Here is a 115343-nt window from a genome sequence, read left to right as displayed (position 1 = left end):
GGTGAAGGGCTGACCCTCCTGGACCCACCCCGCACCCCGCACAACCACCCTGCCTCCGAACACCACCCGCACCGCCCGGAAAGTAGACCAATCCCCCCGTTCCCGTAAGCGCTTGCAATCCATAACGTTGCGCCAAAGCTTGGTAAGTGAAAGGTGCGTTCCATGGCTGAGGTCGCCTACGTCAAGGCTTCGCGGATCTTCTCCGGCAACCCGCCGGTCCGCGCCGTCGACGAACTGTCCCTCGACGTCTCCGACGGCGAGTTCCTGGTGCTCGTCGGCCCGTCGGGCTCGGGCAAGTCGACCGCGCTGCGGATGCTCGCGGGCCTGGAGGACGTGGACGAGGGCGCCATCAAGATCGGCGGCAAGGACGTCACCAACGTGCCGCCGAAGGGCCGGGACATCGCCATGGTGTTCCAGTCCTACGCCCTCTACCCGCACATGACGGTCGCCGAGAACATGGGCTTCGCGCTCAAGCTCCGGGGCGTCAACAAGGCCGAGATCAAGGAGAAGGTCGCCGAGGCGGCCAAGATGCTCGACCTGACCAAGTACCTGGAGCGCAAGCCGAAGGCGCTGTCCGGCGGTCAGCGGCAGCGCGTCGCGATGGGCCGCGCGATCGTGCGCGAGCCGTCCGTCTTCCTCATGGACGAGCCGCTGTCCAACCTGGACGCCAAGCTCCGCGTGGAGACCCGGGCGAACATCGCCGCGCTCCAGCAGCGCCTGGGCACCACCACCATCTACGTCACGCACGACCAGGTGGAGGCCATGACCATGGGCCACCGGGTCGCCGTGCTCAAGGACGGCCTGCTCCAGCAGTGCGACACCCCGCGCGCGCTGTACGACAAGCCGGCCAACGCGTTCGTCGCCGGGTTCATGGGCTCGCCCGCGATGAACCTCAAGACGGTCCCGCTGACCTCCGAGGGCGCCAAGCTGGACGGCATCGTGGTGCCGCTGGAGCGCCACGCGATGGACACCGCCTCGGCGGAGGGCCTGAACGAGGTCACGTTCGGCATCCGGCCCGAGTCGCTGGCGCTGGTCGGCTCGCAGCACCACGGCATGGAGATGACCGTCGAACTGGTCGAGGAGCTGGGCGCGGACGCGCTGGTGCACGGCGCGGTGCGGATCGGCGCCTCGTCCGAGCGGTTCGTGGTCCGCGTGGACGGCCGCACGCCCCCCACCCTGGGCCAGACCGTGAAGGTCGCGGTGCGCGACGCCACCGAGATCCACCTGTTCCACCCGGAGTCGGGCTTCCGCCTCACCAACTGACACGGCTCGGCAACCGAGGGTCACCTTCCGACGCGGAGGTGGCCCTCGGTCGCGTTCCGAGTGCTGTGAAGAACACCAAAACCACCCGGTCGGTGGACATACCGGCAGCGGAGCGTTCTAAACTGAACTCGACAACGGTTTCCATTGCCTATTAATCAGCGTGTCGAGGAGCCAGCCCATGACCGTCCGTAACGCGATGCTCGGCGCGGTGGCCGCCGTGACAGCCGTCGCCCTCACCGCCTGCGGCGGCACCCCGGCCACGACGGCCGGCGGCAAGATCAAGGTGGTCGCCTCCACCAACGTGTGGGGCAGCGTGGTGAAGGCCGTCGGCGGCGACGAGGTCGAGGTCACCGCCATCATCAACGACCCGTCCGGCGACCCGCACTCGTACAACAGCAAGCCGTCCGACGTGGCCGCGGTGAAGGACGCCAAGCTGGTCATCTTCAACGGCGGCGGCTACGACGACTTCTTCGCCACCCTGCTCACCACCGAGACCGAGGGCGCGAAGAAGATCGAGACGTTCCCGCTGTCCGGCAAGATCTCCGACCACGAGGAGCCCGAGCCCTCCGGCGAATCGCACGACCACGAGGTCAACAAGCACGTCTGGTACGACCTGGAGACCGTGCGCAAGGTCGCCGACCAGGCCGCCGCCGACCTGTCCGAGATCGCGCCGGACAAGAAGGCCACCTTCCAGGCCAACGCCGCCGACTTCGGGCAGAAGGTGGACGAGCTGCACAAGCGCCTCGACGGCGTCGGCAAGGGCAAGAAGGTGCTGGAGACCGAGCCGGTCGCGCACTACCTGCTGGACACCGCCGGTGTGGAGAACGCGACCCCGGAGACGTTCAGCGACGCCGTGGAGGGCGAGACCGACATCCCGGCCGCCGCGGTCGCCGAGGTCACCCGACTGGTGGAGCAGAAGCAGGTCACGGCGGTGGTGGACAACGTCCAGACCGAGAACCCCGCGGTCAAGCAGGTGGTGGAGAAGGCGCGGACGGCCGGCGTCCCGGTCGTGCAGGTCACCGAGACGCTGCCGGAGGGCGTGACGGGTTACCTTGACTGGATGACGAAGCAGGTGGACGCGCTGGCGGGGGCACTTCGCGGATGACCGCACAGGTGACGGACACGTCCGTGCGCGCGGCGGTCGCCCTGCGCGGAGCCCGGCTGTCCTACGGCGACCGCGTGCTGTGGGACGGGCTGGACCTCGACGTCGCGCCCGGCGAGTTCGTGGCCGTGCTCGGCCCCAACGGGTCGGGCAAGACCAGCCTCATGCGGGTGCTGCTCGGCCTCCAGCCGCTGTCCGGCGGGACGGTGCACGTCGCGGGCGGCAACCGGCGCATCGGGTACATCCCGCAGCAGCGGGCGCTGGACCCGGCGCTCACCCTGCGCGGCCGTGACCTGGTGGGGTTCGGCCTGGACGGGCACGGCTGGGGCGTCGGCTGGCGCGGTCGCGGGCAGCGCCGGGCCAGAGTGGACCAGGCGCTGGCCGCGGTGGGCGCGACCCGGTACGCGGACGAGCCGGTGGGCCTGCTGTCCGGCGGCGAGCAGCAGCGGCTGCGGGTGGCGCAGGCCCTGGTGGGCGACCCCGAGGTGCTGCTGTGCGACGAGCCGCTGCTGTCGCTCGACCTCGCGCACCAGCGGGTGGTCAGCGACCTGATCGACCGGCGGCGGCGCGAAGCCGGCACCGCCGTGCTGTTCGTGACCCACGAGATCAACCCGGTCCTGCCGCTGGTCGACCGGGTGCTGTACCTGGTGGACGGTCGGTTCCGGATCGGCACGCCGGCCGAGGTGATGACCTCGGCCACGCTGTCCGAGCTGTACCGCACGAACGTCGAGGTGGTCCGGGTGCGCGACCAGATCCACGTGGTCGGCGCGCAGCACGTGTGCGAGGACGAGCCGCACCACGTGGCGGATGAGGACTGATGGAGAACTTCTTCAACCTGCCGTTGACGTTCGAGCTGCTCGGGTACGGCTTCGTCCAGCAGATGCTGATCGCGGGCGCGGTGCTGGGCGTGGTGGCCGGGCTGCTCGGGCCGCTGGTGGTCACCCGCAAGATGGCGTTCGCCGTGCACGGAACGTCCGAGCTGGCGTTCACGGGTGGCGCGGCGGCGCTGCTGGTGGGCGTCGGCGTCGGGTACGGCGCGCTGGTCGGGTCGGTGGTGGCGGCGCTGCTGCTGGGCCTGCTGTCCCGGCGCGACTCGGACCGCGACTCGGTCATCGGGGCCATCCTGGCGTTCGGCCTCGGCCTGGGCGTGCTGTTCCTCTACCTCTACAAGGGACGGTCGGCGAACAAGTTCGGCCTGCTCACCGGGCAGATCGTCAGCGTCGGCTCGACCGACCTGTGGCTGCTGATCGGCTCGTCGGTCGCCGTGCTGGCGGTGCTCGCGTTCATCTACCGGCCGTTGCTCTTCTCGTCGGTCGACGCGGCCGTCGCGACGGCGCGCGGCGTTCCGGTCCGCGCGCTGTCGGTGGTCTTCGCCATCCTGGTCGGTATCGCGACGGCGCTCGCCGTGCAGATCGTCGGCGCGCTCCTGGTGCTGTCGCTGATGATCACGCCTGCGGCAGCCGCTGGTCGGGTCACCGCGTCGCCGGTGAAGGCGTCCGTGCTGGCGGTGGTGTTCGCCGAGGTGGCGGTGCTGTTCGGGATCCTGCTGTCGCTCGCGCCGGGCGTGCCGGTGAGCGCGTTCGTCACGGCCCTGTCGTTCCTCATATATCTCGTATGCCGAGCTTTCGGTGGCTCCCGGTCCCGCGTGGTGGCCTGACCGCGGCGTAGCCACCTGCGGACCGAGGAACCGTTGCGGCGCTGGACACGTCCCGCACATCACGAACGCCGGAGGCGGGAATGTTCCACAGTGGACGCGACCATGACTCCTGCACAAGATCCCGTTAGGACAGCTGGGTTCGTCAAGTGTCCGCCTGCCTGGTTTGGGTGGAGAATGTCGGGCAGCCGCTCGGTGACGTGCAGGGCTTCGGTCGGTGGAGCCGTGTTAGAAGGACCGCGGGACGGGTATCCCCCGTGGTGGGCCGGTCGGCCTGAGGTCAAGGCTGCGTTGGAACGGTCGCTCGATGGCTCGGACGCGGACATGCGCGCCCACGCGCGCCAGGCTCTCCGGAACGCCGGGGAGCGGCGGTCACCCGTCGGGGAGCAGTAGTCACGCGCCTCGGCAGGCTGACGCGGGCGTACCCCTGCGTGCGGCACCCCCCGATCTCATCCAATCAGCGGGGTACGACAGTCCTGGTGGGATGTTGCCGAGGGCCGAGCCATGGCCGGGAGCGGGCAGATCGCGGTCGTCCGGTGTGGACCCCATCAGAGTGCTGCCGGACGCGGTGCGAGTGGACGCGGCGTGGATGGATGCGGCGTGGATGGATGCGGCGTGGGTGGATGCGGCGTGGGTGGATGCGGCGTGGGTGGACACGGTGCGGGCGGACACGGCGTGGACGGACACGGCGTGGATGGGTGCGGCGTGGACGGACGCGGCGTGGACGGGCGGAGTGGGTGCGGTCGGAGCGTGGTCAGGCGGAGCGGGTGACTTCGGGCTCGTCCACGCGGGGCACCGGGAGGTTGTGGGCGTGGAGGTCGATGCCCGCCACGCGCACCTGGTTGCGGCCGTTCTCCTTGGCCGTGTAGAGGGCCGCGTCGGCGCTGTGCTGGGCGGCCATCAGGCAGTCCCCGTTGTCCGGGACCACGGCCACGCCGATGGAGGCGGAGATCGCGCGCACCTCGGGGCCGTCCTCGGTGAGGGGCAGGTTGCGGCCGCGGAGGGTCACCGTGTTGCGGTGCTTGTCGGTCGTCACCACGGACATCTCGCCGATGGCCTCGCGGACGCGCTCGGCGATCGCGGTGCCCTGCGCCGCCCCCGTGTCGCCCAGCACGACCACGAACTCCTCGCCGCCGTCCCGACCGGCCACGTCGCCGGGGCGCAGCTTCTCCCGCAGGATGCGGCCCACCTCGGCCAGCACGGCGTTGCCCGCCGGGTGGCCCCAGGTGTCGTTGATGCGCTTGAAGTGGTCCAGGTCGATCGCCAGCACGGTCACCGGCTGGCCCGCGTGCTTGCAGCGCTCGGTGAGCCTGCCCGCGTGCTCGCTCAGGCCGTTGGTGTTGAACAGGCCGGTGCGGTAGTCGGTGTGGGCGTCCTTGGTCAGCTGCAGGTGGGCCTTGTGCTGCTCGGCCACCAGTCGCTCCAGGTGCGCCTGCCGTTCCGACGCGCGGTGCAGCAGGGCGTTCACCAGGATCACCGGGACGGCCAGCAGGAGCGGTGCGACCCAGTGCGTGGCGACCAGCATCCCGAGCATCGCGCCGACGCCCAGCGTGGTCATCTCCAGCATGTTGTCGTTGCGCGAGCCGAGCGAGTCCACGAACCGGGTCTGCGGGTTGACGATCTTCAGCGCCACCGTCATCAGCAGCACCTGCACGAACCAGTACAGCGCGGCGACCAGCACCAGCACGCCCAGCAGCGCCAGGTCCGTCAAGACCCGGCCCGAGGACGCCAGCGAGAATCCCGCCAGGTGGACGCCCGCGTTCGCCAGCACGGTGCTCGCCACGATGTGGGCGGACGTGAAGACGAACCGGTACGGCTGTCTGCGGGCAATCGGCCACAGCACGATCCGCAGCCACACCGCGACCAGCACGCCCATGCCCGCCGGCAGCACGATCGCAGCCGCGAAAGTCCACACCGATGTCAGGTCGAAGTACGGGCCCGCGGATTCGTCACGCCGGGATTCCTCGGCCCGCCGAACGATCGTCAGGTGGACCGTGACGGCCAGCACGAGAGCGCCGAACCGGAGCCAATCCGTGGCCGCGGCGGAACCCAGGGTAGTCAGCAGCCAAATGGCCGCAAATGCTACCGCCACTTCGACGGAAAGGATGTACGCGATCGCGGTACGACGCAGCGACCAAAGGTCCCAGTTGCGCGTCAGACTCCATCTGACTGTCGCGGACGGCTCGTGGTCAGGCAAACTGTTCTTCACCACGTCCCCCCTACACTCATGCCGCCGCCGCGCGGCCACTCGCCGGCTCAGCGACGGCCTTACGGCCCCCGTCGGTACCCAAGTAGCGCGTAGAGGAGTGTCTGCCATGCGTAACCGCGAGTGGTGACCCCATCGCTCTCCTTGAGCCCAGTCCGGAATCTTCACCGTACGTGCGTGCGTTCTCGCGGACTGCACACGAACGTCTCGTCATGAGAATCGCCATACATGATGAGTCCGTTTCATGTGGTCACCGTGTTCGGGTCGGTCCGGGTCCTCGCCCGGTTCCAGGCTACGGTCGCCTGCCCCGCCAGGAGCAGACCGATGGCGCCCGCGCCCGCCAGTGTCGCGGTCACCGAGCCGATCGCGTGCGCGACCACCCCCGCCAGTGCCATGCCACCACCCTGACTCGTCCGCAACGCGGTGCGCGCGATGCCGTAGGCCCGTCCACGGTAGGCGTCCGGCAGTATCCGCATCCAGGCGGACCGGGCCGGCGTGTGGTACGCGCCGGCCATCCCGGCCAGCACGAGCAGCGCGATGGTCCAGGTCAGGTTGGGGTCGAGCGCGAACATGACCAGCGGGGCGAGGGACAGTATGGCGAGCGGGCCGATGAGCCGCTCGCGTTTCGCCGGATCCCGCACCAGGCGGAACAGCACGGCCACCCCCAGCACGTTGGCGGCCGGTTCGATGGCCAGGATGAGGCCCACGGCCCACACCGCGTCCAGGCTCGCGGCCAGCGGCACGGCGAGCCCCTCGGGCACCATCGCGATGCCGGCCAAAAGGCGCATACCCATAAGAGAGCGCAACCGGGGCTCAGTGACGAGCAACGCGAAAGCTCCTCGGCCGGCTTCGGTTTCCCGAAGTGCCGAGCCCAGCGGGTCGGCGGCCGGCCGGAACCGCACCGAGGTCTGCACCAGGATCGCCACCAGCACGAACGACGCCGCGTCGATCGCCAGCGCCAGGTGCGGCCCGGCTGAGGTGACCAGGAAGCCCGCGGCGGCCAGACCGGCCATCTGGGCCACGTCCACCGAGGTGCCGAACAGCGCCACGCCGTCGTCGTAGCGCTTCTCCGGCAGCACGGACGGCAGGCTCGCCTCCTGCGCGGCCAGGAAGGGGGAGGCGATCATCAGCACGACGACGAGCAGGACTATCATGATCCACAGCGGCACGCCGGGCAGTGCCATCAGGCCGACCAGCGCGGCCTGCAGCCAGGCGCAGCAGATCATCACCGTGCGTCGCGGGAACCGGTCGGCGATCCAGCCCAGCAGCGGCCCGGACACCAGGGACGGGAGCAGGGTCAGCGACCAGGTGAGGGCGGTCCACGCGGGGGACTTGGTGCGCTCGAACACCAGGAGTGACAGCGCCACGGCGGCGAGCTGGTCGCCGGCGGTGGACACCGTCGAGCCGAGCCACATGCCGCGGAACTCGCGGTTGCCCACGAGCGCGCGGATGGTGCCCCCGGAAGTCACCACTCCTCCAGGTGCGTCGGCCCCGATGAGTGAGTCACGTTACCCCCACCCGAAGTAACAATTATCTCGGTTAGCACGGTAGAAGCTGCTGGTTGTTCAATCTCTGTCCTACCACAGTGTGTACCCGAACGGACCAGATCAGTTACATAAAGTAGTTACAATGGCGAAAAGTCGGCCACCTATTCTTGACAGTTGACCGTAGGTTACCCGCCGTGAGCAAAGCTCGCCTACCGAGCGTCAGCGCGACCTCCATTGGCCGGCGGATCGCTGGTCCGACCGGTCCAGCGCCTTCGTGCGGGCCGACGAGTCGCCGTTGGAACTCGTTCGACAATTGTTGCCGAGTCGGCTTGTCGATCATCAGAACTGGTAGTAGAGGAACGGGCTGAACGTGCCGCTGGCCACCAGGATCGCCGCGTAGCCAACGCCCACGGTCATCACGGACACCCTAGCCGCCATCGCGACGCGGTCCCGAGAGGACTCCAGGTAGGGGCCCGCCACGGGGTGGTCGGGCATTACCACAATCGCCAGCGCGAGCACCAGCAGCAGAACCCGCTGATTGGTCGCGGCGGCGGTCACGGCTTCCCCGAGCCCACCGAAATCCGGCACCATCAGGTGCCCGATGATTGTGAACGCCTCGCCCAGGTCGGCCGAGCGGAAGAACACCCAGCCGATAACCACCAGCACCATCGTGAGCGCCCGGCGGGCAATTCGGGCGCGGGTGGTGGCCGGTGCGGAATCCCAGCCGAATCGGCGTTCCAGGACCAGCAGCGCGCCGTGGAACAAACCCCACACGAGGAACGTCCAGTTCGCCCCGTGCCAGAAACCGGTGAGCACGAAAACGATCGTCAGGTTCCGGTAGGTGCGCAGCACCCCGGTCCGGTTCCCGCCCAGCGGGATGTAGACGTAGTCCCGGAACCAGCGGGACAGCGACATGTGCCAGCGCCGCCAGAACTCGGTGATGGTCACGGAGGAGTACGGCCGGGCGAAGTTCTCCGGCAGCCGGAACCCCAGCATCCGGCCCAGGCCGATGGCCATGTCCGAGTAGCCGGAGAAGTCGAAGTACAGTTGCAGCGTGTAGCCGATGGCGCCCAGCCAGGCCACCGCGAAGGTCATCTTGTCGTCCGGCGTGGCGAAGCAGGCGTCCACCAGCGGGGCCAGCGAGTCGGCGATGATCACCTTCTTGCACAGCCCCAGCGCGAACCTCGGGAAGCCCGCCGCGATGTCGTCCCAGCGGTGCAGGCGGGGCTGCGGCAGCTGGTCGGCGATCTCCCGGAAGCGGACGATCGGGCCGGCCACCAGCTGCGGGAACATCGCGATGTAGGTGACGAACGCGACCGGTTCCCGGAGTGCCGGCCGTTCGCCCCGGTAGACGTCCACCACGTACGAGATGTGGTGGAACGTGTAGAAGGAGATGCCGATCGGCAGCGCCAGGTGCACCACCGGCAGGTCCGCGCCGATCAGCGCGGCGATGTCGTGCAGCTGCTCGGTGGCGAAGCCGAGGTACTTCCAGACCAGCAGCACGCCGAGGTTGACGCAGATCGCGCCGACCAGGATCAGCTTGCGGTCGCCGGGGGTGCCCGGTTCGAGGCGTCGGCCGGCCAGGTAGTTGATCACCATCGCGGCGAGCAGCAGGAACGTCGTGCCGCCCGCGCCGGTGAAGTAGAAGAACAGGCTGGCCACCGCGACCACGCCGTTGCGCCAGGTCCTGGGTGCGACGAGGACGGCCGCGAGCACGACCGGCAGGAAGAACCACAGGAACAGTGGGGTGGCGAAGGACATCGCGGGGAACCTTATCCGGCGGCCGACGTCAAGGTTGCCGATCGGGTGACAAATCGCCCAGCGTCACACCCGTCCGGGCAAGGAGTGGCTCGGTGCTCCGAGCCCGGTGCCTCAAGTCCGGTGCCTCAAGCCCGGTGCTCGGGCTCGGTGCCCGAACTCGGTGCTCCGGTGCTCGCGGCTGCCGAGCCGAACCCCGCCGGTCTCGCGAGTCGTGCGTTCGCGGGACCGGCGAGTCGAGGGTTCCTGCGCGGGTTCCGTGCTCGGGATCGGCGAGTCCGGGCTTCGTGCGGCGTGTTGCGCCGCACGACCGGCGTGCGAGCCCGGCGTTCCCGCGACCGTCAGGGCTTGATGAGATCCAACCGCCGCCGGCGCGCGACCTCGGCGAGCACCACTCCGGCCGCGACCGACGCGTTGAGCGACTCCACGCCCGCCGCCATCGGGATCGACACCGTCTGGTCGCACGTCTCCCGCACCAGCCGGGACAGACCCCGGCCCTCCGACCCGACGACCACCACCAGCGGCCCGGTCGCCAGTTCCAGGCCGTCCACGTCGACCGTGCCGTCCGCGTCCAGGCCCACCACCATCAGCCCGGCGTCGGCCCACTCGCGCAGCTGCCGGGTCAGGTTCGTGGCCACCGCGATCGGCATCCGCGCCGCCGTGCCGGCGCTGGTCCGCCACGCCACGGCCGTGATGCCCGCCGAACGCCGCTGCGGCAGCACCACCCCGTGCGCCCCGAACGCCGCCGCCGAGCGCACCACGGCGCCGAGGTTGCGCGGGTCGGTCACGCCGTCCAGCGCCACCAGCAACGGCGGCGACCCGGACTCGCGGGCGATCTTGAGCAGCTCGCGCGGTTCGGCGTACTCGTACGGCGGCACCTGGAGGCCCAGGCCCTGGTGCATCGCGCCGCCGGTGATCCGGTCGAGTTCGCCGCGCTGCACCTCCAGCACCGAGATGCCGCGGTCGGCGGCCAGCTGCACGGCCTCCGCCACCCGGTCGTCCGCGTCGATGCCGAGCGCCACGTACAGCGCCGTCGCCGGGATGCCCGCTCGCAGGCACTCCACGACGGGGTTGCGGCCCGCGACGGTCTCCGGGGAGTTCTCGGCGGACCGGCGGCGCTGACCGCGGTTCTGCTCGGCCTTCGCGGTCGCCTGCGCGCGCTTGTACGCGGGGTGGTTGGGGCGTTCCGTCGCCTTGGGCGTGGGCCCCTTGCCCTGCAGGCCCTTCGACTTCTGCCCGCCGGAACCGACGACCGCGCCCTTCTTGGAGCCGGGGTTGCGCATCGCGCCCCGGCGCTTGGAGTTCCCTGCCACGAGGTCAGTCGTCCTTCAATGTCCACAGCGGACCGTCGGGGGTGTCCTCGACGGCGATCCCGGCTTGGAGCAGGTGGTCGCGCAGCGCGTCCGCCCTGGCGAAGTCCTTCTCCTTGCGGGCTTTCACGCGCTCTTCCAGCACGTGTTCGACCAAAGTGGCCAGTGCCTGCCTGCCGCCCGACCCGTCTGCCGACGTGTCGTGCCACCGCAGCGGGTCCACGCCCAGCACGGCGGTCATCGCGCGCACCGACTCGGCCGCCGCACGCGCGCCGAGGTCGTTGCCCGCCTCCAGCGCCGTGTTGCCCTCGCGGACGCGCTTGTGGATCTCGGCCAGCGCGCCCGGCGTGCCCATGTCGTCGTCCATCGAGGCGACGAACTGCGCGGAGAACCCGCCGTCGTCGCCGACCGCCCCGGTGCGCTCCACGACGCGCCGCACGAACGACTCGATGCGCCGGTACGCCGACACCGACTCGTCCAGCGCCTCCTGGGAGAACTCGATCGTCGACCGGTAGTGCGGTCCCACCAGGTAGTAGCGCAGCTCCGGCGCGCGGACCTGCTCCAGCAGGGTCGGGATGGAGACCGTGTTGCCCAGCGACTTGGACATCTTCTCGCCGCTGAGCGTCACCCAGGCGTTGTGCATCCAGTACCGGGAGAACCCGTCGCCCGCCGCGCGGGACTGGGCCTGCTCGTTCTCGTGGTGCGGGAAGATCAGGTCGATGCCGCCGCCGTGGATGTCGAACGTGCCGCCCAGGTAGGCGGTCGCCATCGCGGAGCACTCCAGGTGCCAGCCGGGGCGCCCCGCGCCCCACGGCGTGGGCCACGACGGCTCGCCGGGCTTCGCGGCCTTCCACAGCGTGAAGTCGCGCGGGTCGCGCTTGCCCTGTGCCGCCGACTCGCCCTGGTGGACCTCTTCGAGCCGCTGGCCGGACAGCGCCCCGTACTCGGGGAACGAGGTGACGGAGAAGTACACGTCGCCCTGCGCGGCGTAGGCGTGACCGCGGTCGACGAGGCGCTGCATCAGCTCGACCATCTGCGTCACGTGACCGGTCGCGCGCGGTGCGTACGACGGCGGCAGGCAACCCAGGGACGTGTACGCGTCCTCGAACGCCCGCTCGTGCGCGTACGCCCACTCCCACCACGGGCGGCCGTGCTCGGCGGCCTTGGCGAGGATCTTGTCGTCGATGTCGGTGACGTTGCGCACCAGCCGGACGTCCTCGTAGGTGCGCGCCAGCCAGCGGCGCAGCACGTCGAAGTTCAGTCCGCTGCGCACGTGGCCGATGTGCGGCACGCCCTGCACGGTCGCCCCGCACACGTAGATCGACGCCGTTCCGGAGACCTGCGGGACGAACTCCCGCATGGACCGGCTCGCGGTGTCGTACAAGTGGAGGCTCACGTGGAGATGGTACGGGCGCAAGCCACAGGGGGTTGAATCGACCGTCGTATTGTGCTTATGCCGATCGGCTATGCCACGTGCTTGCGCAGCACCTGGAGCAGCGCGTCGGGGCGCTGACCGGTCTCCAGCGGTGGCACGATCTCGACCCGGCAGCCCACCGCCGCCGCGCCGCCGTCGGCCTCCTCGCTGTCGCCGATCATCAGCGCCTCGTCCGGGTGCACGCCCAGCCGGTCGCAGGCCACCCGGAAGATCTTCGGGTCCGGCTTGACCGAGCCCACCTCGAACGACAGCACGAACTCGTCCACCCGGTCCTCGACGCCGTGACGGGCGAAGACGGCGCGGATGTCCCAGGCGATGTTGCTCACCACGGCGGTCGGCAGCCCGGTGCCGAGGGCCTGCGCGGTGTCCGGGTAGGGCTGCCAGAACGGCGGGCTGCACAGCCGGCCGTAGAAGTCGGCCGGATCCTGCGCACCGGCCGCGGTGAGGGCCTTGATGTGCAGGTCGCGGTGCAGGTCGCCGTCGAGGTCGCGGCGTTCCCACTCGGCCGGGTCGATGTCCAGGCCCTCCGCCACGCCGACCGGTGCGGTCAGCGCGCGCATGAGGTCGGCGTGCTCGGCCAGCGACTCGTGCTCGAGGCGGAACAGGGTGCCGGAGAAGTCGAAGAGGACGGCGCGGATCGTCACATCGGCACGCTACGTGGTCTGGACCTCTTGGCTGAAGGTTTCCGGCGGGAGCAGGACGCACGCCACACCCGGCACCGCCGCCGCGTCCCGCCCACCGGCCGGGCCGAGGCCCCGCACGACGAAGCTCGTCGCCGAGACCTCGGCCCGTCGGGTCGCTACGCGGCGTTGCCGGCGACCTTCGTCGGGGTCAGGCGGAGGACCACCCGGACCTTGTCGGCGGGCTCGTCGGGGTAGGGCTCGCCGGTGTACTTCAGCGCCAGGGCATCGACCAGGACCCGGCCGGTGTCCTCGGTGATCGTCACCGTGCCGCGGACCTCGGCGTAGGTCTCGGGCGACTCGTGGTCCCACACGCAGACGCTGGCCCGCGGGTCGCGGCGCAGGTTGCGTTCCTTGTGGCGGTCCCGAAGGCTCGAGAAGAGCAGGTCGTCGCCGTCCCGGGTGATCCACATGACGGAGCTGTGCGGGCTGCCGTCCGGGTTCAGCGTCGAGATCGTGGCGTAGTTCCTGCCGTCCACCAGGGCGCGCGTCGCCGCGCTGAGGATGATCGCCATGCGTCTCAGGCTAGTGGGACGATCAACGCGGTGGCGATCGCGGCGATGCCTTCACCGCGTCCGGTGAGGCCGAGGCCGTCCGTGGTGGTCCCGCTGACCGAGACCGGCCCGCCGACGGCGGTCGACAGCACCCGCTGGGCCTCGTCGCGGCGCTTGCCGATCCTGGGTGCGTTGCCGATCACCTGCACGGCCGCGTTGCCCACCGCGAAGCCGGCCCCGGCGAGCAGCCCGCGCACCTCGGCGAGGAACTCCACGCCGTGCTTGCCGGACCAGCGCGGGTCGCTGGTGCCGAACACCGAACCGAGGTCACCCAGCCCGGCGGCGGACAGCAGGGCGTCGCACAGGGCGTGCGCGGCGACATCGCCGTCCGAGTGGCCGGCGCACCCGTCCACGCCGTCCCAGAACAGGCCCGCGAGCCAGCAGTCGCGTCCCCGTTCCACCTGGTGGACGTCGGAACCGATGCCGACCCTCACGCCTTGCCTCCCGCGAGCAGTGCCTCCGCGACCGCCAGGTCGAACGGGGTGGTGATCTTCATGGCATTCTGGTGGCCGGGCACCGTGGCGACCCTCACACCGAGGCGCTCCACCAGCCCGGCGTCGTCGGTCGCGTGCAGGCCCGCCTCGTGCGCGCGCAGCAGCACCCGCGCGTCGAAGCCCTGAGGGGTCTGGACCACTCGCAGGGTGGCGCGGTCCGGGGTCGCGACGACCGTGCCGGCCGCGTCCACTTCCTTGATCGTGTCCGCCACCGGCAGCACCGGGATGACCGCCGGGTGGCCTGCCGCGACCGCGTCGACCACGGCGTTCACCACGCTCGGCGGGGTGAACGGCCGGGCGGCGTCGTGCACCAGGACGATCGTGGTGCCCGGCAGCTCGCGCAGCGCGTACTCCAGCGCCAGCCGGACCGAGTCGGAACGCTCGGCGCCGCCCGCCAGCACGTGCACCGCCCCGCCGGCTGGGGCCGACGGGGCGGTGACGGTGTTCACGATGTCCACATCGGAGGGAGGCGCGGCGATCACCACGTGCCGCACACAGCCCGCCTGGAAAAGACCGCGCACCGCACGCACCAGCAGCGGAACGCCGTCGACCGGCACGAGCGCTTTGGGCATGCCATAGCCCAACCGCTCACCCCGGCCCGCCGCGGGCACGAGCGCGACCACACCCATGTTCGCGGTTCTCTTCTTGCGCAGGTGTCGAGGGTCAGGACGCGGTGGCGAGGACCTCGTCGAGGAGGACCTCCGCCTTGTCCTCGTCGGTGCCCTCGGCGAGCGCCAGTTCGCTAACCAGTATCTGTCGAGCCTTCGCCAGCATCCGCTTCTCACCAGCGGACAGTCCGCGATCCTTCTCGCGCCGCCAGAGGTCGCGCACCACTTCGGCCACCTTGTTCACGTCACCGGACGCGAGCTTCTCCAGGTTGGCCTTGTACCGCCGGGACCAGTTGGTCGGCTCCTCGGTGTGAGGAGCACGCAAGACCTCGAAGACCTTGTCGAGACCCTCCTGGCCGACGACGTCACGCACGCCTACGATCTCGGCGTTGTCGGCGGGGACGCGAACCGTGAGGTCACCCTGGGCAACCTTGAGGACGAGGTACTTCTTCTCCTCGCCCTTGATCACACGGGTCTCGATTGCTTCGATGAGAGCGGCACCGTGGTGCGGGTAGACGACGGTCTCTCCGACCTTGAAAACCATGTGTCCTCTGCCCCTTTCGCTAACCCCATCCTAACACGCCGAGCAATCCCCTCTTCGGCGTCCGGAGATCAGTTCGCGCAGGTCAGGACCGCGTGGGGGGTTGACAAAACGGCGGGTGGCGTGCAACGGCGCAGGTGGATCGCACTCCACTGTGGACGTCACGACCAGCTGTGGGGCACCACATGAGGTCGCGGTTCCAGGACCCGGTTAGGCTCCTGTACCGGTGGTCGACCGGCTCTCGTCGCCGGTACGGCCCGCCCAGCCAGCAGACCGGAAGGATCCGAGCAGCCGTGGGTCGCGCAGAGCAGAAGTTCCCAGCGCCTCGCCGCCTGGCCGTCGTGGCCGCAGTGGCAGCGGGCGTCGCGCTGGCCGTCGCAGGCTGTAGCGCAGGGCAGGTCACCCAGACCGACACCCAGGTGGCCGCGGTCAACGGGGCGAGCGGCAACGCGGGCGTCATCGCCGTGCGCGACGCGCAGTTCCAGTTCCCGGTCGACCACGGGCACTACTCGGAGGGTGACGACGCCCCCGTGATCGCGGTGATCGCGAACAACGGCGCGGAGCCGGACAAGCTGCTCTCCGTGTCCAGCGAGCTGACCGGCGCGGCCGACATCTCCGGTGACGCGGTGCTGGAGCCGGGCACCGCCGTCGCCTCCGGGGCGGACCAGGACGACGCGGGCAGCCACTCGTCCACCACCTCCCCGAAGTCCACGTCGTCCGCTTCGGCGTCGTCGGGCACTTCCGCCTCGTCGGCGACTTCCGCTTCTTCGGCCTCCTCCGCCTCCTCCGCCTCCTCCGGCGCCTCGGTGACCACCACGACCACGCCGACCTCGCCCACCTCGCCGACCACCACGACCGCCCCCACGGTGGGCCAGGGCGGGGTGAGCTCGGTGTTCCCGACCACGTCCGGGAGCAAGCCGTCGTCCTCGGCGGACACCTCGGCGGAGCCGGGCAAGGTCAGGATCGTGCTGAAGGGGCTGAAGGGCGAGCTGCGCCCCGGCCAGGCGGTCAAGGTGACGTTCCTGTTCGAGAAGGCCGGGCCGTTGACGCTGGAACTGCCGATCGGCGCCTCGCCGGAGCCGCGCAAGGACGCGCCCGGCGAGCACTGACCCCGTCCTGGGACACCGCAAGACCCATCGGAACCCGCCCCTCGCCCCGTGCGAGCGGGCGGGTTCCGCGTCGTGCGGTCGGCACGGCTGTCGGGGGTGGTCGTTAGCCTGCGTGCCGTGGTGAAGAACGGGCGGGTGGCGAAGGTGACGACCTACCGGTGCGCCGAGTGCGGGCACGAGGTCGCCAAGTGGGTGGGCCGTTGTCCCGAGTGCCAGGCCTGGGGGACCGTCGAGGAGCGCGGGGTCAGCCGGCCGGCGGCGCGGGTGGTGGCGGGTGCGCCCAGCTCGCCGGCGCGGCCGATCGGCGAGGTGGACGTCGAGTCGGCGCGGGCGCGGCGGACCGGGGTGGCCGAGCTGGACCGGGTGCTGGGCGGCGGGCTGGTGCCCGGTGCGGTCGTGCTGCTCGCCGGTGAGCCGGGGGTGGGCAAGTCCACGCTGCTGCTCGAAGTCGCCTACCAGTGGGCGGTGAAGGGCGGGGTGCCCTCGCTGTACATCACGGGCGAGGAGTCGGCCGGGCAGGTGCGCCTGCGGGCCGAGCGGACCGGGAACATCCACGGGCAGATGTACCTCGCCGCGGAGAGCGACCTGGCGGCGGTGCTGGGGCAGGTGGAGGCGGTCCGGCCCGGGGTGCTGATCGTCGACTCGGTGCAGACCATGTCCTCGCCCGCGGTCGACGGGACGCCCGGCGGTGTGACGCAGGTCCGCGCGGTGACCGCGAGCCTGGTGGCGCTGGCGAAGGAGCGCGGGCTGCCGATCGTGCTGGTGGGGCACGTCACCAAGGACGGCTCGGTGGCCGGTCCGCGGGTGTTGGAGCACCTGGTGGACGTGGTGCTGCAGTTCGAGGGCGACCGGCACTCCAGCCTGCGGCTGGTGCGGGGCATCAAGAACCGGTACGGGCCGGCGGACGAGGTGGGCTGCTTCGAGCTGCGCGACGACGGGATCGTGGGCGTGCCGGACCCGTCCGGGTTGTTCCTGAACCGGCGGGAGCAGGACGTGACCGGCACGGCGGTGACCGTGGTCGTGGAGGGCAAGCGGCCGATGCTGGGGGAGGTGCAGGCGCTGGTGACGGCGACCAACCTGCCCTCGCCGCGGCGGGCGGTCAGCGGGCTGGACTCGGCGCGGGTCGCGATGGCGCTGGCGGTGCTGGAGAAGCGCGGCCGGATGTCGCTGCACAACAAGGACGTGTTCACGGCCACGGTCGGCGGGATGCGGCTGGTGGAGCCCGCGGTGGACCTGGCGGTGGCGTTGGCGGTCGCTTCGGCGGCCACCGACCAGCCGCTGCCGCACGACCTGGTGGTGGTCGGCGAGGTCGGGCTGTCGGGGGAGCTGCGGCGGGTGAACGGGGTGGGGCGGCGGCTCACCGAGGCGGCGCGGCTGGGCTACACGAAGGCCCTGGTGCCGCCGGACGCCGGGCCGTTGCCGCCGGAGACGCGGGCGTTGGTGGCGCACGACCTGATGGAAGCGTTGCAGCTGCTCAAGCTGAAGAAGTGAGCCGGCCCGAGCCGGCCCGCGAGCCACCGATGCGAACAGGTGTTCGAGTTGTCCACCGCTGTGGACAACCCTGTGGATGGGTGTGGAGAACGGCGGGGCCTTGACGCGACACGTGCCGCGTCAAGGCCCCGGGTACGGCCGTCGAACCTCCGGCTACTTCGCCAACAGCTGCGCGCAGCGGATCAGGCCGAGGTGGCTGTAGGCCTGCGGGTGGTTGCCCAGCGAGCGTTCCGCGATCGGGTCGTACTCCTCCGGCAGCAGGCCGGTCGGGCCGGCGGCGTCGACCATCTGCGCGAACAGCTCCTCCGCCTCCGTCCGCCGCCCGGTGAGCAGGTACGCCTCGATCATCCACGCCGCGCACAGGTGGAAGCCGCCCTCGTCACCGGGCAGCCCGTCGTCGCGCCGGTACCGGTACACGGTCGAACCCGAGCGCAGCTCGGCCTCGATCGCGGTCACGGTGGCCTGGAACCGGTCGTCGGCCGGGTCGATCAGGCCGGACAGCCCGACGTGCAGGGAAGCCGCGTCCAGGTCGTCACCGTCGTACGCCGTGGTGAACGACTGCGCTTCGTCGCTCCACCCGTGCTTGAGCACGTCGTTCGCGATGGTGTCCCGCAGCACGGGCCAGGACGGGTCGACCTCGCGCCGGTAGGTCTCGGCCAGCGACACCGCGCGGTCCAGCGTCACCCAGCACATGACCTTCGAGTACACGTGGTGGCGCGGGGCGTGGCGTTCCTCCCAGATGCCGTGGTCGGGCTCGTGCCAGCGGCGGGCGACCGCCTCGGCCATCGCCTGCACCATCAGCCAGTCCTGGTCGGTCAGCGAGCCGCGTGCCGCGGCCAGCTGCACCACCAGGTCCACCACCGGGCCGAACACGTCCAGCTGAACCTGCTGGTTGGCCAGGTTGCCGACCCGCACGGGCCGTGAGCCCGCGTACCCCGGCAGGGTGTCGATGACCGCCTCGGCGCCCAGCATGGTGCCGTGCAACGTGTACAGCGGGTGCAGGCGCTCCGGGCCGGGCAGCGTCCCCAGCACGCCGTGCACCCAGCCCAGGAACGCCTCGGCCTCGCCCAGCGAGCCCACCGACACCAGCGCCTGCGCGGTCAGCGCCGCGTCGCGCAGCCAGCAGTACCGGTAGTCCCAGTTGCGGATGCCGCCGAGCTCCTCGGGCAGCGACGTGGTCGCCGCCGCCATGATCGAGCCGGTGTCGTGGTGCACGAGGCCCTTGAGCGTCAGCGCCGAGCGCTGCACCAGTTCGGTCTCGACCGGCGGCAGCTTCAGCGTCGCCGCCCAGTCCGACCAGAACGAGCCCGCGCGGGCCCGCCGCTCCGGCTCGCCCAGGGTGGCCTCGGACAGGTCGTCCGTGCCGCACCGCAGCTCCAGCAGGATCGGCGCGCCCTCCCGGGGCCGCACCACGGCCGTCGCGGTCTCCTGGACCCCGTCGGAGGTGATCTCCCAGGCCACGCCCGGCGACCGCAGCACCATCGGGTCCGAGGTGCCGACGACCCGCAGGCCGTCCCGCTCGCGCAGCAGCCGCACCGGCACCTGGCCGAACTCGGGGCGCGGCGCGAACGTGATCACCGCGTTGGTCGAGCCCGAGATGCGCCGCACCAGGTCGGTGCGGTGCGAGGCCAGGTCGTGGTCCAGGTAGTCGGTCACCAGCAGCCGGGACCAGCGGGTCTCCACGATCATGGTGCCCGGCACGTACCGCTGGCCCAGCGGCAGCGAGCCGTGCTCCGGCTTGATCGAGAAGTGGCCGGCCGCCGGGCCGCCGAGCAGGTCGGCGAACACCGCCGCCGAGTCCGGCTCCGGGTGGCACAGCCAGTTCAGCCGGGCGTCCGGGGTGAGCAGCGCCACGGACCTCTCGTTGGCCAGCATGGTGAGCCGCTCGATCGGCACCGCCTGGTCGCCGTGCAGCCACGCCCGGCGCTCCTCCAGCAGGAACGCCAGCACGGTGGCCACGTCGACCGTGTCCTCGATGTGGTAGCCGGCCAGCGACTCGCCGTCGCCGACCTTGATGCCCACGTCCGGGCCGGTGAGCCGGGCGAATGCCTTCTCGTCGGTGACGTCGTCGCCGACGAAGATCGCGGCCGTGGCGGACACCCGGTGCCGCAGGACGTCCAGGGCGTGGCCCTTGTCGGTCTGCACCACGGCCAGCTCGACCACGGCCTTGCCCTCGGTGACCTGCACGCCGTCCCAGGTGCACGGACCGCTGCGCACGGCGTCCAGAACCCGCTCCCCCACGGTGGGTTCGGCGCGCCGCACGTGCACCGCGATGCTCGCGGGCTTGGACTCCAGGCTGATGCCCTCTTGGCCTTGGACGATTCCTTCCAGCTCGGCTTCCAGCCGGCGGTGCAGGGCGCGCGCGTCGGCGTCGAGCGCGTGCACGAAGCCGACGTCGAACTCCGATCCGTGCGAGCCGACCAGGTGTACTTCGGACGGCAGCCGGGACAGCGTCGCCAGGTCCCGCAGCGCGCGACCGGAGATCACCGCCGTCGTGGTCTCGTGCAACCCGGCCAGCGAGCGCAGCGCGCCCACCGACTCGGGCAGCGGGCGGGCGTCCTCAGGGTTGGCCACGATCGGAGCCAGTGTCCCGTCGTAGTCGCAGGCGACCAGCAGGCGCGGGGTGCGCGCCAGTTGCACGATCGCACGACGAAGTTCGGCGGGGAGGGCCTCGGCGGTCAACGCCCCTCCTCAAGACTCGGTGGGACAGGTCGGGGTGCTTGGTCTGAACCGATTCCGAAAGTTTCGGTCAGACCGCAGTCTGCGTACCCAAGGCGTCAAGGAACGAACGAGCCCAGCGGTCGACGTCATGCGTGAGGACTTGGCGGCGCAGCGCGCGCATCCTACGGCGGCCCTCGGCCGGATCCAGCGTGAGGGCGGCCTCCAGCGCGTTCTTCACGCCGTCGAGGTCGTGCGGGTTGACCAGGAAGGCACTCGTCAGCTCGGCCGCCGCCCCCGCGAACTCGGACAGCACCAGCGCGCCGCCGAGGTCGTAGCGGCAGGCCACGTACTCCTTGCAGACCAGGTTCATGCCGTCCCGGACCGGCGTCACCACCATCACGTCGGCGGCGGTCATGAACGCGGTGAGCTCGCGGCGGTCCACCGACTGGTGCAGGTAGTGCACGACCGGGTGACCGACGGTGGAGAACTCGCCGTTGATCCGCCCGACAGCCTGCTCGATCTCGCCGCGCATCTGCTGGTAGTGGTCGACCCGCTCGCGGCTGGGCGTGGCGAGCTGGATCATGGTCACCTCGCCGGGGTCCACCCGGCCGTCGGCGATCAGCTCGTACAGCGCCCGCAGCCGCACGTCGATGCCCTTGGTGTAGTCCAGCCGGTCGACGCCGAGCAGGATCTTCTTCGGGTTGCCGAGGTCGTTGCGGATCTGCTTGGCGTGCTGCTGGACCTCCTTGTTGCGGGCCAGCGCGTCCAGGCCGGCCGAGTCGATGGAGATGGGGAACGCGCCCACCCGCACCGTCCGGTCGCCGACCTGCACCACACCGGGCCGGGTGCGCACGCCGACCGCGCCCCGGCTGGGCTCCAGGCCGACCAGCCGGCGGGCCAGCCACAGGAAGTTCTGCGCGCCGCCCGGCCGGTGGAAGCCCACCAGGTCCGCGCCGAGCAGGCCCCGGATGATCTCGGTGCGCCACGGCAGCTGCATGAACAGCTCCACCGGCGGGAACGGGATGTGCAGGAAGAACCCGATCCGCAGGTCCGGCCGCAGTTCGCGGAGCATGGCCGGCACCAGCTGGAGCTGGTAGTCCTGCACCCACACGGTCGCGCCCTGCGCGGCGACCTTGGCCGTCACGTCCGCGAACCGCTGGTTCACCCGCACGTACGCGTTCCACCAACGGCGGTGGAACGCGGGCGGGGCCACCACGTCGTGGTACAGCGGCCACAGGGTGCCGTTGGAGAAGCCCTCGTAGTAGTCGCGCACCTCGGCGGAGCTGAGCATCACCGGGTGCAGCTGGAGGCCGTCCTCCTCGAACGCCTCCACGTCGGCGTCGGCCACGCCGGGCCAGCCGATCCACGCCCCGCTGTGCGAGCGCAGGAACGGCTCCAGCGCGCTGACCAGGCCGCCGGGGCTGTGCTTCCAGCGCTGGGTGCCGTCCTCCAGGCGCTCCAGGTCAACGGGCAGGCGGTTCGCCACGACCAGGAAGTCCGCGCCGTTCTCGCCAATGCTGCTCACCGGGTAACGCCTCCTAGGAGATTCGTCTCGCCCGTACCCGAGGTTAACGGGAACGCTCATCCCGGATGCCCTACCGTCATCCCCGTCACACCGAGTTCAACCAGGTTGGACGTACATCACGCCCGAGCGGCCGACTACTCGACCCGCCGCCTGGCCGGGCGCAGCGGGCCGGACAACCGGGGTCCGGCCAGCCTCCGCTCCAGCCTGCTCAGCCCGGTGCGCACCGGCCGGCCCAGGAACTCGCCCAGCACCACCCCGCTGGCCAGTGCCAACGCCGTGCCGGCGGCCAGCACCAGGGTGGACAGGCCGGCCGCGTCACCCTCGATGGTGAGCTGGTAGAGACCGCGGTAGGTGGTCCAGCCTGGCAGCAGCGGCACCATCCCGGCCACCGCGACCACCAGCGGCGGCGTGCGCAGGCGTCGCGAGACGACCGCGCCGCCGAGGCCCACGGCGGTGGCGGCGACCGCGGCGCACGTGATGGCGTTCGTGCCGGTGAGGGCCAGCAGGCCGTACCCGGCGGTGCCGACCGCCCCGGCCGCCGCCGCGATCGGCAGGACCCGGGGTGGGGCGTAGGCGGCCAGCGCGAAGAACGCCGAGGTCGCCGCGCCGGCCGCGAACTGCATCGGCACGTCGGAGATCAGCGGCGGCAACGGGTCCGCGACGGACGTCCGCACGCCGAACTGCACGCCCGCCCGCAGGACGAGCGCGATGCCCGCGATCAGGCCCGCGGTGAGCAGCGCGATCTCCATCGTGCGGCCGGCGGCGGTGACGTTGTAGCCGGTGATCGCGTCCTGCACCGCGCCGACCAGCGACAGCCCGGACAGCAGCACCACGATGCCGGTGGCGACCAGCAGCGACGGGCGGACGCTGGGCAGCAAATCCGTCGCGTACATCGCCAGGGCCGCGGTGGACGCCAGCGCGCCGCCGACCACCTGCTGGAAGAAGAACGGCAGCGCCCGCCGGTTGAGCACCCGGCCCACCCGGTCGATCACCGCCGTCACCAAGGCCGCGGTGAGGGCCAACAGAGGTCCGCCGCCGACCAGGAACGCCACCGCGCCCGCCATGCCCGCCCACGCGGCAGTGGCGACCCAGCGCGGGTACGGGTGCGGCTGCTTGGTGATCCGGTCGAGTTCGGCGTACGCGTCGGCGGCCCCGACCTCGTCGGAGGTGATCCGGCGGATCAGGTCCTCCACGGCGGCCAGCCGCGTGTAGTCCAGGCCGCGCGAGCGGACCACGCGCAGCGACGTGATCGGGGCGGCCTCCGTGCCCCGGTGGCACGACACGGTGATCGAGGTGTAGATCACGTCCACCTCGGTGCGCGGGAGCCCGTAGGCGTCCGCGACGGCCATGACGGTCGCCGTGACGTCCGCCGCACCCGCCCCGCTGGCGAGCTGCACCTCACCCACCCGGAGCGCGAGGTCGAGCACCAGGTGGACGGTCGAGTCGTCCGGGAGGGACGGTCCCTCCACCGGTTGCCACAGACCGGGCGTGGTCCTGGGGTCGCGGTACCGCCTGCGCCGCAGCCGCACGGGCATCCCTCCTCGTGGTCGGGTCATCCGCCACGCCCGACGGTTCCACATTCGCCGCTGTGTCATGCGCCACCCCTGGTAGGGGTACCCAGCCTGGGTGAGTCGATCACTGTGGGTTCAGTACTGTTGATGCCGCTGGCCAGCGGTTTTACCCTGTCCCTGGGCCACCCGGACGGGCTTCCGACCTCCGGATGGACCAACGGCGGCACACCGTGAGCAGACCGTTCGCCGCAGGTAGCACCCAGTGCGGGCGCTTACGATGTTCCCGGCCGTCCGCCGCGCCGGTGTAGCTCAATTGGCAGAGCACTCGCCTTGTAAGCGAAAGGTTAGGGGTTCAAGTCCCCTCACCGGCTCCGTGTTCGATGGCCCTCCTCGGGAGGGCGACTCGGCCGCCTGGGAAGTCGGCGGCTCGCGGCGCGTTTCCGTCGATCGAAGAGTGTGGTCGACGGAAACGCGCCACGAACAAGCAGACGCGGCCTCGCGGTCGGGGGCGTGCCAAGGGCTACGCGGTCCTGGCGGCGAGGCGCGCGTCCGGGTTACTCCTTCTCGACGGTGATGTGGTAGCCGACGCCGCCGATGTCCTCGCCGTTCACCTCCTGCACCACGTGCTGGACGAACTCGCCGGGCTCGGCGCCGCCCACGAAGGTCAGCTCGGCGACGTGCCGCTCACCGGGGTTGATGGGCAGGCCGCGGAGCACGGCGCGCTTCGGGTCGGCGACCTCGACCTGGGTCTCGCCCACCTGCTTCACGCCCTCGCCCTGCCCGCCGGTGCTGCGCCACAGCGCGAACAGGCGCGGGCCGAGGTCGATGATCACGCGGCCACTGCCCGCCAGGGGGCGTTCCGGGCTGGAGATCACCAGGTCGGTCTTGATCGGCCGCTCGGTGGCGTTGCCCACCGCGTAAGGCGTCTTCACCGGCCCGTGCGGCTTGACCCGGAAGGTGTTGAAGTTGCGCCACGCGATGTTGTTGTTCTGCCTGGTGTTGAGCGCCGTGTTGGCCGTCTCGGGGTAGCCCATCGGGTCGGTCGCCGACACCCACCGCGCCAGCAGGCAGAAGTGGCCCGGGCCGGGCACCGGGGTCCACTTGACCTTCGCCACCGCGCCGGGGCCGGACGGCACCGAGAGCGTCTCCTGGCCGATGAACGTCCAGTCGCCGAGGGTCACCGGGTGCCAGTTCGTGGAGCCGCCCGGTGTGGTGCGGTAGACCTTCAACGTGCCGTAGCCGTTGGCGTTGGCGTAGGGACCGGGGTTGTTCAGCCGCACGTGGACCCAGTTCGTCGCCCCCACGACGGGCTGGAAGCCCGGCGCGCAGTCCGCCTGGGTCGGGCACACCTTGATGTCCGGGCTCGCCCAGAACTGGGTGTTGCCGTTCGGCTCGACGCCGTTGTCGACGACCTGGTCGCGGATGAACACGTCGCTGCGCTTGCAGTCGCGCAGGAAGTCGATGATCGCGGTGCTCACGCCCGAGCCGTCCGGCTGCGCCTGGGTGAACAGGCCGCCGGTGGTGTTGGCGTAGTTCTGCATGATCGGGATGATCGGGTTGTTGAACGTGGTCGACGTGGGCACGTAGACCGACGAGATCTTGATGCCGTGGCCCGCCGCCTCGTTCGCCCGCGCGGCGGCGTTGGCGAGGTCGGTGTTGTCGTAGGTGTCGTCGAACCCGCCCGGCCGGGCGTCGGTGATCAGGACCGCCAGCTTGGTCGCGTTCGACCGCCACGCGCCGTTGAAGTCGACGTTCTGCGGCCGGCCCGCCGCGGGCTTGTTGTTCACCACCGTGTTGAGGGCTTCGTCGGACGCCTCGGGCTCACCCGAGCCACCGCCCGCGGCGAGCGCGTTCACGCCGGCGAAGATGGCGAGCTTGTTGGCGGGCGCGAAGTTGTTGACGACGGTGATGTTGTCCTTGAACTTGACCAGGCTCAGCTGGTAGTCGGTGCCGGCCTGGTTCTCGACCTCCTGGGCGATGGCGTTGATGCCGGCCTTCAGGTTGTTGATCGCGCCACCCATGCTGCCGGTGTCGTCGACGATGAAGGAGACGTCGATCGGGCCGCACTTGCGGGGCGCGGGCGGTAGCGGCGCGGCGGCGGCCGGGCCGACCGCGGCGGTGACGGACGCGGCCAGCGCGATGGCGGCTAGGGCCGCCAGCGCCGGTCTGCGAAAGCGATGCATCGGGGGGTCTCTTCTCGCTCGGGCATGTGGACGCGGGGTCCGTATGCGGTCCGAATGCGTCCGGCACGGTTGTCCGGGCGCATTTGGCGGAGTCGAGTCGAGGCCTTCGAATACTGGTCGGTTCGTACGGAATCCGGTTGCGTCGAATGGTTGCCAAGCGCCCCGCACAGGTGAGTTCACATACCTGTTGAGCAGGTGTTATGCCATTCGGAAAACCGAAGCGGTCAGGCCCTCGGAATGCGGATGGTGAACGTGGTGGAGCCTGGCCGGCTTTCCAGCTCAATAGTTCCGCCATGTGCCACCACCAATGAGTGGGCGACGGCCAGGCCGAGTCCGCTGCCGCCCCGGTCGCGGGTCCTGGAGTTGTCCACCCGGTAGAAGCGGTCGAAGATGCGGGCCTGGTCGGCGATCGGGATGCCCGGCCCGGAATCGCTCACCCGGACGACCGCACGGCCCTGCTCGACGCCCACCGACAGCGACACCGCGGTGCCGGGCGGGGTGTGGATGGCGGCGTTCGCGAGCAGGTTGTCCATCACCTGCCGCAGCCGCATCGGGTCGAACCGCAGCCGCACCGGGTCCGGCCCGGTGGTCACGGTCAGCGGGTGGTCCGGCCGGGCGGCCTGGAACGCGTCCGCCGACTCGCGCACCAGCTCCGCCAGGTCGCCGTCGACCGGCCGCACCGGCGCTTCGGTCTCGGCCGAGTCCAGGCGGGCCAGCAGCAGCAGGTCGTCCAGCAGCACGCTCATCCGGGCCGCCTCGGAGCGCAGCTTCTCCAGGTGCGCCTCGCGTTCCTCCGGTGCGTTCGCCGCCGCGTAGCGGAACAGGTCGGCGTAGCCCCGGATCGACGTCAACGGGGTGCGCAGCTCGTGCGAGGCGTCCGCGATGAACCGGCGCAGCCGCTGCTCGGCCGCCGTCCGCGCGGCCAGCGACGAGTCGATGTGCTCCAGCATGGTGTTGAACGCGGTCCGCAGCTCCTCGACCTCCACACCGCCGTTGCCGCCCTCCGCGCGCACCGCGAGCCGTGCCGAGTCGGTCAGGTCGTGCGAGGTGATGTCGTGCGCGGTCTTCGCCATGTCGCTCAACGGCTGGAGCCCGCGCCGCAGCACCGCCCGGCCGATCACCACGAACGCGATCAGCGCGAGCAGGAACGTGGCCACCACCACCATCACCAGCTGCCGCACGGTGGTGGTGATGTCGGTCATCGGCGCCGCGCTGACCAGCACCACGCCGCCACCCATCGGGCAGCCGCGCAGCCGGTAGGTGCCGTTGCCCTTCAGGTACGCGGTGCGGAACACCGGCTGGTCCCCGGTGACGTCCTGGGCGACCTCGGCCATCTCGGCGGCGTCGTTCGGCAGGTCGGCGGGCGGTTGCAGGACGGCTCGGCCGTCCTTGACCTCGTAGACGGCGGCGTACCAGCCGTAGACCGACTTGTGCAGCTCGCCGTACTTGTCGATGTCCTTCTCCAGCTCGACCTGCGACAGCTTCATCTGGTCGTCGAGCTTCCGGGCGAGGTAGTCCTCCATGTTGGTGACCATCACGGTGCCGACCACCGCGAACACGCCCAGCGCGAGTGCGCCCAACCCGAGCGCGAGCCGCGTGCCCAACCGCAACCGCTGGCGGCCGAACAGTCGGTCCGACAACGATCTCGGCGGCAACGATCTGGGTGGCAACGACCGGGACGGTTGTCGACCCGACGATGTGCGGTCAGACGAATCGGGTGATCTTGGGTCCGATGATCTGGTTTCCGACGAACCGGGCGATTTCGGCTCCGATGATCGGGAGACAGACGAATCCGGTGATCTGGGGTCCGACGATGTGGGGCCGGACGGACCGGGGTCCGACGGTTGGCGGCCGGTCGAGGGGGCGGCCATCAGTCGGGAGCCCTGCGCAGCACGTAGCCGACGCCGCGCACGGTGTGGATGAGCGGCTCGCGGCCGTCGTCCAGCTTGCGCCGCAGGTGCGAGACGACCAGCTCGACCACGTTCGACCGGCCGCCGAAGTCGTACTCCCACACGTGGTCCAGGATCTGCGCCTTGGTCAGCACGGCGGGCGAGCGGCGCATCAGGTAGCGCAGCAACTCGTACTCGGTCGGCGTGAGGGTGACCAGCTTGCCGCCCCGCCGCACCTCGCGGGTGTCCTCGTCCATGGCCAGGTCCGACACCTTCAGCACGGACCGCTTCCACTGCGGCCCGGTGCTGCGCCGCAGCACGGCCCGCAGCCGCGCCATCAGCTCCTCCACCGAGAACGGCTTCACCAGGTAGTCGTCGCCGCCCCTGGTCAGCCCGGCGACCCGGTCCGCCGTGCCGTCGCGGGCGGTGAGGAAGACCACGGGCACCATCGCGCCGGACGCGCGCAGCCGGTCCAGCACCGTGAAGCCGTCCAGGTCGGGCAGCATCAGGTCGAGCACCACGATGTCCGGGTGGAAGTCGGCGGCGGTCTTCAGCGCGGCCTCACCGCTGCCTGCCGTCGCGGCCTGCCAGCCCTCGTACCGGGCGACCGTCGCGACCAGGTCCGCGATGTGGGGCTCGTCGTCGACGACGAGCAGTCGAACCGCATTGGCCTTGTCCACGTGCTCATGGTGCGGCACCGCCCCTCGGCGGGCGAACCCGCCCGGTCACCACCGGCTTGATCTACAGCAAGTCGACAGGTGGGCGACAGGACCGGCACAGCTCACGTCCGCAGGCTCGAAGGCGGACCCACCGAACAGGGAGTGCTGCTTGTGACAACCGCCTGGCAGTCGGCGCCCGCAGTGCGCCCGAGATCGGTACGCCCGAAGGCGGTGGCCCGCGCCGGCCTGTACGCCGTGCTGGCCGCGAACGTGGCCGTGGTCACCGCGCTGTTCGTGGCGGCGGGCCTGTCGTCCAACGCGCTGGTCCTCGTCGGCCGGCTCACGGGCCTGTACGGGGCGCTGCTCATGGCGTTCCAACTGCTCTTGGTGGCCCGGCTGCCGTGGCTGGACCGCAGGCTCGGCATGGACCGGCTGACGTCCTGGCACCGCTGGGTCGGGTTCTCGCTGCTGTGGATGTTGTTGGCGCACGCGGTGTTCATCACCTTCGGGTATGCCGGACTCGCGTCGCTGCCACCGGTCGACGAGTTGGTGTCGTTGGCCACGACCGTGCAGGGCGTGTTGCGGGCGATCGTCGCGCTGGTGCTGATCCTCCTGGTGGGCGGGGTGTCCGCCCGGTTCGCGCGGCGGCGGATGGCCTACGAGACGTGGCACTTCATCCACCTCTACACGTACATCGCGGTGGTGCTGGCGTTCTCACACCAGATCGGCGTCGGGACGACGTTCACCGCGTCCCCGGCGGCCACCGCCTACTGGTGGGGCGTCTGGGGATTCGCCCTCGGCTCGGTGATCGCCGGACGACTCGTGCTGCCGCTGTGGCGGAACGTCCGGCACCGGCTGCGCGTCATCTCCGTCGTGCCGGAGTCCGAGGACGTGGTGTCGATCTACATCACCGGCCGCGACCTGCACAGGCTGCCCGCGCGGGCGGGCCAGTTCTTCCTGTGGCGCTTCCTGACCCGTGACCGGTGGTGGCAGGCGAACCCGTTCTCGCTGTCCGCCGCACCCGACGGGCGTCACCTCCGGTTGACCGCCAAGGCGTTGGGCGAGGGCAGCGCGTCTCTGCGGGAGTTGAAGCCGGGCACGCGGGTGTTCGCCGAGGGCCCGTACGGGGCGTTCACCACCCTGCACCAAACGCGGCCGAACACGCTGCTCGTCGCCGGAGGTGTCGGTATCACGCCGGTTCGTGCGCTGCTGGAGGAGTTGCGCGGGCACGTCGTGGTGATCTACCGGGTGAGCCGGCCGCAGGATGCCGTTCTGCTGCACGAACTGCGCGGTCTCGCCCGTAACCGCGGCGCGGTGCTGCACGTCGTGACCGGCCCGTCGAACGCCCGGACGCCGGACGGACCACCGCTCGGCCCGCGGGCGATTTCCCGTGCGGTGCCGGACATCCGCGACCGGGACGTGTTCGTGTGCGGTCCGCCCGGCATGACCAGCGCCGTGTTGCAGAGCGTGCGCGAGCTTGGCGTGCCCAAGCAGCAGGTGCACGCCGAACGTTTCAGCCTGGCGGGTTGAGGGGGAGCCGTGAAGAGAGCAGTGCCGATCCTGTTGCTGACCGTCGCGGGCCTGATCCCGTTGTGGCGCTTCGAAGCCCGGCCCGAGACGGTAGCCGTGCCCGAAGCGGCCGGAGCGCCTGAGGCGTCCGCTCCGCCGACCGCCGGATCGACCACCGGATCGGCCGCGCCGGGCGGGAACGCGCAGACCGTGTCCGGTTCGCTGGTCCGCACCGGTCACGGCGACGTGCAGGTGCAGGTCACGTTCGACGGCGACCGCATCACCGCCGTGAAGATGCTCAAGCAGCCCGGCAGCGCGCCGACCCGGCAGGCCGTGCCGGTGCTCGTGCGGGAGACGCTGACCGCGCAGAGCGCCGACGTGGACACCGTTTCCGGTGCCACGACGACCAGCGAGGCTTACGTCGAGTCGCTCCAGGCCGCGATCGACGCGAAGGACTGACGTGCGCCGGGTCGAGCACGTCATGGGCCTGCCGATCTCGGTGGACCTCAGGAACGGGGACACCGCCGCGGTGGACCGGGCATTCGAGTGGCTGCGTGCGGCGGACGCCCGGTTCAGCCCGTTCCGGGCGGACAGCGAGGTGTCCCGGCTGGACCGGGCCGAGCTCGCCCCGACCGAGCTCAGCCCGGACCTGGCACACGTGCTGGACCTGTGCGAGCACTACCGGCTGGCGACCGGCGGTGCGTTCCAGGTGCGGCTGCCCGGTCGCCGGCTCGACCCGTGCGGGATCGTCAAGGGCTGGGCCGTGCAGCGGGCGGCCGGGTTGTTGGCGGAGGGCGGCTCCTCGCGGTTCGTGGTGAACGCGGGCGGCGACGTGGTGGCGGCCGGCGGTCCGTGGCGGGTGGGCGTTCGGCATCCGCTGCGGGCGGACCGGTTCTGCGTGGTGCTGGACGTGACGGAAGGCGCGGTCGCCACCTCGGCCCGCTACGAGCGCGGCGACCACATCGTCGACGGCCGCACGGGTGCGCCCGTGACGGAACTGCTGAGCCTGACCGTGTACGCGCCGTCACTGACCACCGCCGACGCGACCGCCACGGCGGCGTTCGCGATGGGACTGGACGGCATCGCCTGGGCGGCGTCCCAGGACGGGTGCGAGGTCTACGCGGTGGACGCGACCGAACGCGTGTACCGCACCCCGGGTCTGCCCATCGCCGCGTGAACCGCCCTGGGGCTGGCGAACGCGGGCATCGGGCCGTCCCACTCGTCCAAGGCCTTGAGCGTGCGGAACCGCATGGCCTGCACCACCTCCCGGAACCGGAGGTCGTTGTCGGCGGGGAACGTCTCGACGGCTTCCGCCAAACGGCCCAGGTTCGCCAGGACGGCCCCTTGGTGGCCGCGCAGCTCGGTTTCGTCGATCCACCAGGCCCACGGCGGCGCGGTGTCGTCGTCCTCGAGTACCGCTTGAGCCCGGTCCAAGGCTCGGAATGCCTCGGTGGCGCGGCGCATCCGGGAGTGGGCGCGGGCTTGGCGCAGCGCGAACATCGCCCGGACCTTCGGCGAACGGGTGATCGCCTCGCCGCGGGCGGCCAGGCTCAGCGCTTCCTCGAAGCGGCCGACGTGGGAGCGCTGCATGGCCATGTTGAGCAAGGTCAACGTCTCGACGCCCCGGTCGCCGGCGCGGCGGGCGAGGGCGAGTGCGGCCAGGTTGTGCGCGTGCGCCTCGGCCTGGCGTTCCTCCTCGAACAGGATCCAGCCGACCACCTCGGCCAGTTCCGCCAGCGCCGCGGCGTTCCCGGCGGTGACCGGGGGTGCGGCGCGGAACGTCCGGACGGCCGGCGTGCCGAGGTCGCGGGTGTCGGGGCGGCCGTCCAGGTCGATCAGCAGCCGGGTGACGGCCCGGATGCCCTCCGGCACTACCGGCCGATCACGGCGGTGGCGTCGGGTGTCGGGTCGTCCACGGGGCACCTCCGGCTGGTCGTCCTGCCGCCGACGCTACCCGCCGATGTCACCCCGTCGACGTCACCCGCCGAACCGGGACAGCCGCGGGCTGCCGCCCGCACGATCGCGTCCCGTCCCAAACCTGCGGTCAACGGTGGTGCGCTACTGCTTCACAGTGTTAAGGAGATGGGCCGCGGGTGATAGCGCGCACGCGCTCTGCTACCGTTCCGGCCACGGGTTTCCCGCTCCACGCAGGTCAGCCGGGTCTCGCGCTCGGGGCGTGCCCCGGCGTCGGCCGCGTGGAGAGCCGGCTTCGGTCGCACGCATTCGGGATCGTGCGGCCGAGGCCGTCTGTTGATGCCACCTCGCACCGCCCCGGCGAGGGCCTCCTCGCACCGCCCCGGCGAGGGCCTCCTCGCACCGCCGTCGCTCGCGCCGGGACCGCGCCCACCCGCCACGTCGGGCCGTGCCTACTCGTAGCGGGTGTAGTCGAACTCCGAGCCGACCACCGAATGGCCCAGGTCCCGGCCCAACCGCGTCAACAGGTCCACCAGTTCCAGCCCCGCCAGCCAGTCGCGGGGCAGCGCCGCCGTGCCGTGCAGCGCACCCAGGATGTTGCCGGTCAACGCCGCCGTGGCGTCGCTGCCGCCGGAGTGGTTCGCCGCCGCCCGCAACGCGTCGACGAACTCCGACCGGCGCGGGTACACCAGCACGGTGTGCACCGCGATCGCCAACGCCTCCGGACCGGTCCACCCGCTGCCCAGCCGGTCCACCCGCACCGAGTCGAACCCCAGCGCCCGGTGCTCCTCGGCGAAGACCACGGCCCGGTTGAGCGAGTTCGCGGTGTACGGGTCGTCCCGCAGCACCCGCCCGATGACCTGGTCCACCGCCTCGCGCAACGGCCGTCCGCGCACCGCGATCAGGTGGATGAGCAGCGCGAACGCCCCGCCGGCCACCCAGCCGCCGGTGCCGCCGTGGGTGAGTGCGGCGAACCGGCAACCGAGGTCGTAGGCGATGTCGGCACTCGGGGCGAAACCCGCGGGTGCGGTTCTCGTCACACCGTTGCAGCCGGACGACTCGTTGTGCGGTTCCTCCGGGGTCGGTGCGGTGTCCGCGGCCAGCGCCCGGAGGCAGGTCAGACCGGGTGACCGGCTGGAGTACAGCCGCTCGTCGCCGACCAGCCCAATCGCGCCCTGCTCCGGCGCGGCGACCTGCTGCGTCACCAGCCAGCGCCGGTAGCTCTGCCACACCGTGTCGACCGGTTCCCACTCGCCGGTGTTCCGGCCACGCACCCAGGCCCGCAGGTAGCCGTCGGCGGTGAACAGGGTCAGCTGGGTGTCGTCGGTGACCAGAGCGGGACGCGGCGGTTCCAGAACACCCTCCGGCCCGTGATCTCGTTGGATATCCGTCCACCCCGAGTACTGGATGGGCGCGCCCAGGGCATCGCCGAGGGCGCCGCCCAACAGGCAGGCGGCGCCACGGTCGACCACGCTCATCGGCTCGCGCGGCACTTGCCCTCCTGCACTGCGTCGGCTGGGGCCAAAACCCTAGCCGCCGCGGGGTGGTCCGGTCATGGGAGCACGGCTAGTTGAGCAAGCAACATCTACCCACAGGTATCCAACGGTGCCGCCGGCGCACCTGACCAGTGACCGAAGCCGAACTGACCGGTGCACGTACCGAGGCGGGGGAGGGGCATGGCCGACCGGAGCAGGAGCGGGCTGGAGTTCGGTGTGCTCGGGCCGTTGCAGGTGCTCGCGGACGGCCGCCAGCTCGTGATCGGCCGCAGGGGGATGCGCGGTCTGCTGGCGATGCTGGTCCTGGAGGCGAACCGGGTCGTCCCGATCGACGAGATCGTCGACGGTCTGTGGGCAGACGACCCGCCGGCCACCGCGCGGACCATCGTGCACGGCTACGTGTCGCGGCTGCGGCGGATGCTGGAGCAGGCGGACCCGGCGGGCTCGGCGCGGATACTGACCACGCCGCCGGGCTACCAGCTGGCGGTGGACCCGTGGCGGTTGGACTTCCACCGGGCGCGCCAGCTGGTGTCGTCGGCGAGGGGGAAGCCGGCGCCGATCCGGGCGCAGCTGCTGCGCGAGTCGCTGGGCCTGTGGCGGGGGCAGGTGCTGGCCGACGTGCCGGGCGAGCCGATCACCACGGACCTGGAGGAGCTCCGGCTCGCCGCGCTGGAGGAGCGGGTCGAGGCGGAGCTGGAGCTGGGCCGGCACCTGGAGCTGGTGGGCGAGCTCCGTCAGCTGGTCGGCGAGTACCCGTTCCGGGAGCGGCTGGTCGGGCACATCATGCGGGCGCTGTACCGGTCGGGGCAGCGGGCCGACGCGCTGGAGGCCTACCAGCGGTTCCACCGGCGGGTGGTGGACGAGCTGGGCATCGACCCGGGGCCGGAGCTGCGGGTGCTGCACGAGCAGGTGCTGCGCGACGACCCGGCGCTGAGCTCGCCGGGGTTGGCCGAGCCGGTGGCGCTGGTGCCGCCCCGGCCGGGGGTGGTGGTGCCGGCGCAGCTGCCGGCGGCGGCGTCCGGGTTCATCGGGCGGGACGAGGAACTGACCTGGCTGGACCGGCTGTGCGACTCCCGTGATCTGACCGCGACGACCATCGCGGTGGTGAACGGGGCGCCGGGGATCGGCAAGAGCGAGCTGGCGGTGACCTGGGGGCACCGGCGGGCCGAGCAGTTCCCGGACGGGCTGCTGTTCGCGTCGCTGAACGGTTTCGCGCCGGACCGCGAGCCGGTGGCGCCCGCCGAGGTGCTGGCCCGGTTCCTGCTGGCGCTGGGCGTGCCGTCGGACGGGGTGCCGCGCGACCTGGACGACCGGGTGGGGCTGTACCGGTCGGTGCTGGCCAAGCGGCGGGTGCTGGTGGTGCTGGACGACGCGTGGGATCCGGAGCAGGTGCGGCTGTTGCTGCCGCCCGGCGCGGGGTCGGTGGTGCTGGTGACCTCGCGACGGCGGCTGGAGTCGCTGGTCGTGTCGAACGGCGCGCGGATGCTCACGCTGGACGCGTTGCGCGAGGACGAGTCGGTGCGGCTGGTCGACGAGGTGGTCGGCAAACCGTTGTCCGAGCAGGAACCCGTGGCCATGCGGATGCTGGTGGAGCTGTGCGGGAACCTGCCGCTGGCGCTGCGGATAGCGGCCGCGAAGCTGGTGTTCAGTCCGGAGTGGACGGTCGAGGCGCTGGTGGCGCAGCTGTCCGACGACGACGCGCGGCTGCGCACCCTGGACCTGGCCGACACGGGTGTCGGCGTGGCGAGAGCGCTTGCGGTGTCCTACCGCAACCTCCCGCCGGAACTGGCGGAGACGTTTCGGGCGGCGGGTCTGGTACCGGGCCGGTGGGTGAGCCCGCACGCGATCGCCGCGCTGTGCCAGACGGACCTGGGCACGGCCGCGAGCCGGTTGGCGGACTTGGCGGACGCCCACCTGCTGGTCGAGCAGTGGCGCGGCGGGTTCGTGCTGCACGACCTGGTCCGCTTGTACGCCCGTGAAGTCCTCGGCGCCGAGCAGCCCGGCCACCGCAACGCGGCGCTGCGCCGGCTGATGGACCACTACCTCGCCGCGTGCGACCACGCGCGGCGGCTGATCCGCCCGGTGTCGGACGGCGTGGACCTCGCGGCGTCCGAGCCGACCGTGCCCCGCCCGGCCACCTCGGGACAGGCGCTCTCCTGGTTCGACAAGGAGTGGCCCAACCTCATCGCCCTGGTGCACGCGGGATCGGAAGCCGGGCTGCACCAACAGGTGTGGCAGCTGGTGCGGCTGGTGCACACGTACTGCGTGGCACGGCTGGTCAGCCGCGAGTGGCACGGGATCGCCGAGTTCGGCCTGGCGTCGGCACGGATCAGCGTCGACCGGCGCGGCGAGATGCTGGTGCTGCACGCGATGCACGCCATGAACGTCTGGACCGGGACCACGCGCGGCACCCTGGCCGACGCCGAACGCGCGCACCGAATAGCCGAGGAACTCGGCGAACCCCGTTATCTGGTCATGACGTTGGACCAGTTGGCCTGCTCGCTGTCCGCCGAAGAGCGCAACGAGGAAGCCCTCGGGTACTACCGGGAAGCCGTCGAGATGGCCCGGCGGGACGGCGACGCGCTGGGCGAGGCGGCCGTGCTGAACAACCTGGCGCAGGTCGAACAGCGCCTCGGCCAGCTCGAAACGGCCGCCCAGCACCAGTTCCAGGCCATGGAGATCCACCACCGCAACGGCGACGAGCGGTCCTACGTGCTGGCGCTGAACAACCTGGCCGAGCTGTACGCGGAACTCGGGCTGCTGGCCGAGGCCGAGGACAACGCGCGGCAGGGCGTGGAATTGGCGCGTGGTGGTTCGATGCAGTTCGAAGAGGCGTTCGGGCGCCAGGTGCTCGGCTCGGTGCTCGCGAAACGGGGCGAAATCGTTGCGGCACAGGCGGAGCTGGCCGAGTCCGTCCGGTTGTTCGAACGCCTCGGGTCGCCGCAGGCGATGTTGGTCCGAACGGCCCTTGAAGCGTTGACCACCGAGGTTTAGCGGATGTTTAGCACGCAACTATGGGTTCGTGGGAACTTGGAGACGCGCGTCGATCAAGCTGAGGCGGATCGGCGCGTCGGGTGGCTCTTGGAGGGGGATGCCAGGGGGGAAGCCACCCGGCCGCTGGTCGGCCGGCATTCGGGGGAGAGTGCCGGCCGATCAGTGTTGGATTGCCGCTGCTTCGCAGGCGGCGGGGCTCGGTCGCCTGGAAGTCGGTAGGTCGTGGCGGATTTTCGGGGGGGGGAGGGGGGGGTGGGCGGGAATAATGGACCACCGAACGCCGCGGCCACGCGGGGGGGGGGGGGGGGGGGGCGCGTCCTTGGCGTGGGGGCGTCCTTGTGCCCCCCGCCGGTGCGGGTCGCGCCCCCTAACCCCCGCCACGACCTACCGACGCGACCTCGCGGGGGCTCCGTGTGGGGCGACGCGATCTTGCGGGTCTGCGTGCAGGTGGGGCTGAGGGCCTATGGGCCTGCCAGGTGGCGAGTTGCCGGGGATGCCGGGTGGCGGGTGCAGGTGGGGTTGGCGGGTGACGGGTGCTGGGGTGGGTGTGTGGGTCTCAGGTTTTTGAGGCGGGATTGTCGTACCCCTGTGGTTGTATGAAAGCAGGGGTTCCCTGGCGGGGACTCTTGCGCGAGCCTGCCGGGGGACGGTGTGGCGGTCAGTTGTCGGAGCTGACGGGTAGCAGCTCGGGGCGCTTGGGGACTACGCCGTCGCCCATGGACTCGCCGCGCAGTTGCCGGGTGATCCAGGGGACCACGTGTTCGCGGGCCCACTTCAGGTCGTGCCGGCGCTGGGTCATCCAGTCCTCGTTGTCCAACGGCGGCCAAGGCGTGCTCCAGTCCTCCTCGGGCTCGAAGCCCAGGACCTCGGCGGCGCGCAGCGCCACCCGGCGGTGGCCTTCGGGGGACAGGTGCAGGCGGTCCGCGCTCCAGGCGCGGCGGTCGTGCAGGACGGACATCGACCACAGGTCGACCACCCGGCAGTGGTAGCGGTCCGCCACGGACCAGAGGTGGCTGTTGTAGACGGCGATCTTGCCGCGCAGTGACCTCAGGAACGGGGTGTGCTTCGGGTCGAAGCCGGTGAAGATGACGACCTCGCTGCCGGCCGCGCGCAGGTCGGCCACCGCGATCTCGTAGACCTCGGCCAGCGCGTCGGGGTCCGAACCGGGCACCAGCAGGTCGTTGCCGCCACCGCAGAACGTCACCAGCTTGGGCCTCAACGCCGCCGCCAGCGGGATCTGCTCGTCGATGATCTCCTGGAGCATCTTGCCCCGGATGGCGAAGTTGGCGTAGCGGAAACCCCGCTGCCGGGTCGAGATCATCGCCGCCAGGCGGTCCGCCCACCCCAGGTACGTGCCGTTCGGACCGGGATCGTCCATGCCCTCGGTGAAGCTGTCCCCCACTGCGACGAAGCTGTCCAACGTGTCCACTCGGGTCCTCCCCTCGCGCGCGGCACCCCCGTGACCGCGCGACAAACCGCGCAAGACAGGATGCCTCTCCGGGTCCGCCCCGCGCCAGCGCCGGTCGGGATCGTGGGGATCCGAGTGACACCCGATCGTGGGACCAGGTGTCTGCATTGGGCGGTTCGTCACGTGACCGGGCTTAATCTGCCAGCCGTGCCGCGTCTGCCTCTCCCGCTGCTCTCCCTCGGAGCCCTCGCCGTGCTCGCCGGGGTGGTCACGGGTATCGCGCTGAGCCGTGCCCCGGAGCCGGAACCCCCGCCGGAACAGCGGATAGGCACCTCGCCGGAGCCTACCTACCAGTCCGGCGGTGATGGCCCGCCGATGGAGTACCGGGGCGGGGAGGTACCGGTGACCACCAGCAGGAGCCGGGGGAGCACGACCGTCGTGACGACTACGGTCGGGACACAGACGATTGCAACGCAGATCACGTCGACCACGACGGTCCGGCTGCTGCCCACGGTGGCCGTGCCGGAACCGTCCGTCAACTTCCCGGTGATCACCGCCACCACCACGACCACGGGTGAGACCCCCACGACGACGTCGGGCGCATGACGCCGTCGTGGGAGTTGGGCCCGCCGTCCGGGCGGCGCCGCCGCCGAACATCCGCCTGGACAGCGGGGTCCTGGGCCGGTGCGGGGGAGGGCCGCCGCCGAACACCTCCCCCGCACCGGGGTCTGATCAGCCCCCGGCTGCCACTTCCAGGGGCTCGTACGCGGTGCGCAGCCTCAGCTCCGCGGTCGGAGCGGCACCGAGGGCGTCCAGGCCGAGCAGCGCCGCGCCGACCACCGGGGGCACGTCGACCACGCGCACCTGCGCCAACGGCGTCAGGTCGCGCAGCCGGTCCCGCACCGCGTCGACCACGACGCCGTTGGTGCCGGTCAGCACGCCGCCGCCGAGCACCACGTCCACCTGTTCGTCGAGCAGCCCCAAGCGCTGCAACGACACCGAGGCGAGCAGCGTGACCTCCTCGACGAGTCGGTCGACCACCCCGTGGGCCACCGCGTCACCGGTCGCCGCCACCTGGAACAGCAAGGGGCACAACACGTGCGGGTCGAACTCGACCTGTTCGAAGTGCAGCCGCTCGACCGCCTCGGCGATGGTCCGGGTGCCGTAGTGGTCGATCAGCGCGGGCAGCAGCGCGGTCGGTGCGCCCCGCCCGTCCTCCGCCCGCACGGCCAGCCACAGCGCCTCGCTGCCGATGTGCGCGCCACCGCCCCAGTCGCCTGAGATCCTGCCCAGCGCCGGAAAGCGGTGCGTGCGGCCGTCCCGCGCCACGGCGACGCAGTTGATCCCCGCCCCGCACACCACGGCCACGCCGATCCCGTCCGACGTGCCCGCGCGCAGCAGGGCGAACGTGTCGTTGCCGACGACGCTGGTCTCCGACCAGCCGCGCAGCTCGATCGCGGCGCGCAGGTCCTCTTCCTCCTTCGGCAGGTCGGCCCCCGCGAGGTAGGCGGCGGTGTGCGTGGCGATCCGCTGGTCGGCGGACAACCCGGCCTGCCGGGCCGCCGCACGGGCCAGCCCCTCGAACACCTCCAGGCTGCGCGCCAGGCCGACGTTCTGCGGCGAGGCACCGGGGCCGCGCACCTGCGCGAGCACCCGCCCCTCCACGTCCACCAGCGCCACGGCTGTCTTGCTGTTCCCGCCGTCGATGGCGAGTACCCGGTCGGTCATCAGGCCCCCTGGCCCTTCGCCCACGGCAGGAAGTCGCGGTTGCGCGCCACCAGCTCGTCGGCCAGCTCGTCGGCGATCGCGTGCTGCCCGATCAGCGGGTGCGCCAGCAACGCGTCCGCCACCCGGTCGCGCCCGCCGCGCACGGCGGCGTCCAGCGCCAGGTACTCGTACGCGGTCACGTGCGAGATGAGGCCCGAGATCGCGGGTTGCAGCGGGTCGACCGGCAGCGCCTGCGCGCCCTGGTTGGTGACCACCGAGGGCACCTCGATGACCGCGTCCTCGGGCAGGAACGGCAGTGTGCGGCCGTTGCGCACGTTCACCACGTGCTGCTCCGCGCCCGTGCCGCCGGTCAGCGCGTGCACCAGCTGCACGGCCGCCTCGGAGTAGTAGGCGCCGCCGCGCTGGGAGAGCTGTTCGGGCTTGGTGACGACGTTGACATCGCGGTAGATGCCGAGCAGTTCCTTCTCCACGTTGGCCACGACTTCCGCGCGCGGCGCGTCGGTCTTCTGCTTCCTGACGACGTCGTCGTGGTCGTAGAAGTACTTCAGGTAGTACGACGGGACCATGCCCAGCCGGCGCATCAGGGACGCGGGCAGGCCGATGTGGTCGGCGAGCGCGTCCCCGTGGTCGGCCAGCAGTTCCGGCAGCCGGTCGACGCCGTCGACGAACACGCCGCGTTCCCAGGTGAGGTGGTTGAGGCCGACGTGCTCCAGCTTCACCGACTCCGGCTCGACGCCGAGCAGCGCGGAGGTCCAGCGCTGGAAGGTGATCGCGACGTTGCACAGGCCGACCGCGCGGTGCCCGGCCTGCAGCAGCGCGCGGGTCACGATCCCGACCGGGTTGGTGAAGTTGACGATCCAGGTGTCGTCGCCGGCGATGGCGCGTACCCGTTCGGCGATGTCCAGGACCACCGGCACGGTGCGCAGCGCCTTGGCCAGGCCGCCCGCGCCGGTGGTCTCCTGGCCCACGCAGTCGCACATCAGGGGGAACGTCTCGTCCTGCGCGCGGGCGGCCTGGCCGCCGACGCGGAGTTGGAGCAGGACGGCGGAAGCGCCGTCCACACCCTCTTCGAGGTCGCTGGTGGTGCGGATCCTGGCCGGGTGATCGGCGTTTTCCAGGAGGCGTCGGGAGAACGCGCCGACGACGTCCAGGCGCTCCTCGTCCGGGTCGACCAGCACGATCTCGTCCACCGCGAGGCTGGTCCGCCGTCCCGCGATCCCGTCCACCAGCTCCGGTGTGTAGGTCGATCCGCCCCCGACAACGGTGAGCTTCATCCTTTGACTCCAGTGAAAGTGATGCCCTTGACGAACGAGCGCTGGGCGAAGGCGAACAGCACCACGGCCGGGACCATGATCAGCAAGGTCACCGCCATCGCGAGGTTCCACTGCACGTGGTGCATGCCCTTGAACGACGACAGGGCCAGCGAGAGGGTCCACTGGTCCGGCTTCTCGCCGGTGTAGAGCAGCGGGCCGAAGTAGTCGTTCCAGGTGTAGAGGAAGCAGAACAGCGCGGTCGCCGCGATGCCGGGTCGCGCCATCGGCACGACGATCCGCACCATGGCCTGGAACTCCGTGCAGCCGTCCACCCGCGCTGCGTCCACATAGGACTGTGGGATGGTCAGGATGAACTGGCGCAGCAGGAAGATGCTGAACGCGTCGAACAGGAAGTACGGCGCGATCAGCGGCCACAGGGTGCCGGTCAGGCCGAGGCCGGACCACGTGTCGTACAGCGGCACGGCCACCACCTGCGGCGGCAGCATCATCGCGCCCACCACCAGGAGGAAGACCGCGTTGCGGCCGCGCCACTTCAGCTTCGCCAGCGCGTAGGCCGCCGGGATGGACGACAGCAGCATCCCGGCCGTGGCGAGCAGCGAGTACAGCAGGCTGTTGCCGAGGTACTTGAGCAGCGGGGCCTTCTGGAAGACCTCAACGAAGTTGCCCCAGTGCCACTCGTGCGGCCACAGGTCCTTGGTGAACGCCTGGCTGTCCGACATCACGGCGGTGAGGAACACGAACAGGATCGGCAGCGCGAACATCAGCGCCAGCGCGAGGCCGAGGCTGTGCACGGCCACCCAGTCCAGGATCGCGCGCCAGTCGCGGGGTTTGCGCTGCGTCGTGACGGGGGCGTCGAGTACCGCGGTCATGCGCCCGGTCCTCCTTCCTCCTGGTAGGTCGCCTTGCGCATGCGTTGGACGAGGAGTGCGGTGGCGGCGAAGGAGATGACGAACAGCACGGTCGCCATGGCGGCCGCGTAGCCCATGTCGAAGTACCGGAACCCCTGCGTGTAGAGCCACACCGGGAACGTCAGCGTCGAGTTCTCCGGGAACCCGAGGTTCTTCGTGGCGCCCGTGATGTCCGCCGCGCCGCTGGCCGCCGAGCCCGCCACCACGGCCTGCGTGAACAGCTGGAGCGCGAGGATGATCGAGTTCACCACGCCGAACATCAGCACCGGGGAGATGGTCGGCAGCGTGATGTGCCACCACCGCCGCAGGGCGCCCGCGCCGTCCAGCTCGGCCGCCTCGTACTGCTCCTGCGGCACGTCCAGGACGGCCGCCAGCATGATGATCATCAGGTCGCCGGACACCCACAGCATCACCGCGGCGATACCGGGCTTGGACCACGCCGGGTCGGCGAACCACAGCGGGCCCTCGATGCCGAACCAGCCGAGGAACGCGTCCAGCGGGCCCTCGTTGGGGCGCATCACCAGGAAGAACACCAGGGTCGCGGCCACCGGGGGAGCGAGCGACGGCAGGTAGCACAGGGTGCGCACCAGGCCGACGCCCGACTTCAGCCGGGCGATCACCGACGCCACGCCGAGCGCGAACACCACACGGGCGACGGTCAGCACGACGACGAACCACAGCGTGTTGTAGACCGCGGTCAGGAACAGCTTGTCCGCGAACATGTACGCGTAGTTCGCGAACCCGATCCACTCCGGCGGGTTGATCAGGTCGTACTTGGTGAACGAGAGCACGACCGTGGCGATCAGCGGGTAGCCGAAGAACAGGGCGAACCCGAGCACCGCCGGGGCGAGGAAGGCCAGCACGGTCAGCCGGTGGCGGGCGCGGGAGCGGGACCGCCCCTTCGCAGGGGCGGGCCGCGCCGCGTCCACGCGTTCGAGCGTGGCGGTCATGACTACTTGCCGCTCTTCGCGACCTGGTCGTCGATCTGCTTGTCGACTTCCTTCAACCCGGCCATCAGGTCGGGCACCTTGCCCGCCTGCCACGACGTGGCGAAGTCGCCGATGGCCTTGATGTGCGCGTCACCGATGGGCGTCACCGGGTTGCCCTGGAGCTTGCCGCCCTGCGCGAGGTCGATGAACGTCTTGAAGTTCTCGTCCACCTCCAGGCGCGGGTCGGACAGCGCCGCCTTGGTGTTCGGGATGTTCTTGATCGCGTTGGCCAGGCCGACGATCGTGTCGGTGTCCAGCGACATGTGCTTGATCAGCTCCCACGCCGCACCGGGGTTCTTCGCGCCCTTCGGCACACCCATGATGGTGCCGGTGGTGAACCCGATCCCGTACAGGTCGGGCTTGATGGTGGGGAACGGCGCGGTGCCGAACTTGACGTTCGGGGCCTGGTCCTTGAGGAACGCGGTCCGGTACTCGCCGTCCATCATCATGGCGATCTTCTGCTGGTGGAACGCGTGGTCGGTGGAGTACTCCTGGCCGAGCCCGGCGCGGAACCGCTCCAGGGCGTCGAAACCGTAGAAGTCCACCAGTTCCTTCTGGAACTTCAGCATCTCCGCCCACTCGGGCGTGGCCAGCGACGACTTGCCGTCCGGGCCGGCCCACTTCGCGCCGAAGTTCGGCGCCCAGATCGGCGGGCGGTTGGCGTAGAACAGCATGGTGGGCAGGAAGCCCGCGACCTCGATCGAGCCGTCCGGCGCCTTCTTGGTGGTCCGCTTGGCGAAGTCCAGCAGCTCGGCGGTCGACTTGGGCGGCGCGCTGATGCCGGCCGCGGCGAGCATCTCCTTGTTGTAGTACAGCCCGTACACGTCGCTGAGCAGCGGCATCGCGCAGCGGTTGCCCTTGTACTCGGTGTACGAGCGCACCGCGTCGGGGATCTGCGAGAGGTCGACCTTGTCCCGGTCGATGTAGGGCTTGAGGTCCTGGAACGAGCCGGAGGAGCAGAACTGGCCGATGTTGTCGGTGGTGAACGACAGCGCGACGTCCGGCGGGTTGCCGCTGCGGATTCCCGCGGTGATCTTGTCGTCGTCCTGGCTGCCCTCGTGCTTGATCTCGGCGTTCGGGTACTTCTTCTTGAAGCTCTGCAGCGCCTTGGTGACCTCTTCCTGCTCCCGTGCGGAGTAGTTGCTCCACACGGTCAGGGAGAACTTGTCGTCTTTGCCGGGCGCGGCGGCCAGACCACCGGACTGGTCGGTCTTGCCCGCGCCTGCCGCGCAGGCGGACAGGGATACCGCGGCGGCCACGCATAGCAACGCTGCGCGGGGGATCTTGCGCATGTGCTCTCCTTCTCTCAACGTGCGGACGGGGACGTTGTGCGGTCCGTTTGTGGTCAGACGTTCTGTATGGCAGATGATCTGTTCTCAGACGTTCTGTGGACCGCGGAAGGGTTCGGTCGTGGCGGCGGGTAGGCCGAACACCTGTTCCCTGACGACCGACAGCGCGGAGTGCAGTGCGCCGGAACGCACCGGTTTCCCGGTCACCAGGGCGAGTTGGACGGCGGTGCGGGGCACCACCAGCTTGCGGAGCTCGGCGGCGACCAGGTCGGCGAGCGTGCTGCCGCCCGCCTGCGCGATGTCGCCGGAGAGCAGGACGAGTTCCGGGTCGAGCACCGAGATCACGTTGGCCGCGCCGGTCGCGATCCGGCGGGCCAGGTCGACCAGGAACTCCCGGCCGGACGTGCCTTCGCTGAGCGCTTTGCTCACGGCGGCCTGTCCCGTGCGCGCGGAGACCCCGTGCGCGCGGGCGAGTCTGACGATGGCGGTGTTGTCGAGCAGGTCGCCGTAGCGGCTGCCGGTCCGGTCCGTGCCGGTGTCGGCGTTCGCGTGGTCGGGGACCTGCATCGCGTCTATTTCGCCCGCGCCACCGGTGGCGCCCCGGAGGAGGACGCCGTTGACCACGACCGCCGCGCCCACCGCGTCGGCGGGCCAGAGGAGGACGAAGTCCTTCACGTCCGTGGCCCGGCCGGCGACCATCTCCTCCAGGGCGACCAGGTTGACGTCGTTCTCGACGGTGACGGCGGTGCCGAGGAGGTCTTGGAGCTTGCCGGGGATGTCGAAGCCTTCCCAACCCGGCATGTGCGGCGCGTAGTTGAGCTTGCCGGTGGCGGGATCGACCGCACCGGGCGAGCCGACCACGACGTGGTGCAGCGCTTCGGGGGAGAGGCCCGCCTGGTTCGCCGCTTTGGTGACCGCGCCGTGGAACGCCTCCAGCACGTCGGTGCGCGGCATGGGGGCGCTGTGCTCGGTGAGCAGCGTGCCGGAGATGTCGGCTATCGCCACGTCGACCGTGTCGGGGGCGAGGTCGATGGCTGCGACGTGGGCCAGCGCGCCGTTGACCGTCCAGAGCTGGGCCCTCGGGCCTCGGCCGCCGCCTCGGAGTCCGTTGCGCAGGACGGTGCCTTCGGTTTCCAGGCGGGTGAGGAGCTGGGCGGTGGCGGGCTTGGACAGGCCGATGAGGCCTTCCAGCTCGGAGCGGGTGAGGGGACCGTTGCGCAGCAACGCCTCGATCGCCGCACGGTCGTTGATCTCGCGCAGCAGTCGTGGGCTACCGGCTCGCATCGGTCCTCCTGTCTGTTAACTTTCCAGACGATTTCGGGCCACCGTAGTGACGGTGCTCACCGCTGGTCAATGCTCCGAGACGGGTCCGTTACCTGGGTTAGGTTTACCTAAGGCACCCTGGAAGCATGACCGACACCCGTCAGGAGTCTCTGGCCCAGTTGTTGGGTGGGCGCGGGGGTGCGCTGGACGCCTCCCTGCCGCCGTTGGCGTTCGCCCTCGGGTGGGTGCTGGCGGGGCAGTCGATCTCGGTGGGCGCGTTGGCCGCCGTGGTGTGCGGGGCCGTCATCGGCGGTGTGCGGCTCTTCCGTGGTGATCGGCCTCGGGCCGTGGTGGTCAGCGTCGCGCTCGTGGTGTTGGCCGCCTACGTGGCTTTGCAGACCGGCCGGGCCGAGGACTTCTTCCTGTTGCAGATATTCCTCAACGCGGCCAGTGCGCTCGTCTGGACGGCGAGCATCGTGGTTCGATGGCCTTTGTTGGGAGTGGTCGTCGGACTCGTCACCGGGCAGAAGTTCCGTTGGCGGCAGGACCCCGACCTGGTGCGGGCCTATCGGGTGGCGTCCTGGCCTTGGGTAGGCCAGTACGTGTTGCGCGTGCTGGTCTTCGGCGCGCTGTGGATGGCCGGTCAGGTCGTAGTCCTGGGTTTCATGCGGGCCGCTCTCACCTGGCCTTTGCAGGTTGCCTGCATTGCCGTCAGTTGGTGGCTGCTGCGCCGAAGCCTGCCGAAGGACCACCCGGGGCTTCGACACCCTCGCGTGCCTGCTTAGACACTGCTTGAGTGGCACTGCCGTCAACGCGCGGATGCTGCCGCTCAGCCGTGCACCGCACAGACCTATGTCTTCGTGTTCTCCCCGTATGGCCTGCCCGGAGGGCTACCGCGCTTGTCCTGGGGGTGCAAGCACGCTCTTCGCTTGCACCCCCAGGACAAGGGTGGTTGTCTTTGACAGGTCATGCGGGGAGAACACGACGCCCTTCCGTTTTTCCTCCCCGGAGGCCTGCCAAGCGGCGAGCGTCGCTTTTAAAGCTCTTGCTACGAAGATCCTCTTGCTACAAAGATTCGTGTGGCGCCAAAGCATGAAAAGCGTCCTCGCCGGACGGGCAGGCCGCCAAGGATCTCCCCAAAAGCCAAAGCTCAAAAGATGCAAGCAGGCTGTGTGTCATCCCCGCATGTCCTGGTCAAAGGAAACCACCCTTGTTCGGGTAATGCAAGCGAAAAGCGTGCTTGCATTACCCGAACAAGGGTGGTTCGCTGCGCGCAGGCCATACGGGGATGACACACAGCGGATAGAGGTGTGTGCTGGCGCACCGCTGCGGGCGGTGGGGTTGCGAGTGGGCGGTGGGGTTGCGAGTGGGTGGTGGCGCTTGGTCTGCCGGAGGTGGATCAGGCAGGGCGCGGAGCGGTGTCGCCCAGTACTTCCACGGCGGCTAGCCAGGCTGCGCCGGCTGCGCCTTCGGTGGCGAGGTGGACCGGGGCTTGGGTGCGGGTGGCCAGTTCGGCGCGGAGGTGGGCGCCCAGGGGGTGGGCGTGGACGAGGCTGCCCACCAGGACGATGGGTGTTTCGTCGGTGGGCCGTCGGTCGGAGAGGGCCAGGTCGGCGAGCGTGGTCACGGCAGTCGTGATGATGGCTTGGGCCGACCTGGCTGTGGCGTGGGCGGTGACCAGGGGGGCGTAGTGCGCCAGGTCGATGGGGCGCGCTTGGTTCGTCTTGGTGATGAGGTGGCGCCAGGCTTCCCGGGCCGGGGTCGGGGGGATTTCGGCCCGGTTCAGGACCGCTGTGGTGAGGGCGTCGAAGGCGTCGGTCTCCAGCGCCTTGAGGGTTGCCCTGACGGCTTCCCTGCCGAGCCAGAACGCCGAGCCCTCGTCACCCAGCAGCCAGCCGTAGCCGCCGTAGGTGGCGGTGAGCTGGTGGCCGGTGATCCGGGCCGCGATGGAACCGGTGCCCGCCACCAGGACGGTGCCGTCGGGGGAGGCCGAGCCGGCGGCGAACGCGGCTTCGCAGTCGGTGATCACGCGCATGGGGCAGCGCAGGCCCGCGCCCGTCCAGGCTGCCTCGAACAGTGCCGACACCGACGGGTCGGCCAGCACCTTGCTGGAGCCGGCCATGCCCAGGACGCCGGATTCGACCTTGGTGGTGTCCAGGCCTTCCAGGGCCGCCGCCAAGGCCTGGTTGATGTGGGTGGCGGCTTCCTCGGGCGGGTGGGAGTTGGGGTTCGCGCCGCCGGCGACGCCCTCGCCCAGGCGTGTCCCGTCCAGGTCGAGCACCAGCGCCCTGGTTGAAGTGCCGCCTGCGTCCAGTCCGACCACGAAGCCCATTCGACCGAGTATGGCCCGAAAGCCGGAGGCCCGGCACACCCGGAAGGGTTGTGCCGGGCCTCGCGAACGGTGGTCAGCCGCGTGGCTTGACCACCTCGGCCCGTTTCTCGGTGCCGTTGTGGTGGTGCAGCAGGAGAAGGCCGTCGGACTTGTTCGCTACCAGGGACTCCTGGTCCCGGTGCACGTCCAGCCGGGTGCCGGACCTGACCACGTAGGACAGCGCCGCCGTGTCGCCCGCCCGGACCGAGTAGCCGGGCTTCAACGGGTCGAAGGACATCGGGGTGTCGATCTTGTCGACGAAACCGTCCTGGTTGCCCGGCGCGGGGTACGCCCCCGCCGTGTCCGCCGTGTACGACAGCCGGAAGGACGCGGCGGTGGGGTCGATGCCGAGCGCCTTCAAGGTCACCGGCAGGACGACCACGTTGCTGTCCATCAGGTTGGTGTCGACCTCGCCGAACTGCCCGTTGAGCGGCTGCTCGTCCACCACCTCGTCGTCGGCCAGCCGCACGGTCCGGGCGAGCCAGACGTCGGCGATCACGCTGCCGTTGGCGTCGAGCTGCTTGATGGCCCGCACGCGGTAGTCGGGCTTGCCGTCACCGGTCGTGTCGATGCGGATCTCCGGGGTGGCACTGCCGCCCAGCGTCGCCCAGTTCCGCCAGGTCACGACGCCGAACGCGAGCAGCGCGCCGTCCGACTTGTCGACCGGCGCGGTGGACGCCGCGCCCACGTAGCGCAGGTCGCCGCCCTTCGCCGACTCGTTCACGGCGCAGTCGGTCTCCACGTCGTCCGTGCAGTCCGGCAGCTGCCCGGACGTGCCCTGGAGCTCGAACGCGCTGATCAGCGAGCGGTACGCCTGGTCACCCGAGCCCTGGTCGAGGGACCGGCCGTGCAGCCGCACGGAAGCGACCTCGTCACGCCGGAACGAGGCCGCGCCCGCCTCGATGTCCGCCACCGGCTTGGGCGCCGCGTAGACCGGAACCCGGTAGGTCTTCGCGCCGTCCTTCAGCAGCACGAGCCCGGAAGCCTCGGCGAGGAACTGGCGGGCCACGTCCTGCTGTTGCTTGACCACCGTCGGGTCGGCCACCTTGCGCAGTTCGTCCGGCGACACGACGAGCTTCACCCGCACCTCGGCGGTACGGCCGGCCCTGACGTGCACCGCGTTCGGCCAGACCTCGAACCGCGCGCCGGGCACGGTCGTCGTGGCCTGGTAGGAGACGTCGACCGACCGGTCCGTCCCGCCCTTGTTGACGACCTTGACCCTCTTCTCCCGCCACAGCACGCGGGCCGCCTCCACGGGGCCGAAGGACACGCCGACCGAGCCGGGGTCGTCCTCCACCATGGCCAGCAGCTCCGTGTCCAGGGCGGACAGCGCGTCCACCCGGCCCGCACCCACCCGCATCGGGGCTTCCGGCAGGCCGGTGGTGTTGTCGTCGCCCGACTTCACGTCACCACCGGCGGTGTTCATCACCGCGGCCTTGACCTCCTCCACCGTCCAGTCCGGGTGCGCCTCGCGGACCAGCGCTCCGATGCCCGCCACGTGCGGCGCGGACATCGACGTGCCGCCCTTGCTCGCGCCGCCGGTGCCGGTGCCCACGTCCGCCGACATGATCGTGTCGCCGGGGGCCGCCACGTCGGGCTTGGCCGCGATCGCGCCACGCGCGCCGCGGGACGAGGAGGGCGTGATGGTGTCGGCCAGCTGCGGCGTGTTGCTCGGCACCGTGTTGCGCAGCCTGCCGGTCATCGTCAGCTGCAGCGTGCCGGCGGTGAGGGCCGGGCGGAGCTGCGCGGTGACGGCGCGGGTGAACTGGAAGACCGGGATGGCCGCGTTCCCGGCGATGGCGGCCGAGAAGTTGTCCTTGGTGGACGTCAGGAACGCGCCGGCCGCACCGGCTGCCTCCGCGTTGTCGGTCCGCCCGCCCGAGCCGCACCGGCGGGTCGAGTCGTCGTCGTCCCACTCCAGCCAGACGAACTTGCCCTTGAGGTCCTCCGAGACCGGGTCGCAGCCGTCCAGGTTGGCCGGGTCGGCGAGGGACACCACGGGAGCGGTCAGGTCCAGCGCGTCGTAGCCCTTGAAGTTCTGGCTGTACTGGCCGGGCAGGTCGCCCGCGCCGGGCACGGTCACGCCGTCCAGGATCGCGAACGCGTCCCGCGTGTTGGCCACGGCCAGCGCTTCCGGCGTGTTCGCGGGCGAGCCGCCCACGTCGTAGAAGTCGCCGCCGTTGCCTGCCGACGCCACCACCAGCACGCCGTGCTCGACCAGCTTGCGCACGAACAGCGAATCGGGGTCGTCCGGCGCGCCGAAGTCGGCACCCAGCGACAGGTTCACCACGTCCAAGTGGTCGCCGAAGTCGCCGTCGCCGTTCGGGTCGAGCGCCCAGTCCAGCGCCTGCGCGACGACGTTGGTGGCACCCCGGCAGCCGAACACCTTCAGCGCGTACAGCGACGCCTTGGGCGCGGAGCCGGGCCCGATCTTCATCCTGGTCAGCTGCTCGTCGGTCAGCGTCCGGTAGTCGCCGGTGAACGTGCTGCCGTCGGCGTTCTCGCCGTAGCCGGCAGCCGAGCCCGCGACGTGCGTGCCGTGGCTCAGGCAGTCGATCGGGTTCGGGTCCGGCGCGGGGGTGGACTTGCCCGAGTGGTTCGCGTCGTAGTCGTCGCCCACGAAGTCGTACCCGCCGACGACTTTCGCGGTCGGCGTCCACGCGGCGGTGCGGTCCACCGCGTCGTACGCGGCGGGCGTGCCGGGGCCGCCGAAGTCGGCGTGCGTGTAGTCGATGCCGGTGTCGACGATGCCGATGCGCATCCCCTCGCCGTAGCGGCCGGTCTGCCGCCACACCTGCGCGGCCTTGGTCAGCTGCACGGCGCCGGCGTTCTGCACGACCTTCGGCACGGACAGCCGGACCGTCCTCACCTCGGGCAGCGCGGTCAGCTCCCGCACCTTGGCCGCGTCGGCGGTGACCACGAGACCGGCCACCGCGTTGGTCGTCCTGGCGACCTGCCGGGAGGCGGCGTCCTTGCCGCGCAGCACGTCCAGCACGCGGGTGGCGGTGTCGTCGGTGCGCTGCCGGGACGCCCGCGCGGCCTGCGCGGGATCGCCGCCGCGGGATCTCTCGGTGGTGGCCGCCTCGGCGGCGGGTGTCGCGGCCAGTTCGACGAACGCGGTGACCGGGCCGTGCGCCTGGGCGAGGGTGGCGCCGACGCGCTCCGACGACCCGGTCTTGGCGACCTTGGCGCGGGAGGGCGGCAACGGCTCGGCGAGCGGCTCGTCGGCGTCGGCCACGCCCGCCGTGGTGAGCGAGGCGAGCAGTGCGGCGGTGGTGGCGGCGGATGCCCACACCGCACGGTGATCTCTCATCGGAACCTTTCCTCGACCGGTTCGCGCCGAACGGGTGTGAGCGCGTCGGAGCTGGTCGCAGTGGCCTTGAGCGGTGGCGACGACACCCGGTCGACGGGTCGGCCGGTGCGGCGACGCTGTGCGTGCATTTGGTCGCTCAGGGTATCGACCCGCCAATGCATCGGATCAATAACCGTCAAGCCTGGAGAGAAGTTGCGACCAGCCGGGCTATACATCCGATGTATTCCTGTGTCCGAGGCGCTCGACATGCGGCTGCCGGTCGACGGGGGCCGCGCCACGACTCGTGGACGCTCGGGCAGGCGTGATGGGCACCGGGGAGGTGCGGGAGTGGGTACGGTCGTGCATACCCGGCCCGAGCAGGGCCGGGAGGCCGACTGCGACCGGGTCCACGCCGGGTGCGGGTGCGAGGCCGGCCGCCTGACTGGTGGGGAGCTGCCTTGATCACTTTGCCGCCCTTGGGCTTCGGCGCCGCGCCGATCGGCAACCTCTACGCCCCGGTGGAGGAGGAGGACGCGCTCGCCGCGGTGGCCGCGGCCTGGGACGCCGGGGTGCGGTACTTCGACACCTCCCCGCACTACGGGCTGGGCCTGTCGGAACGGCGGCTCGGTGCGGCGCTGGCGACGCGGCCACGTAACTCGTACGTGGTGTCCACCAAGGTCGGCCGGGTGCTGGAGCCGGTCTCCGGCGATGGTGACGACCTGGCCAACGGGTTCGCCGTGCCGGCGACCCACCGCCGGGTGTGGGACTTCGGCGCGGACGGCGTGCGGCGGTCGTTGGAGTCCTCTTTGGACCGTCTGGGGCTGGACCGGGTCGACCTGGCGCTGCTGCACGACGTCGACCTCAACCCCTCGCAACGGGACCGGGCGGCGTCGGAAGGCCTCGCGGCGCTGGCGGACCTGCGTGACCAGGGCGTGGTCCGGGCGATCGGCGTCGGGCTGAACCACTGGGAGATGGCCGAGTGGTTCGTCCGGGAGACCGTGATCGACGCGGTGATCCTGGCCGGCCGCTACACGTTGCTGGAGCAGTCGGCGGTGGCGTCGTTCCTGCCCTTGTGCGAAGAGCGCGGCGTCGCCGTGGTGGCGGCCGGGGTGTTCAACTCCGGTCTGCTGGCCCGCCCCGAGGTGCCGGACGACGCCACGTACGACTACGCCGCCGCCCCACCGGAGCTGATCGCGCGGGCGCGGCGGATCGCGGCGGTGTGCGGACGGCACGGTGTTTCCCTGCCGCAGGCGGCGATCCAGTTCCCGTCCCGGCATCCGGCGGTGGTGTCGGTGCTGGTCGGGGCGCGGTCGGCGGAGGAGGTCCGGGTCAACGCGGAGTACGCCGCGTCGCCGGTTCCCGCGGGGTTGTGGGAGGACCTGCGGTCGGAAGGACTGCTGTGAATCTCCACGGGCCCGGCGGTCGAGGTGTACGGTTCGGCGCTGTAGGAAGCAAACCCTGGTCGGCGCCAGGTTGGTGGTTGGAGTGTGCCGGCCGTCCCGCGCATGCGCGGGTACGGACCCGAGAAGGACAACCACCAAGTGAACGACCAGATCATCGAACTCTTCCGAGCGCACATCAGCCGCGTGGTCCCGTTGGCGGAACTGGATGAGCGCGTCGCGCGGATCGTCGCACTCGTCGGCGGGGACAGCCCGCACCTGCCGCTGACGGCCACCGTTGCCGCCGGCTACCAGGCGCTGCTCACCCGGATGCCGCAGGAGCAGGCGCTCACCGTTGTGACGCAGGCGTTCCACGAGCCCGTCCGGCCGTTCGTCCACGACGGCACCAAAGCCGCGCTGGACGCGGCGGACGACCCGTTCGCCGTGCTCACCGACATCTCCAAGGACCGCGAGGAGAACTACTTCGGCGCTGACTTCGCGTTCGTCCGGTCCGCGGACGACCGGGCGCGCTACCTCCTCGACGTGACCCGGTGCTTCTACGTCGAAGTGCTGGCGAAGTGCGGGGTTCCGGAGCTCGGCACGGTGTTCTGCGAGTTCGACGCCGGGTGGATCGGCGCCATCGACCGCGATCGGCACGGCATCGACTTCACCCGTCCGACCACCATCGCCCGAGGCGGCGCCACCTGCCCGTTCCACTTCCGGCGGCTCGGCTGAGAGCCTGCCCCACAGTGTGGTGAAGGTGCTGTGCCTGCGTGACGTCGGTCGTGGTCGATCGGCCGGCGTCGCGTCCGCCGCCGGGCGGCCTGGTGATGGTGACCAGGCCGCCCGACAGCGCGGTGCCGTGCCGGGCAGGTCGGCGGCGGGCTCATCGCAGGCTGCGGCCCTTGCCCTTCCCGGTGTATTCCTCTTCCTCCTCGTACTCGCCGTAGGACTGCTCCGACGACTCGTCGACGTCCATGAGGTCGCCGGCGGTGAGCTCGGGCGGAGGCGGCGCCTGCCGCGCCGGACCGGACCTGGAGGGGCCCGCCTGGGACGCGGCCGGCGCGCGGGATCCGGGTTGTTGCGCCTCGGGAAAAGGATGCAGCGTGTCGGTGTCGTCGTCGTGGTAGTAGTACCTGCCGGTGTCCTCGGCGACGTAGTAGTGCTGACCGCTGCCTTGGTCGAACATGTGCCGAAAGCCGTTGAACTCGCGGTGTTGTGCGGCCGGGCTGGTCCCGCCCATCTCGATGTCGTCGTCGGTGTCTCTCTCCGGGATCGTTCGTGCCGGAGTGGACGGCACCGGCGTGGACTTCGCGGCGGTCGGCGCCGGTTGTTTCCGGTTGATCGACCCGAACGTCCTGTTCAGGTGGTTCTTCAGGGCGTCCGGCGTCATCCAGAGTTCCTCGGCCATGGACGGCACGTTGTACTTGTGGCGGAGATCGGCGATCTCTTTGCCCAGTGGTCGCGGCATGGCTGACGGTGTGATCTTCGGTTTGTCGTTCGCGCGCGCGTCCTGCCACACGCGGTGGAAGCCGCGGTGGGAGGCGATGTGACGGAGAATCTCCTTCCGGCCATCATCGTCGAGATCCTTGCCCTTCGTGAAACTCTTCGCGGGCTTCGACTTCTTCTCGGTGGGATCGGCCTTCTTGCCGCGCGGGATCCGGTTCGCGTCGCGTGCGCGGTTGTCCCGTGCCTCGTGCCCGGTCCTGCCCGAGATGAGGTTGCGCACGACGTCTGCCGATGCTCCGGTCCTCGCTATGATCTCCGGGATGCCGATCGGCACCACTCCCGCTCCCGTCCTGCGGTAGTACCTGCGGAAGACCTCGGCCTGCTGCTGCCTGTCGCCGCCTTCCCACACCCGCTTGAGCTCTTCCGCTTCCTCCTTGCTGGCGACGAAAGGATCGGCGGGCCTGCCGCCCTTCTGGTAGCCGGCCCCGATCTTCCTGCCGCCTGAGCTGCCCGCGTAGGACTCCGAGTGTTTCGATTTGCGCTTGCTGCGGTTGTAGACCTTCTTTCCCTCGTCTTCGTCGTCGGCGAGTTCTCCCTCGCTGTCGGACGCTGTGACGTATCCCCGTCCCAGCGCCTCCGTGATGGGGATACGGGTCTCGGGGCCGTTGTTGAAGGTGGCGTCGTGCGGAGGCGCCATCCCCGACAGCGCCGGGGTGCTCGTCGCGGCACCGTCCTGCTGACTGAGCATGGCGGCGAGGTACTGGCGGTAGTGCGGATCCGCCACGACATGACGCAGGTGGGACGTCAGGGTGTGCACGGACCTCCGGTAGTAGTGCCCGTAGTTGGGGTTGAACTGGAGGTTGCCGAACCCGCCGATATCCCGGTAATACTGCAGTGCCGCGGCACAGCCCACACACGGCCGGTACTTGCCCGCGATGACGAGCGGGCGGTCGGCGACCTCCTTGGGTTTGAGGCCGGCGCGGTGGATGGCCACGAGCAGCTTCTGCTCCGCGTGCATCGACTTCGGTTTGTGTTCGCCCTCGCGCGTCTTGCCGTCCGCCTTCGCGAAACGGAGCAGTATCACCGAGCCCGCGTGCTCGTCGGCTGTGAGCAACTCGCGCATGTCCGGATCCGCAGCGTCTCTGATGATGACAGGACGTTTCGTTTTCGCGCGCACGGCATCGGCCGTGTGGTCGTCCTCCATGCCGCGCAGCTCCTCGAACACCGCGTCGATCTTCGTTTCCGCCCGGGTCAGTCGTTGGACGTACTCGTTGGCTTCCGGCCCGGAGAGCCCCGCCCCACGCCTTTCGTTGCTCTGGTGGAAGCGCAGCAGCTCACGCAACGGGGCGACGGCGTTGTCGAGCTTGACGCGACCGAGCTGATCGACCGATTCGTTGAAGTTCGACGCGAAGACGAGCCGGTCGTTGATCAGCATCCCCTGCACTTCGCGGTCGTCCAACTCGGTGCCGTCGGGCTGCTGGGCGTTGAGCCGGTCCTGGACCGCGAGCATGGCGTCGTACAGCAGAAAGCTGAGGTGGGACAAGGTCTGAGCGGTGCGGCCACCTCGTTTGTCCCGCTCGAAGCGCAGCCGGGCTTCCTCGGTCGCCCGGCCGTGGTGACCGCCGCCGTACACGAGGGCCTTGCTCTTCTCGACAACGACCTGGACCTTCTGCATCACCTTGGCGTGCGTCGGCTTCCTGCCTCCGACCTCTTCCTCGCTGGAGGACTCGTCCTCGTTCGACGACACGTCCGCGTCCGACATGTCCTCGTCCGGCGTCCGCTGCACGGAACGCGAGCCGGGCCCGACCGGGTCGTCGTTCCGCGCCCGCTGGACATCCCGCATCGGTGCAGTGGTCCCGATGGCGACGGAGGGCGCGCGTTCGGCCCCCGTGCGGAACGCCTCGCCGTCGGCCGCGGCCTCCTTCTCCTCCTCGTGCTCCGGGTCGCTGACGGCCATCCCCGCGCCGTTGTCGGTGCCTGCCACCCTGCCGTCGCGTTGTTGCTTGACGTGGCGGGTCTCGTGGCTGAGGGTCTCGTCGTTGTTCGCGTCCGCGCCCAGGACGATGTCGTCGCCGACCGTGAAGGCGCTCGCTCCGATCGCGGCGGCGGAGCGCTGGGCCACCGGGCCGGTGTGCACCCGGACACCGGAGAAATCGGCCTGGTGGAACGCCTCCAGCTTTTCGCGCCGGGACACTTCGATCGGTCGGCTGGAGGACCTCAGGGCTTCGTCGACCAAGTCGCGCTGGGATGCCGGATCGTGATCGTGTCGCTGCTCGGCGAGGAGACGGGAGACGGCCTGGTTGCCGACCGACCTCTGGAGGGCCAGCACCCTGTCCGGCGTCATGGGGCCGAAGACCGGCTTCCGCCCTTGGTCGATCGGCGCGGGCACTGCCCGGTCGGGGGCGTCGGCCTTGTCGCCCAGTCCCTCGCGATGGTCGTGCACGTGCGCCCACCCTCTCACGCCGACGGATCCGGACATCACCGATCGTGCGGTGCCGAGCTGCTGTCGTCGTTCACCGGCGAGCCCTGATGCGGGGCAGTCTTGATGTCCGATCGGGCAACGCCGCTGCGGACCGGCCCCGGGGGCGGTCCAGTGCGGGGCGACCCCTGATGGTCCGGGTGGCACCCTGAGGCGAGGTTCAGGGCGGTCCCGGATGATCGTCCGGTCGCTTGGCGAAAGCCTGGTGGGCATGAGAAAGCTGCTGATCCCGTTGCTGGCGCTGATATTCGTCGCCAACGCGGCAACCGCCACCGCACTGCCCGTGCGGGCCGAACCTCCCGTCCCACCGCTGAACCGGGACGCGTTGCGCGCCGCCGTCGCCGATCTGCCGAACGACGAGATCTCCGGTGCGCTGGTGCGGGTTTCCGGCACGGCCGGGAGCTGGCGCGGCACCGGGGGCGTGGCCCGCATCGGGACCGGGCAGCCGGTGCAGCCGAACGGCAGGTTCCGCATCGGCAGCATGACGAAGCTGTTCACCGCCACCGCAGCCCTCCAGCTCTCCGCCCAGGGCAAGCTCGACCTGGACCAGACCGTGCAGCACTACCTGCCGGGCCTGTTGCAGCCCAAGGACGAGTGGGGCCCGATCACGGTCCGGCAGCTGCTGAACCACACGCACGGCATCGCCGGCGTCCCGCTGCCGCACAAGGACCCTGCTTGGTTCTTCGCGCACCGCTACGACGCGTTCGAACCGCTGGACCTGGTCCGGATGGGCGTCGAGCAGGGGCCGCGCTTCCCGGCGGGCACCCGCCAGGAGTACGGGAACATGGGCTACCTGGTCGCGGGACTGGTGATCGAGAAGGCGACCGGCAAGCCCTACGGCGACGCGATCCGCGACGGCATCATCCGCCCGCTCCACCTGCACAACACTTCACTGCCCGGTCGTGACCACCGCATCAAGGGCCCGCACGCCCACGGCTACGAGGCCACCGCGTCCGGCTACGTGGACGTCACCGAGTCGAACCCTTCGCTGCAATGGGCGGCGGCCGAGGTGATCTCCAACGCGCCCGACCTGGACCGCCTGCTCAACGCTCTGGTGCACGGCGACCTGCTGCCCGCCGAGCAGCGCGCGGAACTGACGACTCTTCCACCGGTCCCGGGAGCGACCCACGCCTTGGGCGTCCAGCGCATCGAACTGGCCCCGGGTCTGGTGCTGTGGGGCAAGACCGGCGACCGGCCCGGCTACAACAACGGCGCGGCCACCACGGAGGACGGTTCCCGCACGTTGGTCTACTCGGTGAACACCCTGCACATGGGCGGCGACCAGCCGGCGGCGGCCCGGCGCATCATCACGGCCGCTTTCAGCTAGTCCGGTTCGAGCCAGTCCGGGCGCAGCTCACGCCAAATCGGACAACCACTGCTCGACGCCGGCCACGTGCACGGTGGACCACGAGCGGGCGAGTTCGGTCTGACGGGCGGCCAGCGCGTCCACGATCGCGCGGTGCTCGGCGGCCGTCCGGTCCACTGCCCCGCCCTGGGCGATGCCGCGCCAGATGCGGACCCGCACGGTCGGGCCGGCCAGGGTGTCCAGCAGTTGGGCCAGGTAGGCGTTGCCCGAGCACTGCGCGATCGCGCGGTGGAACGCGAGGTCGTGCTCGACCAGTTCCTCCACCGACTGCGCCTGCTCGCCGGCGTCGCACAGCGCGCGCAGCGCCGTGACCTCCTCCGGCTCGATCCGCTGCGCCGCCATCGCCGCCGCGGCCGGCTCCAGGATCCGCCGGACCTGGAGGACCTCCAGCACGGAGTCCTCGCCGCGGTGCAGGTCGAGCACGAACGACAACGCGCCGAGCAGATCGTCTGCGCGCAGACTGGACACGTAGGTGCCGTCGCCTTGGCGCACGTCCAGCACCCTGACCAGGGACAACGCCTTGACCGCCTCGCGCAGGGAGTTGCGCGACAACCCGAGCCGCTCGGCCAGGTCGGCCTCGCGCGGCAACCGGTCACCCGGCTTCAGCTCTCCGGACGTGATCATTTCCTTCACGCGCAGGATCGCGTCGTCGGTGACCGCCACGTCGAACCTCCGTAGACCTCGGATGTCTGGTGGCAAGTATGGGCCACCCGCCGTCCCGGGTGCGGCGGACTCGTGTTAAGGGGAGTATTCACTACTCTGAAGTATGTTCGGTTATCTTCTAACCACTGCGTGACGCCGCCCACCGGTTACGGCCATAATGGTCTGGACCATTTGAGGAGGGACCTTGGACACCGTTGTCGCAGCCCCGCGAGCACTGCTCGGTCGCACCATCACCGGTCCCGCCAGTGTGCGCATCAGAGCGGGCCGGATCGTCGAGATCGTGACGGGTGAACCGCCCGTCGACGCCGAGGTGCTGACCGACGGACTGCTCACCCCGGGCCTGGTGGACGTGCAGGTCAACGGGGCGGTCGGGGTCGACTTCGCCGAGGTGGACGCCGAGGGCATGCGCAGTGTCGCGAGAGCGCTCCCGCAGACCGGCGTGACCCGCTTCCTGCCCACGCTGATCACCGCGCCGGTGCCGGTCGCGCTGCGCCAGGCCCGCGCCGTGCTGGCGGCGTCCGCCGCGCTGCCCGAGGGCTCCGGCGCCCGTCCGCTCGGCGTGCACCTGGAAGGCCCGTTCCTGTCACCCAAACGGGCGGGTGTGCACGACCCCGCGCTGATGGTGGAACCGGGACCGGCCGAAATAGACCTTCTGCTGGCAGAGGACCTGCTGCGCGCGCTTCGCATGGTGACCCTGGCCCCCGAGCAGCCCGGCGGCCTGGACGCGGTGCGCCGGCTGTCCGAGGCGGGCGTGCTGGTCGCGGTCGGCCACAGTGACGCGACCGGCGAGCAGACCAGGTCCGCCGCCGAGGCGGGCGCGCGGATGGTCACCCACCTGTTCAACGCCCAGCGCCCGCTCGGTCACCGCGAACCCGGCGTGCCCGGCGTCGCGCTGGTGGACGACCGCTTCACGCTCGGCCTGATCGCCGACCTGGCCCACGTCGGCCCCGACGTGTGCCGCCTGGTGTTCAACGCCGCTGGTCACCGGGTCGCGCTGGTCACGGATGCGGTGGCCGCCGCGGGCATGCCGCCGGGCCGCTACCAGTTGGGCGGCGAGGTCGTGGTGCTCACCGAGGACGGCGTGCCGCGTTCGCCGGAGGGCACCATCGCAGGCAGCGCGCTCACCCTGGACCGGGCCGTGCGCAACATCGTGTCGGTGGGCGTGGACGTGGCGGACGCGCTGGCGTCGGCCACGATCATCCCGGCGGACGCCATCGGCGAACCCACGCTCGGCCGGCTCGCGCCCAACGCGGTGGCCGACATGGTCTGGTGGGACGACGACCTGCGGCCGCGCAGGGTGTGGGTGGACGGCGAAGTGGTCTTCGACGCGGAGATCGACCTGAGCCCCGAACTCGCGACCGCGCTGTAGTCGACGGAACGACGGCCCGGCGTCCACGCGGACGCCGGGCCGTCGTTCGTTGGGGCGCAGACCGTCGCTCGGAAGACTGTCGTTCAGCCGACCATTGCCGGGTAGACCATTGCTCAACAGACCATCGGGCAAGAGACCATCACTCGGTAAACCATGGTCATTGGTCGGAAGACCGTCGCTCGGTAGACCGTCGAGGAGAGGACTGTCAGGCGGGAGACCGTCGGACGGGAGATCATCGGGCCGAAGACCGTCAGGCGGAGATCGTCGGATGGAAACTCGTCGGGCGGAAGACCGTCAGGCGGAGATCGTCGGGTGGGCAAGCGAACGGCCCTGCGTTCGGTGAACGCAGGGCCGTTTCGTCGGGTCCTAGCGGGTGCGGGTGACCTTGTTCAGCCCGCGCGGGCTGTCCGGGTCGCCGCCGCGCGCCAGCGCCAGCCCGTGGGCCAGTCGCTGCACGGGCAGGATCTCCAGGATCGGCGCGACCTCCTCGGCCGTCTCCGCGACCGGGATGCGCAGCGCCGCCGCCACCTTGTCCGCCGCGGAACCCACGGCCAGCACGTCCGCGCCGCGCCCGTGCACCACGTCGAGCACGTCGTGCATGGCCTCGCCGCCCTTGCCCGCACTGGTCACCGCGAGCACGGCCGTCTCGCCGTCCACCGCCGCGACCGGTCCGTGCAGCAGGTCCGCGCCGGAGTACGCCCGCGCGGCCAGGTAGCTGGTCTCGGCCAGTTTCAGGGCCGCCTCCAGCGCGGACGGCAGTGAGTAGCCGCGCCCGGTGGTGAGCACCCGGTCCACGAACCGGTACCGCTGAACGGCTTCCGCCACCGCGTCCGCCGAGCTGTCCAGAGTGGACCGGGCCAGGTCGCCCAGCCCCTCCGCGGCCGCGCCGTTGCCGCCCCTGATCGCGTCGATCAGCAGGTACAGCGCCAGCAGCGTGGCCGAGTACGTCTTGGTCGCCGCGACGGCCTGCTCGACGCCCGCGCCGACGTCGACGGACAGCTCCGCCGCGCCGTTCAACGGCGAGTCGGCGGTGTTGGTCACGGCCACCGTCAGCGCGCCGCGGGCCCGTGCGGACTCGGTGACCTCCAGCAGGTCGGGCGACCCGCCGCTCTGGCTGACCGATACCACCAGCACGTCCCGCAGGTCGGGCTGCGCGCCGTAGAGCGTCGTGGTGGACGGGGACACCAGACCGGCGGGCAGCTGGAGCAGCACCTCGGTCAGGTACTTCGCGTAGATGGCCGCGTGGTCCGACGAGCCGCGGGCGGCCAGCAGGACGAAGCGGGGCCGGCGGTCGCGGATCGCGTCGGCGACCGCGGCGATCGAGGAGCGCCGGGACACCAGGTCCGCGAAGATCGCGGGCTGCTGGTCGATCTCGGCCGCCATGTGCCTGCCGGGCAGGTGCTCGGTCATCGGAAGTGCCCTTCTCAGGTGCTGGCGGCGATGCGCTCTGCCGCGGCTCGCAGGCACACCCGTGAACCGCCATGGGTGTCCACGCGGGCAGCGGTGCCCAGGTCCGGACCCGGCACGCCGGTCTCGACGTGCACTAGGTCTAGACCAATACTAACCAGCGAGAGGACCAGGTCGCGAGCCCACGGGAAGCGATGTGCCTCTCTCGTCACCACCACGACGGTCCGCCCTCCGGCGGCCTCCGCGATCTCCTCCGCGGTGCGCGCCTCCAGGACCGTCGTGCCGGGCAGCAGCTCGACCAGGTACGGCCCCAACCCCCACGGCACCTCGCCGACCGCGATGGACGGCGTGACGTCCAGGTCCAGCACCACCGGGGGACCGGACAGCCGCAGCTCCCCGCGCACCTGCAGCGCCTTCCGGGCGGCCCGCATCCCGATCTCCGGGTCGTGCCCGTCCACGGCGGCCGGCGGCGTGCCCAGGGCGGCGGTGCGCCGGGCGGCCTCCTCCAGCCGGGCGCGCGGCAGCTCGCCGCGTTCCACGGCCGCCACGATGCTGTCGATCAGCCACTGCATCCCGGCGTCGTCCAACGGCTCGCCGCCGAGGCACAGCGCGTCGACGCCGGCCACCAGCGCCTGGACCGACCCCTGGGCGAGGTCGCCGCCCACGGCCTTCATGTCCAGCCCGTCGGTGATGATCGCCCCGGTGAAGCCGAGCTCGTCCCGCAGCACGGCCACGGCCTTCGGGTTCAGCGTCGCGGGCAGCGAACCCCACGCCGACACCACCAGGTGCCCGGTCATCACCGACCGCACCCCGGCCCGCACGGCCGCGCGGAACGGCACCAGCTCGACGTCCCGCAGCTCCTGCTCCGTCCGGGGCAGCACCGGCAGCGCCTCGTGCGAGTCCACAGTGGACGCCCCGTGACCGGGGAAGTGCTTGGCGCACGCGGCGACACCCACCGCCTGCATCCCGTCCACGAACGCGGCCACGTGCCGGCCCGCCGCCACCGGGTCGGACCCGAACGACCGGACGCCGATCACCGGGTCGTCCAGGGTCAGCACCAGGTCGGCGGACGGCGCCAGGTTCAGGCTCACCCCGCACGCGGCGAGCCGGGCCCCGAGGGACGCCGCCACCTCGCGGGTCAGCTCCAGGTCGCCCGCCGCGCCCAGCGCGTGGTTGCCCGGCACCTCCGACCCTCGGCCGTAGTCCAGCCGGGTGACGTCGCCGCCCTCCTCGTCGATGCCGATCACGACGTCCGGCCGCACCCCGCGCAACGCGGCCGTCAGCTCGGTGACCTGGGCGTCGTCCACGACGTTGCGGCCGAACAGCACCACGCCGCCGAGTCCGTCCGCCACCCGCTTGAGCAGCCAGTCCGGAGCCGTCGTCCCGTGGAACCCGGGGAGCAGCACAGCCGCGGCGAGCTGGTGCAAGGACATGTCGTCTTATCCCTTCACGGCACCGGCGGTGACGCCGGAGACCATCTTGCGCTGGACGATCAGGAAGAAGACCAGCACCGGCAGGGTGAACAGGGCCGAGGCGGCCATCGCGCCACCCCAGTCGGTGCCGAAGTTGGTCTGGAAGCCGGACAGCCAGACCGGCAGCGTCTCCTTGGTCTGGTCCTTCATCAGCGACAACGCGTACAGGAACTCGTTCCACGCCGTGACGAACGCGAACACCGACGTGGCGACCAGGCCCGGGCCGAGCAGCGGCAGCGTGACGCGGCGGAACGCGCCCCACCGGCCGCAGCCGTCGACCATCGCGGCTTCCTCCAGCTCCAGCGGGATGCCGTTGACGAACCCGCGCAGCGTCCACGCGCAGAACGGCAGCGTCACCGCGAAGTAGATCAGCGCCAGCGACGGCAGCCGGTCCAACAGGTCGAGGTCGCGCATCATCAGGAACATCGGGATCAGCAGCGCCTCGAACGGCGCCATCTGCGCCACCAGCATGAGCATCACGAAGCTCTTGCGGCCGCGGAACCTCATCCGGGACATGGCGACCGCCGCGAGCAGGCCGACGACGATCGCCGCCAGCACCGCGGTCAGCGACACGAACAGGCTGTTGCCCAACGAGCTGAGGAAGCCCGGCTTGGCCCAGGCGTTCGCGAAGTTCGTCGTGGTGACCGAGAACGGGACCAGGTCGTAGCCGGTGGAGAGCATGTCCTTGGTCGGCTTGAGCGCCGAGGACACCATCCAGTAGGTGGGGAAGGCGAAGAGCAGCGCCAGGAGGACCCCGACCACGTTCACGGAGACTTTCTTGGCGATCACAGCGCGCCCTCCTGCTTGATCAGCCGGCGCAGGTACTGGAACGTCAGCAGGGCCAGCAGTGCCATCATCACCACGGAAACCGCGGCCGCGACACCGAAGTGGCTCTTGGAGATGCCCTCCAGGTACTGGTAGACGGGCAGCGTGGTGCTGCCGCCGTCCGGCCCGCCCTTCTTGAACGCCCAGATCTGCGCGAAGACCTTGAAGTCCCACAGCATCGACAGGAACGTCAGCATCAGCAGCAGCGGTCGCAGCTCGGGCCACGTCACCGAGCGGAACGTCTGCCACGCGGTCGCGCCGTCGATCGCCGCCGCCTCGTACTGGTCGCGTGGAATGCCGATCGCGCCCGCGTACAGGGAGAACGCCAGGAACGGGATGGCCTGCCACACGATCAGCAGCCCGATCACGGCCATCGTGGACGTGCCGGTGGAGAACCAGCCGTACCCGGCGAAGCCGTCGAACCCGAGTTTCACCAGGGTCTTGTTGAGGATGCCGTACTGCTGGTCGAAGATCCACTGGTAGACCGTGGTCGCCGCGAGCAGCGGCATCGCCCAGGCCAGCAGCATCGCGACCTGGAGCACGACCCGCACCACCGGGTTGATCTGCCGCATCAGCAGCGCGATCAGCAGACCCGCCAGCACCGAGGCGCCCACCACGACCGCGGTGAACACGACGGTGCGCACGGCGATCGCCCAGAAGGTCGGATCGCCGAGGATGCCCGCGTAGTTGTCCAGGCCCACCCAGACGACCTCGCCGCGGGTCAGCTCCTTGAGGTTGAGCTTGCGGAAGCTCGTCACCAACAGGGACAGGACCGGCCAGCCGACCAGCCACAGGATGGCGATCAGCGCGGGGGCCAGCAACAGGTACGGCAGCAACCGGTCGAAGGCGCTGCCCCGGCGGCGCGGCGCGCCACCCTTCGCGGCACGCCGCGGTGCCGACGAGTTCGTCGGCACCGCGGCGTCGGTGGTGTGAACCGCCGTCATGCTGAGGTCATCCGCCCAGCGTCTTGGAGAGCGCCGCGTTGGCGTCCGCCGTGGCCTGGTCCAGCGGCTTGGCGCCGGTCAGGTACGCGGTGAGCATGTCCTTCAGCGGGTTCTGGCCCGCCTCCACGGCAGCCCAGGCCGGCGTGGTCGGGGTGACCTTGCCGTTCGGGGCGGACGCGGCGAGGGCCTTGCCCAGCGGGCTGGTGGCCAGCTTGGCGGTGTCCTTCGAGGTGCCCGGGACCGCGCCGCCCTCGGCGAGCTGGTCCTGGTACTTCTTGGAGCTCAGCAGCTTCAGGTACTCCTTGGCCAGGTCCTGGTTCTTGGAGCCGGCAGGCACCGCCAGGTTCGAGCCGCCCAGGAACACCGGAGCGGTCTTGCCCGAGGTCTTGGACGGGATCGGGAACGCGGCGGTCTTGTCCTTGAGCGAGGCCTCGGCCTTGACCGCGCTGCCCAGCTCCCACGGCAGACCGATCATCATGCCGACCTTGCCCTTGGCGAAGACCTCGTACTGCTGCGGCGTGGCCTCGTCCGCGTCCTTCGGCGCCTTGGTGGCGGAGGTGTCGACCAGCTTCTTGTAGAAGTCCAGGCCGGCCTTCGCCTCGGGGGTGTTCAGCGCACCGGCCCACGCGGAGCCCTGCGCCTTGGCGACGTCGCCGCCCTCGTCCCAGATGAACGAGAGCAGGGCGTACCAGGACTGACCCGGCAGGTACAGCGCCTGGAACTCGGGGTCGGCCGCGTTGGCCGCCTTCAGCTTCTCGATCGCGGCCACCCACTCGTCACGCGACTTCGGGGTGTCGGTGATGCCCGCGGCCTGGAACAGGTCGGTCCGGTAGATCACCGTGCGGTTGGCGGCGTAGAACGGCATGCCGTACTGCTTGCCGTCCCAGGTCAGCGAGTCCTTGAGGCCGCCGAGCCACTGGTCGCCGTTGAGGTTGGAGACGTCACCGCTGAGGTCGAGCAGGGTCTCCTCGGCCGCGAACTTCGCCGTCTGGGTGTTGCCCAGCTCGATGACGTCCGGCGGCGTGTTGCTGGTCAGAGCGGTGGTCAGCTTCTCCTGGATGCCGGTCCACTTCTGAACTTCGTACTTGACGGTGACGCCGGAGTGCGACTCCTGGAACTCCTTGTTGAGCGCGTCGGTCAGGGTGGTCGGCGCGGAGCCGTCCATCAACCAGACCGTCAGCGTCTTGGGTTCACCGGAGTTTCCAGTGCCGCCGTTGGTGCTCGTGCCACATCCAGCCACGGCCACCGCGAGTGCGGCGGCACCTACGGCCAGTCCTCTCCAGCCCTTCACGTATGCGCCCTTTCCCAATGCCCCGGTCCCAGTGACCGGAACGCCTAAAGTGGTGTAGACCAATGCGGCCTAGAGTGTGCCTCGCCACAGGGCATGTCAAGGACGTTGCCGAGACGTTGCAAAGTCATCGGATCAATTTCCTGGCTCTTGTCGGGGGTTCGGGCGCACGATCCGACGTGGACAAGGCATCCTGTGCTGGGAGCGCTGGCAAGGTCGAGGAGGAAGGCAATGCTGGAGACGAGCCCGGCAACTGGCGTCGACGCCAGGTCTCGCGCGCAGCGTGAGCCGAAGTACTGGGGACTCAAGCGGCACCTGCTCGACCTGTTGCGCGCGCTGCCACCGGGATCACCGATCCCGACCGAACGCTCGCTGGCAGCGGAGTTCGACGTGTCGCGCACCACGGTGCGGCAGGCGCTCGCGGAACTCACCGTCGAGGGCCGGTTGCTGCGGGTGCAGGGCAAGGGCACGTTCGCGGCCGAACCCAAGGTGGCGCAAAGGCTTCAGCTGTCGTCGTACACAGAGGACATGAAGGCGCAGGGCAGGCAGCCCTCGTCGCGCCTGATCGAGGCGTCCGAGATGCCCGCCGAGGCGGAGCTGGCGAGGCTGCTCGGCGTGCGGGCCGGGGCGAAGGTGCTGCGCCTGCACCGCCTGCGACTGGCCGACGGCGAGCCGATGGCCATCGAGACGACCCACCTGGCGCTGGGCAGGTTCCGCGGCCTGCGCCGCTACCTGGCGCCGGGCGCCTCGCTGTACCAGGTGCTGCGGGAACGCTTCGGGGTCGAGATGGGTCACGCGGAGGAGACTATTGAGACCGCGCTCGCTTCGCCCGAGGAGGCGGAGTTGCTGGGGGCGGACATCGGCCTGCCGATGCTGCTGCTGTCCCGCCACTCCTTCGACACCGAGGGCAACCCGGTCGAGTGGGTCCGTTCGGTGTACCGGGGAGACCGCTACAAGTTCGTGGCCACGCTGAACCGACCCACGGACTGACCGCAGGTCGACTGCCGCAGGGGTTCTCTCCGGATACGTCCGGCGGGAACCCCGGAGCGGTGGGCCGGTCGGGCGCGGAGAGCGGGTTTCACCAGCACAATGGCCGGGTGGCGAACACGGTCCAGTGGGGCACTGCGCGGGCGAGAGCCGTACTGGCGACCACGATCCTCGGCTCGGGCATGGCCATGCTCGACAGCACGATCGTCAACGTCGCCCTGCCCCGCATCGGTGCGGAGCTGCGCGCCGACATCGCCGGCCTCCAGTGGACCCTCGACGGCTACCTGCTGTCCCTGGCCTCGTTGATCCTGGTAGCGGGCTCGCTGGGCGACCGCTACGGCCGCCGCCGGGTCTTCACCTTCGGGGTGGTCTGGTTCGGCGCGGCGTCCCTGCTCTGCGGGCTCGCGCCGAACACCGGGCTGCTCGTCGCGGCCCGCGTCCTCCAGGGCATCGGCGGCGCGCTGCTCACGCCGGGCTCGCTGGCGATCATCCAGTCCGCGTTCGTCCGCGACGACCGGGCCCGCGCGATCGGTGCCTGGTCGGGTCTGGCCGGTGTCGCGACCGCCGTCGGCCCGCTGGTCGGCGGGCTGCTGGTGCAGGTCTGGTCGTGGCGGCTGGCGTTCCTGGTCAACCTGCCGGTGGCCGCCGTCTGCGTGTGGCTGGCGCGGCGGTACGTGCCCGAGTCGCGGGACGAGGAAGTCACCGGCCACCCGAACGTCCTGGGGTCAGTAGTCGGAGCTCTGGGTCTGGCGGGAATCACCGGCGCGCTGGTCGAGGCGCCCACCCGAGGAGCCGATGCGGTGGTCGTCGCGGCGGTGGTGGTGGGCGTCGTGGGACTCACCGCGTTCGTCGTGCTGCAACGCCGGGGCCGCGACCCGCTGGTGCCACCCCGATTGTTCGGCAACAGGACGTTCGTGCTGGCCAACGCCCTGACGTTCCTGGTCTACGCGGCCCTGGGCGGGGTCATGGTGCTGATGGTCCTGCAACTCCAGGTGTCCCTCGGCTACTCCCCGACAGCGGCCGGTCTGGCCAGTCTGCCGATCACCGTGATCATGCTGGTGCTGTCCGCGAGGTCCGGCCGGCTGGCCCAGCGGATCGGCCCCAGGACCCAACTGGTGGTCGGACCTCTGCTCGTGGCGGTCGGCATGTTCCTACTTCGGAGAGCCGAACCGGGCGCGGGGTACTTCGACGGGGTGCTGCCCGGCCTCCTGGTGTTCGGATTCGGCCTGGCGGCGGTCGTGGCGCCGGTGACGGCGACGGTCCTGGCCGCCGCGCCCGACCGGTACGCGGGCGTGGCGTCGGGCGTGAACAACGCGGTCGCCCGCACCGGCAGCCTGGTCGCGGTGGCGACCCTGCCGACGGTCGCGGGCCTGTCCGGGGCGCAGTACGCCGACCCGGCGGCGCTCACCGCCGGTTGGCAAACGGCCCTCCTGGTGTGTGCCGTCGCGGCGGCGGTCGGCGGCCTGCTCGCACTCGGCACGGACAACGACGTCCTCCGTCCCCGGCAACCCGGCGGCGAGTGCCACACCTGCGGCGTGGACGCCCCGCCGCCCCGCGTTCGCACCTGACCCACCGCCCGACCGGTCGGACGGTGGCTGCTCGACCCACCGGCCGCTGCTACCGCTGGCCGCCCAACCGGCACAACCGCTTACGAACCGGCTCGTCTGCTGGCAAACCATCCGCGGCTAGACCGCTGTATTCGTCTGCCGCCAGACCGTCTGCCGGCCGATCGAGCGATTCGTCGGTGCGCACATCGTCTGTCGGCCAATCAGCCCGTCGGTCTGCACACAGACCATCTGTCGACTTATCGATCAACTGATCTGCGTACCCACCATCGGCTGGCAGATCACCGCATGACCTGCCGGCTCACTGCATGATCTTCGCGAAGACGTCCGGATCGATGTTGCCGCCCGACACGACCGCCACCGTCCGCGCCGGCCACTCCTCGGTCCGCTGCAGGTATGCCGCGACCGCGACGGCCCCGCTGGGCTCCACGACCAGCCGGGTGTCCCGGGCCAGCCGCCGGATCGCTTCGGCGATCTCCTCCTCGGACACCGTCACGATGTCGTCCACGTAGGCCCGCATGTGCGCGAACGTCAGCTCCGAAGGCTCCGCCCGCAGCCCGTCCGCCGAGGTCCGCTCCCGTTCCACCGCCTGCCACCGCACCAGCTCCCCGGCCCGCAGCGACTCCGCCGCATCCCCCGCCAACTCCGGTTCCACCCCGATCACCCGAGCCGCCGGCCGCAACGCCTTCACCGCCGTCGCCACCCCGGAGACCAGCCCACCCCCGCTCACCGGCACCAGCACCACGTCCACCTCCGGCCGGTCGGCGACGATCTCCAACCCCACCGTCCCCTGCCCGGCGATCACGTCCCGGTGGTCGAAGGGCGGGATCAACGTCGCCCCCAGCGACTCCGCCAGCTCGTACGCCCGTGCCTCCCGGTCCGCCATCGGCACCAGCTCCACCGTCGCACCCCACCCCCGCGTCGCCGCGATCTTCACCGCGGGGGCGTTCTCCGGCAGCACGATCACCGCCGGCACCCCGAACGCCCGCGCCGCGAACGCCACCGCCTGCGCGTGGTTCCCACTGGAGAAGGCCACCACCCCACGCGCCCGCACCTCGTCGGTCAGCCGCGCCAGCGCGTGATAGGCCCCCCGGAGCTTGAACGCCCCCACGGGCTGCAGGCTCTCCGGCTTCACCGAAAGCCGGTCGTCGAACCGCAGCAGGGGAGTGCGCACCACCACGGGCGCGACCAGCGAGGCGGCGGCGCGGATGTCGGAGATCGTCACGAGTTCCATGGGGATGATCCTCACCTCGGGCCGACCGTCCGCGCCAACAACTCGTGCCCCGGAGCGTTGGACGAGCTGGAGATCGAACCCACCCGAGTGGTCGCGGGCGCGGTCACCGCCGCCGTACCGGCCGCGAAGCTCAGCCTGGCGGCGACCGTGCTCAGCGCCGCCCTCACCTTCCTTGTGGTGCTCGTCACATTCGGTGGTGTAAGGCGAGTGCGGGGCGACGCGGTGCCCTCTCCAACGGTCGAGACACCGGCACAACCGTCCGCCGAACGGCCCCAACCCGAAGAGAACACCATGCCAACCACGATCACCACCACGCCGACCACGGCGTCGTCCGTTGCGCCAACCAAGACGCCGCAGCCCTCGACGACCGCTCCGACGACTACGGAAAGTCTTCCGGTATCACCCGGTTGGACCAGCAGCATTCACACGTCAGAGGCATGAAACGCCAAAGCCCTTACTTCTGGCAAAACACCCCAAATCGGTGATCGTCTCATTACCTTGAGTGAAAGTTAACTGTCAATTGCTACACAGCGCAGTCAAATGGTCGTGAGCTGTGACACACTTCAGCCTCAGATGGCCTGATGCGTAATAGATAACAGGGTCATAACGTCGCTCGAACGGGTGAGTACTGGTCGGTAGAGACCGGAGAAGGAGGCGCGATGCGGGAGCTGCGGGCGCCACTCGCTCGGTTCGAGCGCGACACGAGGGCGAAAAGAAAAGGGGTGGGGCGACCCCTGCCGCCGCCCCACCACCCGTCCCCCTAGAGCCCCCGAGAGCGGTCCCTGCAACCAGGCTCTCGGGTTCCCTGCACCCGAAGATGAGGGAGACGTTTTATGAACCGCACGAGTGCGGCCCGCCTTGCCGCGGCTGCCTTGCTCGCCACCGGCGCGGCTACAGCTCTCAGCGTACCGGCGATCGCGGACCCTGCCGCCCCCTATGGGACAAGCTCCGCCAACACGGAGAGCTACCCGGCCGAGTTGCTCCAAGCGGTTGAACGCGATCTCGGCCTGAATGCCGAGCAAGCGCGCGTCCGTCTGGCGAACGACGCCAGGTCGGGTGAACTGGAAGCACAAGCGCGAAGTGTGCTCGGAGACACATTCGCCGGTGCCTGGATCGACCAGGTAACCGGCAAATTGACCGTCGGCGTCACGGACAGTGGTCGCGCCGACGCCGTCCGTGCTGTGGGCGCGGACCCCAGGATCATGGCGTTCTCGCACCGCCAGTTGAACGGCACGAAGGCCGCGCTGGACGCCCTCTCCGCACCGAGTTCGATCACCGGCTGGCGGGTGGACGACGCCGGCAACACCGTCGTGGTGGAGGTCAACCGGCACACCCGGGACGCGTCCGCCGACCGGTTCATCGCCACGGCCAAGTCGGTCAGCCCGGCCGTGCGGGTCGTCGAGGTCGACGAGTCGCCGACCACGCTCTACGACACCCGCGGCGGCGACGCGTACTACATCGGCAGCGGCAGCCGCTGCTCGGTCGGGTTCTCCGTGACCGGCGGCTTCGTGACGGCCGGGCACTGCGGCCGCGTCGGCGCCACCACCACGGGCCACAACCGCGTGTCCCAGGGCACGTTCCGCGGCTCGTCGTTCCCGGGCAACGACTACGCCTGGGTCGCGACGAACTCGAACTGGACCTCGCGGCCGTGGGTCAACCGCTACAACGGCACCAACATCACCGTGAAGGGCAGCGCCGAGGCCGCCGTGGGAGCGTCGATCTGCCGCTCGGGTTCCACCACGAACTGGCGTTGCGGCACCGTCCAGGCCAAGAACTCCACGGTGAACTACCCGCAGGGCTCGGTCAGCGGGCTCACCCGCACCAACGCGTGCGCGGAGCCCGGTGACTCCGGCGGTTCGTGGGTGGCCGGCACGGGCTTCGGCCAGGCGCAGGGCGTCACGTCGGGCGGCTCGGGCAACTGCTCGTCCGGCGGCACGACCTACTTCCAGCCGGTCAACGAGATCCTCAGCGTCTACGGCCTGCGGCTGACCGTCGGCTGAGCTTGGGGCGCGCGGTCATCACTCCCTGCGGACCGCGCTCCGGTTGAAGAGACACCCCCGGGCCCGCACTGCCTCCCCCTGGCCCGGGGGTGTTCCCTTTGGTCGCACGTCTTCAGTCGAACTGGACCGACCGCTTCGACAGCCCGTACCAGAAGCCGTCCACCGTCGTCGTCGCCTCCTGGTCGGCGCTCGCGCCCAGGGACACGAACAGCGGCGCGAGGTGCTCGGTGCGCGGGTGCGCGATCCCGGCGGCGGGGGCCTTCCGCTGGAAGTCCAGCAGGGTGTCCACGTCCTTGCCCGCCAGGGCCCGCCCCGCCCAGTCGTCGAACTCGGCGGACCACTGCGGCGGCTGGTAGTCCGGCCCGGTGCGCATGTCGACGCAGCTCAGGTTGTGCGTCATGAACCCGCTGCCGATGATCAGCACGCCCTGGTCGCGCAGCGGGGCGAGCTTGCGGCCCACGTCGAACAGCCGGCGCGGGTCCAGGGTCGGCATGGACATCTGGAGCACCGGGATGTCCGCCTCCGGGAACATCTCCTTCAGCGGCACGTAGGCGCCGTGGTCCAGGCCTCGCGCGGGGTCCTGGGCGACCGGCTCGTCCACCAGCCCGGCGACCGCCGCGGCCAGCTCGGGCGCGCCGGGAGCCTCGTACGTGACCTCGTAGTACCGCTGGGGGAAGCCCCAGAAGTCGTAGGTCAGCGGCACGGTCGTGGTCGCGCCCAGGGTGAGCGGGTTCTCCTCCCAGTGCGCGGACACGATGAGGATGGACTCCGGGCGCGGGAGCGTCGCGGACCACGACCTCAGCTCGCCGGTCCACCGTTCGTCGTCGGCCAGCGGGGGAGCCCCGTGACCCAGGTACAGCACAGGCATCACAACGACGACTGTACGCCTTCTAGTTGAAATTTCAACCAGCTTGCCGCCGCCCGGGGGTCCTCGGCCTCCGTGATGGCGCGCACCACGACCACCCGCTCCGCGCCGGCGGCCAAGACCTCCGACAACCGCTCCCGGTCGATCCCGCCGATCGCGAACCACGGCCGGTCCGTCGTCCCGGCCGTGGCGCGCACCAGGTCCAGCCCCGGTGCGGGCCGGCCGGGCTTCGTCGGCGTCGGCCAGCACGGTCCCGTGCAGAAGTAGTCCACCCCGGGCTCCACCGCCGCCGCTTGCGCCTGCCCCACGTCATGGGTCGATCGCCCGACGACGATCTGTTCGCCGACGATCTTGCGAGCGACATCTACCGGCAGATCATCCTGACCCAGATGAAGGACATCGGCCTCCACGGCCAGCGCCACATCCGCCCGGTCGTTCACGGCCAGCAGCGCGCCGTGGCGGGCACAGGCCTCGGCCAGCACCTCCAAGGCCGCTATCTCCTGCTTGGCTTCGAGGCCCTTGTCCCGCAGCTGCACGACGTCCACGCCACCGGCGAGCGCGGCGTCCGCGAACTCCGCGAGGTCCGGACGGGTGGGAGTGCAGAGGTACAGCCGAGCGTCGGCGAGCCGCCGCCTGATCCGGGTTCCGTCGAGTCCTGGCACGGCCGCACGGTAACCGCCGGCCGGAATCGTGCGCTACGGTGGAGGTGGTCCGCACGGGAGCCTGGAGAACACCGGGCTGAGAGGGAGCGTGGTTCGCTCCGACCGTCGAACCTGATCCGGGTCATGCCGGCGCAGGGAGCGTGAGTGCCTTGGCGAGTGCGAGTCGAGTGACCGTCCTGGGCGGCGGCGTCATCGGCCTGTCCGTGGCGTGGTACGCCGCACGGGCGGGTTTCCCGGTCACCGTGGTCGACCACGCCTCACCGCACGGCGGTTCGTGGGTGGCAGGCGGCATGTTGGCCCCGATCACCGAAGCGTGGCCCGGCGACGAGGACGTGCTGGCCCTGGGCGTCGAGTCCCTGGCCCTCTGGCCGGGGTTCGCCGAAGACCTCGACGTGCCGCTCAACCGAACGGGCACCCTGGCCCTCGCCACCGACCCCGCCGACAACGAGGTGCTGGACCAACTCCACGCCTACCTGACCCGGATGGGCCGCTCCGCGACCCGCGTGACCCGCCGCGAACTACGTGCCCTCGAACCGGGACTGGGTCCGACCGTCCGAAGTGGATTGTCAGTGCCCGGTGACCTCTCGGTGGACAACCGAGCCCTCCTCGACGCCCTGCGCGCAGCCTGCCGCCACTACGACGTCCACTTCACCGAGGACGCCGAACCTCCCACAGCAGTCTCCGGTGTCACCGTCATCGCGGCCGGTGCCTGGAGCCGAGACCTGCATCCCGCTCTGCGCAACGTGATCCGCCCGGTCAAAGGTGAGATCCTCCGCCTGACCGCCCGCCCCGGCACACTGCCGCCACCCAGGCACACCATCCGGGCGCACGTGTCCGGCCGTCCTGTCTACCTCGTGCCGAGGACCGACGGCCTGGTGCTCGGCGCGACCCAGCACGAGACGGGGTTCGACGCCGACGTGACCGTGGGCGCGGTGCGAGACCTGTTGCGGGACGCGGAAACCGTGTGGCCCGCGGTAGCCGAATACGCGCTCGCCGAAACGTCCGCCGGCTTCAGGTCGGGCAGCCCCGACAACATGCCGGTCATCGACTGGCTGGCCCCCGACGTCATCGCCGCGACCGGTCACCACCGCAACGGGCTGCTGCTGGCCCCGGTCACGGCCCGACGAGTGCTTTCCCTGCTCCGCGAAGGAGCCCCGCCGCGCGAAGGAGGAGACAGTTGAAGGCTCGGGTCAATGGTGAGGATCGGGAACTGGCCGACGGCTCCACCGTCGCGTCCGTCCTCGACCTGCTGGGCGCGCCGGCGTCCGGGGTGGCGGTAGCGCTGGACGGCGAGGTCGTGCCACGGGCCGCCTGGCACAGCACCCCGGTCCCCGACGGCGCGGCCGTCGAAGTGCTCACCGCCGTGCAGGGAGGCTGACGTGGACGATCCGCTGATCATCGCCGGACGGGAGTTCGGCTCGCGACTGATCATGGGCACCGGCGGCGCGGCCAACCTGTCCGTGCTGGAACGCGCACTGGTGGAATCCGGAACGGAACTGACCACGGTCGCCATGCGCCGCTTGGACTCCTCCGGCGGTGGTGTGCTGGACCTGCTGCGAAGTCTCGGCATCTCGGTGCTGCCGAACACCGCCGGCTGTCGCGGCGCGGCCGAGGCCGTCCTCACCGCGCGGCTCGCCCGCGAAGCGCTGGACACCGACTGGGTCAAGCTCGAAGTCGTCGCCGACGAACAGACCCTCCTGCCGGACCCGATCGAGCTCCTCGACGCGGCCGAGCGACTGGTGGACGACGGCTTCACCGTGCTGCCGTACACCAACGACGACCCGGTACTGGCCCGCCGCCTGGAGGACGTCGGCTGCGCCGCCGTGATGCCCCTGGGTTCGCCCATCGGCACCGGCCTGGGCATCCGCAACCCGCACAACATCGAACTGATCGTCGCCCGCGCCTCGGTACCCGTGATCCTGGACGCCGGCATCGGCACCGCGTCCGATGCCGCCCTGGCCATGGAACTGGGCTGTTCCGCCGTGCTGTTGGCGACCGCCGTGACCAGGGCGCAGGACCCGGTCCGCATGGCGGCGGCCATGCGAGCCGCCGTGGAAGCGGGCAGACTGGCCAAATCGGCAGGCCGAATCCCCCAACGCTTCTGGGCACATGCGTCCAGCCCTGCGCCGGACGCCTGATTGGTTGATCACCCGACAGTCGGCGGCCGGCGCACAAGGCATGATGGACGCTTCCGATCCATCCATCGTGTCCGTAGGAGGTGCCGTGGCTGCCGAGCAAGTAGAGGACGCCACCGCCCGGCTGTACCTGGCGATAGGCAGGCTGTCCCGCCTACTGCGCCGCACCGGTTCCCCCGGACTAGGCCCCGGTGCGGTGTCCGCGCTGGCCACACTGGCGCGATGCGGCCCCATGCGCCTGGGCGACCTGGCGGCGAAAGAGGGCGTGGCCCCGCCGACGCTGTCCCGGATCGTCGCAGCCCTGGTGGAAGCCGGTTACGTACGCCGAGAGCCCGACCCGCAGGACGGCCGAGCGTGGCTCGCCACCCCGACCCCGGAGGGTGAAACCATGGTCTCCGGCGTCCGTTCAGCCCGGGTCCGAGAACTGCAACGCCGCATCGAAGACCTATCCCCGGAACACCAGTCGGCCCTGGTCAACGCCCTACCGGCCCTGGAGGAACTAGTCGGCGAAGCCGGCTGACCCACACCACACCCGAACCACGCTCGGTGAGCTGCGCGCACGCGCACCTGCGCTCTGGCTGCGCGCCTCGCGCACCCTTCTGCCCTGCGTGTCATCCCCGTATGGCCTGCGCGCCAGCGAACCGCATGTGTCAAGGGCAGATCGGTCGCGCGACCACCGCACACACATGATCGATCTGCCCTTGACACATGCGGTTGTCTCCGACCAGGCCATACGGGGAGGACACGCAGCCCCCCACCTCACCGCACCCTCGAAGCTCGAAGAGCTTTGCAAGGGATCCTTGGTGGCCTGCCCGTCCGGCGAGGACGCTCTTACGCCCGTAGACCCCAAGCCACCGAATCCACCCCGAGGCCACGCTTCGCAGGCGTCCCCTCGAAGTGAACGCCCCCGACACACACCCAACCACGGGGGTACGACAATCCCCGCGCCCCCAGATACCGCAGAACGCCCTCTCACCCCATCGCCACCGGCTCCCGAGACGACCGACCCGCGCGCCGCGTCCGAGAGCCACCCGTCACGACCGTGACCAACGCGCCCACCAACGCCCCCACCAGCACACCGCCCAACGCCCCAACGGTGTTGTTGTAGAAGTCCTGCGCCTCGCACACGCCCAACCCGGTCGCGCCCTGCACCAGCTCCACCGCACCGCTCAACCCCGCCGACAACGCGAACACCACCACGGGCCGCCCGGTCGCCAGCGTCGCGAAGAACGCGAAAGGCATCAACATCAACAGGTTCAGGCGTGCCAACGACCCGGTCAGCGAGAACTCGTTGGGAACGCACATCCCGATCAGGTCGGTCGTCCACACCCCGACACCCAGCGCACCCGGTCTGCCCAAGGTCACCGCCAAGGCCAGTGCCAACCCGCACCCGGCCAGCACCGACGGCACCGGTCGCCATCTCCGCCACCGTGCGAGGGCCAGGGCCGCCCCGCCGATCAGCACACAGCCGAAGAACATCGCCGCGACCACCTCGGGTCGGCTCAGCACCAGCTCCGCGATGTACGCGTCCTGTCGTGCGCTCATGTCCTACTAGACGCGCGAGTTCTGCTCCGGTTGGCCTAGTACCGGTAACGGAGGATCCGGCCGACGTCACGGAACCCCGGCAGCTTCGCCATGATCCGCAACGGGATCCGTCCCGACGCGGGCATTTCCTTCACCGCGGGCAACTCCAGGCTGCGCACCGACTCCACGCACGTCACACCCCACGGCTCGATCGCGCGAGGATCGTCCAGCCCCCAGTGCAGCGTCGCGCCCGCGTTGCGCACCGCGGGCACCAGCTTCTGCAACCTGATCCCGAACGACCCGTACACGTCGAACAACAGCTCACCACCGGAGAACCGCCGGACGATCCGCCGGACCAACCCGCGGACCTCGTCCTCCCGCAGGTACATGGTCAACCCCTCGAACACGGCCACGGTCGGCCGGTCGGCGGGCACGTCCTGCAGCCACCCCTCATCCGTGACCGACGATCCGACCATCCGATAATCCCCGCCGGGCAACGGAAGCAGCCGCGAGCGCAGCGCGATCACCTCGGGGTAGTCGACATCGACCCACCGCACGTCCCCGCCCGGCGTGAGCCGCTGCACCCGAGTGTCCAGCCCACAAGCCAGGTGCAGCACGGTGACCGCCGGATGCGACGCGACGAACGCCGCGGTCCAGTCGTCCAACTGCTTCGCCCGCATCGCCACGCCCGCCGCCGAGGACGCCGTCACCCCGGTCTTGCGGAAGTCGTAGTCGATCCGGGAAACCGCCTCCGCCGCGGCGACGTCGTGCAGGAACGACCTGGGCGCACGACTGTCCAACGCCCGCCCGTACAAGGTGGCGAGCATGGTCTCCGGGGCGCCGGTCAGCGTGATCTTCTCGCGGTCCACGACCGCCAAGCTAACCCCGCCCCGACGCCCCGGCGACCCGAACGCCCTCGCCCCCGACCCCGGCCCTTCGGTACCGCCCCTCGGCACCGCCGCTCGGCACCGCCCGCTCGGCACCGCCGCCCTAGGAGCCTCCGAACCCGCCCCGGAACCCGCTCCCGAAGTCCTCGAACCCGCGCTCCAACCGCCACAACGGGGACACCGGTCCCACCCCGCCCCCCAGCGGATACGCCGCGGCCACCGACCGCACGATGAACTCCTTGCCGAACCGCACCGCCGTGGGCACGTCCTCCCCGCGCGCGAGCCGGGACGTGATGGCCGAAGCCAGCGTGTCCCCGCTCCCGTGCGTGTCCTTCACGTCGTACCGGGGACCGGGCAGCTCGATGAACTCCGAGCCGTTGTAGAGGACGTCGAGGCATCCCGGGTCGTCCCACAGGTGCCCGCCCTTCACCAGCACCCACTCCGGCCCGAACTCGAACAGCGCCTCGGCCGCTTTCCGCTGGTCCGCGTGGTCACGCACCTCCACGCCGGTCAGCAGCCGCACCTCGTCCAGGTTCGGCGTCACCAACGTCGCACGCGGGAAGAGCACGTTGCGCAACGCGTCCAGCGCGTCGTCCGCGAGCAACTGGTTCCCGTGCATGGACGCCGCGACGGGATCCACCACGAACGGGATGGACCGTCCGATGTGGACCCGGTCGCACGCCGCCGCGACCGCCTCGATGATCGCGGCCGACGCCAGCATCCCGGTCTTCGCCGCGTCCACCCCGATGTCGGACGCCACCGCCTCGATCTGGGCGGCCACGACCTCCGGCGGGATCTCGGTGTACCCGGTCACGGCCAGCGAGTTCTGCACGGTCACCGCCGTCACGGCGGTCATCCCGTGCACTCCGCACGCGAACAGCGTGCGCAGGTCTGCTTGCAGGCCCGCACCACCGCCGGAGTCGGACCCGGCGATGGTGAGGACCCTGGGTGGTGCGATCGCCATCAGTCGTCCGCCATCAGTCGACCACCGGCAGGTAGACCTTGTTGCCCTGGCCGGAGAACTCGTGCGACTTCTCCTCCATGCCCGCCTCGATCGCCTCCACGGTCGACAGCCCGCGCTCCTCCGCGTACCGGCGCACGTCCTGGGTGATCTTCATCGAGCAGAACTTCGGCCCGCACATCGAGCAGAAGTGGGCCGTCTTCGCCGGTTCCGCGGGCAGCGTCTCGTCGTGGAACGACCGCGCGGTGTCCGGGTCGAGCGCCAGGTTGAACTGGTCCTGCCAGCGGAACTCGAAGCGGGCCTTGGACAGCGCGTCGTCCCAGTCCTGCGCCCCGGGGTGGCCCTTGGCCAGGTCCGCCGAGTGCGCCGCGATCTTGTACGTGATCACGCCGGTCTTCACGTCGTCCCGGTTGGGCAGGCCCAGGTGCTCCTTCGGCGTCACGTAGCAGAGCATCGCGGTGCCCAGCCAGCCGATCTGCGCCGCGCCGATCGCCGAGGTGATGTGGTCGTAGCCAGGCGCGATGTCGGTGGCCAGCGGCCCGAGGGTGTAGAACGGCGCTTCGCCGCACCACTCCTCCTCCAGCCGCACGTTCTCCGCGATCTTGTGCATCGGCACGTGACCGGGGCCCTCGATCATCACCTGCACGTCGTGCGCCCGGGCGATGTGCGTCAGCTCGCCCAACGTGCGCAGCTCGGCGAACTGCGCCTCGTCGTTGGCGTCCGCGATGGAGCCCGGCCGCAGGCCGTCGCCCAGCGAGAACGTCACGTCGTAGGTGCGCAGGATCTCGCACAGCTCCTCGAAGTGCGTGTAGAGGAAGCTCTCCTTGTGGTGCGCCAGGCACCACGCCGCCATGATCGACCCGCCGCGCGACACGATGCCCGTCACCCGGCGCGCGGTCAGCGGCACGTACCGCAGCAGGACGCCCGCGTGCACCGTCATGTAGTCCACGCCCTGCTCGGCCTGCTCGATCACGGTGTCCCGGTACACCTCCCAGGACAGCGCCGCCGGGTCGCCGTTCACCTTCTCCAGCGCCTGGTAGATCGGCACGGTGCCGATCGGGACCGGCGAGTTGCGCATGATCCACTCGCGCGTCTCGTGGATCCGCTTGCCGGTGGACAGGTCCATGATCGTGTCGGCGCCCCAGCGCGACGCCCACACCATCTTCTCCACCTCCTCCTCGATCGAGGAGGAGACCGCCGAGTTGCCGATGTTCGCGTTGATCTTGACCAGGAACTTCTTGCCGATGATCATCGGCTCGGCCTCGGGGTGCCGCCGGTTGAGCGGGATCACGGCACGGCCGATCGCCACTTCCTCCCGCACGAACTCGGGGCTCAAGCTCTCGCGCGCCGCGATGTAGGCTATCTCCGGCGTGATGATCCCGGCCTTGGCGTACGCCAGCTGGGTCACCGCCCCGTTGATCGGCTCGCGCGCGGCGACCCAGTCCGCGCGCAGCGCGGGGAGTCCACTGTGGACGTCGATGGTGGCGTCGGTATCGGTATACGGACCGGAAGTGTCGTAGAGATCGACATGCTCGCCGTTCGTGAGCTCCACCCTGCGGAAGGGAACCCGCACTCCGTCGGCCACCTCGCGGTAGACCTTGTGCGAGCCGGAGATCGGCCCGGTGGTGACGCTGGGCTTCACCGAACGGTCGTCAAGTGCCGTCACGACATTCCTCCCTACGCCGGCATTACCCGGTCAGGTTCAGGCGGTCGGCGGCACCGGATCGCTCCAGCCGCCCTCTCAGCCCGCTGTGGCGCGAGCTCCCGCGATGTTGAGTTGTCCGCCCGACCATAGCCAGGCCGCCGTGCGGATGCCAAGGGGGCCGGTTTGCGCGTACCTTTCACCGCGTGGCTGATCACCAGCCGTTCCCGCCCGGCGCGCGGCGCGTGGCCCGCCCCGCTGCGGTTTCGCCGTGCCCGTCGTGCGGCGACCTCGCCGGCCGCGGTTACCCCGAATGCCGCTACTGCGCCGAACTGGTGGACCAGTACTGGCTGCTCGACTGGCAGGAGCTGCTCGCCGCCGAGAAGCTCACCGAGGGCGGCGCCGGGGAGCGTGAGCTGGCCGAACTCGTGCTGGCCGACGAGGTGGGCCGGCACCCGTGGACGTGCACCGACTGGGCCATGACGCTCGTCTCGTGCTCGCAGTGCGGCGTCGAACCCGGCACCGGACCGGTGGACTGCGTGCGGTGCGCGATGGCCGAGGGGCTGCGGTGGTCGTGGGACCACGCCGGGTTCCCGGACGCCATCACGGCCGGGGAGCACGCCCTCCGGGTGGCGCGGGCGGTGCTGCGGGCGCCCCACCGGCGGCGGCCGACCGTGGTGCGGGCGTGGCGACTGCTGCTGCCGTTCCTGCTGGTCGGTGAGCTGCCGACGGTCGGCCAGGTGCAGCGCATCCGCGCCCACGTCATCGCGGGCGGGTACGCCGACCTGGCCGGTTGCACGTCGCACGTCGAGCTGGCCGGGTTCCCGGAGGTGCCGTGGCGGCGGTCAGCGCGGGTCGAACACCAGTCGAAGGCCCAGCGCGATCAGGACGCCGCCGGAGACCCGCTCGAGAGCCCGGCGCACCCGCGAACGGGTGAGCCGGCCGCGGACCCGGTCTAGCACGCCCACCACCACCAGGTACCACAGCGTGTCGACGGCCACCCAGACCAGCGCGAACAGCAGCAGCGTGCCGCGACCGGACCCGGCGGGCAGGAACTGCGGCAGGAACGAGATCGCGAACACGCCCAACTTCGGGTTGGCCAGGTTCACCACCAGGCCCGCGCGGAACGCGTGGCCCGCCGGCGGCGCCTCGGGCAGCGGCCCGCTCGCCGACCGGAACGCCTTCACGCCCAGGTAGACCAGGAACACCGCACCCGCGATGCGCAGCGAGTGGTAGGCCACTTCGGACGCGGTGAGCAGCACGGACAGGCCGAGCGCGGCCGCCACCGCCCACACCGCGACCGCGATCTCCATGCCGAACACCGTGGCCAGCGCACTCGCGCGTCCCCGGACCGACTGTCGCAGCACCAGCGCCGTACCGGGGCCGGGCGACAGCGCGATCAGGAAGGACGCCGCGACGAGCGCGGCCAGGTTGCTCCACATGCGGCCATCGTCACCCCGCCGTCGAGCGGTTTTCCGGGGTGGCCGGGCGGTGCTACTCGTCGTCCCCGTCCGCGAACGGGTCCTCGGAGGTGGCCGGATCCCAGCTCAGGCCGGGCACGCCCCAGCCGTTCGCCTTGACCATCTTCCGGGCCGCCCGCTTGTGCCGTCCCACCAGCCGGTCCAGGTAGATGATGCCGTTCAGGTGGTCGGTCTCGTGCTGCAGGCAGCGGGCGAAGAAACCGGTGCCCTCCACCTCCACCGGCTTGCCCTCGCCGTCGAAGCCGGTCACCTTCGCCCACGCCGCGCGCCCCGTCGGGTACGACTCGCCGGGAGCGGACAGGCAGCCCTCGTAGTCGTCGTCCGGATCCGGCATGCCCAGCGGGATCTCGGAGGTCTCCAGCACCGGGTTCGCCACCACGCCGCGGAACCGGTTGCCCTCGTCGTCGGGGCAGTCGTAGACGAACACGCGCAGGTCGACACCGACCTGGTTGGCCGCGAGACCCACCCCGCGCGCCGCCGCCATGGTCTCGAACATGTCGTCGACCAGCGCGCGCAACGCGTCGTCGAACACCTCGACCGGGCGGGTCGGGTGGTGGAGCACGGGCTCGCCGGCGATGACGATCGGGAGAACTGCCATGGCGTGCAGCCTATCCGGCGAGTAGTGGGTGACGCGCCGACTGATGAACCGACCCGGACCAAGATCACGTGATGTAATGGCACCCACGCAGAGGCACGGCTGAGGAGCCAGAGTGGACGCCGCAGAGGCACTGGTGCCGGCGGAGGGGCCGGACGACGGTCTGGACGACCGGGAGCGCGCGATCCTGGCCTTCGAACGCCAGTGGTGGAAGTACGCGGGCGCCAAGGAGCAGGCCATCAAGGAGCTGTTCGACCTGTCACCCACGCGGTATTACCAATTGCTGAACGCGTTGCTGGAGAAGGAAGAGGCCTTGGCTGCGGATCCGATGTTGGTCAAGCGGCTGAGGCGGTCGCGGTCAGGTCGGGCGAGGGCCCGCGCGGCGAGGCGACTGGGTGTCGAGCGCCGATGACCAACCCCGAACCCGCAGGCTCCGCCCACCCCGCCCGCGCGGCGGGCTACGCCCTGATCGGCGTGGCGGTCATCGCCCTGGTGATCGGCGTGACCAGCCTCTTCATCGGCGGCGACGATCCCGACACCGGCGCGCAGCAGAGCAGCGCGCCGCCGTCCAGCCAACAACCGACCAACTCCTCCGACACCCCGTCGTCGGGCAGCACCTCGTCGGGCAGCACGTCGGCGGCGGCACCGACCACCACGTCGCCCGCCGCACCGGACACCCCGGCGCCCACCACCGTTCCGGGCGCCGCCGGCAGCACGACCGCCGCGCCCCCGCCGGTCACGGTGCCCGCCAAGCCCCCGGTGCGCGTCTACAACAACAGCACCGTGGTCGGCCTGGCGGCGAAGGCGTCGGACGACATCCGCCGAGCCGGCTGGGAAGTCGCGGACACCGGCAACTACTCCCAGGGCCAGATCCCCACCACCACGGTCTACTTCCGCCCGGGAACGGACGAGGAAGCGTCCGCGCAGCAGCTGGCGCAGGCGCTGAAGGCCGAGGTCAAGCCCCGGTTCGACGGCATCGAGAGCGCCCACGCCGGCATCATCGTGATAGTGACCAACGACTACCAGGGCCCTTCTCCCGGCAAGATCTGACCCTCGGCCGAACCCGCCCGACGCTCGAAGCCCCAACCCCTGCGCTTCTGCTGCCCCGCGGCACTCGCAGCGGCGGGCTCTAGTTGCCGCGCGACTCCGCATAAGCCGCCAACGCCGCCAACTGCCCCGGATCCAACGAAGGCCGCACCGCTGTCCGCGCCGCCGCCAAGTGAGCCGCCGTCACCTCCGCCGCCGACAACGACTCCCGCATCGCGGTCAACGCCGCCTCCCGGACCAGCGCCGCGCAGTCCGCCGCCGAGTACCCGTCGAGCTCACCCGCCAACGCCACCAGGTCGACGTCCTCGGCCAACGGCGTGTTCCGCGCCGACGCCCGCAGGATCTCGGTGCGCGCCTCCGCGTCCGGCGGCGGCACGTACACCAGCCGCTCCAACCGCCCCGGCCGCAGCAGCGCCGGGTCGATCAGCTCGGGCCGGTTGGTCGCCCCCAGCACGATCACGTCCCGCAGCGGCTCGACCCCGTCCAACTCCGTCAGCAACGCGGCCACCACCCGGTCGGCCACCCCGGAGTCCGAGGACTGGCCGCGGCGGGGTGCGAGGGAGTCCACCTCGTCCAGGAACACCAGCGCGGGCGCGGCTTCGGCGGCCCGGCGGAACAGTTCGCGCACCGCGCGCTCGGACTCGCCGACGAACTTGTCCATCAGCTCGGCGCCCTTGACCGACAGCACGTTCAGCCGCCCGGTGCCCGCCAGCGCCCGCACCAGGAACGTCTTGCCGCACCCCGGCGGTCCGTACAGCAGCAGTCCGCGCGGCGGGGCGACACCCAGGCGCGCGAACGAGTCCGGGTACTGCAGCGGCCACAGTGCGGCTTCGGTGAGCGCCTGCTTGACCTCCACCATGTCGCCGACGTCGTCCAACGTCAGGCCGCCGGTGCGCAGGGTGTCCGAAGTGGACATGGAGATCGGTCGGACGGTGTCCAGCGCACCCACGAGATCCTGTTGCGCCACATGCGGTTCGGCGACATCACGTTGCCGCAGAGCCGACCGCACGGCCGCCTCGCGACGCAACGCGACCAGGTCGGCCGCGACGAAACCCGGTGTCCGGTCGGCGATCGCCCCCAGGTCCACATCGGACTCCAGCGGCACGTCGCGCAGCAGCACCCGCAGCAGGTCCGTCCGCACCACGCCGTCGGGCAGCGGTAGCACCAGCTCGCGGTCCACCAGCTCGGGAACGCGCAGCCGCGGGTCGATGGCCTCCGGGTGCGCGCTGGTCACGACGAGCGCGAAGCCGGGCTGCCGGGCCGCCGCACGCAGCGAGTCCAGCACGACGGTGGCCACGGGCGGCTGGTCGTGGGCGGGGAGCAGGGCTTCCACGTCGGTCAGCAGCAGCACGGCGGGGGACGTGGCGGACGCGATGGCGTCGGCGAGTCGCTTGGCCGTGGCGTTGGCTTCCAGCACCGCGATGCTCGGCGCGGCGAGTTCGACGACCTGCGCGCCCACGCTGTGCGCGACCGCCCGGACCAGCGTGGTCTTGCCGACGCCTTCCGGTCCGCTGACCAGGGCGGCGAGCCTGGGGGCCGCGCCGAGGCGGGTCAGCAGTTCCGGGTGGCTGAAGGTGAGGTCGAGCCACTCGCCGAGGCGGCGGGCGGCGTCCTGCTGGCCGACCAGGTCGGCGATGGGCACGGGTTCGACCCGGGGTTGTCCGGTGGCGGCTTCGGCGACCGGGACGGCCGCGGCGACCGGGGTGGGCGGCGCGTCCCCGGTGCGCGCGCCGTCGCGCCAGCCGACGACCGTGGACGGCTGCACGGCCACCGGCCCGCCGGAGGGCTCCACCGAGGTGATCGTCAGCAGCTCGTTCGTCCAGGTCATGCCGATGGCGTTGGACAGCTTGCGGCGGGTGACGCTGACGTCGACGCCGGGCGGTGGCGCGAGGTCCTGGGGGAGCAGGGACACGGCGTCGCCGACGGTGAGCACCTTGCCGGTCAACGCCATCCGCAGCGTCTCCGGCGTCAGCGAGGTGCTGGCCAGCCGCGACCCGGCGACCGTGACCGAGCGCGCGCCCGACACCTCGACCGGCGCGACCACGACCTCCGAGCCTTCGGTGACACCGAGGTTGGACAGCGTGACGTCGTCGACCAGGACCACGCCGGGCGCTCCGTCACCGGCGGCGGCGAGGGCGGAACTGACCCGGGCGCCCGTCAACCGCACCGCGTCCCAGGCGCGCAGCCCGAGCGCGTCCAGCACCTCGGGGTGCAGCCGAACGACTCCGCGCCGGGTGTCGAGGGCCGAGGGGGAGAGGCGGGCGGTCAACGTGATCACAGGGCGAGCCTAGGCCAACGGCTGCTCCCCGGCGCCGGAACACGGGCGTGAGCGGTAGCTCGCCGGCACGGTCTGCCGCGCGCTGGACGCCAGGCCGCGCTCGCCGGCAAGCGGCACGGTCGGCAGTGGACGCGTCCGGCAAGTAACGCGGTTGGCGGGCAGGAGCGGGCGTTCCCGGAGATGAGCGGGGCCGGGGGCCGCACCCGAGGTGCCGGCCCCCGGCCCCGCGAACAGTCAGGGTCGGTGGTGACGCCGAAGCCCGATCTGCCGCCAGCCCCGGCGTTTGTTCCGCCCCGGCTGACCGTTCGCCTCAGCCGCCACCTGAGCCGGGTCCACGCCGCGACGGGGCCTGCGGACGGCTCGCATGGCCGCTCCCGCCACCCGACCACCGAGCGGCCGGCGCAGGCCCAACCGCCGCGCGGCCACGCCGTGCGCGCGTTTGATCGCCCGGCGGTCCGCCGCCGGCACCTCCCACGCCTCCGGGTGCTTGGCCAGCCACCGGTACCGGCGCACCGAGTACGGCAGGTGGCCGAGGTAGACCAGCATCGCCGCGCTCAGCGCCACCAGCGGGAACGTGATCACGGCCGCCGCCAGCAGCCCCACCAGCACCAGCAGCGGCGCGACGGCCTTCGGCGGAACCCTGATCGTCTTCACCGACAGGGTCGGGATCCGGCTCACCAGCAGCAGGGCGATGCCCACCGTCCACGCCGCCACCACCCAGATGTCCGACCACCAGCCCGGCTGCCGGATCTGCTCCTCCAGGATCAGCGGGAGCAGCAGCAGCAGGCCGCCCGCCGGCGCGGGCACGCCGACGAAGAACTCCTTCGCGAACGGCGGCTGCGCGACGTCCAGCAGGGTGTTGAACCGGGCCAGGCGCAGCACCATGCAGACCGCGAAGATCAGCGCCACCACCCAGCCCTCGCGGTGCGGTTCGAACTTCCACACGTAGATGACCAGGGCCGGGGCCACGCCGAACGAGATCGCGTCGGCCAGCGAGTCCAGTTCCGCGCCCATCTTGCTGGTCGCGTCGAGCAGGCGGGCGATCCGGCCGTCCAGGCCGTCGAAGACGGCCGCCACGGCGATGGACGCGATGGCCGCGCCGTAGAGGTTGTTGATGGCGAAGTGCACCGCCGACAGGCCGGCGCACATCGCCAGCACGGTGATCGCGTTGGGCAGCAGCCGCACCCCCGGGCCGCTGGGCGCCACCGGGTCAGAGCTCCGGGAGTTCGGCGAGCACGGTCTCGCCGCCGATGGTGCGCTGGCCCGCTTCGACCAGCACCCGGCTGCCCCGGGGTACGTAGAGGTCGACCCGCGAGCCGAACCGGATCAGGCCGTACGTCTGGCCGACGGCCACCTCGTCGCCCTCGGCCACGTGGCACACGATCCGCCGCGCCACCAGGCCGGCGATCTGCACGACGACCACGTCGTGCCCGTCGGACGAGGTCAGCCACACCGTGTTGCGCTCGTTGTCCTCGCTGGCCTTGTCCAGGTCGGCGGACAGGAACTTGCCCGGCCGGTACGAGACCCGGCGGACCGCGCCGGCCACCGGGAGGCGCTGCACGTGGACGTCGAACACGGACAGGAACACGCTGACGCGGGTCATCGGCACCTCGCCGAGACCCAGTTCGGCCGGCGGCACGGCCTCCACCACGTGCGAGACCGTCCCGTCGGCGGGCGCCACGGCGATGCCCGGACGGGTGGGGGTGGTGCGCTTGGGTTCGCGGAAGAACCACGCGACCCACGCGGTCAGCAGGCCGCCGACCACGCCCGCGCGCCGGGAGAACCGGCGGAGCAGGAGGGTCGCGACGGCCGCGCCCAGCACGAACGGGCGGCCGGCGGGGTGCATCGGGGGGACGATCCCCCGCGCTAGGTCCAGGAAGTGGGAGACGGCACCACTGTGCTTGTCGCGATCGACGGTCATGGCTCTTCCGTGTCGGGGCAGTGCTTCGGCCGTCCACACGCTACGCCGGCGGCGTGCCGGCCCCCGTCCGGTGTGCCCGTGCGTCCCCCGACGAACGCACGCGCACACCGGAGCGGGGTGCGGGGAGTGTAATCCGGGTCACATGGCGTAATCAATAGCGTTCAGTGAGGACGCATTAACGCACGGTACTCAACCGATTCCGACACCCCGAATTGTCGAAATGGGCGGTTTGTCGAACCACGCCATTGTTGAACAATCCTAGTGGAGGAACCGGACGACCACCTCCGCGCCGGCCGCCAGCTCCGTCACGTCCTCGGGCACCTCGATCAGGCAGTCGCTGATCGCCAACGCGGACAGCAGGTGCGACCCCGGCCCGCCGACCGGCGTCACCACCCGCCCCGACTCGGGGTCGTATTTGCCCCGCCGGAACTGGGTGCGGCCCGCCGGGGACGTCAGCGGCGAGGTGAGCCGCGCCCGGACCGACCGGCGCTCGACGTCCGGGAACCCCATCGCCGCCCGCAGCGCGGGCCGGACCAGCACCTCGAACGACACCTGCGCGCTCACCGGGTTGCCCGGCAGCGTCGCCACCGCCACCCCCTGGTAGCGGCCCGCGCCCTGCGGCCCGCCCGGCTGCATGGCGACCTTCGTGAACTCCACACCGCGCCCGGTGAACGCGTCCTTCACCACCTCGTACGCCCCGGCGCTCACCCCGCCCGAGGTCAGCAGCAGGTCGAACCCGGCCAGCCGCGGGCCGATCGCCGCGTGGAACTCGGCCACGTCGTCGGGCACGAACCGCAGCAGCTCCGCCTCGCCGCCCGCCTCCCGCACGGCCGCCGCCAGCATCACGCCGTTCGACTCGTAGATCTGCCCCGGCTCCAGCGGCTCGCCCGGCCCGACCAGCTCCGAACCGGTCGACAGCACGAGCACCCGGGGCCGCCGGCGCACCGGCAGCGCGCCGAACCCCAGCGCCGCCGCCAACCCGAGCTGCGCCGGGCCCAGCACGGTGCCCGCGCGCAGCACCGTCGTGCCCACCGCCACGTCGTCCGCCGCCCGCCGCACGTTCGCCCCGGCCGGCACGGCCCGGTCGATCCGCACCGACGACGTGCCGCCGTCGGTCCACTCCACCTGCACCACGGCGTCCGCCCCGGCCGGCAGCGGCGCGCCGGTCATGATCCGGTGCACCGCGCCCGGCTCCAGCGGCGCCGACGCCGTGCGCCCGGCCGGGATGTCGTCCGCCACCGGCAGCACCACCGGCACCGACGCCAGGTCGGCCGCCCGCACCGCGTAGCCGTCCATCGCCGAGTTGTCGAACGGCGGCAACGCGATCGGCGCGACCAGGTCCTGCGCCAGCACCAGCCCCAGGCAGTCCACCACCGGCAGGGACACCACCGGCAGCACGCCCAGCAGTCCGGTGATCCGCTCCCGGTGGTCCGCGACACTGGTCAACGAGTTCGACACGACCACCATCCTGCCGCCCGCGTGCGAAACTGCTCCGACCGGCCGCCAGGCGCGAGGGCACGAGGAGGGCACGTCCGGTGCAGGTCCGCACGCGACACACGCCGACTTTCGGGGTGGCCAGGCTGGTGCTCGCACCCGCCGAACCGGTCCTCGTCGAACGCTCGTCGCTGTTCGCGACCAGCTACGGGATCAACCACGACACCAAGGGCAAGGCGCCCGGCGTCAAGGCCGCGCTGTGCACGGCGGGCGCCGAAGGCGGGTGGGTGGACGTCGCCCCGCCGCTGCCCGGCGACCTGCACGTGCTGGAACTCGACGGCGCGACCGGCTGGTGCGTCGCCCGCAACAGCTGGCTCGCCTCGTCCGGCTCGGTCGTCATGGACCCGGCCGCCCCGCCGCTGCGCGCACTGCACGGCGGCGACAGCGGGTTCCTCACCTACGTCTACGGCTCCGGTTCGGTCGTGCTGGCCTGCTACGGCACGCTCGACGTGGTCACGCTCGACGCGGGCGAGCTGATCACCCTGGACAGCGGCCACGTCGTCGGGTTCGCCGACACCCTCCAGTGCCGGTTGAGGGCCGTTTCCCCGGACGCGCCCCAATCCGTGCGCAACGGCGACGGCCTGGTGCTCGACTTCGCCGGTCCGGGCCTCGTGCTGACCCGGACGCGCAGTCCGCGAGGACTCGTCAGTTGGTTGCGCGACAACGGATTCAGCGTCCGCGCATGACTCCATAAGGAGGTATCGCGAGCCCCCTCGTGCCTCTAGCGTGGCGGTTTGCTCAGGTATTTCTCGAAGGAGGACGTCTTGGCTGTCGGCACGGTCAAGTGGTTCAACTCGGAGAAGGGGTACGGCTTCATCGCCGCCGACGGCGGGCCCGATGTCTTCGTGCACTACTCGGCGATCCAGATGGAAGGCTTCCGCACGCTGGCCGAGGGAGACCGCGTGGAGTTCGAGATCCAGTCCGGCCGCGACGGCCGCAGTCAGGCTTCGGACGTCCGGAAGGCATCGTGAACCCCGCCCGGCCCGCCACGCGGCGGGTCGGGCCGTCCCTCCCGGCGGCGCGGTCCGCGACCACACCGCCCGCGATCACACCGCCGGTGGTCACCTCGGCGGTCTCGTCGGCCGGACCGGCGGCCTCCCCGGTGGCGGTGCCCGGCGGTCTTACCCGGAACCCGGCGCACGCCGGTCCACGCGGACGTTAGGCTGCCCCGCGTGTCGGAGGACCTGAGCGGGCGACGGTTGGGCCACTACCGGATCGACGGGGTGCTCGGCCGCGGTGGCATGAGCGTGACCTACCGGGCCACGGACGTCCGGCTCGGCCGCAAGGTGGCGCTGAAGGTCATCGGCGAGCACCTCACCGCCGACGCCGAGTTCCGCGAGCGGTTCGTCGACGAGGCGCGCAACACCTCGGCCATCGACCACGCGAACATCGTGCCGCTGTACGACTTCGACGAGGTCGACGGCCTGCTCTACATCGCCATGCGGCTGGTCGACGGCCAGGACCTGGCCAGCCACATCAAGGACGGCCCGATCTCGCCCGCGCGCACCCTCACGCTGCTCGGCCAGGTCGCCGAAGCGCTGGACATGCTGCACGGCAAGGGGCTCGTGCACCTGGACGTGAAGCCGGCCAACGTGCTGGTCACCACCAAGGAAGCGTCCCGCGAACACGTCTACCTGGCCGACTTCGGGCTCACCCGGCGCGGCGCCACCGGCCACCGCACCCGCACCGGCGACTTCCTCGGCTCGCCCACCTACGCCGCGCCCGAGCACCTGCGCGGCGAGCCGCTGGACGGCCGCACCGACCAGTACGCGCTGGCCTGCATGGTGTTCGCCTGCCTGTCCGGGCGTCCCCCGTTCCAGGGCGGCGTGCAGGACGTCATCCAGGGCCACCTCGCCTCGGACATCCCCACCCTGACCTCGCTGGTCGCCCTGCCGCCGGGCATCGACGACGTGCTGCGCAAGGGCACCTCGAAGGACCCCAACCAGCGGTTCGGGTCGTGCCAGGAGCTGATCTCCGCCGCCCGCACCGCGCTGGGCGGTGCGGCCACCGTGACCACGCCCCCGCGCCGGGTCGACGCGCCGGTCCCCGGGCCCACGCCCGTGCCCGGACCGCAGTCCGGCGGGGTGCCCGCGCAGCAGCCGCCGCGCTACCAGCAGGGACCTGGACACCAGCAGGGGCCGGGCCAGCAGGGACCGCAGGGCCGGCCGCAGTCCGGCGGGTTCGGCCGGCAGCCCGACTTCCTCGCCGACCCGGTCCGGCTGCGCCCGCCCACCCAGGTCGGCGGCGCCTCCGCGTTCACCACCACCTCCAAGAGCCGCCCCGCGTGGGTCGCGCCGGTGGTGGTCGGCGTGGCGGCGATCATCGCGATCGTCGTCCTGGTGCTGATCCTCACGCCCAAGTCCGAGCAGCCGCGCCCGCCCGCCACCACCAGTTCGGGCGAATCCATCGACGTCGGGGGCAACAGCGGCAGCGAGAAGCCGCTGCCCACCAGCGTGCCCGTGAAGACATCCCGCTGACCTGCGGTTCTTGCACTCGCCCTGGTTGAGTGCTAAACACGGACCTGGCACTCGGACCACCTGAGTGCCAGCACGCAGGCTGGGACGGTGAGGCAGGTCCCTTCACCGGGGCAGGTCGTCCGTCGCGGGCACCGAGCCTGGCCAAGCACCGTGTTCCGCTGTGGACTCACGTCCGCAGTGGCCCCATAAGTCGTTACATAAGGCGGAGGAACACACCGCAATGGCCAAGATGATCGCGTTCGACGAGGACGCCCGCCGTGGTCTTGAGCGCGGCATGAACATCCTCGCGGATGCCGTCAAGGTGACGCTGGGTCCGAAGGGCCGCAACGTCGTGCTCGAGAAGAAGTGGGGCGCGCCGACGATCACCAACGACGGCGTCTCCATCGCCAAGGAGATCGAGCTGGAGGACCCGTGGGAGAAGATCGGGGCCGAGCTCGTCAAGGAAGTGGCGAAGAAGACCGACGACGTCGCCGGTGACGGCACCACCACCGCCACCGTGCTCGCCCAGGCCCTTGTCCGCGAGGGTCTGCGCAACGTGGCCGCGGGTGCCAACCCGCTCGGCCTCAAGCGCGGCATCGAGCAGGCCGTCGAGGCCGTGACCGAGCAGCTGCTCAAGACCGCCAAGGAGGTCGAGACCAAGGAGCAGATCGCCGCCACGGCGTCCATCTCCGCGGGCGACTCGACCATCGGCGAGCTGATCGCCGAGGCCATGGACAAGGTCGGCAAGGAAGGCGTCATCACGGTCGAGGAGAGCAACGCGCTCGGCCTCGAACTCGAGCTCACCGAAGGCATGCGCTTCGACAAGGGCTACATCTCGGGCTACTTCGTGACCGACCCGGAGCGCCAGGAAGCGGTTCTCGAAGACCCGTACGTCCTGCTCTACGGCTCGAAGATCGCGTCCGTGAAGGACCTGCTGCCGCTGCTGGAGAAGGTCATGCAGAGCGGCAAGCCGCTGCTGATCATCTCCGAGGACGTCGAGGGCGAGGCCCTGGCGACCCTGGTGGTCAACAAGATCCGCGGCACGTTCAAGTCGGTCGCCGTCAAGGCCCCCGGCTTCGGCGACCGCCGCAAGGCGATCCTCCAGGACATCGCGATCCTGACCGGTGGCCAGGTCATCACCGAGGACGTCGGCCTCAAGCTGGAGAACGCCGACCTGTCGCTGCTGGGCAAGGCGCGCAAGGTCGTCGTGACCAAGGACGAGACCACGGTCGTCGAGGGTGCGGGCGACGCGGAGCAGATCCAGGGCCGGGTCAACCAGATCCGGGCCGAGATCGAGAAGTCCGACTCGGACTACGACCGCGAGAAGCTCCAGGAGCGCCTGGCCAAGCTCGCCGGTGGTGTCGCGGTCATCAAGGCCGGCGCCGCCACCGAGGTCGAGCTCAAGGAGCGCAAGCACCGCATCGAGGACGCGGTGCGCAACGCCAAGGCCGCCGTGGAAGAGGGCATCGTCGCCGGTGGCGGCGTGGCGCTGCTCCAGGCCGCCGAGGCCGCGTTCGCGGGCCTGAAGCTCGAGGGTGACGAGGCGACCGGCGCGAACATCGTCAAGGTCGCCGTCGAGGCGCCCCTGAAGCAGATCGCCATCAACGCCGGCCTCGAAGGCGGCGTCGTGGTGGAGAAGGTCAAGGGCCTCCCCGTCGGCCACGGCCTCAACGCCGCGACCGGCGTGTACGAGGACCTGCTCGCGGCCGGCGTGCCGGACCCGACCAAGGTGACCCGCTCGGCGCTGCAGAACGCGGCGTCCATCGCGGCCCTGTTCCTGACCACCGAGGCCGTCGTGGCCGACAAGCCGGAGAAGGCGGGCGCTGCGCCTGCCGTCCCGGACGCCGGTGGCATGGACTTCTGACAGCCGCACGTACCGCTGAAGGCCCGGTCCTGGTTGGGACCGGGCCTTTCGGCTTTTCCGGGGCCTGATCGCGGCTTCCTCGCCCGCTGGATCCGCCCTGGGCAGGCGTGACCCGACTCGGTGCGGTCGGTGCGGTGGTGTCGCCGTGCGCCGTGCCGTGCGGTGGTGTCGCCGTGTGCGCTGGGCGGTGCGGCCGGTGGCCATGTGACGTGCGCGGGGCTCTGGGCGTGACGTGATGTGCCGACGCCGCGCATGGTCGGAGGTGTTGGGCGGTGGGCGGCAGCGGTGACCGCGGAGGTGGTGACCGCGCCGCCGCCGGTCACAACATGATCGTCGGGGTCACCACGGTTCGTCCGGGCTCGCCTCGGGAGTTCACCAGGTGCACCACGATCTGCGTGGTGCCGGTGGGAACGTCCGCCAGCACGAACCGCCCGCCGTCGTCGGCCGTGGTGGTGCTCGACTCGTGCTCGGCCACGCGCACCTCGACGGTGTGCTCCCCGGCGGGTACCAGCCACCCGTCGATGCGGTGCCGGGCGCCGCTGGGCGTGAAGTTGACCATCAGGGTCAGGTTGTCCACCGTGAACGTGATGGTCCCGGGATTGCCGCCGCGCACGCCGGCGAACGAGCCGGCCCGCTCCCAGCGTGCGACCTCGACGTCGAGGTTCTCCAGGGCTACCGCGAACTGGATCCGTTCGACCAGTCCCACCGGCGGCGCGTCGAGTTCGTACACCAACCGGTTGAGCTCGGTGAGGACAGCGGTGTCCTCTTGGCCTCTGCGGTCATCTTGGCCTCTGCGGTCATCGCGCGGGTCGATGTCGTTCACCGCGATCCTCCTTCCGCGTCGAGATGTGTGCGCAGCATGTTCAGGCACCGGCCCCTGGTCGGGCCGATGCTGCCGCGTGGCATGGACAGTGCTTCGGCGACCGCGCGGTACTCCGCCCGCCCGGCCAGCACGGTGAGTCGCAGGAGTTCCTGGCACTTCTGCGACAGGCGGCCGAAGGCCCGCCACAACCGGTGGTCCCGGTCGTCGGTCAGGGCCGCGTCCTCGGGCAGCCCGTACTCGCTTTCCAACTGCTCCGCCAACTCGTCGGACAGCGCGGCTTCCCGGCGAGCGGGGGTCCAGGTGCGCTGGGCCTCGCGGCGCGTCGCGACGACGAGCCACCCGGCCAGCGCACGGGGTTCGATCAACCGGTCCAGGTGGCGCAGCAGCGCGAGCCAGACCGTCTGCACCACGTCCTCCGCGGTGCTGCGGTCCAGCCCGTGCCCCCTGGCCACGTGCCACACCAGCGGGGTCAGGTCGGCCACCAGCACGTCCAGTGCCCGGCGGTCGCCGTCCCGGGCGGCGATGACGCACGCTGCGTGTCGATCCGTGCCGTCCAAGCCCTCCCACGGTGGGCGCTCACCGGCCGTGCGCAGATCTCCCACGCCGTCACCTCCTCCTCGACATCCCCCAGCCGTAGCTGATCGTCACACACCATCGTCGCGCCTGCGCCGGCGGTCCGCGATGCCCCCCTCGCACCGCGGACCGCCCTCCTTCACCGCGGGCGGCGACCGATCGACACCCCTCGAAGCCGACCGGGCACCGCCACCTCCCCCTCGGTGGTCAGTGGGACGACGGTGTGCGGCGGTCGTCGGTGTGGTCCGGCTCGGCTCTCACGGGATGCCTCCTGGGTTCGAGGTCCGGTCATGAGATAAGGAGGGGGTAGTTCCGCGGTGGATACACACGCCGTCGTTAACAGTTCACTGTCAGCGAATCCGGAACGCGTTAGTGCAGGTGGAAGGCCTCGTTCCGGGCACGTTCACAGGCTGGGCCGGGGCGGTCGGCGAGGTGCCCGACTGACGCCGCACGACCTGTTCTCGGCGTTCGTGGGACGTGTGCCGTGCTCGGGTCGTGCGTCGTGGCCGGGAGCGGGCGGGCGGCGGCCCGTTATGGTCCAGACCATGCTTGAGGTCATCGCTCTCGACGCGGACGACGCCGTCGCCGCCCAGGCCGGTGGAGCGCACCGGCTCGAACTCGTCACCGACATGGCCGCCGACGGCCTGAGCCCGTCCCCGGCCCTGGTCCGCAGCGTGCTGGCCGCCACGGACCTGCCGGTCCGGGTGATGCTGCGGGACGCGCCGGGGTTCGCGCCCAATTCCCCCGACGGGCTGCGCCGGGACGCCGCCGCGCTGCGGGAGGCGGGCGCGTCGGAGTTCGTGCTGGGCTTCCTGGACGCCAAGGGCTGGGTCGACGTGGCCGCGTGCACCGCGGTGCTGGGCGAACTGCGTGGTTGCAAGTGGACGTTCCACCGCGCGCTGGACAACTCCGCCGACCCGGAGGCGGCGTGGGGCGTGGTGGCCGGGCTGGGCTGCGACACGGTGCTGGCGTCCGGTTCGCCGCGCGGCGTCGCGCACGGCTTCGCGGTGCTGGAGCGGCTCGCGGCCCGCCAGGACGAGGTGTCGCTGCTGGTCGGCGGAGGACTCCAGCCCGAGCACGTCGCACCGTTGAAGGCGGTCGGGGTGACCGGGTTCCACGTCGGGAGCGCGGTCCGGCCCGGCGGGTGGGCTGCGCCGCTCTCCGCCGACGCTGTCCGGACCTGGGCAAATCTGGTCTAGACCGCTTGTCGATTCGGACACTACCATCCCCGTTGCTTCCCATGAAATAGCCGTTGCAGATGACGCAACATTGCTGGAGGGGGTTCGGAAGATGCGGGTAGCCAAGAGGGTGGCCGCCGTGGCGGCAGGCCTGGCCGTCACGGTGCTGGCCACAGCCGGGCTTTCCGGGTGCGCCCCGGTCCAGTCCGGTCCGGCCGCGACCGGAACCGATCAGCAGACCGGGCAGCTCCGCGTCTGGCTGTTCGACGAGGTCAACCGGGGCCCCAAGGAAGCCGTCGTGAAGGAGGCGGTGACCGAGTTCCAGAACGCCCACCAGGGTGTCACGGTGGACGTGCAGTACATCCAGGTGCAGTCGCGCGCGGAGCGGTTCAAGGCCGCGTTCAGCGACCCGAAGAGCGCGCCGGACGTCGCCGAGTTCGGCAACACCGACCTCGCGGGCTACGTGTCGGGCGGTGGGTTCGCCGAGCTGGACCTGTCCTCGTGGGCGGAGGCGAAGGACCTGCTGCCCACCGTGGCGGACACCGGCAAGGTGGACGGCAAGACCTATGGCGTGCCCTGGTACGTGGGCATCCGGGCGCTGTACTACCGGACGGACGTCTTCACCGAGCTGGGCCTGAAGCCGCCGACGAAGCTGGACGAGATCGCGCCGCTGGCCCGGCAGATCCGCGCCGCCAAGCCCGACCTGCTGGGCATCTCGGCCGGCGGCAAGTACACCTACGCCGCGATGCCGTTCGTGTGGGCCAACGGTGGCGACATCGCCCGCGAGGACGGCGGCAAGTACGTCTCCACCATCGACAGCACCGAGTCCAAGGCCGGTCTGCGCCAGTACACCGAGCTGATCTCGGACGACATCTGCCCGCCTGCCCAGTGCGCGGGCAACGGCGGCGACGCGAGCGTCGAGGCGTTCCGCGCCGGCAAGGCGGCGATGGTCATCGGCGGCGACTTCAACCGCAAGTCGGTCGACGCCTCCACGGCCGCCGGCAAGTACGCCGTGGTGCCGGTGCCGGGCACGACCGCCGGCTCGATCGCCCCGGCGTTCGCGGGCGGCAACCTGCTCGGCGTGATGAAGGGCTCCGAGCGCAAGACGCTGGCCAACCAGTTCCTCCAGCTGCTGGGCGGCAAGCAGTACCAGCGCAAGATGTTCGACGCGATGGGCAACATGCCGACCTTCGGCGACGTGCAGAACGACCTGGCCAAGGCCAACCCGGTGGTCGAGCCGTTCATCAAGACGCTCAACGCGGGCACCAAGTTCGTGCCGGTGACCCCGAACTGGGCCAAGATCGACGCCCAGGCGGTGCTGCCGACGCTGCTGCAGGAGGTCGCGGCGGCGGGCAACGACCTGGACACCGCGGCGAAGAAGGCGGCCGACGCGATGAACGCGGCGTTCAGTTCATGATGCGTGCCACCAAGGGTGACGGGCGGATCGCCTTCGCCTACCTCACCCCGGCGCTGCTGCTGCTGGTCGGGCTGCTGGGCTACCCGATCTACCAGCTGGTGCTGATCTCCTTGTTCGACTACGGCCAGGAGCAGGTCAGCGGCGGCGTGCCGCTGACCTTCCTGGGCCTGGAGAACTACGCGAACCTGCTGGCGGACGCCAAGTTCTGGTCCGTGCTCGGGCAGACGGTCGGGTTCGCGGCGGTGTGCGTGATCGGGACGCTGGTGGTCGGTGCGGCACTCGCCGTGCTGGCCACCAGGGTCCGCACCTGGGCGCGGCTGACGCTGTTCCTGGCCGCGCTGGGCGCGTGGGCCACGCCGGCGGTCGCCGGGTCGACCATCTGGCTGTTCCTGTTCGACGCGAACTTCGGGTTCGTCAACGAGGTGCTCGGCACCACCGGGTTCTCCTGGACCTACGACCGGTGGGTGGCGTTCGGGCTCGTCGCGGCGCAGGTGATCTGGTGCTCGTTCCCGTTCGTCATGGTGACGCTGTACGCGGGCATCAAGGCGATCCCGGGCGAGGTGCTGGAGGCCGCCGCGCTGGACGGCGCGTCGGCGCTGCGGACCGCGCGGTCGGTGATGCTGCCGCTGCTGCGGCCGTTGCTGATCGTCGTGACGATCCAGTCGATCATCTGGGACTTCAAGGTGTTCACCCAGATCTACATCATGACCAACGGCGGCGGGATCGCCGGGCGCAACCTCGTGCTCAACGTCTACGCGTACCAGCAGGCCTTCGCCGCGTCGGAGTACGGGCTGGGCGCGAGCATCGGCGTGGTGACGACGGTGCTGCTGCTGCTCGTCACGCTCGGGTACCTGCGCGCGCTGAAGAAGTCCGGAGAGACGCTGTGAGGCGGGGCATCGCCGAGGTCGTCACCGTGCTGATCGCCGGTGTGGTGGCGTTCCCGCTGTACTGGATGGTGTTGACGGCGCTCAAGCCCGAGTCCGAGGTGATCTCCGCGGACCCCCGGCCGTGGACGCTGGCGCCGACGTTCGACAGCTTCGTGCGCGCGCTGACCGTGCAGAGCTTCGGGCGGTACCTGGTGAACAGCCTCGTGGTGGCGTTCGCCGTGGTGCTGATCAGCCTGCTGATCTCGTTCCTGGCGGCCACCGCGCTGACCCGCTTCCGGTTCCGCAGCCGGACGACGCTGCTGGTGATGCTGCTCGTGGTGCAGATGGTGCCGGTGGAGGCGCTGACCATCCCGCTGTTCTTCATGATGAAGTCGGTGCGGGACGTGGTGCCGGTGTTCGGCCTGAACCACCTGGGCTCGCTGGTGCTGGTGCACCTGGCGTTCAGCCTGCCGTTCGCGATCTGGATGCTGCGCGGGTTCGTCGCGGCCGTGCCGGTGGAGCTGGAGGAAGCCGCCACGCTGGACGGGGCGTCCCGCTTCCGGTTCCTCTGGCAGGTGCTGTTCCCGCTGGTGGCCCCCGGTCTGGTGGCGACCAGCGTGCTGTCGTTCATCCACGCGTGGAACGACTTCCTGTTCGCCAAGACGTTCATCATCTCGGCGGCGGAGAACCAGACGCTGCCGCTGGCGCTGCAGGTGTTCGTCAAGCCGGACCAGAACGACTGGGGCGCGATCATGGCGGGATCGACGTTGATGACGATCCCGGTGCTGGTGTTCTTCATCCTGGTGCAGCGGCGGTTGGTCGCGGGACTGGCGGGAGCGGTGAAGTCGTGATTCTTCCTCGACCGGTGTCTTTTTCCCGTGGAGACGGGGAGATCGAGTGGGACGGCGCGGTGGACGGCCGGCTGTCGCTGGACGGCCCGTCGGGCTCGTACCGGCTGACCATCGGCCCCGACGCGTCCGGTAAAGCCGGCTCGTCCGGTGCGGCCGGCGGGTCGGGTGCGGCCGGCAGGGCGGGGGTCCTGGTGGAGGCTGCGGACGAGGCGGGCCTGTTCTACGCCCGGCAGACGCTCAAGCAGCTGGCCGGGCCGGACTCGTTCCGCGCCGCGCCCATCCGCAGTGGTCCGACCCGGCTGCCGGTGTGCGTCGTCGAGGACTCGCCGCGGTTCGCGTGGCGGGGCGTGATGCTCGACGTGGCACGGCACTTCCTGCCCAAGCACGACCTGCTCCGGTACGTCGACCTGCTCGCGGTGCACAAGCTGAACGTGCTGCACCTGCACCTGACCGACGACCAGGGCTGGCGGTTCGAGTCGAAGCGCTACCCGAAGCTGCACGAGGTCGGCGGCTGGCGGCCGTCGTCCCGGTACGGCGACCGGCGCAGCGGCGGCCAGACCGGGCGTCCGCACGGCGGCTACTACACGCAGGACGACCTGCGGGAGGTCGTGGCGTACGCGGCGGCGCGGCACATCACCGTCGTGCCGGAGATCGACGTGCCCGGCCACAGCCAGGCCGCCATCGCGGCCTACCCGGAGCTGGGCGTGTCCGGTGGCGGCGTGTGGACCGACTGGGGCGTGAACCCGAACGCCCTCAAGGCCGACGAGCCCACCGTGGACTTCTACCGGAACGTGTTCGACGAGCTGCTGGACGTCTTCCCGTCCGAGATCATCGGTCTCGGCGGCGACGAGGCCGAAGGCGGCGACGGCCGGTTCGTCCGGCGGATCGCGCAGCACCTGGTGCGGCGCGGCCGGCGCCCGCACGGCTGGGACGAGGTGCTGGACGTGGGTCCGCTGCCCACCGGCACGGTCATCGCGTCCTGGCGCGGCGAACAGGCCGGGCTGACCGCGTTGGAACGGGGCCACGACGTCGTCATGTGCCCGGAGGGGCACGTCTACCTGGACTACCGCCAGGCCGACGACCCGAACGAGCCCATCCCGGTCGGCACCGTGCTGACCTGGGAGGACGTCTACTCATACGAGCCGGCGGCGGCGGATCGGGTGCTCGGCGCACAGACGAACGTGTGGACCGAGCACCTCGACTCCCCGAGGCGGCTGGACTACGCCGCCTTCCCCCGGTTGAGCGCCTTCGCCGAAGTGGTCTGGAGCCCCGCACCCCGTGATCTCGCGGAGTTCCGGACCCGGCTGGTCGAGCACCACCTGCCGAGGCTGGACGCACTGGGCGTCGAGTACCGGCCCCTGTCCGGTCCCCGTCCCTGGCAGATGCTCCCCGGTGTGCCCGGCTTCCCCCGCTGAACACACCCCTGGTCGAAACGGTGGAACGCCGTGCTGTCCGGGGCACGACCCCGGACAGCACCCCCGGTGTCGGACGTCAGTCCTCTTCGGGCATGAGGATCCACGCCGCGAGGTAGAGGATCGCGCCGGCGCCGAACCCGAACAGGGTCGCGGCGACCAGCAGGATGCGCAGCAGCGCGGCGTCCACACCGAGGAGCTTGGCGACGCCGCCGCACACACCCGCGACCATCCGGTCGTTCCGGCTGCGGCGGAGCTTCTTGACCTTGTCGGTGGCTTGGTTGAGCACGTCGTTCGTCATGGCTCAATAGTGCTGGTCAGGACGCCGTGGCACATCGGGGACGGACCCTGAACCCGCCCTCGGGGTAGAACCACGACCTCCTCCGGGGGCGGTTCCGGCGGAACACCGTCAGGGGACGGCCGATCGTGGGTTGGCCGACCGTGGGCAGCCGGTCGTGGGTCGGGCGGTGGCGGGCCGGGCGGTGGCGGGCCGGGTAAGTGCGGGCTGCGCCGTCACGGGCAGGCGGTGGTCGATCATGCTCGGAGGCCGCGGAGCCCGTCCTGCGCGGACTTGGCGGCAGTGGTGCCGTCGCTGATGTGCAGGATCGCGTCGGCGGCGTCGAGGGTCGTCTCGTCGAGGGGGAAGTAGCCCTGCGCGGGGGTGGTGTCGGTGCGCGTGCGGGCGGAAGTGACCGCGGTGGGCGTTGTCAGGCCCCAGCCGGTGACGCGACCTTGCAGGGAACTCTCGTAGGTGCCCGCCTCGGGCTCTCCGAGCCCGAGGGCTTCGCTGCGGCCCAGGCTGCCGGCGACGAAGGTGTACTGCTCGTCCGACAGGCACTCCACGACCGCGCCGGCGCCGTACCAGCTGACGTCCATGTCCGCCGGCCGCCAGGTGCTCAGGCTTCGCCGCAGGTGGAGGTTGTGGGCGAAGACCAGGGTCGCGCCCCGGTGGGCCTCGACACCCCGGATGTCGAGGAGGTTCCGGGCCATCAGCGCGTCCCGGGTGGCGGACAGGAGGGATATCCGCGCGCTCTGTTCGAGGCGTACCGCCGCCTGCCGGTGGTAGCGCAGCAAGCCGAGACCGGCGGTGAGGTGCGTCCTGGCCCGCAGCCACTCGGCGCGTGATGTCGCCGCGACCAGTTCCGGTGCGCGCGCGTAGAGCGAGGTGAGCATGTCGTCGGCGACCGATCGCAGCCTGTCGGCCTCGGCTGTGGCGCCGACCGACATGGCCGGGTCCATGATCGCCTCCGTGCGGCTCCACCGTTCTTCGTCACCGGCGAGGGCCGCGAGATCGAGGTCGATTCCCAGGTAGTCGCGGGCGTGTTCGAGGTACCGCTGCGGACTGGGTGCACTCATCATCTCCGTGGAGACGTCGAAGCCGTGGAACGCCAACCGCTCCTCCGCGGGGCGGTTCTCGTTGTAGTCGCGCATCCAGGCGACCAGTTGCCGATTGGCGTCCAGCTCCCCGAAGCCGTGCGAGAAGCCTTCGCCCATCGCCGCGTCGAGGGTTCCCACGCCCCGCTGGACGAAGTCGTCCACGGTGAGCGCAGCCACGCGATCGGTCTCCAGTGCGATCGACCGGAAGCCGCGGTCGACCAGCCGGGCGAACAGCTCGTTGCGGACCCACGCGAACGCCGGTTCCTGGTGCGTCGGCTCACCGAGCGCCAGCAGGTCACACGACGCGGTCACGAAGTCTCGAATGTCCTGACTCATGAGTCTCAACCGTATCTTTGAAAGAACGGTTGAGGCTTTGGCGGCATCGGCCGTCGAGCCGTGCGGTAAAGTCTCAAACCGGTGAAAACCTTGCGACCGGCCGACCTCGCGCGCGAGCACGGCATCTCCACCCAGGCGGTCCGCAACTACGAGCGGGACGGGTTCCTCCCGCCCGCCGACCGCACGCCCAGCGGCTACCGCATCTACACCGAGGTGCACGCGGTGGCGCTGCGCACCTACCTCTCGCTCATCCCGGCCCACGGCCACTCGGCCGGGGGCCGGATCATGAACGCCGTCCACGACGGCGGGCTCGACCACGCCCTGACGATCATCGACCGCGGCCACAGCCAGTTGCTCCGCGACCGGGAGACCCTCGACGCGGTGCGGAAGGCGGTGGGCCACCTGACGGCGGAGCCCGACGCCGCTCCGGACCGATCGGCAGCCCCCGACACCCGGAGCATCGGCGAACTCGCACACCGGCTCCGCGTCACCCCGGCGACCCTGCGCAACTGGGAGAGCGCCGGCATCCTCGCCCCCGCACGAGACCCGGCCACCGGGTACCGCGTCTTCCGCGCGACCGACATCCGCGACGCGGAGCTCGCCCACCTCCTCAGACGCGGTGGCTACCCGCTGGAGCACATCTCCACCGTGGTGCACCGGATCCGGACCGCCGGGGGGACGGACACGCTGTCCGGTGCCCTGGCCGACTGGCAGCGGAAGCTGACCGCGCAGGGCCTCGCCATGCTCCACTCGGCCACTCGGCTCAGCCACTACCTGAGCGTGCTCGACGGTGGGCGCGGGCGGTCCGGTGGCGGACTGCCGGGGTGGCCCCGCGCTATGTTCGGTCCGTGACGCCCGAGGACCTGGCTGCCGAGTTGGACCGCGTCGGCTACCTGCCGGACGCCGGCATCGCCACGGCCGCGTTCCTGGCGTGGCGGATGCACCGGCCGCTGTTCTGCGAAGGGGAGCCGGGCACCGGGAAGACGTCGCTGGCGTTGGCGCTCGCGCAGGCGTTGGGGCTGCCGCTGATCCGTTTGCAGTGCCACGAGGGCATCGACGCGACGCAAGCCCTGTACGACTGGGACTTCCCGCGACAGTTGCTGCACCTGCGTGCCCTCGAAGCCGCCGGGCCGGTCGACGCCGACCAGGCCGAGGCCTCCCTCTACACGCGGCGGTTCCTGCTGGCCCGGCCGTTGCTGCGGGCGCTGGAGGAAGCGCCGTGCGTGCTGCTGGTGGACGAGGTGGACCGCGCGGACGACGAGTTCGAGGCGTTCCTGCTGGAAGTCCTGGGCGAGAACGCGGTCACCATCCCCGAGCTCGGGGTGGTCCGGGCGCAGACGCCGCCGCTGGTCGTGCTCACCTCCAACCGCACCCGCGAGGTGCACGACGCGTTGAAGCGCCGGTGCCTCTACCACTGGCTCGAACACCCCGACCTCGCCCGCGAGGTGGCCATCCTGCGACGGCGGCTGCCGGGCATCGGCGAGCGGCTGGCGCACCAGGTCGCGTCAGCCGTGCGGCGGTTGCGCGAACTGGACCTGCTCAAGCCGCCGGGTGTCGCGGAGTCGCTGGACTGGGCGGAAGCCCTGCTCACGCTGGGTCGGACCGAGCTGGACGCGGAGAGCGCGGCGGCCACGCTCGGTGCCGTCCTGAAGTACCGGGAGGACGCCCGACGCGCTCTTTCGGCCGGTGTGCCGGCGACACCTCCCGGGAGCACAATCGCAGGATGACCGGCGCCGGGTCGCTGACCGGGCTCGTGGGGTTCGCCCACGTGCTGCGGCGGGCCGGGGTCGGCTGCGGACCGGAGCGGGTGCAGGCGTTCCTGCGTGCCGCCGGGTTCGTCGACCTGTCGTCGCGGTCGGCGGTGTACTGGGCGGGACGCGTGACGCTGTGCGGTGAGCCCGACGACCTCGCGCGGTACGACGCCGCGTTCGCCGCCTGGTTCGGCGGGGTGGAGCCGCGGGTGCCCCGGCGGGCCGGGGTGCGTGCGTCGTCGGTGGCCGCGTTGGGGGACGGACAGCTGCGGGAGGGCCGGTCGCGGCGGTTGGCGGTGGCGGCCAGTGACGCGGAAGTGTTGCGGCGCAAGGACATCGCCTCGTTGAGTCCGGGGGAGCGGGCGCACCTGCGGGAGTTGCTGGCCCAGTTGCGGCCGGTGCCGCCGGTGCGGCGGGGGTTGCGGCGGCGGCCGGCCAGGCGGGGTGGCGTGGATCCGCGGCGGACGTTCAAGGCGATGCTGGCGTCGGGTGAGCCGACCCGGCCCCGGTACCGGCAGCGGACCGCTCGGGCGCGGAAAGTCGTGTTGCTGGTCGACGTGTCCGGATCGATGAAGCCCTACGCCGACGCGTTGCTGCGGTTCGCGCACGTCGTCGCGCGGCGGATGCCGGTCGAGGTGTTCACGCTCGGCACGCGGTCGACCCGGGTGACCCGGCAGCTGCGGCACCGCGATCCCGAGCAGGCGTTGGCGGCTGCCGCACGGGCGGTGCCGGACTTCGAGGGTGGTACGCGGCTGGGGGAGACGGTTCGGGCGTTCCTGGACCGGTGGGGGCAGCGGGGTGCGGCTCGGCGGGCCGTGGTGGTGGTGTTCTCGGACGGGTGGGAACGCGGTGACCCGGCGTTGCTCGGGGAGCAGGTGGCACGGCTCAAGCGGTTGGCGCACAAGGTCATCTGGGTGAACCCGCACGCGGGCAAGGACGGGTACGCGCCGGTGCAGTCCGGGATCGTGGCCGCGCTGCCGCACCTGGACCGGCTGCTCGCCGGGCACAGCCTGGACACCCTGCGCCGACTGCTGGAGGAGGTCGGCCGTGCGTGAGTCGTCGGCTGGGTGGACGCGTCGTGCCGGCAGTCCGGGGAGGTCGGCCGTACGTGATGCCGTCGCCCGGGCGCGGCGCGCTGTGCTCCCTGATCCGGGACCGTCGTGCCGGGCGCTGTTGCCCGGACGGGACGTGCTGTGCTGCTCTGTGAGGTCGGCGGCGCCTGACGCCGCCGGATCGGACACGTCGTGTCGTCTGCTGGAGGAGGTCGGCCTTGCGTGATGTCCTCACCGAGCTCGCCCGTCGCGTCGCGGCGGGGGAGACGGTCGGTGTCGGCACGGTGGTGGCGACGTTCAGCTCCGCCCCGCGCCCACCCGGTGCGGCGATGCTGGTCGGAGCCGATCAGGCGGTGGTCGGTTCGGTCTCCGGCGGCTGCGTGGAGGGCGCGGTCTACGAGTTGGCGCGGGAGGTCGTGGCCACCGGCGTGCCGGTGCTCCAGCGGTACGGCGTCAGTGACGACGACGCGTTCACGGTGGGTCTGACCTGCGGCGGGATCATCGACGTGTACGTGGAGGCGGTGGACCGGGACGGGTTCCCGGAGCTGCCCGAGGTGCTGGAGACGGTGCGGGCCGAGGAGCCGGTGGCCGTCGCGACCGTCGTCGAGCACCCCGAGTGGGTGGGTAAGCGGCTGGTGGTCTGGCCGGATCGCGTCGCCGGGAACGTGCCGTCGGCGCGTGCGCGGGACGCGATCGCCGACGACGCGCGGGGGCTGCTCGCCACCGGGCGGAGTGCGACGCTGCACTACGGACCGGACGGGCAGCGGCGGGGCGAGGGCATGGCGGTCTTCGTCAACTCGTTCGAGCCGCCGCCCCGGCTGCTGGTGTTCGGCGCGATCGACTTCGCCGCCGCGATGGCCAGGCTGGGCGCGTTCCTCGGCTACCGGGTCACGGTGTGCGACGCGCGGCCGGTGTTCGCGACCGCGAGCCGGTTCCCGGAGGCGGACGAGGTGGTCGTGGACTGGCCGCACCGGTACCTGGCGCAGCAGGCCGACGCCGGGAAGGTGGACGGGCGCACGGTGGTCGCGGTGCTGACCCACGACCCGAAGTTCGACGTGCCGCTGCTGGAGGTCGCGCTCCGGCTCAAGCTCGGCTACGTCGGTGCGATGGGGTCGCGCCGCACGCACGACGACCGGTTGCGCAGGCTGCGCGAGGCAGGCCTGACCGAAGGCGAGCTGGCCGGCCTGGCCTCGCCGATCGGGCTGGACCTCGGGGCGCGCACGCCCGAGGAGACCGCGGTGTCCATCGCCGCCGAGATCATCGCGTTGCGCTGGGGCGGAGGAGGTGAGCGGCTCACGCGGACGGACGGCGCCATCCACCGGGATGGCTGAACCGTGATCCGGCACCGCCGGGGCCTTGTTCGACGCGACGACCGGTAGCACGCTCTGTTGTGACCCCCATCACCACCACAGGCTTGGAGGGTTCATGCGGATCACCGTCACCGTGGACGGGGTGGACTACAGCGACGAGGTCGAACCTCGCACGCTGCTGGTCCACCACCTCCGCGAACGACTCGGCAAGACCGGAACGGTCGTGGGCTGCGACACCGGCAACTGCGGCGCGTGCACGGTCCACCTGGACGGTCACAGCGTGAAGTCGTGCGCCGTGCTCGCCGTGCAGGCGAACGGTCGCGAGGTCACCACCGTCGAGGGACTCGCCCGCGACGGCCTGCTGCACCCGGTGCAGCAGGCGTTCCACGACAACCACGCGCTCCAGTGCGGGTTCTGCACCCCCGGCATGATCATGCAGGCCATCGACCTGCTCGCGGACGACCCGGACCCGGACGAGGACGCCGTGCGGCACGGCCTGGAGGGCAACCTCTGCCGCTGCACCGGCTACCAGAACGTCGTCCGCGCGGTCCGCGACGCCGCCCGGCGGATGAGCCCGGGCGCCGGCCCCGACGTCGAACGCGTGGACGAGCGGGCCGTGGTGGAGCGGGCGCCCCTGCACACCGGCGGTGGGGAGTGACCGCCACGGCCGAGCCCGAGGTCGGTCGGGCCCGGCGGCGCAAGGAGGACGCCCGGCTGATCACCGGCGCCACCAGGTGGACGGACAACATCCAGCTCGCCGGGATGCTGCACATGGCCGTGCTGCGCAGCCCGGTGGCGCACGCGCGCATCACGTCGGTCGACGTCACCGCGGCCGTGCGGATGCCGGGCGTGCTGGACGTGCTGACCGGCTCCGACCTGGCCGACGAGCAGGGCAGCCTGCCGTGCGCGTGGCCGATCACCGAGGACATGCTGGCCCCGCCCGCGCCGTCCATCGCGGTGGACGAGGTGAACTTCGCCGGCGAGGCGGTGGCGCTGGTGATCGCCCGCACCGCGTACGAGGCGCACGACGCGCTGGCCGCGATCGACGTCGACTACGAGGACCTGCCGGTGGTGCTGGACATGGCCGCCGCGATCGAGGACGGCGCCGACCTCGTGCACCCCGACCTGGGCACGAACAAGAGCGCCACCTGGGTGTTCGACTCGGCCGAGGCGGGCACCGGCACCGACGTGGACCGGGCCGTCGCGTCGGGCGAGGTGGTGGTCGAGCGGACGTTCCGGCAGCAGCGGCTGATCCCGGCGTTCATGGAGCCCCGCTCGGTGGTGGTCGACCCGACCTCGGACTCGGCCACCATGTGGTCCTCCACGCAGGTGCCGCACGTCCTGCGCTGGATGCTGTCCGCCGTGCTCGGCATCCCGGAGCACAAGCTGCGGGTGATCGCCCCGGACGTGGGCGGCGGGTTCGGCGGCAAGCTCCAGGTCACGCCGGAAGAGGTGCTGACCCTGCTGGTCGCCCGCCGGCTCGGCAAGCCGGTGAAGTGGACCGAGTCGCGCACCGAGTCGATGCTGTGCGCGCACCACGGCCGGGACCAGGTCCAGCGGATCACCCTCGCGGCGCGCGCGGACGGCACCGTCACCGGGCTCAAGGTCGACCTGCTCGCCGACATGGGCGCGTACCTGCGCCTGGTGTCGCCGGGCGTGCCGATCCTGGGCGCGTTCATGTTCAACGCCATCTACAAGTTCCCCGCGTACCGGTTCACCTGCACCAACGTGTTCACGAACAAGACGCCCACGGACGCGTACCGCGGCGCGGGGCGTCCGGAGGCCACGTTCGCCATCGAGCGGATCATGGACGAGCTGGCCGCCGAGCTCGGCGTCGACCCGCTAAAGCTGCGGCAGCGCAACTGGATCAGGCACGAGGACTTCCCGTTCACCACGGTCTCGGGTCTCACCTACGACAGCGGCAACTACGAGGCGGCGACCGCGCGGGCCGTGGAGCTGTTCGGGTACGACGCGCTGCGCGCGGAGCAGGACGAACGGCGCGCGAACGGCGACCCGGTGCAGCTGGGCATCGGGATCTCCACCTACACCGAGATGTGCGGGCTCGCGCCGTCCCGCGTGCTGGGCGCTCTGCGGTACGCGGCAGGGGGTTGGGAGCACGCGGCGATCCGGATGCTGCCCACCGGCAAGGTGGAGCTGGTCACCGGCACCTCGCCGCACGGGCAGGGGCACGAGACGGCGTGGAGCCAGATCGTGGCCGACCGGCTGGGCGTGCCGTTCGAGGACGTCGAGGTGCTGCACGGCGACACGCAGGTCTCGCACCGGGGCATGGACAGCTACGGCTCGCGGTCGCTGGCGGTCGGCGGCACGGCCGTGGTGCTGGCCGCCGACAAGGTGTTGGCCAAGGCCCGAACCGTGGCCGCGCACCTGATGGAGTGCTCGGCGGACGACGTGGAGTTCACCTCCGGCACGTTCTCCGTGCGCGGCACGTCGACCACGATGGCGCTGGGCGACGTGGTGGTCGCGGCGCACGTCGCGCACGACCTGCCGGACGGGGTGGAGCCGGGGCTCGACGCGGAGGCCACGTTCGACCCGACCGACTTCTCCTACCCGCACGGCACGCACTTGTGCGCGACCGAAGTCGACACGCAGACGGGGCGGGTGCGGATCCGTTCGTACGTGTGCGTGGACGACGTCGGCAAGGTGGTCAACCCGCTGATCGTGGAGGGCCAGGTGCACGGCGGCGTGGCGCAGGGCATCGCGCAGGCCCTGTACGAGGAGGCCGTGCACGACGAGGGCGGCACGCTCACCACCGCCACGCTCGCCGACTACCTGGTGCCGTCCGCGGTCGACCTGCCGTGGTTCACCACCGACCGCACCGAGACGCCGGCGGAGTCCAACCCGTTGGGCGTCAAGGGAGTCGGCGAGGCGGGCACCATCGCGTCCACGCCGGCCGTGGTGAACGCGATCGTGGATGCCGTACGGCACATGGGCGTCACCGACGTGGAGATGCCGTGCACGCCGATGCGCGTGTGGAAGGCGTTGCAGGGCCGGACGGCCGTCACCCCCGCCACCGGCGGTGTCCACGGCTCCATCGACGCGCGGGGAGGTGCCGGATGATCCCGGCCGCGTTCGACTACGTCGCGCCGTCCACAGTGGACGAAGCGGTGCGGGCGCTGGTGGAGGGCGGCGAGGACGCCAAGGTGCTCGCCGGCGGCCAGAGCCTGCTGCCGGTGCTGCGGATGAGGCTGGCCGCGCCCACGCTGGTGGTGGACCTGTCCGGGCTCACCGAGCTGACCGGCGTGCACGACGACGGCGACTCGCTGCTCATCGGTGCCATGACCACGCACTACGAGGTGCAGCGCGACCACCTGATCCGCGAGCACGCCGAGCTGCTGTGCCTGGCCACGAAGACGGTCGCCGACCCGCAGATCCGGCACCGGGGCACGCTCGGCGGCGCGCTGGCCCACGCCGACCCGGCGGGCGACCTCCCCGCGCCCGCCCTGGCGCTGGACGCGGTCATGGTGTGCCGCGGTCCGGGCGGCACGCGGGAGGTGCCGGCGGCGGAGTTCTTCGTCGGCCACTTCACCACCGCGCTGGCGCCCGGCGAACTGCTCACCCACGTCCGGGTGCCCAAGCTGACCGGCTGGGGCGCGCACTACGAGAAGTTCAACCGGGTCTCGCAGGCCTGGTCGATCGTGGCGGTCGCGGCGGCGCTGAAGGTGTCCGACGGCGTCGTCGCGGAGGCCAGGGTCGGTCTGACCAACATGGGGCCGACACCCGTGCGGGCGCGGGGCGTGGAGGAGGCGCTGGTCGGCGAGCCCGCGACGGCCGAGGCCATCACCACGGCCGCCACCCGGGCCGCCGAGGGCACCGAACCGGGCACGGACGGCAACGCCGACGCCGAGTACCGCGCCCACCTCGCCCGCGTGCTGACCGAGCGGGCCGTGACCGCCGCGGTGAACGCGTGAAGCGCCGCGGTGAACGCATGAGGGTGGACGCATGAAGCTGGAGCACCGGTTCACCGTCCCCGCGCCCGTGCCGGAGGTGTGGGCGGCGCTGCTCGACCCGGAGAAGGTGGCGCCGTGCATGCCGGGCGCCACCCTCACCGGGGTGGAGGGGCGGAAGTTCACCGGCACCGTGAAGGTCAGGCTCGGCCCGGTGAGCCTGCTCTACCAGGGGACCGGGGAGTTCACCTCGGTGGCCGAGGACGTGCACGCGGCCGTGCTCAAGGCGTCCGGCAAGGACACCAGGGGCAACGGCACGGCGTCCGCCACGGTGTCCGTGGCGCTGTCCGGGGTGGACGGCGGCACCGCCGTGTCGGTGGTCACCGACCTGACCGTCACCGGGCGTCCCGCGCAGCTCGGACGGGGTCTGATCAGCGAGGTCGGCGGCAAGGTCGTGGACGAGTTCGCGGTTTGCCTGGCGACCTCGCTCGGGACGGGGGAGGCTGAGGAGGTGACTTCTCCCGAGCCCTCGGCCCGGCCGCGGCTGCGGGCCGTGCCCGACGAGCCGATCGACCTGGTGGAGACGGCGGGCGTCCCGGTGCTCAAGCGGGTGCTGCCGTTCGCGATCGCGCTGGCCGCGCTGGTGTTCCTGATCCGCCGCAGGCGGCACCGCTGAACACGCGCGGCAGGCGGCCGGTGCTCCTCGCGCTGGTCGCCTGCCTCGCCGCGGCCTGCACCGGGTCTCCGGTGGTGACCACCTCGTCCCGGCTGCCGCCGCCGCCCGCGTCGTCCGAGCCGCCGCCGCTGCCGTCGTTCACGCTGGCGGCGGGCGGCGACATCCTGGTCCACCCGCTGCTGACCGAACAGGCGGACCGGGACGGCGACCGCGACTTCGTGCCGCTGCTGGACGGCCTGCGCCCGGCGATCGACGCGGACCTGTCGATCTGCCACCTGGAGACGCCGCTGTCCGAACCCGGCGCGCCGACCTACGGCTACCCCGCGTTCAGCGCACCGCCCGAGATCGCGACGGCGCTGAAGACCATCGGCTACGACAGCTGCTCCACGGCGTCCAACCACACGCTGGACCGCGGGTCGGGGGCCATCAAGACGACCCTGGACGTGCTGGACGCGGCCGGCCTGCACCACACCGGTTCGTTCCGCACGCCCGCCGAGTCGTCGACGCCGTTGCTGCTGGACGCGAAAGGCGTGAAGGTCGGGCACATCGCGTTCACCTACGGGTTCAACGGCATCCCGCTGCCGCAGCCGTGGATGGCGAACCAGCTCTCCGTGGAGGGTGTGCTGGACGCGGCCCGCGCCGCTCGCGCCGCCGGTGCCGAGGTCGTGGTGGCCAGCCTGCACTGGGGCGCGGAGTACCAGCACGAGGCGACACCCGAGCAGCGCGAGATGGCCGCGGCCATCCTCGCCGACCCGGCCGTGGACCTGATCATCGGGACGCACGTGCACGCCGTGCAGCCGATCGAGCGGATCAACGGCAAGTGGGTCGTCTACGGCATGGGCAACGAGGTCGCCCGCCACTCCGAGCCGCGCGGCATCACCGAGGAAGGCATCGTCACCCGCTTCAAGTTCGTCAAGGGCGCCGGCGGCTGGACCGTGGAACACGCCGAGTACATCCCGACCCTGGTCGAATTCGGCCCCCCGATCCGCGTCGTGGACCTGACCAGGTCCCCGGCCACCCCGCGCCGCACCGAGGCCCTCGCCCGCACCGACGGCGTGGTGCGCAGCATGGGCGTTCAAGGACTGGGCCGACCATGACCGCCGCGACGGGTGACGCGTTCGAAGGCGCGGGGGTGCCGGCCGTTCACCGCCGAACGGCGCCGGACTGGGCCTGGACGCGGTCGACGCGTTCCTCCCAGCGGCGGGTGGTGGCCGGGTCGGCGGCGAACTCGGCGAACCGGTCCGGCTCCGGTGCTCCCGCCGGTACCGGCAGCCAGCCGTCCACCGGGCGCAGGGACGCGCTCGCCACGTCGCCGTCCAGCAGCGACAGCGTGCCCAGCCCGCACGCGAAGTCCAGCGACGGCAACGCCCCGGCCAGCGCCAGCCCGGCCGCCATGCCCACCGACGTCTCCACCGCCGACGACACCACGCACGGCAGCCCGCACGCCTCGGCGACCTCCAACGCCCGCCGCACCCCGCCGAGCGGCGCGACCTTGATCACCGCGACGTCCGCCGCACCCGCGACCGCGACCTTCAACGGGTCGTCCGCCCGCCGGATCGACTCGTCCGCCGCGATCCGCACGTCCACCCGCCGCCGCACCGCCGCCAGCTCCTCGATGGACGGACAGGGCTGCTCCACGTACTCCAACCCCTGCGCGGCCCGGTCCAGCTCGCGGATCGCGCGCACCGCCGTGTCCACGTCCCACGCCGTGTTCGCGTCCACCCGCAGCGCCCCGGACGGCCCGAGCGCGTCCCGCACCGCCGCCACCCGCTCCAGGTCGTCCGACAGCGCGGCACCCGGATCGGCCACCTTCACCTTCGCCGTGGTGCAGCCGGACGCGACGACGATCTCGTAGGCCCGTTCCGGCGACACCACGGGGACCGTGCAGTTGACCGGGATCCGGGTCCGCACCGGCGCCGGCCACCCGTCGACCGCCGACTCCACCGCGCACGCCAGCCACGGCACGCACTCGGCGTCCGAGTAGTCCAGGAACGCGCAGAACTCACCCCACCCGCGCGGCCCTTCCAGCAGCACGCCCTCCCGGACGGTGATGCCACGGAACCGGTTGCGCATCGGGATCGAGTAGACGAACACGGCGGAGAGCCTAGAGCGGGTCCAGCGCGGCGACGCGGCGGAGCGCACTGGCGGCGAGTTCCGGGTCCAGCTCTTCCACGGCGACGCGCAGCGCGGCGGCGAACCGGTCCACCCGCCGGTCGAGGTCGGCCAGCGCCCGGGTCTGTTCGGCGATGGCGGCGGCCAGCCCCGGCCGGTTGTCGGCGTGGGCGAGGGCGTCCCGCACCGGCAGGCTGTCCCGCAACGCCACCAACGCCTGCCACAGCAGGGCCTCGACGTGGGCGAGCCGCGCGGAGTCGGCGTGCTCCCGCACCGCGAGGAAGTGCTCGCACAGCTTCCGGGCCCGTCGCCGCTGGTCCGCGTCGTCGAACTGCTCGCAGTGCACCACGTCCCGCTCCGCCGCGGCCACCACCACGTCCCACTCGGAGAACCGTTGCGGCAGCAGCAGGATCGCGCCCGTGAACAGGAACGGCACCCCCGCCAGCAGGACCGCCGACCACCACGAGGGCGCGAGCACCACCAGCGCACAGGCCAACGGCACCGCCACCGCGAGCAGCACCCGCGACCTGCCCCGCCTGGCCCGCTGCCGGGCGAGCCGCACCGCGGCCCCCCGATCGGCGCCCGGCCGCCACACCCACCAACGCGGTAACGGCTTGAGCCGCACCACCACCGTCATGTCCCACCTGACCGTCGGGCCGAAGTCCGGCGATCAACGTAGCGCGGGAGGCGGTCCGGCAGAAGCGCGCTCATCGGTTCGGACGAGCCGATCCCGAGGCCCGGACCCCGGACGTGCGCGGTCAGCCGACCTCGGGCAGCTTGGGGCCGAGCAGGTCGTCCGCGTCGACGATCTTGTACGCGTACCCCTGCTCGGCCAGGAACCGCTGCCGGTGCGCGGCGTAGTCGGTGTCCAGGGTGTCCCGCGACACCACCGAGTAGAAGTGCGCCTGCCTCCCGTCGCCCTTGGGCCGCAACAGCCTGCCCAGCCGCTGCGCCTCCTCCTGCCGCGACCCGAACGTCCCCGACACCTGCACCGCGACCGACGCCTCGGGCAGGTCGATGGAGAAGTTCGCCACCTTCGACACCACGAGGGTGCGCAGCTCACCGCGCCGGAACGCGTCGAACAGCTGCTCGCGTTCCTTGTTCTTGGTCGAACCCTGGATGATCGGCGCGTCCAGCGCCTCGCCCAGGGACTCCAACTGGTCCAGGTAGGCGCCGATCACCAGCGTCGGCTCGTCGGGGTGGCGGTCCAGGATCGCCTTCACCACCGGCAGCTTCGTGCGCGCGGTGGAGCACAGCTTGTAGCGCTCGTCCGGTTCGGCGGTGGCGTACTCCAGGCGTTCGTGGTCGGTCAGCGTCACGCGGACCTCGGTGCACTCCGCCGGCGCGATCCAGCCCTGCGCCTCGATGTCGCGCCACGGCACGTCGTACCGCTTGGGGCCGATCAGCGAGAACACGTCGCCCTCCTGGCCGTCCTCGCGCACCAGGGTCGCGGTCAGGCCCAGCCGGCGGCGGGACTGGAGGTCGGCCGTCATCCGGAACACCGGCGCCGGCAGCAGGTGCACCTCGTCGTACACGATGAGGCCCCAGTCGCGGGAGTCGAACAGCTCCAGGTGCTTGTACTCGCCCTTCGACTTGCGGGTGATCACCTGGTAGGTCGCGATGGTGACCGGGCGGATCTCCTTGCGCTCACCGGAGTACTCGCCGATCTCGTCCTCGGTCAGCGACGTCCGCGCCACCAGTTCGCGCTTCCACTGCCTGCCCGCGACGGTGTTCGTGACCAGGATCAGCGTGGTCGCCCCGGCCTCGGCCATCGCCGCCGCGCCGACCAGCGTCTTGCCCGCGCCGCACGGCAGCACCACGACGCCCGAGCCGCCCGCCCAGAACGCCCGGGCGGCCAGCCGCTGGTAGTCGCGCAGCTGCCAGCCGTCCTCCACCAGCTCGATCGGATGTGCCTCGCCGTCCACGTACCCGGCCAGGTCCTCGGCCGGCCAGCCCACCTTGAGCAGCAGCTGCTTGAGCCGGCCGCGTTCGCTGGGGTGCACGATCACCGTGTCGTCGTCGATGCGCGCGCCCATCATCGGCTGGACCTTCTTGTGCCGGAGCACCTCCTCCAGCACCGCGCGGTCGGTCGAGCTGAGCACCAGGCCGTGCGCCGGGTGGTTGGACAGCTGGAGCCGGCCGAACCGGCCCATCGTGTCCACCACGTCCACCAGCAGCGGCTGCGGGACGGGGTAGCGGGAGAACCGGACCAGCGCGTCGACCACCTGTTCGGCGTCGTGCCCGGCGGCGCGGGCGTTCCACAGCGCGAGCGGCGTGACGCGGTAGGTGTGCACGTGCTCGGGGGCGCGCTCCAGCTCGGCGAACGGCGCGATGGCGGTGCGCGCGTCGTCCGACAGCGGGTGGTCGACCTCCAACAGCAAGGTCTTGTCCGACTGGACGATCAGTGGGCCGTCGGTCACGAGAACGCACTCCTGTCGTTGGCGTACCTCCAGTGTTCCAACCGGGTGCAAGTCGGGCGTCGAGTGTGGGCGGGCGCACACCCCGCGCGCCGGACTCGTTTCGATAACTCGCCGTACACCCGGATGGGTGAGTCGATACCTTCTCTTTTCCCGCTCGCGCGGAATCGCGCGGTCCCACGCGGGTGTCCCCGAACCGAACGAAGGTCACCATGAGCACGGACGCGCCCGCGCCCAACCCGAACTTCCCCCCGGCCCCGCAGCAGCACCAGGAGCCGGAGGCGCCGAAGAAGAAGAGCCTCGTCGTCCGGATCCTGACCGCGGTGGCCGGTCTCCTCGTCGCGGGTCTCGTCATCTACGGCTTCAACTACTTCACCAGCGACGCCGCCCAGTCCAAGGCCGGCGAGTGCGCCAGCCTGACCGGCACCTCGACCAAGCCCGACTTCAAGACCGTGGACTGCGGCTCGGCCGAGGCGAACTACACCATCGCCAA

General features: G+C 71.2%; 101 protein-coding genes, 1 tRNA gene, 1 pseudogene and 2 riboswitches (2 of these 105 only partly in view). Of the genes and pseudogenes, 48 read left to right on the top strand and 55 right to left on the bottom strand.

What is annotated here, in order from left to right; genetic code table 11:
- The 5 genes from FHS29_RS16005 to FHS29_RS15985 form a co-directional block, all read left to right on the top strand.
- Positions 1-13 carry the final stretch of a sugar ABC transporter permease gene (locus FHS29_RS16005; RefSeq protein WP_184691425.1) on the top strand. It extends 884 nt beyond the left edge of the window, so 13 of the gene's 897 nt are visible here — the last part of the coding sequence; its start codon lies beyond the left edge, outside the window; its stop codon occupies positions 11-13.
- Positions 14-162: 149 nt separating this feature from the next.
- The gene (locus FHS29_RS16000; protein ID WP_184691424.1) at positions 163-1263 is read left to right on the top strand and encodes an ABC transporter ATP-binding protein; all 1101 of its coding nucleotides are present in this window, start codon (positions 163-165) and stop codon (positions 1261-1263) included.
- A gap of 178 nt (positions 1264-1441) precedes the next feature.
- Complete coding sequence (locus tag FHS29_RS15995; RefSeq protein ID WP_184691423.1) at positions 1442-2368, top strand: metal ABC transporter solute-binding protein, Zn/Mn family; 927 nt, start codon at positions 1442-1444, stop codon at positions 2366-2368.
- Positions 2365-3183, top strand: a complete 819-nt coding sequence (locus FHS29_RS15990; protein ID WP_184691422.1) for a metal ABC transporter ATP-binding protein — start codon at positions 2365-2367, stop codon at positions 3181-3183. The genes FHS29_RS15995 and FHS29_RS15990 overlap by 4 nt, the downstream gene beginning before the upstream one ends.
- On the top strand, positions 3183-4022 hold the full coding sequence (locus tag FHS29_RS15985) for a metal ABC transporter permease (protein ID WP_184691421.1): 840 nt from the start codon (positions 3183-3185) through the stop codon (positions 4020-4022). The genes FHS29_RS15990 and FHS29_RS15985 overlap by 1 nt, the downstream gene beginning before the upstream one ends.
- A 751-nt stretch (positions 4023-4773) precedes the next feature.
- On the opposite strand, the gene FHS29_RS15980 is transcribed toward FHS29_RS15985, so the two are convergent.
- From FHS29_RS15980 to FHS29_RS15935, 10 genes are all read right to left on the bottom strand, one after another.
- Positions 4774-6027 (bottom strand): GGDEF domain-containing protein, encoded by a 1254-nt coding sequence (locus FHS29_RS15980; protein ID WP_312864933.1) that lies wholly within the window; start codon positions 6025-6027, stop codon positions 4774-4776.
- 440 nt (positions 6028-6467) lie between these two features.
- On the bottom strand, positions 6468-7694 hold the full coding sequence (locus FHS29_RS15975) for an MFS transporter (protein WP_184691419.1): 1227 nt from the start codon (positions 7692-7694) through the stop codon (positions 6468-6470).
- Between the two features lie 357 nt (positions 7695-8051).
- Complete coding sequence (locus FHS29_RS15970; protein WP_184691418.1) at positions 8052-9473, bottom strand: MBOAT family O-acyltransferase; 1422 nt, start codon at positions 9471-9473, stop codon at positions 8052-8054.
- Between the two features lie 338 nt (positions 9474-9811).
- Entirely contained in the window at positions 9812-10783 is a 972-nt protein-coding gene (rlmB, locus tag FHS29_RS15965; RefSeq protein ID WP_184691417.1) for a 23S rRNA (guanosine(2251)-2'-O)-methyltransferase RlmB, read from the bottom strand.
- 4 nt (positions 10784-10787) lie between these two features.
- Positions 10788-12176 carry a cysteine--tRNA ligase gene (cysS, locus tag FHS29_RS15960; protein ID WP_184691416.1) on the bottom strand — a complete coding sequence of 463 codons (1389 nt, stop codon included), beginning with the start codon at positions 12174-12176 and terminating at the stop codon, positions 10788-10790.
- Between the two features lie 68 nt (positions 12177-12244).
- Entirely contained in the window at positions 12245-12859 is a 615-nt protein-coding gene (locus tag FHS29_RS15955; RefSeq protein WP_184691415.1) for an HAD family hydrolase, read from the bottom strand.
- A 155-nt stretch (positions 12860-13014) separates the two neighbouring features.
- Positions 13015-13410 carry a PPOX class F420-dependent oxidoreductase gene (locus FHS29_RS15950; RefSeq protein WP_184691414.1) on the bottom strand — a complete coding sequence of 132 codons (396 nt, stop codon included), beginning with the start codon at positions 13408-13410 and terminating at the stop codon, positions 13015-13017.
- A gap of 5 nt (positions 13411-13415) precedes the next feature.
- Positions 13416-13883: a 2-C-methyl-D-erythritol 2,4-cyclodiphosphate synthase gene (gene ispF, locus FHS29_RS15945; RefSeq protein ID WP_184691413.1), complete on the bottom strand. Its 468-nt coding sequence runs from the start codon at positions 13881-13883 to the stop codon at positions 13416-13418.
- Positions 13880-14572, bottom strand: a complete 693-nt coding sequence (ispD, locus tag FHS29_RS15940) for a 2-C-methyl-D-erythritol 4-phosphate cytidylyltransferase (protein WP_184691412.1) — start codon at positions 14570-14572, stop codon at positions 13880-13882. Before ispD ends, ispF begins: the two co-directional genes overlap by 4 nt.
- Positions 14573-14606: 34 nt before the next feature.
- On the bottom strand, positions 14607-15095 hold the full coding sequence (locus FHS29_RS15935; protein ID WP_012782996.1) for a CarD family transcriptional regulator: 489 nt from the start codon (positions 15093-15095) through the stop codon (positions 14607-14609).
- 338 nt (positions 15096-15433) lie between these two features.
- On the opposite strand from FHS29_RS15935, the gene FHS29_RS15930 reads away from it, so the two are divergent.
- Both FHS29_RS15930 and radA read left to right on the top strand, forming a co-directional pair.
- On the top strand, positions 15434-16201 hold the full coding sequence (locus tag FHS29_RS15930; RefSeq protein WP_184691411.1) for a copper chaperone PCu(A)C domain-containing protein: 768 nt from the start codon (positions 15434-15436) through the stop codon (positions 16199-16201).
- A gap of 117 nt (positions 16202-16318) precedes the next feature.
- The gene (gene radA, locus FHS29_RS15925; RefSeq protein ID WP_184691410.1) at positions 16319-17692 is read left to right on the top strand and encodes a DNA repair protein RadA; all 1374 of its coding nucleotides are present in this window, start codon (positions 16319-16321) and stop codon (positions 17690-17692) included.
- A 153-nt stretch (positions 17693-17845) separates the two neighbouring features.
- On the opposite strand, the gene otsB is transcribed toward radA, so the two are convergent.
- The 3 genes from otsB to FHS29_RS15910 all read right to left on the bottom strand — a co-directional run bounded on the left by otsB (position 17846) and on the right by FHS29_RS15910 (position 23413).
- Positions 17846-20374 carry a trehalose-phosphatase gene (gene otsB / locus FHS29_RS15920; protein WP_184691409.1) on the bottom strand — a complete coding sequence of 843 codons (2529 nt, stop codon included), beginning with the start codon at positions 20372-20374 and terminating at the stop codon, positions 17846-17848.
- 67 nt (positions 20375-20441) lie between these two features.
- On the bottom strand, positions 20442-21878 hold the full coding sequence (locus FHS29_RS15915) for an alpha,alpha-trehalose-phosphate synthase (UDP-forming) (RefSeq protein ID WP_184691408.1): 1437 nt from the start codon (positions 21876-21878) through the stop codon (positions 20442-20444).
- 134 nt (positions 21879-22012) lie between these two features.
- On the bottom strand, positions 22013-23413 hold the full coding sequence (locus FHS29_RS15910) for a threonine/serine exporter family protein (RefSeq protein WP_221455997.1): 1401 nt from the start codon (positions 23411-23413) through the stop codon (positions 22013-22015).
- A gap of 274 nt (positions 23414-23687) precedes the next feature.
- Between FHS29_RS15910 and FHS29_RS15905 the strand changes: the two genes are divergently transcribed.
- Positions 23688-23760, top strand: a tRNA-Thr gene (locus FHS29_RS15905).
- Positions 23761-23943: 183 nt separating this feature from the next.
- On the opposite strand, the gene FHS29_RS15900 is transcribed toward FHS29_RS15905, so the two are convergent.
- The 3 genes from FHS29_RS15900 to FHS29_RS15890 form a co-directional block, all read right to left on the bottom strand.
- A complete protein-coding gene (locus tag FHS29_RS15900; RefSeq protein ID WP_184691407.1) occupies positions 23944-25572 on the bottom strand; it encodes a vWA domain-containing protein in 1629 nt (542 codons plus the stop codon).
- 224 nt (positions 25573-25796) lie between these two features.
- Entirely contained in the window at positions 25797-27212 is a 1416-nt protein-coding gene (locus FHS29_RS15895; protein ID WP_184691406.1) for a sensor histidine kinase, read from the bottom strand.
- 230 nt (positions 27213-27442) lie between these two features.
- Positions 27443-28141 carry a response regulator transcription factor gene (locus tag FHS29_RS15890; RefSeq protein WP_184691405.1) on the bottom strand — a complete coding sequence of 233 codons (699 nt, stop codon included), beginning with the start codon at positions 28139-28141 and terminating at the stop codon, positions 27443-27445.
- Positions 28142-28291: 150 nt separating this feature from the next.
- Between FHS29_RS15890 and FHS29_RS15885 the strand changes: the two genes are divergently transcribed.
- Genes FHS29_RS15885 through FHS29_RS15875 form a run of 3 tightly spaced genes read left to right on the top strand, consistent with a single transcriptional unit; the run spans position 28292 to position 30806 of the window.
- Positions 28292-29650, top strand: a complete 1359-nt coding sequence (locus FHS29_RS15885) for a ferredoxin reductase family protein (protein ID WP_184691404.1) — start codon at positions 28292-28294, stop codon at positions 29648-29650.
- A 9-nt stretch (positions 29651-29659) separates the two neighbouring features.
- Positions 29660-30088 (top strand): FMN-binding protein, encoded by a 429-nt coding sequence (locus FHS29_RS15880; protein WP_184691403.1) that lies wholly within the window; start codon positions 29660-29662, stop codon positions 30086-30088.
- A gap of 1 nt (position 30089) precedes the next feature.
- Positions 30090-30806: an FAD:protein FMN transferase gene (locus tag FHS29_RS15875; protein WP_184691402.1), complete on the top strand. Its 717-nt coding sequence runs from the start codon at positions 30090-30092 to the stop codon at positions 30804-30806.
- On the opposite strand, the gene FHS29_RS15870 is transcribed toward FHS29_RS15875, so the two are convergent.
- Together FHS29_RS15870 and FHS29_RS15865 are read right to left on the bottom strand one after the other, a co-directional pair.
- Positions 30746-31501: an NsdA family TPR-like regulatory protein gene (locus FHS29_RS15870; RefSeq protein WP_184691401.1), complete on the bottom strand. Its 756-nt coding sequence runs from the start codon at positions 31499-31501 to the stop codon at positions 30746-30748. The two genes, FHS29_RS15875 and FHS29_RS15870, sit on opposite strands and share 61 nt — an antisense overlap.
- A 494-nt stretch (positions 31502-31995) precedes the next feature.
- Positions 31996-33036, bottom strand: coding sequence for an ADP-ribosylglycohydrolase family protein (locus FHS29_RS15865; RefSeq protein WP_184691400.1), 1041 nt, complete (start codon positions 33034-33036; stop codon positions 31996-31998).
- 183 nt (positions 33037-33219) lie between these two features.
- Here FHS29_RS15865 and FHS29_RS15860 point away from each other — a divergent pair, with 183 nt between their 5' ends.
- A complete protein-coding gene (locus tag FHS29_RS15860; protein WP_184691399.1) occupies positions 33220-36033 on the top strand; it encodes an AfsR/SARP family transcriptional regulator in 2814 nt (937 codons plus the stop codon).
- Between the two features lie 658 nt (positions 36034-36691).
- Here FHS29_RS15860 and FHS29_RS15855 read toward each other — a convergent pair.
- Positions 36692-37462 carry an SGNH/GDSL hydrolase family protein gene (locus FHS29_RS15855; protein ID WP_312864932.1) on the bottom strand — a complete coding sequence of 257 codons (771 nt, stop codon included), beginning with the start codon at positions 37460-37462 and terminating at the stop codon, positions 36692-36694.
- A gap of 186 nt (positions 37463-37648) precedes the next feature.
- On the opposite strand from FHS29_RS15855, the gene FHS29_RS15850 reads away from it, so the two are divergent.
- Positions 37649-38047, top strand: coding sequence for a hypothetical protein (locus tag FHS29_RS15850; protein WP_184691397.1), 399 nt, complete (start codon positions 37649-37651; stop codon positions 38045-38047).
- A gap of 126 nt (positions 38048-38173) precedes the next feature.
- Here FHS29_RS15850 and FHS29_RS15845 read toward each other — a convergent pair whose 3' ends face one another.
- The 6 genes from FHS29_RS15845 to FHS29_RS15820 form a co-directional block, all read right to left on the bottom strand.
- The gene (locus FHS29_RS15845; protein ID WP_184691396.1) at positions 38174-39169 is read right to left on the bottom strand and encodes an N-acetylglucosamine kinase; all 996 of its coding nucleotides are present in this window, start codon (positions 39167-39169) and stop codon (positions 38174-38176) included.
- Positions 39169-40443, bottom strand: coding sequence for a 6-phospho-beta-glucosidase (locus tag FHS29_RS15840; protein ID WP_184691395.1), 1275 nt, complete (start codon positions 40441-40443; stop codon positions 39169-39171). Before FHS29_RS15840 ends, FHS29_RS15845 begins: the two co-directional genes overlap by 1 nt.
- Entirely contained in the window at positions 40440-41312 is an 873-nt protein-coding gene (locus FHS29_RS15835) for a carbohydrate ABC transporter permease (protein ID WP_184691394.1), read from the bottom strand. Before FHS29_RS15835 ends, FHS29_RS15840 begins: the two co-directional genes overlap by 4 nt.
- On the bottom strand, positions 41309-42301 hold the full coding sequence (locus tag FHS29_RS15830) for a carbohydrate ABC transporter permease (protein WP_184691393.1): 993 nt from the start codon (positions 42299-42301) through the stop codon (positions 41309-41311). The genes FHS29_RS15835 and FHS29_RS15830 overlap by 4 nt, the downstream gene beginning before the upstream one ends.
- A gap of 2 nt (positions 42302-42303) precedes the next feature.
- Positions 42304-43632, bottom strand: coding sequence for an ABC transporter substrate-binding protein (locus tag FHS29_RS15825; protein ID WP_184691392.1), 1329 nt, complete (start codon positions 43630-43632; stop codon positions 42304-42306).
- Positions 43633-43716: 84 nt separating this feature from the next.
- Positions 43717-44913, bottom strand: coding sequence for an ROK family transcriptional regulator (locus FHS29_RS15820; protein WP_184691391.1), 1197 nt, complete (start codon positions 44911-44913; stop codon positions 43717-43719).
- Positions 44914-45038: 125 nt separating this feature from the next.
- Here FHS29_RS15820 and FHS29_RS15815 point away from each other — a divergent pair, with 125 nt between their 5' ends.
- Positions 45039-45677 carry a DUF3159 domain-containing protein gene (locus tag FHS29_RS15815; RefSeq protein WP_184691390.1) on the top strand — a complete coding sequence of 213 codons (639 nt, stop codon included), beginning with the start codon at positions 45039-45041 and terminating at the stop codon, positions 45675-45677.
- A 614-nt stretch (positions 45678-46291) separates the two neighbouring features.
- Here FHS29_RS15815 and FHS29_RS15810 read toward each other — a convergent pair.
- Both FHS29_RS15810 and FHS29_RS15805 read right to left on the bottom strand, forming a co-directional pair.
- Positions 46292-47224, bottom strand: coding sequence for an N-acetylglucosamine kinase (locus FHS29_RS15810; RefSeq protein ID WP_184691389.1), 933 nt, complete (start codon positions 47222-47224; stop codon positions 46292-46294).
- A gap of 73 nt (positions 47225-47297) precedes the next feature.
- Complete coding sequence (locus FHS29_RS15805; RefSeq protein WP_184691388.1) at positions 47298-50576, bottom strand: S8 family serine peptidase; 3279 nt, start codon at positions 50574-50576, stop codon at positions 47298-47300.
- A gap of 437 nt (positions 50577-51013) precedes the next feature.
- On the opposite strand from FHS29_RS15805, the gene FHS29_RS15800 reads away from it, so the two are divergent.
- Positions 51014-51958: an aldo/keto reductase gene (locus tag FHS29_RS15800; protein WP_184691387.1), complete on the top strand. Its 945-nt coding sequence runs from the start codon at positions 51014-51016 to the stop codon at positions 51956-51958.
- A 138-nt stretch (positions 51959-52096) separates the two neighbouring features.
- Entirely contained in the window at positions 52097-52669 is a 573-nt protein-coding gene (locus FHS29_RS15795; RefSeq protein ID WP_184691386.1) for an L-2-amino-thiazoline-4-carboxylic acid hydrolase, read from the top strand.
- A gap of 151 nt (positions 52670-52820) precedes the next feature.
- Here the strand turns inward: FHS29_RS15795 and FHS29_RS15790 are convergent, their stop codons facing one another.
- The gene (locus FHS29_RS15790) at positions 52821-56120 is read right to left on the bottom strand and encodes an eCIS core domain-containing protein (protein ID WP_184691385.1); all 3300 of its coding nucleotides are present in this window, start codon (positions 56118-56120) and stop codon (positions 52821-52823) included.
- Here FHS29_RS15790 and FHS29_RS15785 point away from each other — a divergent pair.
- Positions 56074-57189 (top strand): serine hydrolase domain-containing protein, encoded by a 1116-nt coding sequence (locus FHS29_RS15785; RefSeq protein WP_184691384.1) that lies wholly within the window; start codon positions 56074-56076, stop codon positions 57187-57189. The two genes, FHS29_RS15790 and FHS29_RS15785, sit on opposite strands and share 47 nt — an antisense overlap.
- Before the next feature lie 27 nt (positions 57190-57216).
- Here FHS29_RS15785 and FHS29_RS15780 read toward each other — a convergent pair whose 3' ends face one another.
- A complete protein-coding gene (locus tag FHS29_RS15780) occupies positions 57217-57891 on the bottom strand; it encodes a FadR/GntR family transcriptional regulator (protein WP_184691383.1) in 675 nt (224 codons plus the stop codon).
- 184 nt (positions 57892-58075) lie between these two features.
- Between FHS29_RS15780 and nagA the strand changes: the two genes are divergently transcribed.
- Positions 58076-59260 carry an N-acetylglucosamine-6-phosphate deacetylase gene (gene nagA, locus FHS29_RS15775; RefSeq protein WP_184691382.1) on the top strand — a complete coding sequence of 395 codons (1185 nt, stop codon included), beginning with the start codon at positions 58076-58078 and terminating at the stop codon, positions 59258-59260.
- Positions 59261-59626: 366 nt separating this feature from the next.
- Here the strand turns inward: nagA and FHS29_RS15770 are convergent, their stop codons facing one another.
- From FHS29_RS15770 to FHS29_RS15750, 5 genes are read right to left on the bottom strand one after another with little or no spacing between them, the layout of a single operon-like run.
- Positions 59627-60670: an SIS domain-containing protein gene (locus tag FHS29_RS15770; RefSeq protein WP_184691381.1), complete on the bottom strand. Its 1044-nt coding sequence runs from the start codon at positions 60668-60670 to the stop codon at positions 59627-59629.
- A gap of 14 nt (positions 60671-60684) precedes the next feature.
- On the bottom strand, positions 60685-62100 hold the full coding sequence (locus FHS29_RS15765; protein ID WP_184691380.1) for a glycoside hydrolase family 3 protein: 1416 nt from the start codon (positions 62098-62100) through the stop codon (positions 60685-60687).
- 6 nt (positions 62101-62106) lie between these two features.
- Positions 62107-62928 (bottom strand): carbohydrate ABC transporter permease, encoded by an 822-nt coding sequence (locus FHS29_RS15760; RefSeq protein ID WP_184691379.1) that lies wholly within the window; start codon positions 62926-62928, stop codon positions 62107-62109.
- Positions 62925-63908: a carbohydrate ABC transporter permease gene (locus tag FHS29_RS15755; RefSeq protein ID WP_184691378.1), complete on the bottom strand. Its 984-nt coding sequence runs from the start codon at positions 63906-63908 to the stop codon at positions 62925-62927. Before FHS29_RS15755 ends, FHS29_RS15760 begins: the two co-directional genes overlap by 4 nt.
- Before the next feature lie 7 nt (positions 63909-63915).
- Positions 63916-65199 (bottom strand): sugar ABC transporter substrate-binding protein, encoded by a 1284-nt coding sequence (locus FHS29_RS15750; RefSeq protein WP_184691377.1) that lies wholly within the window; start codon positions 65197-65199, stop codon positions 63916-63918.
- A 228-nt stretch (positions 65200-65427) separates the two neighbouring features.
- Here FHS29_RS15750 and FHS29_RS15745 point away from each other — a divergent pair, with 228 nt between their 5' ends.
- Together FHS29_RS15745 and FHS29_RS15740 are read left to right on the top strand one after the other, a co-directional pair.
- The gene (locus FHS29_RS15745) at positions 65428-66186 is read left to right on the top strand and encodes a GntR family transcriptional regulator (RefSeq protein WP_121001666.1); all 759 of its coding nucleotides are present in this window, start codon (positions 65428-65430) and stop codon (positions 66184-66186) included.
- A gap of 107 nt (positions 66187-66293) precedes the next feature.
- Positions 66294-67751: an MFS transporter gene (locus FHS29_RS15740; protein ID WP_184691376.1), complete on the top strand. Its 1458-nt coding sequence runs from the start codon at positions 66294-66296 to the stop codon at positions 67749-67751.
- Between the two features lie 298 nt (positions 67752-68049).
- Here FHS29_RS15740 and FHS29_RS15735 read toward each other — a convergent pair whose 3' ends face one another.
- Entirely contained in the window at positions 68050-68982 is a 933-nt protein-coding gene (locus tag FHS29_RS15735; RefSeq protein WP_184691375.1) for a threonine ammonia-lyase, read from the bottom strand.
- Positions 68983-68993: 11 nt separating this feature from the next.
- Positions 68994-69170, bottom strand: a complete 177-nt coding sequence (locus FHS29_RS15730) for a hypothetical protein (RefSeq protein ID WP_184691374.1) — start codon at positions 69168-69170, stop codon at positions 68994-68996.
- A 645-nt stretch (positions 69171-69815) separates the two neighbouring features.
- Here FHS29_RS15730 and FHS29_RS38665 point away from each other — a divergent pair.
- A pseudogene (locus FHS29_RS38665) lies at positions 69816-70172 on the top strand (S1 family peptidase); the annotation flags it as partial.
- 12 nt (positions 70173-70184) lie between these two features.
- Entirely contained in the window at positions 70185-70982 is a 798-nt protein-coding gene (locus FHS29_RS15725) for a S1 family peptidase (protein WP_312864930.1), read from the top strand.
- A gap of 112 nt (positions 70983-71094) precedes the next feature.
- Here the strand turns inward: FHS29_RS15725 and FHS29_RS15720 are convergent, their stop codons facing one another.
- On the bottom strand, positions 71095-71850 hold the full coding sequence (locus FHS29_RS15720) for a dioxygenase family protein (RefSeq protein WP_184691542.1): 756 nt from the start codon (positions 71848-71850) through the stop codon (positions 71095-71097).
- Positions 71850-72509, bottom strand: a complete 660-nt coding sequence (gene thiE, locus FHS29_RS15715; RefSeq protein WP_184691372.1) for a thiamine phosphate synthase — start codon at positions 72507-72509, stop codon at positions 71850-71852. Before thiE ends, FHS29_RS15720 begins: the two co-directional genes overlap by 1 nt.
- Positions 72510-72552: 43 nt before the next feature.
- Positions 72553-72664: riboswitch (TPP riboswitch) on the top strand.
- On the opposite strand from thiE, the gene thiO reads away from it, so the two are divergent.
- The 4 genes from thiO (at position 72659) to FHS29_RS15695 (ending at position 75164) form a co-directional block, all read left to right on the top strand.
- The gene (gene thiO / locus FHS29_RS15710; protein WP_184691371.1) at positions 72659-73690 is read left to right on the top strand and encodes a glycine oxidase ThiO; all 1032 of its coding nucleotides are present in this window, start codon (positions 72659-72661) and stop codon (positions 73688-73690) included. It overlaps the preceding riboswitch by 6 nt.
- The gene (gene thiS, locus FHS29_RS15705; protein WP_184691370.1) at positions 73687-73887 is read left to right on the top strand and encodes a sulfur carrier protein ThiS; all 201 of its coding nucleotides are present in this window, start codon (positions 73687-73689) and stop codon (positions 73885-73887) included. The genes thiO and thiS overlap by 4 nt, the downstream gene beginning before the upstream one ends.
- A 1-nt stretch (position 73888) precedes the next feature.
- On the top strand, positions 73889-74647 hold the full coding sequence (locus FHS29_RS15700; RefSeq protein ID WP_184691369.1) for a thiazole synthase: 759 nt from the start codon (positions 73889-73891) through the stop codon (positions 74645-74647).
- Between the two features lie 43 nt (positions 74648-74690).
- Positions 74691-75164: a MarR family winged helix-turn-helix transcriptional regulator gene (locus FHS29_RS15695; RefSeq protein ID WP_221455995.1), complete on the top strand. Its 474-nt coding sequence runs from the start codon at positions 74691-74693 to the stop codon at positions 75162-75164.
- A 452-nt stretch (positions 75165-75616) separates the two neighbouring features.
- On the opposite strand, the gene FHS29_RS15690 is transcribed toward FHS29_RS15695, so the two are convergent.
- The 4 genes from FHS29_RS15690 to thiC form a co-directional block, all read right to left on the bottom strand.
- Entirely contained in the window at positions 75617-76189 is a 573-nt protein-coding gene (locus tag FHS29_RS15690; RefSeq protein WP_184691367.1) for a VanZ family protein, read from the bottom strand.
- A 35-nt stretch (positions 76190-76224) separates the two neighbouring features.
- Positions 76225-77037 (bottom strand): class I SAM-dependent methyltransferase, encoded by an 813-nt coding sequence (locus tag FHS29_RS15685; RefSeq protein ID WP_312864929.1) that lies wholly within the window; start codon positions 77035-77037, stop codon positions 76225-76227.
- A 121-nt stretch (positions 77038-77158) separates the two neighbouring features.
- Positions 77159-78019, bottom strand: coding sequence for a bifunctional hydroxymethylpyrimidine kinase/phosphomethylpyrimidine kinase (gene thiD / locus FHS29_RS15680; RefSeq protein ID WP_184691366.1), 861 nt, complete (start codon positions 78017-78019; stop codon positions 77159-77161).
- 13 nt (positions 78020-78032) lie between these two features.
- Positions 78033-79682 carry a phosphomethylpyrimidine synthase ThiC gene (gene thiC, locus FHS29_RS15675; RefSeq protein WP_184691365.1) on the bottom strand — a complete coding sequence of 550 codons (1650 nt, stop codon included), beginning with the start codon at positions 79680-79682 and terminating at the stop codon, positions 78033-78035.
- Positions 79672-79794: riboswitch (TPP riboswitch) on the bottom strand. It overlaps the preceding gene by 11 nt.
- 70 nt (positions 79795-79864) lie before the next feature.
- On the opposite strand from thiC, the gene FHS29_RS15670 reads away from it, so the two are divergent.
- Complete coding sequence (locus tag FHS29_RS15670) at positions 79865-80617, top strand: hypothetical protein (RefSeq protein WP_184691364.1); 753 nt, start codon at positions 79865-79867, stop codon at positions 80615-80617.
- On the opposite strand, the gene FHS29_RS15665 is transcribed toward FHS29_RS15670, so the two are convergent.
- Positions 80504-81100, bottom strand: a complete 597-nt coding sequence (locus FHS29_RS15665; RefSeq protein ID WP_184691363.1) for a LysE family translocator — start codon at positions 81098-81100, stop codon at positions 80504-80506. The two genes, FHS29_RS15670 and FHS29_RS15665, sit on opposite strands and share 114 nt — an antisense overlap.
- Positions 81101-81152: 52 nt before the next feature.
- A complete protein-coding gene (locus tag FHS29_RS15660) occupies positions 81153-81737 on the bottom strand; it encodes a peptide deformylase (RefSeq protein ID WP_184691362.1) in 585 nt (194 codons plus the stop codon).
- Positions 81738-81849: 112 nt separating this feature from the next.
- Between FHS29_RS15660 and FHS29_RS15655 the strand changes: the two genes are divergently transcribed.
- Both FHS29_RS15655 and FHS29_RS15650 read left to right on the top strand, forming a co-directional pair.
- The gene (locus tag FHS29_RS15655; RefSeq protein ID WP_184691361.1) at positions 81850-82146 is read left to right on the top strand and encodes a DUF3263 domain-containing protein; all 297 of its coding nucleotides are present in this window, start codon (positions 81850-81852) and stop codon (positions 82144-82146) included.
- Entirely contained in the window at positions 82143-82784 is a 642-nt protein-coding gene (locus FHS29_RS15650; protein WP_184691360.1) for a LytR C-terminal domain-containing protein, read from the top strand. The genes FHS29_RS15655 and FHS29_RS15650 overlap by 4 nt, the downstream gene beginning before the upstream one ends.
- 79 nt (positions 82785-82863) lie before the next feature.
- Here FHS29_RS15650 and FHS29_RS15645 read toward each other — a convergent pair whose 3' ends face one another.
- The 4 genes from FHS29_RS15645 to moeA form a co-directional block, all read right to left on the bottom strand.
- A complete protein-coding gene (locus FHS29_RS15645) occupies positions 82864-85059 on the bottom strand; it encodes an AAA family ATPase (protein WP_184691359.1) in 2196 nt (731 codons plus the stop codon).
- 234 nt (positions 85060-85293) lie between these two features.
- Positions 85294-86265: a CDP-diacylglycerol--serine O-phosphatidyltransferase gene (gene pssA, locus FHS29_RS15640; protein ID WP_184691358.1), complete on the bottom strand. Its 972-nt coding sequence runs from the start codon at positions 86263-86265 to the stop codon at positions 85294-85296.
- A 4-nt stretch (positions 86266-86269) separates the two neighbouring features.
- A complete protein-coding gene (locus tag FHS29_RS15635; protein ID WP_184691357.1) occupies positions 86270-86980 on the bottom strand; it encodes a phosphatidylserine decarboxylase in 711 nt (236 codons plus the stop codon).
- Positions 86981-87238: 258 nt separating this feature from the next.
- The gene (moeA, locus tag FHS29_RS15630; protein ID WP_246440307.1) at positions 87239-88447 is read right to left on the bottom strand and encodes a molybdopterin molybdotransferase MoeA; all 1209 of its coding nucleotides are present in this window, start codon (positions 88445-88447) and stop codon (positions 87239-87241) included.
- A 68-nt stretch (positions 88448-88515) separates the two neighbouring features.
- Between moeA and FHS29_RS15625 the strand changes: the two genes are divergently transcribed.
- The 4 genes from FHS29_RS15625 to groL all read left to right on the top strand — a co-directional run bounded on the left by FHS29_RS15625 (position 88516) and on the right by groL (position 92794).
- Positions 88516-89160 carry an AIM24 family protein gene (locus FHS29_RS15625; protein ID WP_184691356.1) on the top strand — a complete coding sequence of 215 codons (645 nt, stop codon included), beginning with the start codon at positions 88516-88518 and terminating at the stop codon, positions 89158-89160.
- A 78-nt stretch (positions 89161-89238) separates the two neighbouring features.
- On the top strand, positions 89239-89445 hold the full coding sequence (locus tag FHS29_RS15620) for a cold-shock protein (RefSeq protein WP_184691355.1): 207 nt from the start codon (positions 89239-89241) through the stop codon (positions 89443-89445).
- Positions 89446-89646: 201 nt separating this feature from the next.
- Positions 89647-90951: a serine/threonine-protein kinase gene (locus FHS29_RS15615; protein ID WP_184691354.1), complete on the top strand. Its 1305-nt coding sequence runs from the start codon at positions 89647-89649 to the stop codon at positions 90949-90951.
- 220 nt (positions 90952-91171) lie between these two features.
- A complete protein-coding gene (groL, locus tag FHS29_RS15610; protein WP_184691353.1) occupies positions 91172-92794 on the top strand; it encodes a chaperonin GroEL in 1623 nt (540 codons plus the stop codon).
- Between the two features lie 319 nt (positions 92795-93113).
- Here the strand turns inward: groL and FHS29_RS15605 are convergent, their stop codons facing one another.
- Both FHS29_RS15605 and FHS29_RS15600 read right to left on the bottom strand, forming a co-directional pair.
- Complete coding sequence (locus FHS29_RS15605; protein ID WP_221456131.1) at positions 93114-93527, bottom strand: carboxypeptidase regulatory-like domain-containing protein; 414 nt, start codon at positions 93525-93527, stop codon at positions 93114-93116.
- 86 nt (positions 93528-93613) lie between these two features.
- Positions 93614-94219 carry an RNA polymerase sigma factor gene (locus FHS29_RS15600; protein ID WP_184691352.1) on the bottom strand — a complete coding sequence of 202 codons (606 nt, stop codon included), beginning with the start codon at positions 94217-94219 and terminating at the stop codon, positions 93614-93616.
- A 516-nt stretch (positions 94220-94735) separates the two neighbouring features.
- On the opposite strand from FHS29_RS15600, the gene FHS29_RS15595 reads away from it, so the two are divergent.
- The 5 genes from FHS29_RS15595 (at position 94736) to FHS29_RS15575 (ending at position 99917) form a co-directional block, all read left to right on the top strand.
- A complete protein-coding gene (locus FHS29_RS15595) occupies positions 94736-95389 on the top strand; it encodes a copper homeostasis protein CutC (protein WP_246440306.1) in 654 nt (217 codons plus the stop codon).
- A 91-nt stretch (positions 95390-95480) separates the two neighbouring features.
- Positions 95481-96785 (top strand): extracellular solute-binding protein, encoded by a 1305-nt coding sequence (locus FHS29_RS15590; RefSeq protein ID WP_184691350.1) that lies wholly within the window; start codon positions 95481-95483, stop codon positions 96783-96785.
- Positions 96782-97672 carry a carbohydrate ABC transporter permease gene (locus FHS29_RS15585; RefSeq protein WP_184691349.1) on the top strand — a complete coding sequence of 297 codons (891 nt, stop codon included), beginning with the start codon at positions 96782-96784 and terminating at the stop codon, positions 97670-97672. The genes FHS29_RS15590 and FHS29_RS15585 overlap by 4 nt, the downstream gene beginning before the upstream one ends.
- Positions 97669-98502: a carbohydrate ABC transporter permease gene (locus FHS29_RS15580; protein ID WP_184691348.1), complete on the top strand. Its 834-nt coding sequence runs from the start codon at positions 97669-97671 to the stop codon at positions 98500-98502. Before FHS29_RS15585 ends, FHS29_RS15580 begins: the two co-directional genes overlap by 4 nt.
- Positions 98503-98516: 14 nt before the next feature.
- A complete protein-coding gene (locus tag FHS29_RS15575; protein WP_312864928.1) occupies positions 98517-99917 on the top strand; it encodes a beta-N-acetylhexosaminidase in 1401 nt (466 codons plus the stop codon).
- Between the two features lie 76 nt (positions 99918-99993).
- Here the strand turns inward: FHS29_RS15575 and FHS29_RS15570 are convergent, their stop codons facing one another.
- Both FHS29_RS15570 and FHS29_RS15565 read right to left on the bottom strand, forming a co-directional pair.
- Entirely contained in the window at positions 99994-100215 is a 222-nt protein-coding gene (locus FHS29_RS15570) for a PspC domain-containing protein (RefSeq protein ID WP_184691347.1), read from the bottom strand.
- A gap of 233 nt (positions 100216-100448) precedes the next feature.
- The gene (locus tag FHS29_RS15565; protein ID WP_184691537.1) at positions 100449-101627 is read right to left on the bottom strand and encodes an erythromycin esterase family protein; all 1179 of its coding nucleotides are present in this window, start codon (positions 101625-101627) and stop codon (positions 100449-100451) included.
- Positions 101628-101708: 81 nt separating this feature from the next.
- Here FHS29_RS15565 and FHS29_RS15560 point away from each other — a divergent pair, with 81 nt between their 5' ends.
- From FHS29_RS15560 to FHS29_RS15520, 9 genes are all read left to right on the top strand, one after another.
- Positions 101709-102479 (top strand): TioE family transcriptional regulator, encoded by a 771-nt coding sequence (locus FHS29_RS15560; RefSeq protein ID WP_184691346.1) that lies wholly within the window; start codon positions 101709-101711, stop codon positions 102477-102479.
- Complete coding sequence (locus tag FHS29_RS15555) at positions 102476-103354, top strand: AAA family ATPase (protein WP_312864927.1); 879 nt, start codon at positions 102476-102478, stop codon at positions 103352-103354. The genes FHS29_RS15560 and FHS29_RS15555 overlap by 4 nt, the downstream gene beginning before the upstream one ends.
- Positions 103351-104433, top strand: coding sequence for a vWA domain-containing protein (locus tag FHS29_RS15550; RefSeq protein ID WP_184691344.1), 1083 nt, complete (start codon positions 103351-103353; stop codon positions 104431-104433). Before FHS29_RS15555 ends, FHS29_RS15550 begins: the two co-directional genes overlap by 4 nt.
- A 215-nt stretch (positions 104434-104648) precedes the next feature.
- A complete protein-coding gene (locus tag FHS29_RS15545) occupies positions 104649-105761 on the top strand; it encodes an XdhC family protein (protein ID WP_184691343.1) in 1113 nt (370 codons plus the stop codon).
- 94 nt (positions 105762-105855) lie between these two features.
- Complete coding sequence (locus tag FHS29_RS15540; RefSeq protein WP_184691342.1) at positions 105856-106398, top strand: (2Fe-2S)-binding protein; 543 nt, start codon at positions 105856-105858, stop codon at positions 106396-106398.
- Complete coding sequence (locus FHS29_RS15535) at positions 106395-108818, top strand: xanthine dehydrogenase family protein molybdopterin-binding subunit (RefSeq protein WP_184691341.1); 2424 nt, start codon at positions 106395-106397, stop codon at positions 108816-108818. The genes FHS29_RS15540 and FHS29_RS15535 overlap by 4 nt, the downstream gene beginning before the upstream one ends.
- Positions 108815-109669, top strand: a complete 855-nt coding sequence (locus tag FHS29_RS15530; protein ID WP_184691340.1) for an FAD binding domain-containing protein — start codon at positions 108815-108817, stop codon at positions 109667-109669. The genes FHS29_RS15535 and FHS29_RS15530 overlap by 4 nt, the downstream gene beginning before the upstream one ends.
- Positions 109670-109700: 31 nt before the next feature.
- A complete protein-coding gene (locus FHS29_RS15525) occupies positions 109701-110321 on the top strand; it encodes an SRPBCC family protein (RefSeq protein ID WP_184691339.1) in 621 nt (206 codons plus the stop codon).
- Between the two features lie 20 nt (positions 110322-110341).
- Entirely contained in the window at positions 110342-111418 is a 1077-nt protein-coding gene (locus tag FHS29_RS15520) for a CapA family protein (RefSeq protein ID WP_312864926.1), read from the top strand.
- A 46-nt stretch (positions 111419-111464) separates the two neighbouring features.
- Here FHS29_RS15520 and FHS29_RS15515 read toward each other — a convergent pair whose 3' ends face one another.
- The 3 genes from FHS29_RS15515 to FHS29_RS15505 form a co-directional block, all read right to left on the bottom strand.
- Positions 111465-112415, bottom strand: coding sequence for an o-succinylbenzoate synthase (locus FHS29_RS15515; RefSeq protein ID WP_184691338.1), 951 nt, complete (start codon positions 112413-112415; stop codon positions 111465-111467).
- 10 nt (positions 112416-112425) lie between these two features.
- A complete protein-coding gene (locus FHS29_RS15510; protein ID WP_184691337.1) occupies positions 112426-113070 on the bottom strand; it encodes a hypothetical protein in 645 nt (214 codons plus the stop codon).
- Positions 113071-113191: 121 nt separating this feature from the next.
- Positions 113192-114853, bottom strand: a complete 1662-nt coding sequence (locus tag FHS29_RS15505) for a DNA repair helicase XPB (RefSeq protein ID WP_184691336.1) — start codon at positions 114851-114853, stop codon at positions 113192-113194.
- Between the two features lie 209 nt (positions 114854-115062).
- Here FHS29_RS15505 and FHS29_RS15500 point away from each other — a divergent pair, with 209 nt between their 5' ends.
- Positions 115063-115343, top strand: partial view of an LppU/SCO3897 family protein gene (locus FHS29_RS15500; protein ID WP_184691335.1) — the 5' portion only. The gene runs 307 nt beyond the window's last position; 281 of the gene's 588 nt are visible here — the first part of the coding sequence; it begins with the start codon at positions 115063-115065; the stop codon falls past the right edge of the window.

Source organism: Saccharothrix tamanrassetensis (genome assembly GCF_014203665.1).
GTDB lineage: Bacteria > Actinomycetota > Actinomycetes > Mycobacteriales > Pseudonocardiaceae > Actinosynnema > Actinosynnema tamanrassetense.
This window is presented reverse-complemented; position numbering and strand designations above follow the sequence as displayed.

Excerpts from the sequence above, each read along its gene's own strand:
- FHS29_RS15990 (WP_184691422.1), top strand. The coding sequence starts at position 2,365 with ATGACCGCACAGGTGACGGACACGTCCGTGCGCGCGGCGGTCGCCCTG.
- FHS29_RS15525 (WP_184691339.1), top strand. The coding sequence starts at position 109,701 with ATGAAGCTGGAGCACCGGTTCACCGTCCCCGCGCCCGTGCCGGAGGTG.
- FHS29_RS15995 (WP_184691423.1), top strand. The coding sequence starts at position 1,442 with ATGACCGTCCGTAACGCGATGCTCGGCGCGGTGGCCGCCGTGACAGCC.
- FHS29_RS15665 (WP_184691363.1), bottom strand. The coding sequence starts at position 81,100 with ATGTGGAGCAACCTGGCCGCGCTCGTCGCGGCGTCCTTCCTGATCGCG.
- FHS29_RS15595 (WP_246440306.1), top strand. The coding sequence starts at position 94,736 with ATGCTTGAGGTCATCGCTCTCGACGCGGACGACGCCGTCGCCGCCCAG.
- groL (WP_184691353.1), top strand. The coding sequence starts at position 91,172 with ATGGCCAAGATGATCGCGTTCGACGAGGACGCCCGCCGTGGTCTTGAG.
- FHS29_RS15550 (WP_184691344.1), top strand. The coding sequence starts at position 103,351 with ATGACCGGCGCCGGGTCGCTGACCGGGCTCGTGGGGTTCGCCCACGTG.
- FHS29_RS15830 (WP_184691393.1), bottom strand. The coding sequence starts at position 42,301 with ATGACCGCCACGCTCGAACGCGTGGACGCGGCGCGGCCCGCCCCTGCG.
- FHS29_RS15910 (WP_221455997.1), bottom strand. The coding sequence starts at position 23,413 with ATGCCCGTGCGGCTGCGGCGCAGGCGGTACCGCGACCCCAGGACCACG.
- FHS29_RS15785 (WP_184691384.1), top strand. The coding sequence starts at position 56,074 with ATGAGAAAGCTGCTGATCCCGTTGCTGGCGCTGATATTCGTCGCCAAC.
- FHS29_RS15695 (WP_221455995.1), top strand. The coding sequence starts at position 74,691 with ATGGACGCTTCCGATCCATCCATCGTGTCCGTAGGAGGTGCCGTGGCT.
- FHS29_RS15510 (WP_184691337.1), bottom strand. The coding sequence starts at position 113,070 with ATGACGGTGGTGGTGCGGCTCAAGCCGTTACCGCGTTGGTGGGTGTGG.
- FHS29_RS15985 (WP_184691421.1), top strand. The coding sequence starts at position 3,183 with ATGGAGAACTTCTTCAACCTGCCGTTGACGTTCGAGCTGCTCGGGTAC.
- FHS29_RS15570 (WP_184691347.1), bottom strand. The coding sequence starts at position 100,215 with ATGACGAACGACGTGCTCAACCAAGCCACCGACAAGGTCAAGAAGCTC.
- FHS29_RS15650 (WP_184691360.1), top strand. The coding sequence starts at position 82,143 with ATGACCAACCCCGAACCCGCAGGCTCCGCCCACCCCGCCCGCGCGGCG.
- FHS29_RS15565 (WP_184691537.1), bottom strand. The coding sequence starts at position 101,627 with ATGAGTCAGGACATTCGAGACTTCGTGACCGCGTCGTGTGACCTGCTG.
- FHS29_RS15585 (WP_184691349.1), top strand. The coding sequence starts at position 96,782 with ATGATGCGTGCCACCAAGGGTGACGGGCGGATCGCCTTCGCCTACCTC.
- thiD (WP_184691366.1), bottom strand. The coding sequence starts at position 78,019 with ATGGCGATCGCACCACCCAGGGTCCTCACCATCGCCGGGTCCGACTCC.
- FHS29_RS15635 (WP_184691357.1), bottom strand. The coding sequence starts at position 86,980 with ATGACCGTCGATCGCGACAAGCACAGTGGTGCCGTCTCCCACTTCCTG.
- FHS29_RS15725 (WP_312864930.1), top strand. The coding sequence starts at position 70,185 with ATGGCGTTCTCGCACCGCCAGTTGAACGGCACGAAGGCCGCGCTGGAC.
- moeA (WP_246440307.1), bottom strand. The coding sequence starts at position 88,447 with ATGGTGGTCGTGTCGAACTCGTTGACCAGTGTCGCGGACCACCGGGAG.
- FHS29_RS15745 (WP_121001666.1), top strand. The coding sequence starts at position 65,428 with ATGCTGGAGACGAGCCCGGCAACTGGCGTCGACGCCAGGTCTCGCGCG.
- FHS29_RS15805 (WP_184691388.1), bottom strand. The coding sequence starts at position 50,576 with ATGAGAGATCACCGTGCGGTGTGGGCATCCGCCGCCACCACCGCCGCA.
- FHS29_RS15590 (WP_184691350.1), top strand. The coding sequence starts at position 95,481 with ATGCGGGTAGCCAAGAGGGTGGCCGCCGTGGCGGCAGGCCTGGCCGTC.
- FHS29_RS15825 (WP_184691392.1), bottom strand. The coding sequence starts at position 43,632 with ATGCGCAAGATCCCCCGCGCAGCGTTGCTATGCGTGGCCGCCGCGGTA.
- FHS29_RS15970 (WP_184691418.1), bottom strand. The coding sequence starts at position 9,473 with ATGTCCTTCGCCACCCCACTGTTCCTGTGGTTCTTCCTGCCGGTCGTG.
- FHS29_RS15935 (WP_012782996.1), bottom strand. The coding sequence starts at position 15,095 with ATGGTTTTCAAGGTCGGAGAGACCGTCGTCTACCCGCACCACGGTGCC.
- FHS29_RS15835 (WP_184691394.1), bottom strand. The coding sequence starts at position 41,312 with ATGACCGCGGTACTCGACGCCCCCGTCACGACGCAGCGCAAACCCCGC.
- FHS29_RS15815 (WP_184691390.1), top strand. The coding sequence starts at position 45,039 with ATGACCGACACCCGTCAGGAGTCTCTGGCCCAGTTGTTGGGTGGGCGC.
- FHS29_RS15840 (WP_184691395.1), bottom strand. The coding sequence starts at position 40,443 with ATGAAGCTCACCGTTGTCGGGGGCGGATCGACCTACACACCGGAGCTG.
- FHS29_RS15540 (WP_184691342.1), top strand. The coding sequence starts at position 105,856 with ATGCGGATCACCGTCACCGTGGACGGGGTGGACTACAGCGACGAGGTC.
- FHS29_RS15900 (WP_184691407.1), bottom strand. The coding sequence starts at position 25,572 with ATGCATCGCTTTCGCAGACCGGCGCTGGCGGCCCTAGCCGCCATCGCG.
- FHS29_RS15860 (WP_184691399.1), top strand. The coding sequence starts at position 33,220 with ATGGCCGACCGGAGCAGGAGCGGGCTGGAGTTCGGTGTGCTCGGGCCG.
- FHS29_RS15720 (WP_184691542.1), bottom strand. The coding sequence starts at position 71,850 with ATGCCTGTGCTGTACCTGGGTCACGGGGCTCCCCCGCTGGCCGACGAC.
- FHS29_RS15950 (WP_184691414.1), bottom strand. The coding sequence starts at position 13,410 with ATGGCGATCATCCTCAGCGCGGCGACGCGCGCCCTGGTGGACGGCAGG.
- FHS29_RS15755 (WP_184691378.1), bottom strand. The coding sequence starts at position 63,908 with ATGACGGCGGTTCACACCACCGACGCCGCGGTGCCGACGAACTCGTCG.
- FHS29_RS15660 (WP_184691362.1), bottom strand. The coding sequence starts at position 81,737 with ATGGCAGTTCTCCCGATCGTCATCGCCGGCGAGCCCGTGCTCCACCAC.
- FHS29_RS16000 (WP_184691424.1), top strand. The coding sequence starts at position 163 with ATGGCTGAGGTCGCCTACGTCAAGGCTTCGCGGATCTTCTCCGGCAAC.
- FHS29_RS15845 (WP_184691396.1), bottom strand. The coding sequence starts at position 39,169 with ATGACCGACCGGGTACTCGCCATCGACGGCGGGAACAGCAAGACAGCC.
- FHS29_RS15810 (WP_184691389.1), bottom strand. The coding sequence starts at position 47,224 with ATGGGCTTCGTGGTCGGACTGGACGCAGGCGGCACTTCAACCAGGGCG.
- ispD (WP_184691412.1), bottom strand. The coding sequence starts at position 14,572 with ATGGGTGTGGTCGCGCTCGTGCCCGCGGCGGGCCGGGGTGAGCGGTTG.
- FHS29_RS15735 (WP_184691375.1), bottom strand. The coding sequence starts at position 68,982 with ATGGAACTCGTGACGATCTCCGACATCCGCGCCGCCGCCTCGCTGGTC.
- FHS29_RS15820 (WP_184691391.1), bottom strand. The coding sequence starts at position 44,913 with ATGCGAGCCGGTAGCCCACGACTGCTGCGCGAGATCAACGACCGTGCG.
- FHS29_RS15530 (WP_184691340.1), top strand. The coding sequence starts at position 108,815 with ATGATCCCGGCCGCGTTCGACTACGTCGCGCCGTCCACAGTGGACGAA.
- FHS29_RS15765 (WP_184691380.1), bottom strand. The coding sequence starts at position 62,100 with ATGTCCTTGCACCAGCTCGCCGCGGCTGTGCTGCTCCCCGGGTTCCAC.
- FHS29_RS15690 (WP_184691367.1), bottom strand. The coding sequence starts at position 76,189 with ATGAGCGCACGACAGGACGCGTACATCGCGGAGCTGGTGCTGAGCCGA.
- FHS29_RS15770 (WP_184691381.1), bottom strand. The coding sequence starts at position 60,670 with ATGACCGAGCACCTGCCCGGCAGGCACATGGCGGCCGAGATCGACCAG.